This window comes from Streptomyces sp. S186 (genome assembly GCF_051603415.1).
GTDB lineage: Bacteria > Actinomycetota > Actinomycetes > Streptomycetales > Streptomycetaceae > Streptomyces.
The window spans coordinates 226042-341384 of the sequence record NZ_CP193932.1 but is presented as its reverse complement, the minus strand read 5'-3'; the positions used below and the strand labels follow the sequence as shown (position 1 = coordinate 341384).

93 protein-coding genes, 1 pseudogene and 1 riboswitch (2 of these 95 only partly in view) are annotated in these 115343 nt (G+C 70.7%); of the genes and pseudogenes, 42 read left to right on the top strand and 52 right to left on the bottom strand.

Going from position 1 to position 115343, the window contains the following annotated elements; translation table 11 throughout:
- Both ACRAS8_RS01475 and ACRAS8_RS01470 read right to left on the bottom strand, forming a co-directional pair.
- Nucleotides 1-340: the 5' end (the start) of a haloacid dehalogenase-like hydrolase gene (locus ACRAS8_RS01475; RefSeq protein ID WP_438483901.1), read on the bottom strand. Its footprint begins 788 nt before the window's first position; only the first 340 of its 1128 coding nucleotides appear in the window; it begins with the start codon at nucleotides 338-340; its stop codon lies beyond the left edge, outside the window.
- Nucleotides 341-594: 254 nt separating this feature from the next.
- Nucleotides 595-1239, bottom strand: a complete 645-nt coding sequence (locus ACRAS8_RS01470) for a LysE family translocator (protein WP_438483900.1) — start codon at nucleotides 1237-1239, stop codon at nucleotides 595-597.
- A gap of 494 nt (nucleotides 1240-1733) precedes the next feature.
- Here ACRAS8_RS01470 and ACRAS8_RS01465 point away from each other — a divergent pair, with 494 nt between their 5' ends.
- Both ACRAS8_RS01465 and ACRAS8_RS01460 read left to right on the top strand, forming a co-directional pair.
- Nucleotides 1734-2939, top strand: coding sequence for a hypothetical protein (locus ACRAS8_RS01465; RefSeq protein WP_438483899.1), 1206 nt, complete (start codon nucleotides 1734-1736; stop codon nucleotides 2937-2939).
- 22 nt (nucleotides 2940-2961) lie between these two features.
- A complete protein-coding gene (locus ACRAS8_RS01460; protein ID WP_438490310.1) occupies nucleotides 2962-3414 on the top strand; it encodes a GNAT family N-acetyltransferase in 453 nt (150 codons plus the stop codon).
- Nucleotides 3415-3432: 18 nt separating this feature from the next.
- Here ACRAS8_RS01460 and ACRAS8_RS01455 read toward each other — a convergent pair whose 3' ends face one another.
- The gene (locus ACRAS8_RS01455) at nucleotides 3433-4461 is read right to left on the bottom strand and encodes a hypothetical protein (protein WP_438483898.1); all 1029 of its coding nucleotides are present in this window, start codon (nucleotides 4459-4461) and stop codon (nucleotides 3433-3435) included.
- 199 nt (nucleotides 4462-4660) lie between these two features.
- Entirely contained in the window at nucleotides 4661-4981 is a 321-nt protein-coding gene (locus ACRAS8_RS01450) for a putative quinol monooxygenase (protein ID WP_438483897.1), read from the bottom strand.
- 121 nt (nucleotides 4982-5102) lie between these two features.
- Here ACRAS8_RS01450 and ACRAS8_RS01445 point away from each other — a divergent pair, with 121 nt between their 5' ends.
- Both ACRAS8_RS01445 and ACRAS8_RS01440 read left to right on the top strand, forming a co-directional pair.
- Nucleotides 5103-5435, top strand: a complete 333-nt coding sequence (locus tag ACRAS8_RS01445; RefSeq protein WP_438483896.1) for an ArsR/SmtB family transcription factor — start codon at nucleotides 5103-5105, stop codon at nucleotides 5433-5435.
- 199 nt (nucleotides 5436-5634) lie between these two features.
- Nucleotides 5635-6108 (top strand): carboxymuconolactone decarboxylase family protein, encoded by a 474-nt coding sequence (locus ACRAS8_RS01440; protein ID WP_438483895.1) that lies wholly within the window; start codon nucleotides 5635-5637, stop codon nucleotides 6106-6108.
- On the opposite strand, the gene ACRAS8_RS01435 is transcribed toward ACRAS8_RS01440, so the two are convergent.
- From ACRAS8_RS01435 to ACRAS8_RS01420, 4 genes are all read right to left on the bottom strand, one after another.
- Entirely contained in the window at nucleotides 6062-7531 is a 1470-nt protein-coding gene (locus tag ACRAS8_RS01435) for an MFS transporter (protein ID WP_438483894.1), read from the bottom strand. The two genes, ACRAS8_RS01440 and ACRAS8_RS01435, sit on opposite strands and share 47 nt — an antisense overlap.
- Nucleotides 7528-8250 carry a TetR/AcrR family transcriptional regulator gene (locus tag ACRAS8_RS01430; RefSeq protein ID WP_438483893.1) on the bottom strand — a complete coding sequence of 241 codons (723 nt, stop codon included), beginning with the start codon at nucleotides 8248-8250 and terminating at the stop codon, nucleotides 7528-7530. The genes ACRAS8_RS01435 and ACRAS8_RS01430 overlap by 4 nt, the downstream gene beginning before the upstream one ends.
- 83 nt (nucleotides 8251-8333) lie before the next feature.
- Nucleotides 8334-9422: an NAD-dependent epimerase/dehydratase family protein gene (locus ACRAS8_RS01425; RefSeq protein ID WP_438483892.1), complete on the bottom strand. Its 1089-nt coding sequence runs from the start codon at nucleotides 9420-9422 to the stop codon at nucleotides 8334-8336.
- 100 nt (nucleotides 9423-9522) lie between these two features.
- Nucleotides 9523-9849: a plasmid stabilization protein gene (locus tag ACRAS8_RS01420; RefSeq protein WP_438483891.1), complete on the bottom strand. Its 327-nt coding sequence runs from the start codon at nucleotides 9847-9849 to the stop codon at nucleotides 9523-9525.
- A gap of 265 nt (nucleotides 9850-10114) precedes the next feature.
- Here ACRAS8_RS01420 and ACRAS8_RS01415 point away from each other — a divergent pair, with 265 nt between their 5' ends.
- Nucleotides 10115-10450, top strand: a complete 336-nt coding sequence (locus ACRAS8_RS01415; protein WP_438490309.1) for a hypothetical protein — start codon at nucleotides 10115-10117, stop codon at nucleotides 10448-10450.
- Between the two features lie 41 nt (nucleotides 10451-10491).
- Here the strand turns inward: ACRAS8_RS01415 and ACRAS8_RS01410 are convergent, their stop codons facing one another.
- The 3 genes from ACRAS8_RS01410 to ACRAS8_RS01400 are packed head-to-tail and all read right to left on the bottom strand — an operon-like array spanning nucleotide 10492 to nucleotide 13325.
- A complete protein-coding gene (locus ACRAS8_RS01410) occupies nucleotides 10492-11493 on the bottom strand; it encodes an aldo/keto reductase (protein WP_438483890.1) in 1002 nt (333 codons plus the stop codon).
- Nucleotides 11490-12716 (bottom strand): MAB_1171c family putative transporter, encoded by a 1227-nt coding sequence (locus ACRAS8_RS01405; protein WP_438483889.1) that lies wholly within the window; start codon nucleotides 12714-12716, stop codon nucleotides 11490-11492. The genes ACRAS8_RS01410 and ACRAS8_RS01405 overlap by 4 nt, the downstream gene beginning before the upstream one ends.
- 42 nt (nucleotides 12717-12758) lie before the next feature.
- Nucleotides 12759-13325 (bottom strand): toxin, encoded by a 567-nt coding sequence (locus ACRAS8_RS01400; protein WP_438483888.1) that lies wholly within the window; start codon nucleotides 13323-13325, stop codon nucleotides 12759-12761.
- Nucleotides 13326-13662: 337 nt separating this feature from the next.
- Between ACRAS8_RS01400 and ACRAS8_RS01395 the strand changes: the two genes are divergently transcribed.
- Nucleotides 13663-14229, top strand: a complete 567-nt coding sequence (locus tag ACRAS8_RS01395) for a CHAP domain-containing protein (RefSeq protein WP_438483887.1) — start codon at nucleotides 13663-13665, stop codon at nucleotides 14227-14229.
- A 92-nt stretch (nucleotides 14230-14321) separates the two neighbouring features.
- Here ACRAS8_RS01395 and ACRAS8_RS01390 read toward each other — a convergent pair whose 3' ends face one another.
- Nucleotides 14322-14927 (bottom strand): hypothetical protein, encoded by a 606-nt coding sequence (locus tag ACRAS8_RS01390; protein WP_438483886.1) that lies wholly within the window; start codon nucleotides 14925-14927, stop codon nucleotides 14322-14324.
- A gap of 252 nt (nucleotides 14928-15179) precedes the next feature.
- Between ACRAS8_RS01390 and ACRAS8_RS01385 the strand changes: the two genes are divergently transcribed.
- The gene (locus tag ACRAS8_RS01385; RefSeq protein WP_438483885.1) at nucleotides 15180-16637 is read left to right on the top strand and encodes a hypothetical protein; all 1458 of its coding nucleotides are present in this window, start codon (nucleotides 15180-15182) and stop codon (nucleotides 16635-16637) included.
- A 31-nt stretch (nucleotides 16638-16668) separates the two neighbouring features.
- On the opposite strand, the gene ACRAS8_RS01380 is transcribed toward ACRAS8_RS01385, so the two are convergent.
- The gene (locus ACRAS8_RS01380) at nucleotides 16669-17079 is read right to left on the bottom strand and encodes a Fur family transcriptional regulator (protein ID WP_438483884.1); all 411 of its coding nucleotides are present in this window, start codon (nucleotides 17077-17079) and stop codon (nucleotides 16669-16671) included.
- A 409-nt stretch (nucleotides 17080-17488) separates the two neighbouring features.
- On the opposite strand from ACRAS8_RS01380, the gene katG reads away from it, so the two are divergent.
- The gene (katG, locus tag ACRAS8_RS01375; RefSeq protein ID WP_438483883.1) at nucleotides 17489-19708 is read left to right on the top strand and encodes a catalase/peroxidase HPI; all 2220 of its coding nucleotides are present in this window, start codon (nucleotides 17489-17491) and stop codon (nucleotides 19706-19708) included.
- A gap of 86 nt (nucleotides 19709-19794) precedes the next feature.
- On the opposite strand, the gene ACRAS8_RS01370 is transcribed toward katG, so the two are convergent.
- The 3 genes from ACRAS8_RS01370 to ACRAS8_RS01360 form a co-directional block, all read right to left on the bottom strand.
- Nucleotides 19795-20661 (bottom strand): AraC family transcriptional regulator, encoded by an 867-nt coding sequence (locus tag ACRAS8_RS01370; protein WP_438483882.1) that lies wholly within the window; start codon nucleotides 20659-20661, stop codon nucleotides 19795-19797.
- A 303-nt stretch (nucleotides 20662-20964) separates the two neighbouring features.
- A complete protein-coding gene (locus ACRAS8_RS01365) occupies nucleotides 20965-22410 on the bottom strand; it encodes a glycosyltransferase family 39 protein (protein WP_438483881.1) in 1446 nt (481 codons plus the stop codon).
- A 234-nt stretch (nucleotides 22411-22644) separates the two neighbouring features.
- Nucleotides 22645-23058: a VOC family protein gene (locus ACRAS8_RS01360; RefSeq protein ID WP_438483880.1), complete on the bottom strand. Its 414-nt coding sequence runs from the start codon at nucleotides 23056-23058 to the stop codon at nucleotides 22645-22647.
- 146 nt (nucleotides 23059-23204) lie between these two features.
- Here ACRAS8_RS01360 and ACRAS8_RS01355 point away from each other — a divergent pair, with 146 nt between their 5' ends.
- Nucleotides 23205-23825: an RDD family protein gene (locus ACRAS8_RS01355; protein ID WP_438483879.1), complete on the top strand. Its 621-nt coding sequence runs from the start codon at nucleotides 23205-23207 to the stop codon at nucleotides 23823-23825.
- A gap of 97 nt (nucleotides 23826-23922) precedes the next feature.
- Here the strand turns inward: ACRAS8_RS01355 and ACRAS8_RS01350 are convergent, their stop codons facing one another.
- Entirely contained in the window at nucleotides 23923-24699 is a 777-nt protein-coding gene (locus ACRAS8_RS01350) for a class I SAM-dependent methyltransferase (RefSeq protein ID WP_438483878.1), read from the bottom strand.
- A 475-nt stretch (nucleotides 24700-25174) separates the two neighbouring features.
- Here ACRAS8_RS01350 and ACRAS8_RS01345 point away from each other — a divergent pair, with 475 nt between their 5' ends.
- From ACRAS8_RS01345 to ACRAS8_RS01330, 4 genes are all read left to right on the top strand, one after another.
- The gene (locus tag ACRAS8_RS01345) at nucleotides 25175-29434 is read left to right on the top strand and encodes a molybdopterin-dependent oxidoreductase (protein ID WP_438483877.1); all 4260 of its coding nucleotides are present in this window, start codon (nucleotides 25175-25177) and stop codon (nucleotides 29432-29434) included.
- A gap of 409 nt (nucleotides 29435-29843) precedes the next feature.
- The gene (locus tag ACRAS8_RS01340) at nucleotides 29844-31262 is read left to right on the top strand and encodes a family 2B encapsulin nanocompartment shell protein (protein ID WP_438483876.1); all 1419 of its coding nucleotides are present in this window, start codon (nucleotides 29844-29846) and stop codon (nucleotides 31260-31262) included.
- Between the two features lie 30 nt (nucleotides 31263-31292).
- Nucleotides 31293-32495 (top strand): family 2 encapsulin nanocompartment cargo protein terpene cyclase, encoded by a 1203-nt coding sequence (locus tag ACRAS8_RS01335; protein ID WP_438483875.1) that lies wholly within the window; start codon nucleotides 31293-31295, stop codon nucleotides 32493-32495.
- Between the two features lie 101 nt (nucleotides 32496-32596).
- Nucleotides 32597-33460, top strand: coding sequence for a geranyl diphosphate 2-C-methyltransferase (locus ACRAS8_RS01330; RefSeq protein WP_438483874.1), 864 nt, complete (start codon nucleotides 32597-32599; stop codon nucleotides 33458-33460).
- 80 nt (nucleotides 33461-33540) lie between these two features.
- On the opposite strand, the gene ACRAS8_RS01325 is transcribed toward ACRAS8_RS01330, so the two are convergent.
- The 4 genes and pseudogenes from ACRAS8_RS01325 to ACRAS8_RS01310 all read right to left on the bottom strand — a co-directional run.
- Nucleotides 33541-34794, bottom strand: a complete 1254-nt coding sequence (locus tag ACRAS8_RS01325) for an RNA polymerase sigma factor (protein WP_438483873.1) — start codon at nucleotides 34792-34794, stop codon at nucleotides 33541-33543.
- Nucleotides 34795-35009: 215 nt separating this feature from the next.
- Nucleotides 35010-35378: a YciI family protein gene (locus ACRAS8_RS01320; protein WP_438483872.1), complete on the bottom strand. Its 369-nt coding sequence runs from the start codon at nucleotides 35376-35378 to the stop codon at nucleotides 35010-35012.
- A gap of 214 nt (nucleotides 35379-35592) precedes the next feature.
- On the bottom strand, nucleotides 35593-36153 hold the full coding sequence (locus tag ACRAS8_RS01315; RefSeq protein ID WP_438483871.1) for an LppU/SCO3897 family protein: 561 nt from the start codon (nucleotides 36151-36153) through the stop codon (nucleotides 35593-35595).
- 391 nt (nucleotides 36154-36544) lie between these two features.
- Nucleotides 36545-36679: pseudogene (locus tag ACRAS8_RS01310) on the bottom strand (dihydrofolate reductase family protein); the annotation flags it as partial.
- A gap of 440 nt (nucleotides 36680-37119) precedes the next feature.
- Between ACRAS8_RS01310 and ACRAS8_RS01305 the strand changes: the two are divergent.
- From ACRAS8_RS01305 to ACRAS8_RS01290, 4 genes are all read left to right on the top strand, one after another.
- Nucleotides 37120-38016 (top strand): alpha/beta fold hydrolase, encoded by an 897-nt coding sequence (locus tag ACRAS8_RS01305; protein WP_438490308.1) that lies wholly within the window; start codon nucleotides 37120-37122, stop codon nucleotides 38014-38016.
- Nucleotides 38017-38347: 331 nt separating this feature from the next.
- Complete coding sequence (locus ACRAS8_RS01300) at nucleotides 38348-38767, top strand: TOBE domain-containing protein (protein WP_438483870.1); 420 nt, start codon at nucleotides 38348-38350, stop codon at nucleotides 38765-38767.
- A 197-nt stretch (nucleotides 38768-38964) separates the two neighbouring features.
- On the top strand, nucleotides 38965-39801 hold the full coding sequence (locus ACRAS8_RS01295; protein ID WP_438483869.1) for a M55 family metallopeptidase: 837 nt from the start codon (nucleotides 38965-38967) through the stop codon (nucleotides 39799-39801).
- Between the two features lie 156 nt (nucleotides 39802-39957).
- Nucleotides 39958-40653 (top strand): HdeD family acid-resistance protein, encoded by a 696-nt coding sequence (locus tag ACRAS8_RS01290; protein WP_438483868.1) that lies wholly within the window; start codon nucleotides 39958-39960, stop codon nucleotides 40651-40653.
- An 83-nt stretch (nucleotides 40654-40736) separates the two neighbouring features.
- Here the strand turns inward: ACRAS8_RS01290 and ACRAS8_RS01285 are convergent, their stop codons facing one another.
- Nucleotides 40737-41492, bottom strand: a complete 756-nt coding sequence (locus tag ACRAS8_RS01285) for an alpha/beta fold hydrolase (protein ID WP_438483867.1) — start codon at nucleotides 41490-41492, stop codon at nucleotides 40737-40739.
- A gap of 1017 nt (nucleotides 41493-42509) precedes the next feature.
- Between ACRAS8_RS01285 and ACRAS8_RS01280 the strand changes: the two genes are divergently transcribed.
- On the top strand, nucleotides 42510-43442 hold the full coding sequence (locus tag ACRAS8_RS01280; RefSeq protein ID WP_438483866.1) for a C1 family peptidase: 933 nt from the start codon (nucleotides 42510-42512) through the stop codon (nucleotides 43440-43442).
- Nucleotides 43443-43586: 144 nt separating this feature from the next.
- Here the strand turns inward: ACRAS8_RS01280 and ACRAS8_RS01275 are convergent, their stop codons facing one another.
- From ACRAS8_RS01275 to ACRAS8_RS01260, 4 genes are all read right to left on the bottom strand, one after another.
- Nucleotides 43587-45992, bottom strand: coding sequence for a caspase, EACC1-associated type (locus ACRAS8_RS01275; protein WP_438483865.1), 2406 nt, complete (start codon nucleotides 45990-45992; stop codon nucleotides 43587-43589).
- Nucleotides 45992-46351 (bottom strand): effector-associated constant component EACC1, encoded by a 360-nt coding sequence (locus tag ACRAS8_RS01270; protein WP_438483864.1) that lies wholly within the window; start codon nucleotides 46349-46351, stop codon nucleotides 45992-45994. Before ACRAS8_RS01270 ends, ACRAS8_RS01275 begins: the two co-directional genes overlap by 1 nt.
- Nucleotides 46352-46462: 111 nt before the next feature.
- On the bottom strand, nucleotides 46463-47023 hold the full coding sequence (locus ACRAS8_RS01265) for a DinB family protein (RefSeq protein ID WP_438483863.1): 561 nt from the start codon (nucleotides 47021-47023) through the stop codon (nucleotides 46463-46465).
- Nucleotides 47024-47152: 129 nt separating this feature from the next.
- Entirely contained in the window at nucleotides 47153-47890 is a 738-nt protein-coding gene (locus tag ACRAS8_RS01260) for a (2Fe-2S)-binding protein (protein ID WP_438483862.1), read from the bottom strand.
- Between the two features lie 283 nt (nucleotides 47891-48173).
- On the opposite strand from ACRAS8_RS01260, the gene ACRAS8_RS01255 reads away from it, so the two are divergent.
- Genes ACRAS8_RS01255 through ACRAS8_RS01235 form a run of 5 tightly spaced genes read left to right on the top strand, consistent with a single transcriptional unit; the run spans nucleotide 48174 to nucleotide 57385 of the window.
- Nucleotides 48174-51737 carry a type I polyketide synthase gene (locus ACRAS8_RS01255; protein WP_438483861.1) on the top strand — a complete coding sequence of 1188 codons (3564 nt, stop codon included), beginning with the start codon at nucleotides 48174-48176 and terminating at the stop codon, nucleotides 51735-51737.
- A complete protein-coding gene (locus ACRAS8_RS01250) occupies nucleotides 51665-53560 on the top strand; it encodes a type I polyketide synthase (RefSeq protein WP_438483860.1) in 1896 nt (631 codons plus the stop codon). The genes ACRAS8_RS01255 and ACRAS8_RS01250 overlap by 73 nt, the downstream gene beginning before the upstream one ends.
- 18 nt (nucleotides 53561-53578) lie before the next feature.
- On the top strand, nucleotides 53579-55498 hold the full coding sequence (locus ACRAS8_RS01245; protein ID WP_438483859.1) for a beta-ketoacyl synthase N-terminal-like domain-containing protein: 1920 nt from the start codon (nucleotides 53579-53581) through the stop codon (nucleotides 55496-55498).
- Nucleotides 55492-56253 (top strand): glucose 1-dehydrogenase, encoded by a 762-nt coding sequence (locus ACRAS8_RS01240; RefSeq protein WP_438483858.1) that lies wholly within the window; start codon nucleotides 55492-55494, stop codon nucleotides 56251-56253. The genes ACRAS8_RS01245 and ACRAS8_RS01240 overlap by 7 nt, the downstream gene beginning before the upstream one ends.
- 43 nt (nucleotides 56254-56296) lie before the next feature.
- Entirely contained in the window at nucleotides 56297-57385 is a 1089-nt protein-coding gene (locus ACRAS8_RS01235; RefSeq protein ID WP_438483857.1) for an LLM class flavin-dependent oxidoreductase, read from the top strand.
- Here the strand turns inward: ACRAS8_RS01235 and ACRAS8_RS01230 are convergent.
- The 17 genes from ACRAS8_RS01230 to ACRAS8_RS01150 all read right to left on the bottom strand — a co-directional run bounded on the left by ACRAS8_RS01230 (nucleotide 57382) and on the right by ACRAS8_RS01150 (nucleotide 80549).
- On the bottom strand, nucleotides 57382-58824 hold the full coding sequence (locus ACRAS8_RS01230; protein WP_438483856.1) for an ATP-binding protein: 1443 nt from the start codon (nucleotides 58822-58824) through the stop codon (nucleotides 57382-57384). The genes ACRAS8_RS01235 and ACRAS8_RS01230 overlap by 4 nt on opposite strands.
- Nucleotides 58821-59543 (bottom strand): response regulator transcription factor, encoded by a 723-nt coding sequence (locus ACRAS8_RS01225; RefSeq protein ID WP_438483855.1) that lies wholly within the window; start codon nucleotides 59541-59543, stop codon nucleotides 58821-58823. Before ACRAS8_RS01225 ends, ACRAS8_RS01230 begins: the two co-directional genes overlap by 4 nt.
- A 10-nt stretch (nucleotides 59544-59553) precedes the next feature.
- Nucleotides 59554-60855, bottom strand: a complete 1302-nt coding sequence (locus ACRAS8_RS01220) for an MFS transporter (RefSeq protein ID WP_438483854.1) — start codon at nucleotides 60853-60855, stop codon at nucleotides 59554-59556.
- Nucleotides 60836-62131: a type III PLP-dependent enzyme gene (locus tag ACRAS8_RS01215; protein WP_438483853.1), complete on the bottom strand. Its 1296-nt coding sequence runs from the start codon at nucleotides 62129-62131 to the stop codon at nucleotides 60836-60838. Before ACRAS8_RS01215 ends, ACRAS8_RS01220 begins: the two co-directional genes overlap by 20 nt.
- Nucleotides 62128-63825, bottom strand: coding sequence for an IucA/IucC family protein (locus ACRAS8_RS01210; protein WP_438483852.1), 1698 nt, complete (start codon nucleotides 63823-63825; stop codon nucleotides 62128-62130). The genes ACRAS8_RS01215 and ACRAS8_RS01210 overlap by 4 nt, the downstream gene beginning before the upstream one ends.
- Nucleotides 63822-65486: an IucA/IucC family protein gene (locus tag ACRAS8_RS01205; protein ID WP_438483851.1), complete on the bottom strand. Its 1665-nt coding sequence runs from the start codon at nucleotides 65484-65486 to the stop codon at nucleotides 63822-63824. The genes ACRAS8_RS01210 and ACRAS8_RS01205 overlap by 4 nt, the downstream gene beginning before the upstream one ends.
- A gap of 214 nt (nucleotides 65487-65700) precedes the next feature.
- Nucleotides 65701-66327 (bottom strand): DJ-1/PfpI family protein, encoded by a 627-nt coding sequence (locus ACRAS8_RS01200; RefSeq protein WP_438483850.1) that lies wholly within the window; start codon nucleotides 66325-66327, stop codon nucleotides 65701-65703.
- Nucleotides 66324-67301: a GlxA family transcriptional regulator gene (locus ACRAS8_RS01195; RefSeq protein ID WP_438483849.1), complete on the bottom strand. Its 978-nt coding sequence runs from the start codon at nucleotides 67299-67301 to the stop codon at nucleotides 66324-66326. Before ACRAS8_RS01195 ends, ACRAS8_RS01200 begins: the two co-directional genes overlap by 4 nt.
- A gap of 32 nt (nucleotides 67302-67333) precedes the next feature.
- Nucleotides 67334-67735 (bottom strand): glyoxalase, encoded by a 402-nt coding sequence (locus tag ACRAS8_RS01190; protein ID WP_438483848.1) that lies wholly within the window; start codon nucleotides 67733-67735, stop codon nucleotides 67334-67336.
- 78 nt (nucleotides 67736-67813) lie between these two features.
- A complete protein-coding gene (locus ACRAS8_RS01185) occupies nucleotides 67814-69490 on the bottom strand; it encodes an NRAMP family divalent metal transporter (protein WP_438483847.1) in 1677 nt (558 codons plus the stop codon).
- Between the two features lie 317 nt (nucleotides 69491-69807).
- A riboswitch (M-box (ykoK) riboswitch) is annotated at nucleotides 69808-69980 on the bottom strand.
- 106 nt (nucleotides 69981-70086) lie between these two features.
- Entirely contained in the window at nucleotides 70087-72000 is a 1914-nt protein-coding gene (locus ACRAS8_RS01180; protein ID WP_438483846.1) for an ArnT family glycosyltransferase, read from the bottom strand.
- 50 nt (nucleotides 72001-72050) lie between these two features.
- Nucleotides 72051-73091, bottom strand: a complete 1041-nt coding sequence (locus ACRAS8_RS01175; protein ID WP_438483845.1) for an NlpC/P60 family protein — start codon at nucleotides 73089-73091, stop codon at nucleotides 72051-72053.
- Between the two features lie 49 nt (nucleotides 73092-73140).
- Entirely contained in the window at nucleotides 73141-73623 is a 483-nt protein-coding gene (locus ACRAS8_RS01170; protein WP_438483844.1) for a poly-gamma-glutamate biosynthesis protein PgsC/CapC, read from the bottom strand.
- A complete protein-coding gene (gene pgsB / locus ACRAS8_RS01165) occupies nucleotides 73620-74957 on the bottom strand; it encodes a poly-gamma-glutamate synthase PgsB (protein WP_438483843.1) in 1338 nt (445 codons plus the stop codon). Before pgsB ends, ACRAS8_RS01170 begins: the two co-directional genes overlap by 4 nt.
- Nucleotide 74958: 1 nt before the next feature.
- Nucleotides 74959-77289: a HAMP domain-containing protein gene (locus tag ACRAS8_RS01160; RefSeq protein ID WP_438483842.1), complete on the bottom strand. Its 2331-nt coding sequence runs from the start codon at nucleotides 77287-77289 to the stop codon at nucleotides 74959-74961.
- 145 nt (nucleotides 77290-77434) lie between these two features.
- A complete protein-coding gene (locus ACRAS8_RS01155; protein WP_438483841.1) occupies nucleotides 77435-78664 on the bottom strand; it encodes an alpha/beta hydrolase family protein in 1230 nt (409 codons plus the stop codon).
- Between the two features lie 625 nt (nucleotides 78665-79289).
- Nucleotides 79290-80549, bottom strand: a complete 1260-nt coding sequence (locus ACRAS8_RS01150; RefSeq protein WP_438483840.1) for a L,D-transpeptidase — start codon at nucleotides 80547-80549, stop codon at nucleotides 79290-79292.
- Nucleotides 80550-80716: 167 nt separating this feature from the next.
- Between ACRAS8_RS01150 and ACRAS8_RS01145 the strand changes: the two genes are divergently transcribed.
- Nucleotides 80717-81481 (top strand): class I SAM-dependent methyltransferase, encoded by a 765-nt coding sequence (locus tag ACRAS8_RS01145; protein WP_438483839.1) that lies wholly within the window; start codon nucleotides 80717-80719, stop codon nucleotides 81479-81481.
- Nucleotides 81482-81514: 33 nt separating this feature from the next.
- On the opposite strand, the gene ACRAS8_RS01140 is transcribed toward ACRAS8_RS01145, so the two are convergent.
- On the bottom strand, nucleotides 81515-82477 hold the full coding sequence (locus ACRAS8_RS01140) for a helix-turn-helix transcriptional regulator (protein WP_438483838.1): 963 nt from the start codon (nucleotides 82475-82477) through the stop codon (nucleotides 81515-81517).
- 94 nt (nucleotides 82478-82571) lie between these two features.
- Between ACRAS8_RS01140 and ACRAS8_RS01135 the strand changes: the two genes are divergently transcribed.
- From ACRAS8_RS01135 to ACRAS8_RS01120, 4 genes are all read left to right on the top strand, one after another.
- Nucleotides 82572-83291, top strand: a complete 720-nt coding sequence (locus ACRAS8_RS01135) for an NADPH-dependent F420 reductase (RefSeq protein ID WP_438483837.1) — start codon at nucleotides 82572-82574, stop codon at nucleotides 83289-83291.
- Between the two features lie 111 nt (nucleotides 83292-83402).
- Nucleotides 83403-83798 (top strand): VOC family protein, encoded by a 396-nt coding sequence (locus ACRAS8_RS01130; RefSeq protein WP_438483836.1) that lies wholly within the window; start codon nucleotides 83403-83405, stop codon nucleotides 83796-83798.
- Nucleotides 83799-83818: 20 nt separating this feature from the next.
- A complete protein-coding gene (locus ACRAS8_RS01125) occupies nucleotides 83819-85048 on the top strand; it encodes a winged helix DNA-binding domain-containing protein (protein ID WP_438483835.1) in 1230 nt (409 codons plus the stop codon).
- Between the two features lie 384 nt (nucleotides 85049-85432).
- The gene (locus ACRAS8_RS01120) at nucleotides 85433-85972 is read left to right on the top strand and encodes a hypothetical protein (protein ID WP_438483834.1); all 540 of its coding nucleotides are present in this window, start codon (nucleotides 85433-85435) and stop codon (nucleotides 85970-85972) included.
- A gap of 115 nt (nucleotides 85973-86087) precedes the next feature.
- Here the strand turns inward: ACRAS8_RS01120 and ACRAS8_RS01115 are convergent, their stop codons facing one another.
- Entirely contained in the window at nucleotides 86088-86282 is a 195-nt protein-coding gene (locus ACRAS8_RS01115; RefSeq protein ID WP_438483833.1) for a hypothetical protein, read from the bottom strand.
- A gap of 737 nt (nucleotides 86283-87019) precedes the next feature.
- Here ACRAS8_RS01115 and ACRAS8_RS01110 point away from each other — a divergent pair.
- The 8 genes from ACRAS8_RS01110 (at nucleotide 87020) to ACRAS8_RS01075 (ending at nucleotide 102543) form a co-directional block, all read left to right on the top strand.
- Nucleotides 87020-90229, top strand: a complete 3210-nt coding sequence (locus tag ACRAS8_RS01110) for an amino acid adenylation domain-containing protein (protein WP_438483832.1) — start codon at nucleotides 87020-87022, stop codon at nucleotides 90227-90229.
- Between the two features lie 9 nt (nucleotides 90230-90238).
- Nucleotides 90239-97588 (top strand): amino acid adenylation domain-containing protein, encoded by a 7350-nt coding sequence (locus tag ACRAS8_RS01105; protein WP_438483831.1) that lies wholly within the window; start codon nucleotides 90239-90241, stop codon nucleotides 97586-97588.
- A gap of 1 nt (nucleotide 97589) precedes the next feature.
- Nucleotides 97590-98783, top strand: a complete 1194-nt coding sequence (locus tag ACRAS8_RS01100) for a hypothetical protein (protein ID WP_438483830.1) — start codon at nucleotides 97590-97592, stop codon at nucleotides 98781-98783.
- A 17-nt stretch (nucleotides 98784-98800) separates the two neighbouring features.
- Nucleotides 98801-99139, top strand: coding sequence for a nuclear transport factor 2 family protein (locus ACRAS8_RS01095; protein ID WP_438483829.1), 339 nt, complete (start codon nucleotides 98801-98803; stop codon nucleotides 99137-99139).
- Between the two features lie 211 nt (nucleotides 99140-99350).
- Nucleotides 99351-100106: an HAD family hydrolase gene (locus ACRAS8_RS01090; RefSeq protein WP_438483828.1), complete on the top strand. Its 756-nt coding sequence runs from the start codon at nucleotides 99351-99353 to the stop codon at nucleotides 100104-100106.
- Nucleotides 100100-100972: an SDR family NAD(P)-dependent oxidoreductase gene (locus ACRAS8_RS01085; RefSeq protein ID WP_438483827.1), complete on the top strand. Its 873-nt coding sequence runs from the start codon at nucleotides 100100-100102 to the stop codon at nucleotides 100970-100972. The genes ACRAS8_RS01090 and ACRAS8_RS01085 overlap by 7 nt, the downstream gene beginning before the upstream one ends.
- A gap of 4 nt (nucleotides 100973-100976) precedes the next feature.
- Nucleotides 100977-101648, top strand: coding sequence for an acetoacetate decarboxylase family protein (locus ACRAS8_RS01080; RefSeq protein WP_438483826.1), 672 nt, complete (start codon nucleotides 100977-100979; stop codon nucleotides 101646-101648).
- Between the two features lies 1 nt (nucleotide 101649).
- On the top strand, nucleotides 101650-102543 hold the full coding sequence (locus ACRAS8_RS01075) for an SAM-dependent methyltransferase (protein ID WP_438483825.1): 894 nt from the start codon (nucleotides 101650-101652) through the stop codon (nucleotides 102541-102543).
- Between the two features lie 9 nt (nucleotides 102544-102552).
- On the opposite strand, the gene ACRAS8_RS01070 is transcribed toward ACRAS8_RS01075, so the two are convergent.
- Nucleotides 102553-103314, bottom strand: a complete 762-nt coding sequence (locus tag ACRAS8_RS01070) for a class I SAM-dependent methyltransferase (protein ID WP_438483824.1) — start codon at nucleotides 103312-103314, stop codon at nucleotides 102553-102555.
- Between the two features lie 389 nt (nucleotides 103315-103703).
- Between ACRAS8_RS01070 and ACRAS8_RS01065 the strand changes: the two genes are divergently transcribed.
- Both ACRAS8_RS01065 and ACRAS8_RS01060 read left to right on the top strand, forming a co-directional pair.
- Nucleotides 103704-104423, top strand: coding sequence for a hypothetical protein (locus tag ACRAS8_RS01065; RefSeq protein WP_438483823.1), 720 nt, complete (start codon nucleotides 103704-103706; stop codon nucleotides 104421-104423).
- Nucleotides 104424-104425: 2 nt separating this feature from the next.
- Nucleotides 104426-105724: an ATP-binding protein gene (locus tag ACRAS8_RS01060; RefSeq protein WP_438490307.1), complete on the top strand. Its 1299-nt coding sequence runs from the start codon at nucleotides 104426-104428 to the stop codon at nucleotides 105722-105724.
- Between the two features lie 128 nt (nucleotides 105725-105852).
- Here ACRAS8_RS01060 and ACRAS8_RS01055 read toward each other — a convergent pair whose 3' ends face one another.
- Nucleotides 105853-106260 (bottom strand): hypothetical protein, encoded by a 408-nt coding sequence (locus ACRAS8_RS01055; protein WP_438483822.1) that lies wholly within the window; start codon nucleotides 106258-106260, stop codon nucleotides 105853-105855.
- A gap of 257 nt (nucleotides 106261-106517) precedes the next feature.
- Between ACRAS8_RS01055 and ACRAS8_RS01050 the strand changes: the two genes are divergently transcribed.
- Complete coding sequence (locus ACRAS8_RS01050; RefSeq protein ID WP_438483821.1) at nucleotides 106518-107258, top strand: AAA family ATPase; 741 nt, start codon at nucleotides 106518-106520, stop codon at nucleotides 107256-107258.
- A gap of 34 nt (nucleotides 107259-107292) precedes the next feature.
- Here the strand turns inward: ACRAS8_RS01050 and ACRAS8_RS01045 are convergent, their stop codons facing one another.
- From ACRAS8_RS01045 to abc-f, 3 genes are all read right to left on the bottom strand, one after another.
- Complete coding sequence (locus ACRAS8_RS01045) at nucleotides 107293-108591, bottom strand: erythromycin esterase family protein (RefSeq protein ID WP_438483820.1); 1299 nt, start codon at nucleotides 108589-108591, stop codon at nucleotides 107293-107295.
- Nucleotides 108592-108647: 56 nt separating this feature from the next.
- On the bottom strand, nucleotides 108648-109262 hold the full coding sequence (locus ACRAS8_RS01040; RefSeq protein WP_438490306.1) for a CatB-related O-acetyltransferase: 615 nt from the start codon (nucleotides 109260-109262) through the stop codon (nucleotides 108648-108650).
- Between the two features lie 115 nt (nucleotides 109263-109377).
- A complete protein-coding gene (gene abc-f, locus ACRAS8_RS01035) occupies nucleotides 109378-111000 on the bottom strand; it encodes a ribosomal protection-like ABC-F family protein (RefSeq protein WP_438483819.1) in 1623 nt (540 codons plus the stop codon).
- A 156-nt stretch (nucleotides 111001-111156) separates the two neighbouring features.
- Between abc-f and ACRAS8_RS01030 the strand changes: the two genes are divergently transcribed.
- Complete coding sequence (locus tag ACRAS8_RS01030; protein ID WP_438483818.1) at nucleotides 111157-111852, top strand: TetR/AcrR family transcriptional regulator C-terminal ligand-binding domain-containing protein; 696 nt, start codon at nucleotides 111157-111159, stop codon at nucleotides 111850-111852.
- A 119-nt stretch (nucleotides 111853-111971) separates the two neighbouring features.
- Nucleotides 111972-112409, top strand: coding sequence for an archease (locus ACRAS8_RS01025; protein ID WP_438483817.1), 438 nt, complete (start codon nucleotides 111972-111974; stop codon nucleotides 112407-112409).
- A gap of 7 nt (nucleotides 112410-112416) precedes the next feature.
- Here ACRAS8_RS01025 and ACRAS8_RS01020 read toward each other — a convergent pair whose 3' ends face one another.
- On the bottom strand, nucleotides 112417-113841 hold the full coding sequence (locus ACRAS8_RS01020; RefSeq protein WP_438483816.1) for an RtcB family protein: 1425 nt from the start codon (nucleotides 113839-113841) through the stop codon (nucleotides 112417-112419).
- A gap of 90 nt (nucleotides 113842-113931) precedes the next feature.
- Nucleotides 113932-114759: a polyphosphate kinase 2 gene (gene ppk2, locus ACRAS8_RS01015; RefSeq protein ID WP_438483815.1), complete on the bottom strand. Its 828-nt coding sequence runs from the start codon at nucleotides 114757-114759 to the stop codon at nucleotides 113932-113934.
- A 222-nt stretch (nucleotides 114760-114981) separates the two neighbouring features.
- Here ppk2 and ACRAS8_RS01010 point away from each other — a divergent pair, with 222 nt between their 5' ends.
- A protein-coding gene (locus ACRAS8_RS01010; protein WP_438483814.1) for a CBS domain-containing protein crosses the window boundary here: on the top strand, nucleotides 114982-115343 show its 5' portion. Its footprint extends 337 nt past the window's final position; only the first 362 of its 699 coding nucleotides appear in the window; it begins with the start codon at nucleotides 114982-114984; its stop codon lies off the right edge, out of view.

The following is a 115343-nucleotide window of genomic DNA, read 5'->3' as shown; positions in this document are numbered from 1 at the left end:
GGATGACCTTCAGGGACGGGTCCATGGTCTTGCGGGTCAGGACGCCCTTCTGCTCCAGGAAGGGGAGCAGGGCCTCCTCCAAGTCATTGCGGTACGTGGTGTTGTCCGCGTCGAAGACCGCGTACGCGCCCTTTTGGCCGTGGTCCGTGATGACCTTGCCGAGCTTCTCGGCCACGGGCGCGGGCCAGTGCTTCAGCTCCACGGACGCGACCCGCGACGACGACCCGGCGGCTGCGGCCTCGCTGCCGCCCGGCCACAGGGCACTGCCCGCGAAGACCGCGGCGGCCAGCGCCCCCACGGTGCCGAAGATCGCAAGCTTGCCTTTTGCTCGTACTGCCATGCTGTCCGTTCCCTTGAGAGCTGCGTGCCGCCCCGTCCGGAGCAGCGGGCAATGGTATGAGGCCGGACGCGAGTTGCCCATGATCAATTTCACCGTTAACGGGACGTGTGGATTCGGTGAACAGGGGTATCCGTAATCGGCGTCCGGGGTGGCGGTGGCGTGGTGGTTGGCGGGCGTCCGTTTTGCTGCGCGCACAAGGGCACCGCAGGGCCGGTCTCGTCCTCGGCCTCGTCGAGGCCCTACTCGTAGAGGTCCTAGTCGGCGCGGCCCGTAGCCGCCACCGTCACGCCGAGCCCGATCATGGCCAGGCCGCCCGCCCCGCCGACCTTCGACAGCCGGCGGTCCGAGCGGGCGAACCAGGAACGGGCCGCCGAGGCGCCCAGGCCCCACAGGGTGTCCGTGATCAGACCGATGGCCACCGGGATGAGCCCCAACTCCATCATCTGGAGGGGCACTTGGCCGGCCGAGTGATTCACGAACTGGGGAAGCACCGCCGCGAAGAAGACGATGCCCTTCGGGTTGGTGGCACCCACGAAAGCACCGTCCAGGATCGTGCGCAGATCGCCGCGCCGCTCACCCGCCGGCGCGTCCATGTCCGCCGCGCGCATCTCCTTGCGGTGCCGGAACGCCTGCACGCCCAGGTAGACCAGATACGCCGCGCCGGCCAGTTTCACGCCCGTGAACACCGCCGCCGAGGTCTCCACCAGCGCGCCGAGGCCCCATGCCACGGCGAGCACCAGGACGTAGGAGCCGAGCAGGTTGCCGAGGACCGTCGCCAGCGCCGTGCGCCGGCCGTGCGCCAGGGCTCTGCCGACCACGAACAGCACGCTCGGCCCCGGAATCACGATCACCAGCAGCGACATCGCCGCGAATGCCAGCAGGCTCTCTGTGGACACCATGTCCGCCTCACCCCTTGATGTCTGCCGTGATATCTGCCGTTGAGTGCGCATCCAAACAGACGGCGAGCCGCTCGCGCCAGGCAGCCGTTAGTGAGGCGTTACCGACACGGTAGCGATCTCCCGCAGAGTCGTAGGCGTCCAAGGGCGTTGATCGAGGGCCGCCGGGGCCTTCATGGTCTTGCCGCCCATCGGCACGGGGAGCGAGCGCGGTATGCGGAAGTCGGAGAGTGACGGTTGCGCAGGGATGGTTGCGGACGCGACACAGGGCTTAGCGCGTAGGCCGTAGCCATTTCGGTACGTCATTCCGGTACGCCGCAGTCGGGCAGGGGTTTGCCAGACAGATCGGGCAAGGGTTGCCGGACAGATCCGTGCCGCTGTGACGAGGGCGGGCTCAGTCTCTCGGCGTCAGCGCATCAGCTTCCCCGCCTCTTGGGCGTCCCCTTCCCGGGCCGTCCCCACCCACCAGAACTTCGATCGAATGCTTGGGAACCGCTATGCGTGAAATCAGTCGCCGAGGCGTATTCGGACTCGGGATAGGAGCAGCGGCCGCGCTCTCCGTGGCCGGCTGCTCGCCCTCCGGGAAGTCGACGACCTCCGACAAGGTCTCAGCCACGTCGGGAGCGAAGACGCCCGGCAAGCCGATCGGCGACGGCTCGACCGCGTTCACCGGCAGGCAGCCCAACCAGCCGCCCACGCCGCAGAAGCTGGAACCGGGCCAGAAGCCGCCGCAGTTCGTCGTCTTCTCCTGGGACGGGGCGGGCGAGGTGGGCAACGGCCTCTTCCCACGGTTCCGCAAGCTCGCCAAGGATCACAACGCCTCGATGACGTTCTTCCTCTCCGGGCTGTATCTGCTGCCCGAGGAGAAGAAGCGCATGTACCGCCCGCCGAACAACCGGGTCGGTGCCTCCGACATCCCCTACCTCTCCGACGACCACATCAGGGCAACGCTGAAGAACGTGCGCGCGGCGTGGCTGGAGGGCCACGAGATAGGCACCCACTTCAACGGCCACTTCTGCGGCGAGGGCCGAGGCTCGGTGAAGCACTGGACCCCCGCCCAGTGGCAGTCCGAGATAGACCAGGCCATGTCCTTCGTCACCAACTGGCGTACCAACACCGGCTTCACCGACCTCGACCCGCTGCCCTTCGACTACCACAAGGAACTCGTCGGCGGCCGCACCCCCTGCCTGCTCGGCCAGGACAACCTGCTGCCCACCGCCCGCAAGCTGGGCTGGCGCTACGACGCCAGTTCACCGGGCGGCCGCCAGGTCTGGCCCACCAAGAAGCAGGGCCTGTGGGACTTCCCGCTCCAGGGGATACCGTTCCCCGGCCACTCCTTCCCGGTCCTTTCGATGGACTACAACATCCTGGCCAACCAGTCCAAGAACTCCACCAAGGCCCCACCGGCCAACTACCCGCGCTGGCGCAAGCAGGCCACGGAAGCCTACATAGCCGGCTTCCAGCGAGCCTACGAAACCAACCGGGCACCGTTCTTCATCGGCAACCACTTCGAGCAGTGGAACGGCGGCATCTACATGGACGCCGTCGAGGAGGCCCTCAAACACATCGCCGACGACAAGCGCAAGGACGTCCGGCTGGTCTCGTTCCGCCAGCTCTGCGACTGGCTCGACGCCCAGGACCCGCAGGTCCTCGCCGACCTGCGTCGACTCGACGTGGGCCAGCGCTTCACCGGACGCGGCTGAGGCCGTCGGGAGCGTCCTCGGCCTGGGCCCGACGGACGCCCCCGGGGCATTCGGTTCCACTCTGGAGCGGGAGCAGGCGTTCACGGAGGAGGCGTGGCGCGAGCGCCTCACCCGACGTAACCAGTTCGTCGCGGAGGGCGGTGACACCGCCTGCGGACTGATCGGCATCCTTCCGGATGCTCCAGGCATCGCCCAGCTCGTGTCGATGTGGGTGCACCCTGCCGCACGCGGGCGCGGAGTCGCCGACCTGTTGGTGCGGGCGGCGTTGCGGTGGGCACAGGACCACGGCTTTTCGCAGGTGGAGCTGTGGGTGACGGAGGGAAACGCGCACGCGGAGCGGCTCTATGCCCGCCATGGTTTCCAGCAGAACGGTCGGGTGCAGCCCGTACGGGAAGGGGAGCCGGAGTTGGAGTTCGGCATGGTCCGCTCCGGTCCGGCCGCTCCTCCCTCCATCTCTCCGACTCCCCGTGCGTGATCGAGGCGTTCGCCGGCGCTACCTGGTGCGAATCTTGAACGGCAAGGTCTGGTAGGAGAACGACGTGTCGCCGGTGCCTACCGAGACACCCGCATCAACATCGGCCACGGGAGCGTCTCCCGTGACGGCCAGTCGCATCCGGTAGACAGCGGTGGCGCCGGGCGCCAGCGGCGTCTTGGCGGTCGGGATCAGCTTGGCGCCCATCCCCGGGTCGCAGCCGCCGGGCACCAACGAGACGCGCTGCCACCCGTGGCCGGGCACATACTGCTGCAGCACCAGATCCTTGGGCGCCACGGCACGGCTGCCGCTCTGCCCGTAGGCGAAGTAGGCAGCGTTGAGCGCCGGGTAGGCCCGCTTGGTGGTGTTCTTGACCGTGAGCGCGAACTCCTTCGCCGCACCGCCACGCACCAGGCCGGCGTCGCGCGGCCAGCCCGTGACCGTGGTGGCGGGGCGGTCGACGACGGCGTTACGCGTCGGTGCGCGGTAGGTGTGACCGTGCCCGTCGTCCACCGAAGCGGTCACGGCCAGGCGGCCGGGACGGTCGAGGGCCTGGACCCGGAGGGCGATCGTGGCGGGGTGGCCGGAGCTCGCCGCGACGGAGAGGGGGAAGGAGAACCTCCCCTTGTCCGGTCGATCACCGCCGACCGGTTGGACGTTCAGATCGACCCAGCGGTGGCTCTTCTCGTCATAGCGCTGAACCATGAGGGAAGCGGCGATAAAGCCCTGCGTGGTGACGTCCAGGCGGACGGTGCCCTTGGAGACCGGGGTCCGCACGGTGACGTTCGAAGACGACCAGAGGCCGACCGGTGCCTCCGACGCGAGGCTGTAGGAAAGCTTCTGCGCCACCTTTCCGGTCACGCCATTGCCGGTGACGCCGGCTGTGGCGGGATTGCTCATCCCTGTGCTGCCTGTCATGCCTGTGGTGCCCGCCACGCCTGTGCTGCCTGTCATGCCTGGGGCGCCGCAGTTTGCTGCGAGCTGCGCCCCCGCAGCCGCCGCTGCGGGGAGCGCCTGCCCAGGAGCCGCCGCCCCGATCACCAGGGCCATTCCGGCGACCATGGCGGCCGCGGTGCCGGTGGCCGTCTTCCATGCTCCCGCTGGCCGTTGCGCCATAGGTGTCATTTTGCCCCCACTTCGCATCAGAACTTCGCATCAGACGCACCGGTGTGCGCCTCTACGAGAGTGGAGTCGACTCTGCGGTACAGGGTTCCCGCAAGCTCCTGAAATGGCGCATTTTGATGGGAAGTTACTCGTGCGGGTGCGGGGCGTACGGACTGTGCATCGTGAGATAGCGGATCTCCAGGTCGCGCTCCAGGTAGTCCATGCGCCGCTCCCAGAAGTCCTGGAGGTGGGGGAGGGTCAGGTGGGCGTTGAGGTCCGCCTCGCTTCGCCATGCCTCGTAGAAGACGAACACGCCCGGCTCGTTCCGGTCCTCGTGGAAGTGGTACTCCAGGCAGCCGGGCTCTTGTCGTGTCGGCTCGACGAACGAGAGCAGGAGCCGGCGCAGTTCCTCAGTCCGCTCGGGCTTGGGGCGGGCTATGCCGACGAGAGTGAAGGGTTGAGTCACGGGGGTCTCCAAGGGAAGGGAATAGGTACGATTTATTTCGTACCTTGGGGACGTTAACGGCTGGCAAGGTACGATGCAAGCCGTACCTGAGTAAGTCATATCTGAACTGGAGGTGAACGTGATGCCCGACGAGGAGGGGCACCCCGAGTTGGCGGAGATGGAACTCGGCAAGGTCCTGTCGGCGCTGGCCGATCCCCTGCGGCGCCGCGTCGTGAGGGAACTGGCGGCCGGGCCCGACGGCGCGGCGCGCACCTGCAGTTCCTTCGCGCTGCCGGTGAGCAAGGCGACGGTCACCCATCACTTCCGCACGTTGCGCGAGGCAGGGCTGATCCGCCAGGTCGATCGGGGCAACAGCCGTATGGCGACGCTCCGTCGAGCCGATGTCGAGCAGCGGTTCCCGGGTCTGCTGGCACTCCTCGTGGCCGAGGACGTCGCCGCCCGCGACGCGACTTGAGGGCGGGGCCGGGCGCCCCGGAAACGGCAAGCGAGAACGGCGAGCGGGAACGGAAGGCGGCATGGTCGTCGGCGCCGCCGATCCCACCGGGGCGTCGGGGCTTTACCGGAGACGCAGGTCACATTCGCACGTGTCACAGGGGGCAGGGGCTGCTTCGTCCAAGGGGGTGTAGCCACTGACAACGACGGAGGAGTGCACGATGGAAGCTCGTCTGAACCCCATGGCCGGCCCGGTTGCCGCGAAGGCCATGAAGCACATCATCGCCGCGCACAAGGCGCTCGCCGAGTCGACGGTACCGGCCGCCACGCGTGAGCTGATGATGCTCCGCGCCAGTCAGATCAACGGTTGTGCCGGTTGCATCGACATGCACACCAAGGAGGCCGCCGCGGCCGGGGAGACCGCGGTGCGGCTCAACCTGGTGGTGGCCTGGCGCGAGGCCACCGTCTTCACCGACGCCGAGCGCGCCGCGTTGGAGCTGACGGAGCAGGGCACCCGGATCGCGGACGCGGCCGGCGGCGTCCCGGATGAGGTGTGGGCGAACGCCGCCAAGCACTACGACGAGGACCAGCTCGCCGACTTGGTGGTGCAAATCGCCCTCATCAACGCCTTCAACCGTGGAAACGTCATCACTCAGCAGCCGGCCGGCAACTACCAGGTGGGTCAGATCCACTGACGGACGGCCCGTCGGCCGACATCCGCCGGCCGACGGGCTCTGTGCTCGCGCGCCGGGGCAGCAGGGAGGCCGGTAGAAGGCCGAGCGCCGCGCACCCGGCCAGCATCAGCAGGGCCAGGCCCATCGCCGGGGCGAATGCCGTGGCCGTGGTGGCGGGGGAGTCGTGGGTGGACGGTCCGGTCACGCTGGCGGCCAGGGCGATGCCCAGCGTCGGGCCGATGTTCATGGCGGTCTGTTTGAGCCCGCCCACGACCCCGGCGTATCCGGGTGGCGCGTCACCGACGACGGTCCCGGTCGCGGTGACCATCACGGTGGCGAACCCCGCGCCCATCACGGCGAACGTCAGCCCCATCGCCGTCCACGTACTGGTCGGACCGAGCCGGGACAGTCCCGCGATGCCGAGGGCGAGCAGGGCGGTGCCCACGGTCGCGGTGCTGCGCGGATCGAACCGGCGCAGTGCGCGGCCGGCGGCGGGCGCGCCGAGGACCATCAGCGCGGTCAGCGGAAGGACGCGCAGACCGCTGGCGAGCGGATCCAGACGCCGTACGTCCTGGAGATAGAACGTGGCCGTGAACAGTGCGCCGAACAGACCGGCAGAGCTGGCCAGCAGGATCGCCATGGATGCGGTGACGGGGACGGACCGCGCCACGGCAGGTGGCACGACCGGGTACGCGATCCGGCGTTCGTGCCGGACCAGGACGACGGCGAGGCCCACGACGGCGACGAGCCCGAGCAGGGTCGGCGCGGCGGTCCATCCGTGCGCCGGCACCCCGGCCAAGGTGTGGACCAGCACCACGAGCGTGGTGGTGAGGAGGGCGGTGCCGGTGAGGTCGAGCCGCTGTGAACGGGCGGGGGAAGGCGGTGTCGGCGCTCGTACGATCAGGGTGAGCGCCGCGATCAGAAGCGCGAGCGGGACGTTGAGCCAGAACACGGCGCGCCAGCCCAGATGCGCGACCAGGATGCCCCCGAGGAGCGGACCGGCTCCCGCGGCCACCGCGATCGCGCTGGTGCGGATGGCGACCGGCGTACCGAGTCGGTCCGCCGGCCAGGTCAGCCGCAACAACGCGAGGGTCGCCGGTTGGAGCAGTGCGCCGAACACGCCCTGTGCGGCGCGCAGTCCGACCACCCAGCCGATCGACGGCGCGAGCCCGATACCGGCCGAGGCGGCTCCGAAGCCGACCGCGCCGGCACACAGCAGCCGTCCGTGTCCGTACCGGTCGCCGAGCCGTCCGGCGATGACGAGGAGCGAGGCCACCGCGAGCAGATAACCGGTGCTGGTCCACTGGACCTGCGCCACGCTCGCGCCGAGATCGCGCTGCAGACCGGGTTGCGCCACCAGCAGCACCGTGCCGTCCAGCGCGACGAGCATCGCACCGGCCACGCTGACCAGGAGCGCGACCTGCCGCCGCGGGGACGCCGTCATGTGCGCACCGGGCCGAGGTGGGTGTCCAGCACCGCCGCCACAAGCTGATCGAGCTGCTCGCGTCGGCCGAACTGATCGGGTTGGCCGAGTTGGTCGCGTCGGCCGAGCTGGTCGTTTTGCTGCGGTGCATCGCCAGTCAGTTGGGCGCCTCCCAGAGCGAGTTGGAGACTGCCCCATGCCCACAGTTGGGCCATGCCGTGCAGGTTCGACCACAGAACGGCGGCCGTGACGGAGGCGGCGCGTGGGGCCAACTCTCCTGTTCCGTCGGCCTGTTGTGCGGTGTGCTGCTCCGCCCGGCATCGGGCGACCAGGGTCACGATGCGGTCGAACAGCGGCAGCGTCGACTCGCGCAGCCTCGGCTGGTCCGAGGTGCGCTGCTGCTCGCTGTCGAGCAGGTCGTGACGGAACATCAGCTCGAACATGCCCCGGCGCTCCAGCGCGTACCCGACGTACACCCGCGCAACGGCCTGCAACTGGGCCCGCGGTGTGGTCGCGTCGGCGATGGCGGCCGCGAACCGTTCCCCGAGGTCCGCGAAACCGCGGCGGGCGATCGCGGAGAGCAGGGCGTGGTGCGTGGGGAAGTACCGGCGTGGTGCGCCGTGCGAGACCCCGGCCCGGCGGGCGATCTCGCGCAGCCCCAACGCCGCGGAGCCTTCGGTCAGTACGAGGTCCACCCCGACGTCGATCAACCGCTCCCGGAGGGAGCTCTCAGCATGCATAGACACTGTCTACCAGGTTGGGTAGACAGTGTCTACTAAGTCCGGAGCCTCGGTCTCCGGGATCGGGCACGGTGCTGGTCAGGTCAGGGGCGTTGTCCCACCCCGGTGGCCAGTTCGCGGAGCCGGCCGCCGGGCAGCCGCGCCGCCAAGGGGGCGGTATCCATGCCCGCCATGTCCCTGAGCCCGTGCAGGAACTCGTCGAGGGCCTCGATGGCGCTGTAGCGCGGTGCCCACTCCAGTTCCCCGCGAGCGCGCGCGGTGTCCAGCAGTGGCAGACGCAGCACCGCGTCGAACAACTCGGGTGAGGCCGGCGTGAGGTGCAGCCGCCAGGCCGCCGCCACCGCGTCGCGCACGGGCCGCTGGGGCAGCCGTACGGCGCGGGCGGCCAGCAGGTCGGCGAGCCGGGGGCCGTCGACGACCGGGTCGGCGGCCAGGTTGAAGGCGCCCCGTACGTCGCGGACCACCGCACGCCGGTAGGCATCGGCCGCGTCGTCCGTGTGCAGAGCCTGGAATCGCAGGTCAGGGAGGTCGGGGACGACCGGTATCAAGGACGGCCGGACCAGCCGCTGCGGCACCAGAGGGCCCGCGAAGAGCCGGCGCTGTTCGGAGGCCGCCTCCCGCTTGAAGAGGAAGCCGGGGCGCATGCGGACCACCCGGACATCGGGGTGGCGTTCCTCGAAGGTGTCCAGGACGCGCTCCAGATATGCCTTCTCCCGGCAGTAGGCCGCCTCCGGCCAGCCGTGGGTGGGCCAGGACTCGTCGACATAGCGGTCCTTCGGCCCGGGACTGTAGGCGCCCACCGAGGAGGCATGGATCAGGACGGGCACACCGCTGCGCGCCACCGCGTCGAAGACCCGCAGGCTGCCCAGCACATTGGTCTCCCATGTGGTGGCCGGGTCGTGGGTGGGCTGGAAGAGCCAGGCCAGGTGGATCACCGCGTCCGCGCCCCGGAAGTGGGACGCCAGATCGTCCTGTGGATCTGCCATGTCCACACAGGCCCAGGCGGCCTTGGCGATGGACAGATGACAGGGCCGGCGGGCCAGGCCGAGGGTGGAACCCACCGCCCGTTCCTGGCCGAGGACCCGCATCACGCTCGTGCCGACGTTGCCGGTCGCTCCCACGACAACCACGTGGAGTCCTGGGCCGTGACCGTCCGTACGGTTGCTCTGCATGGGTCTCCCTCCGCGAGGGCGCCACCCGCCCCGGGCCGCTGCCCGCGCACCGGGCGGCTCCGGCCCTCCGTCGTCGTACTCCTCGGCCGGACCGTCCGGTTCAGCGGCCGACGGCCCTGCGCAGCTGCTCCTTGTTCATGTTCGAGCGGCCTTCGACGTTCTTCTTCCTGGCTTCCTCGTACAGCTGGTCCTTGGTCGGGCCCTGAGCCCCGCGGTGGCTGCGCTCGCCGCCCCGCTGTGAGGCGGACTTGGGGTCCTGGGTGGAGACCCTGCTGGACGACCTGGACTCCCCGGACCGGGCCCGTTCCTTGTTCACGGTCCGCGCGGCGATCTCCTTCGCACGCTTCTCCGAGGCACCGCGCTCCTTGGCGCTCTCCTTGATGTGCTCGTACTGCCGCTCACGCTTCTTGCTCGAACCCGCAGGCATGTTCTGATCCCACTCCTCGATCACGTTGTCCGTGCGCGCCGGCGGTGGACGGCCCGGCGGGCCGCCCCACCACACCGCACACTTCCAGTCCACCTCTCTTGGGCGCCTGGCGCGACACAGCGCGCTGGGTGGGCGGCCTGAGGTGGGCACCGGGAGGTCGGCAAGCCCGGCGCCCGCGAATATCGCGTTGTGGGCCCCGGGCCGTGGCCATAGGGTCACCGCTATGTCTGTGCGTCTCCGTATGCGTCAAGCCCTGCCGGACGCGATGCGCGCCCGTGACAAGACCGCGGTGAGCGCGCTGCGCGCCACGCTCGCCGCGCTGGACAACGCGGAGGCGGTGCCCGTGGACGAAGCCGAGCCGCGTGCCGCGGCCCTGGAGCACTCGCCGGTCGGCGCCGGCGCCACCGAAGCGGCCCGGCGCGAGTTGAGCGAGCACCGGGTGGTGGACGTCGTACGTGCCGAAGCCGCCGAACGTCTGGAAGCCGCAGCACAGTTGACGGCGCCCGCGCACGCCGACCGAGCCGCCCGCCTCCGCGCCGAGGCCGCCGTGCTGCTCGCCTTCGTCGACGGACCCGGCCTCGACGGCCCGGGCGTCGCTTAGGGCCTGTCCGATGGGTCAGGGTCGGGATCGCGGCGCCGCGCTCAGTGGCCCAGTCGTTCCAAGGCCGCTTCGGGGTAGCGTTCGCCGGCCACGGCCTCCTCGGGCACTGTCCGGCGCAGCAGATCACGGTCGGCGTCGGACAGGGCCACCGTCACCGCGGTGACGTTCTCCTGCAGATAGCGCCGGCGCTTGGTGCCCGGGATGGGCACGATGTCCTCGCCCTGGGCGAGCAGCCAGGCAAGCGCTGCCTGGGCGGGCGTGCAGCCGATGCGCTCGGCGACGTCCCGGACCGCCTGGACGAGTGCCAGGTTGCGCTGGATGTTCTCGTCGGCGAAGCGGGGCCAGCGCCGGCGGTTGTCGTCCGCGGCGAGTTCGCTGCGGGAGGAGAGGGCGCCGGTGAGCATGCCGCGCCCGAGCGGGGAGTAGGCCACGACGGCGATGCCCAACTCCCGGCAGGTGGCAAGTAGTTCGCCCTCCACCACGTTGCGGGTGAAGAGGGAGTACTCCACCTGGACCGCGCTGACCGGATGGACCGCATGGGCCTTGCGCAGCGTCGCGGGGCTGACCTCGCTCAGTCCGATGTGCCGCACCAGTCCGGCCTCCACCAGCTCGGCCATGGCACCGACCGTCTCCTCGATGGGAGTGGCGGGATTGCGGCGGTGGGCGTAGTAGAGGTCGATGTGCTCGACGCCCAGGCGGCGCAGCGAGGCCCGACAGGCGAGGGGAACGTACTCGGCGGAGGTGTCGACGTCGCCGACCCGGCCCGTGGCGGCGTCGTGGCGGAGCCCGAACTTGGTCGCCACCACCATCCGGTCGCGCTCCCGGGCGTGTCTGTGCAGCCAGCGTCCGACCAACTCCTCGTTGCTGCCCTGGCCGTAGGCGTCGGCGGTGTCCAGGAGGGTGACGCCCAGGTCGAGTGCCTGGTCCAGGGTGCGCTGGGACTCCTCCTCGTCCGGCACCCCGTAGGCGATCGACATTCCCATGCAGCCCAGGCCGATCGCGGACACCTCGGGGCCGTCGCTGCCCAGCTTGCGGTACTTCATCGAACCTTCCTCTCCCTGCACCGGTCGGTGGACCGGACGGTGGCGTAGGCGCGGGCGATGGCCAGCAGCCGTCTGACTTCTTCGGTGTAGTCGCCGCCCTTGGCGCCTTCCGCGCCGACCGCCACGGAGGAACGGGCCGGCGGGCGGTTGTCGTGCTTGGCGCGCAGCGCCGACGCCAGCGTGGTGGCCTGCACCGTGGCGTGCAGCCGGTCGCCCGACAGCCCCGCCGCCTCGGCCGACTGCCGGGCGTCGGCGGCCGCGCCCGGCGCCACGTACGGACGGAGCGTGAGCAGACCGTCCTGGATCTCGATGACCATGCGGTAGAGGCGATAGCTGATGTCACCGGGCAGGAAGCGGGCGAGGCGGCCGGCGTGTTGCGGATTGAGCGCGATGTCCGGCACCGCCGCGTACAGCGCCGCCCACAGGGGATGCAGCCGCTGATAGGTGACGAAGTTGCGGGCCAGCCGGCGCCACTCGGCGATCCGCGGCCCCCAGGAAGGCATGGTGAGCCCCGCCACCAGGAAGAAGATGCCGGTCCCGTTGGCCACCGGCGTCAGCAGTTCCCAGTCCAGCGGGTCCAGTCCGCACTGCACCGCGATCAGTGAGACCAGCCGGTTCAGGCAGTACACCAGGCACGCACTGGCTCCGATCGCCGTGCTGTACAGGCCCCTTCGCAACCACTGCCGGCCGGCCACCCGTCCGTAGCGGCGGCACAGCCGGATGATCTCGATCATCCCGGCGCCGAACGCGCTGACGTAGAGCAGCAGATAGGCGGCGACCAACGGCCGGTGCACGTTCTGCAGCAGATAGTGGGCGCTGCGCCGCTGATCTCCGCTGCCTGCCGCCGCCCACATGGTGACCATGGCGACCGCGCACAGGGCCGCGATGAGCAGCCGGACCAGGGCGCGCCGCCGGGCGGCCTCGGGCGGGTACACCCAGAAGACGATCGCCGTCAGAAAGGCGGCACTGGAGGCGACGCCGCCGAAGAGATGGATGCCCAGCGCCCCGAGATCGGCCACCCCCGCGTACGCGTCCACGGTCTGCGAGACGGAGGGCGTGGAGAGCGTGAACGAGATCCCCTTGCAGAAGAACGCAATGAGCAGCGCGAGCAGAGCCGGATCGCGCCGGTGATGGCGCAGGTCGAGCAGCTTGTAGAGCAGCGCGAGGACGCAGAGGACGGCACACGCGGGGAAGACGGCGGCCTTCACCGCCATCGCGTTCATGAGTCCCCCTGCCGTCCCGTGGCCGGGCATCGTGCGAAACCGCTACTGGGCATGGGGCCCCGCGCCCGGATTGAGCGAGCTCTCGATGCGCCCGACCGTTTCGGCGTCGGCGGACGGCACGCTCCACACCGACTCCACGGCGGGGCGGGTGACGCGTTCCAGGATGAGGGAGGCGACGATCTCCGCCTCCTGCTCCTCCGCGGTGGAGTAGCTGGTGCGCCCCAGCATCTCCCGCACCCGCTCCGGGTCCAGATCCGGCATCAGGTCGCGCACCGTCGCCGCGTCGAACCCCGCGGAGTCGCGGTGCCGGCACAGCATGTGCGCGAGCTCATGGGCGATGATGTGGTCCTGGTGCAGACGGCTGGTGTCCGCCTCGACCACGATGACGTCGAAGGCGTCCGTCGCCAGCCACATACCGCAGGGAGCCTCCGCCCCCAGGGGCAGCGGTACGAGCTGGATCGGCCGCCCCCGGTCGGCGCTGAGCCGCTCCATCACCGTGGCGATACTGCATCCGTCGGAAAGGTCCAGGCGCGCCAGTACCGCCGCAGAAGCCCGGCGCAGCTGTTTGAGTTGCTTCTTGCGGGGCTGTTCGTGACCCCTGGAGGACAAGGCCGCCACTCCTGTGCCTACTCCTTCCTCTCCACTGGTCGCTTCGTCTCGCCCGACGAGGACTCGTCCGGAGGAGCCATGGCGTGCCGTACGGACACGCGAACACAGTAGCCCCTCCGCCGAGATGAGGCGCATTTTCCGGGCTGCGAGGCGATCGCGCCACGCCGGTGAAGTAGGGCAAACGGAAAGGCGGTTGGCCCGAAATCGCCGCACGGGCCGGGGCGGACGCTGTTTCACGACGATTCCATCGGCGCTTTCTAGCGTCGCGTTCAGCGTGTTCGCGGTGCGCGAGTACGGAGCCGAGCACGCCGGATTCAGCCGAACCGAGAGGAGAGTCATGACACTCCGGAAGACGCGTCACACCGCCGTCAGGAGCATGCTGGCCGCAGCCGTGGTGGTGCCGTCGCTGATGCTGGCCGCGAGCCCGGCGTCGGCCGCGCCCGAGGACATCGTCGGGGTGGCGAACGCCAATCTCGACCATCACGCCTGTGACACCAACAGCGCGGGCCAGCAGGGCTACAACTCCAGTTGCACGGGCGCCGGCGGTTCACCGGAAAACTGGTGCGCGGACTTCGCGTCCTGGGTCTGGGCGCAGGCGGGCTACAACGTCAACGGCCTGTCGCCGGCGGCCGGCAGCTTCGCGGAGTACGGCGCGGGGCTGCATCCGGATCCGCACGTCGGTGACGCGGTCGTCTTCAACTACAGGGGCAACGGGAGCGCCGATCATGTCGCCATCGTCACGGCGGTCAACGGCGACGGCACCATCGAGAGCATAGGCGGCAACGAGGTCACCGAAGACGCCGCGACCTCCACCGTCCACCACGACGGCCCCTACAGCGGCGCGGTGGGCGACAGCTCGTACTGGAACATGTCGATCAGCGGCTACGTCTCTCCGGCCAACTAGCCCCGATCGTCCGTGCGGCGGGTGCCGAGAACCGGCCCGTCGGCCCGCCGGCCCGAAGACTGGATGGCCGGCGGGCCGGCGGGCCGGTGGCGTCACGCTCCGGGGATCTCGGCGCGGAACTTCTTCGTCAGATCGGTGCCGCGGATCACCCCGCCCTTGTGGTACTTCAGCCCCCAGGCATCGATCACCGAGCCGTCGGCGAACATGCAGGCGGAGATCGCCTTGGACGGATCGGTCTCGTTCCTGGGGCCCCAACCGCCGCCGTCGGTGGGCTTGTTGCCGAACATGGCGGTGCCGTTGATGCCCTGGCAGTAGGCGATGGACGGGTTGCCGGGGCTGCTCGGGCCGTCGGGCTTGCGGACGTAGGCGAGCGCGGCCAGGGTCGGCTTGTCCGCGGCCAGGGTGTCCGCGGCGATCATGATCCGGCTTCCGTCGGCGGCGGTGAACAGGCACATCTCGCGCTCGCCGCCCAGTGGCGTGATCTTGTTGCCGGTGCCGGTGTAGTAAGGGACGCGGGTCTCCGCCTTGCCGCCCTGCTGCGCGCACCAGGCCGCGTCCGCGGACGGGGAGTGCCGTACGGGAGCGGCGGCGGCCGGGTCGCGGGGCGCCGGGCCGGTGGCGTTGGCCGTGTTGGCCGCCACGGCCGTGCCGGAGACCAGGGCGAGAACGGACACGGCAAGGGCATGGGAGCGCTTCACGCTTCCTCCTCAAGGACGGTCGGTGGGGACGACGTCGCCGGCCGGGCGCGGTGTGCAGGCCCATCCTCGGTAACCCCGCGCCGCATGGTCAACGCACACCCCCGGCCTGCCGGCGGCCCCGCCGACATTGACGCGTTCCCGCGGCCGCACCCCGGTCGACATGCCCCGACCGGCGATCGGATCCGGCCAGTAACGCCGCTGTAACGCCGTTGTCTGCCGCCGCGGTTCGGAGGTGATGAGAGTGTCCCGCTCATGAACCCTCCACTGCTGCGCGTTCGCCTGCTCGGCGGCTTCCGGCTGGTACGCGAGGACGGAGCGCCGCCGGTGGAGCGCTGGTCCCGGCCCGGCGCCCGGACCCTGGTCAAGTTGCTGGCCCTCGCCCCCGACCATGCGCTGTACCGCGAGCAGATCATGGCCGTGTGCTGGCCGCACGCCGAACTCCGCGCCGCGCTGGGCAGCCTGCGGGTGGCGCTGCACACCGCCCGGCACGCGCTGGAGCCGGAGCTGCCGCCGCGCGGCGCCTCCGGATATCTGACCGGCGACGGCGACCTGCTGCGGCTCGCACCGGACACGGTACGCGTGGACATCGACGAAGCCGAGGCCCTCGCCCGGCGGGCCCTGAGCGGCGGCGCCCGCCGCGAACTGGCCCGCGCCCTGGAGGCGTTGACCCCCGAGCTGCTGCCCGAGGACCGCCATGCGCCCTGGGCCGAACCGGCCCGCGCACGGCTGGCTCGCCGACGGGCCGAGCTGCGACGCGCACTGGCCGCATCCCGGCGCCCGCACGGCAGCGGCGCGGTACGGGCCGAGGCGGACGCGGCGCGGGTCCGGCTGGACTGGGCACTGCACCTGGACCGCGCGGGACGCTACGGGGAAGCCCTCACCGTGGTCCGCGAAGCCCTCCACACCTACCAACGTCAAGGGCTGCGCGACGCCGGTACGCTGGCCGCCGCCCGGCTGGCCGAGGTGCTCGGCCGCGGCCGCGGCGCCGACGAGGCGCTGGCGGTCCTGGCCGTCCATCCGCCCGGCCCCGACACCCCCGACGACATCCGGGCCGCCCACCACATGGCGCGTTCGGCGGTCCTGTCCTACCGCGGCCGGTACGCGGAGGGCCTGGCGGCGGCCCGGGCGGCGGAGCGCTGCGCGGGGGCTGCCCAAGGGGCGGACCACCCGGTGCTGCTGGCCCGTTCACTGGCTCAGCAGACGGTCTGCCTGGGCCTGTCCGGTCTCGCCGACGAGGCGGCAGTACCCGCCGAATCGGCGCTGGCCCCGGCCGAGGAGTCCGGTGACCGGGCGCTGCTGGCCACCGTGCTCTCCGTCCTGCGGGAGACCGAGCGCCGCGCGGGGCGGCACGGGGAGGCGCTGGCATACGGGCGGCGCGCGCTGGCGCTGGCCGAACAGGCCGGCCGCCCCACGGCCACCGCCTTCGAGCGCGCCAACCTGGCGGAACTGCATCTGCTGCGCGGCGAACGGGTCGACGCGCAGCGGCTGGCGCTGGCCTCGGTAGAACTGGCCGAGCCGTTCGGCGGCACGGCGCTGGCCTTCGCCCTGACCGCGCTGGCACGCGTACGCGGCGGTTCGGCGCCCAGGGAGGCCCGGCGGCTGCTGGAGCGGGCCGGGCGCTGCGCGCAGGACGGCGGGCACCGGCAGGCCATCGACGAGGTGCGGTCGGCCTGGGCCGAGGTGGTGGAGGCGCGCCACGCGCCGCGATGAGACGTGCCGGCCGTCCGCCGCGCCGACGCCCTCAGCGGCAGTCGGGACACACGCCCCAGTACGTCATCTCGACGGCGGAGAGGGTGAAGCCGAACCGCTCGGACGCGGGCAGCTCGGCCAGCGGGTCGCCGCCGGGGTGGACGTCGCGAATGGCGCCGCAGTGCGAGCACACCAGGTGGTGGTGGGGCCGGTGGGCATTGGGGTCGTAGCGCTTGGCACGGCCGTCGGTGGTCACCTCGACCACTTCTCCGAGCGCGACGAGCTCCCCGAGGGTGTTGTAGACCGTCGCGCGGGAGATCTCCGGCAGCCGGGCCGTGGCGCGCGCCAGCACCTCGTCCGCGGTGAGGTGGACATGCTCGCCGTCGAGAACCTCGGCGACGACGCGGCGCTGGGCGGTCATCCGCCAGCCACGTCCGCGAAGCCGTTCCAGCAGGTCACTCATGGTCACCAGCCTAACCGTGCGTCGTCCGGCGAATGAATTCCGTACGGATCTGGTCGCCTTATTGACTTGGATCTAGTCCATCGTAGGATCGGTTCTGGCGATAGCCAAGGGACGAGACAATCGCAGGGACAGCACGTGATGGTTCACGAGACGGGTCCGCTCACCCTCGAAGCCCGCCGCTCCGGTCGCGGACAGCCGCAGCGGCGCGCAGACGGGCGCCGGCGTCCTGCGGCGCGCCGCCCGTACGCTCCGCACCGGCGCCCAAGCCGTGATCGACTGGGTGTCGAGGCGATCGCCCCCGGGGCACGCACCGACCGTCTCTCCCCGCACCTCCCGTACGGCCCGCGCCCGACTGCTCCACCGCCGCGACCGCTGAGCACCGTGATCAGCCCCATCCGGAGGAATTCCCATGTCTGAGTCCGAGATCCATGACGCAAAGACCGTAGAGGCGACGGACGCCGCAGGTGGCTGCCCGGTCGCTCACGGGCGTGCCGCGCACCCCACCCAGGGCGGCGGAAACCGGCAGTGGTGGCCGGAGCGGCTCAACCTCAAGATCCTCGCCAAGAACCCCGCCGTGGCGAACCCCCTCGGCGAGGACTTCGACTACGCCGCGGCGTTCCGGAGCCTGGACCTCGCGGCCGTGAAGCGGGACATCGCCGAGACGCTGACCACCTCGCAGGACTGGTGGCCCGCCGACTTCGGCACCTACGGCCCGCTCATGATCCGCATGGCCTGGCACAGCGCCGGCACGTACCGCATCAGCGACGGCCGCGGTGGCGCCGGCTCCGGTCAGCAGCGCTTCGCACCCCTCAACAGCTGGCCGGACAACGCCAGCCTCGACAAGGCCCGCCGTCTGCTGTGGCCGGTCAAGAAGAAGTACGGCAAGAGCATCTCCTGGGCCGACCTGCTGATCCTCACCGGCAACGTCGCCCTGGAGACGATGGGCTTCGAGACCTTCGGCTTCGGCGGCGGCCGCGAGGACGCCTGGGAGGCGGAGGAGGACGTCTACTGGGGCCCCGAGACCGAGTGGCTCGGCGACGCCCGCTACACCGGCGACCGCGAGCTGGAGAACCCGCTCGGCGCGGTCCAGATGGGCCTCATCTACGTCAACCCCGAGGGCCCCAACGGCAACCCCGACCCGCTGGCCGCGGCCCGCGACATCCGGGAGACGTTCCGCCGGATGGCGATGAACGACGAGGAGACCGTCGCCCTGATCGCCGGCGGCCACACCTTCGGCAAGACCCACGGCGCCGGCCCGGCGGACAACGTCGGCCCGGACCCCGAGGCCGCCCCGATGGAGCAGATGGGCCTCGGCTGGAAGAGCACCTTCGGCACCGGCGCCGGCCCGCACGCGATCACCAGCGGCCTGGAGGTCACCTGGACCAGTACGCCCACCCAGTGGAGCAACGGCTACTTCAAGAACCTCTTCGAGTACGACTACGAGCTCACCAAGAGCCCGGCCGGCGCCCACCAGTGGGTGGCCAAGGACGCCCCGGAGATCGTCCCGGACGCGCACGACCCGTCGAAGAAGCACCGCCCGACGATGCTCACCACCGACCTCTCGCTGCGCTTCGACCCGATCTACGAGCCGATCTCGCGGCGCTTCTACGAGCACCCCGAGGAGCTCGCGGACGCCTTCGCCCGCGCCTGGTACAAGCTGACGCACCGTGACATGGGCCCGGTCGCCCGCTACCTCGGCCCGGAGGTCCCCTCCGAGGTGCTGCTGTGGCAGGACCCGCTGCCGGCCCGCGAGGGCGAGCTGATCGACGCCGCCGACATCGCCGCCCTCAAGGAGCAGGTCCTCGGCTCCGGCCTCACGGTCTCCCAGCTGGTCTCGACCGCCTGGGCCTCGGCCTCCTCCTTCCGCGGCAGCGACAAGCGCGGCGGTGCCAACGGCGCCCGCATCCGCCTGGAGCCGCAGCGCAACTGGGAGGTCAACAACCCCGACGAGCTGGCGCAGGTGCTGCGCACCCTCGAAGGCATCCAGCAGTCCTTCAACGCCGCGGGCGGCAAGCAGGTCTCGCTGGCCGACCTGATCGTGCTCGCCGGCGGCGCGGCCGTCGAGAAGGCGGCCAAGGACGGCGGCTTCGCCATCGAGGTGCCGTTCACGCCGGGCCGCGTGGACGCCACGCAGGACCAGACGGACGTCGAGTCGTTCGACGCCCTGGAGCCGGCCGCCGACGGCTTCCGCAACTACGTCGGCAAGGGCAACCGCCTGCCGGCCGAGTACCTGCTGCTCGACAAGGCGAACCTGCTGACGCTGAGCGCCCCCGAGATGACCGTCCTCGTCGGCGGACTGCGCGTCCTGGGTGCCAACCACGGCCAGTCCAAGCACGGCGTCCTCACCGACCGGCCGGGCACGCTGACCAACGACTTCTTCGTCAACCTGCTCGACATGGGCACGACGTGGAAGTCCACCTCCTCGGCGCAGGACGAGTTCGAGGGCCGCGACGCCGGCGGCACGGTCAAGTGGACCGGCACCCGTGCGGACCTGGTCTTCGGCTCCAACTCCGAGCTGCGGGCGGTCGCCGAGGTCTACGCGAGCGACGACGCGAAGGAGAAGTTCGTGACCGACTTCGTCGCGGCGTGGAACAAGGTGATGAACCTCGACCGGTTCGACGTCGTCTGATCGCCATCCGCGCCCACCGCGGCTGAGGCCCCGCAGATCGTCGACGATCTGCGGGGCCTGCCCGCGGGCCACCGGCCGAAGCCCGCTCAGGCGATGGTTCCTTCCACCGGAATCCACAGCGCGGCGTCCGCCTGCGTCCGGTCGTCCGACAGGCTCACCCGCAGGATCTCGGGCCCCGGCCGGCTCCGGTACGGGTTCGAGGGGAACCACTGCGTGAACACGTCCCGCCACAGGCACTGGAGCGCCTGCGGGAACGGCCCGGAGCTCTCGAAGACGGCCCACGCCCCGGCCGGGACGGCCAGGACGTCCATGTCCTCGGGTGCCTCGGCACGCGTCACCACGCCGTGGTAGTAGTCGAGTTCGGTCCCCTCCGCCCGGCTCGGATCGAGCTGGTCGCTCACCCCCACGATCCCCGCCGGCTCCTGGTCGGACAGCGCCGTGATACGCCCCAGCGTCTCGGGGCCGATCCCCCGGATGAAGTCGGCGATGGCCGGGTTGACCCCCTCATGGACGAGCGGGACACGGGCCTTCCTGCCGACGACACGGAACGCGTCCTTGTCCACGATCCGGTATCGCATACTGCTGCTCCCTTCGACGACGAGGCGGAAGGACATCCGGGGCTGCGCGTGCAGAGCCGCGCCGGTCCGCCGGGCCTCGCCCGGGCCCACACCGTGGACCGCCCGGAACGCACGGGCAAAGGCTTCTCCCGAGCTGTAGCCGTAGCGCATGGCGACATCCAGCAACGTCCGCCGGCCGGCGAGCACTTCGGCACCCGCCACGGTCAGGCGTCTGCGGCGGATGTACTCCGACAGCGGGATGCCTGCCAGCGCGGAGAACAGCCGACGGAAGTGGTACTCCGACGTGACGGCGATGCGCGCGAGATCGGCCACGTCGATCGGCTGATCGAGATGCGCCTCGATGTGGTCCATGGCCTGGTTCAGCCGCTCCAGCATCCCGGTTTCCTTCCCTTTCGCTCACTCACGTTAGGAGGGCACCACCTTGCCGGACCCGACATCCCGTGCCCGATGCGGTCGGGTCCGACACCGCAGCCCGTCCGACACCGCAGCCATGGATGTGTCGTGGATCGCGGACCGGTCACCGCTGGCGGCCGTCATGATCGCGCCGGGTTCCTGCCGACGCCGGATCACCGCGATCCACAACGTGGCCAACCCCGACAAACTCCAGGCCGCGACGCCGACGGCACCGCCTACGACGTCGGGACGCGGTAACCGACCTCACCCTCACGCGGTCGTCTGCTACGAGTGCCTGGGCGGGGGTGGTTGGCGTCGTTCGTAGACGCTTATTCGGCGGCCCCGCTGGACGCTGTCCGAGCGGCGGACGAAGTACGCGTCCAGGACGCGTTGCTTGGCGCGGTCGCGCACGGTCCCGGTGCGCCGGGACCCCGGGTCCGTGACGAGCACGATGCGCCGGGCGGCGAGCATCGCCCGCTCTATGTCGCGCGGTCCGGCCTCTATACCCTTCAACGTGCCCGACTCCACCGCGCCCCGGGCCAGGGCCAGGTCCCGCAGGCCGGCGAACTGACGGGGTGAGACGAGGGCGGTGTCACGGCGGGCGGCGGGTATGTAGACGACGCCGTCGGCGGCCTTGCGGACGCGGTCGACCGTGGCTGCCGCGGTCAGGACGTCGTCGACGCGGCTCTCCACCGTCCGCAGGCGCAGCTCTATCGGCAGCAGCGCCAGGAGGGCCAGTGCCACGGCGGCGGGGAGCAGCACGCGTACGCGGGCTTTGAGACGCGTGGTGAGGGCGACCAGGAGGACGCCGATGAGGAGGGCGAGCCCTACGTAGGCGAACAGTACGTAGCGGGTGAGGTAGAGCGGCTTGACGACGGAGATCAACGCCAGGGACACCTGGGGTACAGCGCAGAGCGGGAGCGCGACGGCTGCGAGGTTGAAGCGGGGGAGTGCGGCCTGCTCGCGGGGGGTGTCCGTCCGGCGGGCGTGCGGGAGACGTGTGCAGAGGGCCGCGACCGCGACGGTGAGCAGCACACCGAGCACGGTCGACCAGCCGAGGGGTCTGATCCAGGAGACCAGGGATGCCTGGCCGCGGCTGGTCAGGATGACCGGCAGGGTGCCGACGACGGCTCCGCAGGCGGCCAGTCCCCAACCGGCGCACCGCGCGCGGCCCGGGCGCACCCAGGCCACCGTGACGCCGTGGGCGACCAGGGCAAACAGCGAGAACCAGTTGAGCCAGGCGGCGAGCATCACCGCTCCCGCGTAACAGACCCAACGCCACCACCTGCCCGGCTTGCGCAGAGCCTCGATGAGAAGCCAGGTCGCAAGGACCACGAAGGCGAGGACGAGGGCGTAGGAGCGCCCTTCTTGGGCGTGTTCCTGGACGGCCGGGACGATCGCCAGGGCCAGTCCGGCCGCGATCCCGACCGCGCGGCCGGCGAGCCGGGCGCCCACGAGTGCCGTCAGCCCGCATGCGGTGGCCGTGGCGAGCACGGAAGGTAGCCGCAGGGTGAGCAGACTGTCGCCGAAGAGGGCGAACGCCACGTGCATCACCGCGTAGTACAGGCCGTGGACGACATCGGCCTGGCCAACCATGTGCCATATCTCGGCCGGCGAACGGTGTGACGCCTGCCAGGTCGCCGCCTCGTCCCGCCACATGCTGTGCTCGCGGGTGAGGCCCCACAGCCCCAGGGAGAGTGCGAGGAGGGCCGGCCAGACGAAGATGGACATGCGGCCGTGTCGCACTGTTCTCTCCCCCACAATCACAACGGTGTCAGGCGCCGCCTTTCGCACGAACAGGCGCCCCGCAACGGCGGACGGGGCACTGCCGCTGCCGCCGTCGCATTCCCCCGCCGCCAGTCACCACAGCCGGTCACCGCAGTCAAGTGGGGCAGCCGGCGGGCAGACGAAAGCGATACCTTAACAAATCGGGCAGGCGGGTGGATATGCGCGAGAGCCTTCTGCTCACCCGTCGTAGGACTGGAGCTCGATCAGGATGCCTTCCGGGTCCCGCAGGTGGGCGGTGCGCAGGCTCGGTCCCCACTCCGGGCGGTCCGTGGCGGGGGTGACCGGTACCCCGCCGTGGGCCAGGCAGAACTCCCACGCCGCATCGACGTCGGGCACCCGCGAGACCAGCATCACGCCGTCCTGGGCCGGCCCGGCGGAAGGCGGCAGCTCCGAGGTGCCGACCACGCCGGCCATCGCGGCGCGGTCGAACAGCACCAGGACGCCCTGCTCGGCGAGGTCCCAGTTGGCGTAGGGGCCGGACTCGTCGCCCTTGACGCGCACCGCGCCCAGTAGCTCGGGGAGCACCGCGTCGTAGAAGCGGAAGCATTCCGCGAAGCGGGTGACCAACAGGCGGGGGTAGAGGGCATCCATCTCGGCCTCCAGGCTGAACGAGGGGCAATCGCCCGTGAGTTGGGGTCAACCTACAACGTTTGCCCCCGGACCCGCCGACGGCTACGCGGCCGGTTCGCGGACCGCGAGTTGTCGCGGTGTCGGGACATCGGCTTGGATCATCTTTCGTGAGTAACTTCCAGCCGCCACCACCTCCCCACCACCCGGGCCCCGGCTTCGGTCCCGCACAACCGCATTACGGGCAGCCGCAGGGCGTCACACCTCAGCCCTATCCGCCGCAGTACGCAGTGCCGTCCTACGGGCCGCCGCAGCCGCAGATGGGCAGGCCGCAGGGTCCGCCCCCGCAGGCGCTCGCGGCCCCCGGCATGCGCCTGCTCGCCCGCTTCATCGACTCCCTGATCACCGGCGTGCTGATCGCGGGTGCCTGGGTGCCGGCGAACATCTGGATGTACAGCACTTTCAAGCCCGGAGACAGCCGCGGGGTGCCGGTGGTGCTCGGCCTCTTCGCCTGGACGCTGCTCGTCGGCCTCTTCTTCGAACCGCTGACGACGGCGATGGGCGGCACCGTCGGCAAAGCCATCTGCGGCCTGCGCGTCGTCCACATCGAAACCGGCAACAAGCTCGGCTTCGGTCATGCCCTGGGACGCTGGCTGGCCTATCTGGGCATCGGCATGGTGCCGGTCCTGGGCCTCATCAACGTACTGTCCTGCATCTGGAACGAGCCGTTCCGGCAGTGCATGCACGACCGGGCCGCCAATACCGCGGTCATCAAACGTCGTTGGCGGTAGCACACGACGCGTCAGTGCATGCCGCCGACGTCCCGGCGGGCACTTCCTGGGCCGACGTACCCGCCCCCATCAGGGTCGCTGCTCATGGCATCGCCGCTCACGGCATCGCTCGGACGATGACCAGCGACCCGTCGTACGTCGGCTGACGGCGCAGCCCGCCGAACTCCTCGTCCCAGGCACCGGAGTCCAGATCGCGGCGCAGACCGGTGTCGAAGTGTTCGCGGACCCGGTCGTCGACGAAGCTCCAGGCCGAACACGCCTGGCGGGCCGCCGGGTCGAGCAGCATCTCGGGGCGGCCGTAGTACGCCTCGTTGAAGCCGTCCGTGCAGTCCAGGGGGATGGGGACGGACCGGACCGTGGTGGTGCCGCCGAGGGCGCCGGCCAGGGTGTCGATGGCCGGGTAGCGGCCGGCCTCGGTGTCGAGGACCTCGGGGGCGTAGCGGTACAGCCAGAAGTCCCGTACCAGGGCGGGGTCGCAGGTGAGGAGGAGGACCGGCCCGCGGGTCACCCGCCGCATCTCGCGCAGTCCGGCCGCGACATCGGACCACTGGTGCACGCTGAACAGCGTCATCGCACCGTCGAACTCCCCGTCGGCGAAGGGCAGATCCTCGGCGACGGCGTCGATCGCCGGGGCGAGCCGCGCCGGCCGCTGGGCACGCATCGACTCCGAGGGCTCGACCGCGGTCACCTCCCGGGCGGCGGTCTCGTACGAACCGGCGCCGGCACCGACGTTGAGGACCGTCCGGCACTCGCCCAGGGTTTCCGCGATGAACTGGGCGATCCGCGGGTCCGGTCGGCGGAAGGAGGAGTATCCGGAGCCGATCGCGCCGTAGTCGACGTCGCCGGCGCTGCCGTCCTGGGAGCGTGTGGTCATCGAGCCTCGCCTCGCCTCGTGAGCAGGATCAGGGAACGAGAGCCGGTGTGCTCTCGTGCGCCGGCCGGTGCGCGATCCCATCCTGCATCTGCGGCCGGGAATCAACAATGATCTGCCAATTGCTTGGCAAATCAGCCAAATTGCTTCGTAGGTGGGCGTTGGATATTGGAGGTAGTGACAGCCAGGAGCGTATCTTCTGGTGTCTGTGGTGCCGGTGTAGGCGTACGTGTACGTGTAGGCGTCGGGGCCGGCTAGGCAAGAGCCGGGGAGGGGAGACCTCGTGACGCGGGCGGCCGCGCCGGCCCAGGCACCTCACACGGCACTCCGGTGACCTGTGCGCGAGGCGTAACCCCAGGCGCGCCCGGCGCGTGACGGGCCGGAAATTCGTGCCTCCTACGGTGTTGGCCGTGGGCCGCCCACCAGGGTGGGACGGCCCCGGCCCGGACAGGCACACGCACCGTGGGATGGGGATTCGGTGGCATCTGGCTCGTCGGACGGCGGCACCGTCCGCACCGTCTGCTCGTACTGCGGCGTCGGCTGCGGAATCGTGCTGGAGGTGGCGCGCGACCCGGCCGACGGCCGTCGCCGGGTGGTGAAGGCGTCCGGCGACCAGGCACACCCCACCAACCGCGGCCGCCTGTGCACCAAGGGCGCGACCAGTGCGGACATGATGGCCGCGCCGGGACGGTTGGAAACGGCACTGGTACGGCCCGAGCGCGGCGCCCAGCCGGTCGGGACGGCGGTGGACGAAGCCATCGCGTCGGTTGCCGGGCGACTGCGGACGATCCTGGACGAACACGGGCCGGACGCGCTGGCCTTCTACGTCTCCGGGCAGATGTCGCTGGAGGCGCAGTACCTGGCGAACAAGTTGGCCAAGGGCTTTGTGCGCACCCACCGCATCGAGTCGAACTCGCGGCTGTGCATGGCCTCCGCCGGGTCCGGTTACAAGCTGTCGCTCGGCGCGGACGGCCCGCCCGGCTCCTACCAGGATCTCGATCGCGCCGATGTCTTCCTCGTCATCGGCGCCAACATGGCCGACTGCCACCCGATCCTCTTCCTGCGCATGATGGACCGGGTCAAGGCCGGCGCCAAACTGATCGTCGTCGATCCGCGCCGCACCGCCACCGCCGAACGGGCCGACCTCTTCCTGCAGATCAGGCCGGGCACCGACCTCGCCCTGCTGAACGGGCTGTTGCATCTGCTCGTCGCCGACGGCCACACCGACGAGGAGTTCATCGCCGAGTTCACCGAGGGCTGGGAGGAGATGCCCGACTTCCTCGCGGACTACCCGCCCGAGCGGGTCGCGGAGCTCACCGGCCTGGCCGAGGACGACATCCGGCAGGCCGCGCGGTGGATCGGTACGGCCGGTGAGTGGACGAGCTGCTGGACCATGGGCCTGAACCAGTCCACTCACGGCACCTGGAACACCAACGCCCTGATCAACCTGCACCTGGCCACCGGCGCCATCTGCCGCCCGGGGTCCGGACCGTTCTCGCTGACCGGCCAGCCCAACGCCATGGGCGGCCGCGAGATGGGCTACATGGGCCCCGGCCTGCCCGGACAGCGTTCGGTGCTGGACGACGCCGATCGCGCCTTCGTCGAGGACCTGTGGCAGATCCCCGCGGGCTCCCTGCCGACCGGGACCGGGCGCGGCACCATCGAGATGTTCGAGCAGTTGGCCGCCGGAGACATCAAGGCGTGCTGGATCATCTGCACCAACCCGGTCGCCTCGGTCGCCAACCGCAGGACCGTCATCGCCGGTCTGGAAGCCGCCGAACTCGTCGTCACCCAGGACGTCTTCGCCGAGACCGAGACCAACGCCTACGCCGATGTCGTCCTGCCCGCGACGCTGTGGGCGGAGTCCGACGGCGTGATGGTCAACTCCGAGCGGAACCTCACCCTGGTGCAAGGGGCCGCCGACCCGCCCGGACAGGCACTGCCCGACTGGCAGCTGATCGCCCGGGTGGCCTGCGCGATGGGCTTCGCCGACGCCTTCACCTACACCTCCGCCGAGGAGGTGTTCGAGGAACTCAAACAGGCATGGAACCCCCGGACCGGCTGGGACCTGCGGGGCGTGACCTACGAGCGGCTGCGCACCACACCGGTGCAGTGGCCGGCCCCGGCCGCCGACGGCCCGGACCGCAACCCGATCCGCTACCGCAACGACGGCGTCAGCCAGACCCTGCGGGAACGCGAGGACGGCACCCGCCCCCGCCTGGCCTTCCCGACCGGCAGCGGACGCGCCCGCTTCTTCGCCCGTCCGCACCTGCCACCGGCCGAACTCCCCGACGACGACTACCCGTTCGTCCTGAACACCGGCCGCCTCCAGCACCAGTGGCACACGATGACCAAGACCGGCAAGGTCGCCAAACTCGCGAAACTCAACCCCGGCCCGTTCCTGGAGATCCATCCCGAGGATGCCGGCGCCATGGGAATCGTGGCGGGCGATCACGTCGAGGTCGCCTCCCGCCGCGGCCGGGCCGTGCTCCCCGCCACCGTCACCGACCGAGTCCGGCCGGGCACCTGCTTCGCGCCCTTCCACTGGAACGACCTGTTCGGCGAGTACCTCAGCGTCAACGCCGTCACCCACGACGCAGTCGACCCGACCTCCTTCCAACCCGAGTTCAAGTTCTGCGCCGTCGCCCTCGCCAAGACCTCCGCTCCCGTCCCCGCGGCCCGCCCCGGCGGCCGGCCCGAGTCCGCCCCGGCGACCGCCGCGCACCAGGAACCGCCCATGGACCCCGCCCCCGACCCGGCCGCCGCACCCACCTCCCCGGACGCCGCCGTGCCCGCGCTCGCCACGCTGTTCGGCCTCACCGACCTCACCCCCGTACCCCTGGCCGAGCCGGAACGCCGCTACCTCGCCGGCTATCTCTCCGGCCTCGCCGTGGCCCCGCACGACGGGCGCATCCCCACACTGCCGCCCGACGCGCCCTTCGCCCCGGACTCCGCACTGTGGGTCGACGGCGTCCTCGCCGGCATGTTCTCCCGCACCGCCGCACCCACCACACCGGCACCCGAGCCCGCCCGGACCGCCACCGGGACCACCGGCACGGACACACCCTCCCGTCGCCTGGTCGTCCTGTGGGCCTCGCAGACCGGCAACGCCGAGGAGTTCGCGGCCACCGTCGCCGCCCGGCTCGCCGAGACCGGCCGCGACCCCGAACTGCTGCCCATGGCCGCCCTCGCGCCGGCCCGGCTCGCCCCGGGCACCGATCTGCTGATCGTCACCAGCACCTTCGGCGACGGTGACGCGCCCGACAACGGCGCCGACTTCTGGCAGGCCCTCGCCGCCCCGGACTCCGGGCCGCTGGAGGACATCCGCTACGCGGTACTGGCGTTCGGCGACTCCTCCTACGACGACTTCTGCGGCCACGGCCGCCGCCTCGACGAACGGCTCCACGCGCTCGGAGCCACCCGGCTCCTCGCCCGCACCGACTGCGAGCCCGACTACGAGGAGGCCGCCGCACAGTGGCTCGGCCAGGTGTCCACCGCCCTGGCCACCCCCGACGGCCAGCCCCCCGCGGCCGCGCGCACGGCCGAGGCGCCCACCGCCCAAGGCGCCTCCTCCCAGTCACCCACCCCCTCCCAGTCGCCCACTCTCACCCCGACCCGCCACACCAAGGCGGCACCCTTCGCCACCCTCCTCGTCGGCAACCGGCTGCTGAGCCTGCCCGGCTCCCAGAAGGAGGTACGGCAGTTCGCCTTCGACACCCGCGACGGCGAACTCGCCTACGACGCCGGCGACGCCCTCGGCGTATGGCCGGTCAACGGCGCCGGTCTCGTCACCGAATGGCTGGCCCTCACCGGACTGGATCCCGACGAGCCCGTCGCACTCGGCGACGGCGCACGTCTGCCCTTCGAAGAAGCACTGCGCACCCGCCTGGACATCACCCGCCTCACCACCGACCTGCTCACCTTCGTGGCGGACCGCACCGGCAGCCAGAACCTGAAGCGACTGCTGCGTCCCGACAACAAGGACACGCTGGCGCAGTGGAGTTGGGGCCGCCAGGCAGCCGACGTCCTCGCCGAGTTCCCGGTCCGCGCGTCCGCCGCGGAGTGGACTGCCGTACTCAAACGCCTCCAGCCCCGGCTGTACTCCATCTCCTCCAGCCCGCTCGCCCATCCCGGCGAGGTCCGCCTCACCGTCTCCGTCGTCCGCTACACCAACGACCTCGGCCGCGACCGCAAAGGCACCTGTTCGACCTATCTCGCCGACTGTGCCAACGACGGACCGGTACAGGTCTTCGTGCAGCGCTCACCGCACTTCCGCCCGCCCGCCGACCCCACCACCCCCATGATCATGGTCGGTCCCGGAACCGGCGTGGCGCCCTTCATCGGCTTCCTCGAAGACCGCCGGGCCCGCGGCCACACCGGTCCCAACTGGCTCTTCTTCGGCGAACAGCGCCGGGCCACCGACTTCTACTACCGCGACGAACTGGCGGGATACCAGGCATCCGGCCACCTCGACCGCCTGGACCTGGCTTTCTCGCGCGACCAGCGCAACAAGGTCTATGTCCAGGACCGGATGCGCGAGAACGGTGCCCGCGTGTGGCGGTGGCTCCAGGAAGGCGCCCACTTCTATGTCTGCGGCGACGCCGGCCGCATGGCCAAGGACGTCGACCAGGCACTCAAGGACATCGCCGCCACGCACGGCGGCCTGGACACCGACGAGGCCACCGCCTGCGTCCGACGCCTGACTGCCGACAAGCGCTATGTCCGCGACGTCTACTGACAGTCATGCGGGGGCGGGAAGAGCGGAAGGCGGCGGAGCGGGAGGGGCGGGGACAGACTGGAGCTGGGAGCTTGAACGTGCATTATCGGCCACCTCGCCGGCAGCGCCCGTGGCTCCCTGTGTGCTCGACTGTCGCGCGTAGCGGAGTGCTTAAAATGCGGTTTAACATGACATAACGGACTGCCTGTGCTGCCTGGGTCCTCGTTCTGCGCCGACTTCAACGGACTCCCGTCCGCCAGGCACCTGGCGCAAAGTGATCGCTGGCTTGTCGGTCGTTTCGACCAACATCGCTACCCGCTGGTTCACTTGGGTTCACTTACGCAACATACGTAACAGGAGCCTCTCGTCACCCACCCGGGCGCTTCCGAGGGCTCCTTCTTGATGCATGGGCCCCCACGGAAGGACCAGGATGTCGACCGCAGCGTACCGGCAGCAGCCCGAGGAGCCGACCGGCCGGGCACAGCTCAGCCTCGGGATCGCCGCTGCGCGGAACCTGGCGACCACCACCAAGACCGCCCCGCAGATGCAGGGCACCAGCTCGCGGTGGCTGCTGCGCACCCTGCCCTGGGTGGAGGTGAAGGGCGGCACGTACCGGGTCAACCGGCGCCTGGTGTACGAGGTCGGCGACGGCCGGGTCACCTTCGTCCAGGAAGGGAGTACGGTCCGGGTCGTCCCGGCCGAGCTCGGCGAACTGCCACTGCTGCGCGGGTTCGAGGACGAGCAGGCGCTGCGGTCGCTCGCCGACCGGTGCCGTCAGCAGCAGTACGGGCCCGGCCAGCTGATCGCCGAACGCGGCGAGGCCGTCGACCACGTCTATCTGATCGTGCGCGGCAAGGTCGAGAAGGTCGGCCCCGGCCGGTACAGCGAGGAGACCCGTCGGGGTGTGCTGTCCGACGGCGGGTTCTTCGGCGGGCAGGCGGTGGCCGAGGAGCCGGGGGAGTGGGACTTCACCGCGCGTGCGCTGACGGCCTGCACGGTGCTGGCCCTGCCCCGGGCCGCGTACGAGGAAGTGGCCGACCGCAACGCCGGGTTGCGGGCGCACGTCCGGCGGCGCCAGGCGGAGCAGGCACGGCCGCAGAACAAGAAGGGCGAGGCCGAGATCGCCCTCGCCTCCGGCCACACCGGTGAGCCGGTGATCCCGGGCACCTTCGTCGACTACGAACTGGAGCCCCGCGAGTACGAGTTGAGCGTGGCCCAGACTGTCCTGCGGGTGCACACCCGGGTTGCCGACCTCTACAACGAACCGATGGACCAGGTCGAGCAGCAGCTGCGGCTGACCATCGAGGCCCTGCGCGAACGCCAGGAGTCCGAGCTGGTCAACAACCCGGAGTTCGGGCTGCTGCACAACGCCGACTACAGCCAGCGCATCTCCACCCACTCCGGCCCGCCCACGCCGGACGACATGGACGAGCTGCTGAGCATGCGGCGCGGGACCAAGGCGTTCTTCGCGCACCCGCGTGCCATCGCCGCCTTCGGCCGCGAATGCAACAAGCGGGGCCTGTCCTTCGACAGCGCCGAGGTGGCCGGACACCCGGTGCCCGCCTGGCGGGGTGTGCCGATCCTGCCCTGCGGCAAGATCCCGGTCTCGGAGGAGGGCACGTCCGCCATCCTCGCGATGCGCCTGGGCGAGGACGACGAAGGGGTGGTCGGCCTGCGCCAGACAGGCATCCCCGACGAGTACGAGCCGGGCCTCAACGTACGGTTCATGGGCATCAACGACCAGGCCCTGATCTCCTACCTGGTCAGCACCTACTACTCGGCGGCCGTTCTCGTGCCCGACGCGCTGGGCGTCCTGGAGAACGTCGAGGTCTTCCACACCCCGTCCTGACGTCGACGGCGCGAACGGAGAGAAGAACCGGTGTCACAGCTGTCCCGGATGGCCGCGCCCAGGGCCCACCACCATGTGGCGCGCCTCGCCGCCACACTCCTCACCCACGGCCGGGGAATCCGCCCTCCCGCGCCGCAGGCCCTGCCGGGCACCACGCTCCGGCAGGCGCGCACCGCCGTGCCCACCGGGCCGACGGGGCTCGGCACCTCCGCCGCCCGTGTCGCGGCCCGGAAACCGGCCGACGGCACTTCCGACCCGACGGGCAGGCCCGGCAGCGGAGTTCCCGAGCTGTACTGCCCGCCCGCGGTCCGGGACGACCAGGCACTCGGCCAGGAGGTCAACGACCGACTGGTGGACTGGGCGGAGCGGGTCGGTCTCTACGCCGGACGCCTCGCACGCGTGCGGGCGGCCGATTTCGGGCGCCTGATGATGCTGGCTCACCCCGACAGCGACGACCCGGACCGGCTGCTGGCCGCGGCCAAGTGTGCACTGGCCGAGTGGGCCACGGACGACTACTACTGCGACGACGAGACCATGGGATCGCGAACCGAACTCCTCGGCTCGCACCTCGGTCTCGCCTATGCGGCCCTCGATCCCGCCCACCTCCCGGCCGGACACGCACCCGCATGGGAACAGGACATGGCCGGCGACCCCGTGCGGGTCGCGCTGCGCGCGGGGCTGCGGGACCTGGCCGGCTACGCGGATCCCTCCCAGATGGCCCGACTCCGCCACGAGGTCGCCGTCCTCTTCGTGGGCTACGGACAGGAGGGCTCCTGGCGCTCCTGCGGCCATATGCCCACCGTCCGCGAGTACTTGGCGCACCGTCAGGCCAACAGCTTCCTGCCCTGCATCGCCCTCGTCGACGTGGTCAGCGGCAACCCGCTGGCTGCCGTCGAGTACTCCGCGCCGCGGGTCCGTCGCGCCGTGACCATGGCCGCCACGGCCAGCACCCTCGTCAACGACCTGTACTCGATGACCAAGGAACACCATTCCACGGGCGTGGAGTTCAACCTGCCCACCGTGATCGCCGCGGAGGAGGGGTGTACGCCGCACGAGGCGGTGGCACGCAGCGTGGAGATCCACGACGAGCTGGTGCGCACCTTCGAGACGGAGGCCGCGGCCCTCGCCGTCACCGGCTCGCCGCAGCTGCGCCACTTCCTCGCGGGTGTCTGGGCCTGGCTCGGCGGCAACCGCGAATGGCACAGCGGCAGCCTCCGCTACAACGAAGCCTGAGCCCAGCATTCCCTCTTTCTCACCGCCACCACGCGGTCTCCCTCTTCCCTCCCCCTTTCTTCCCTCTCTCCCTCCGCATGCACTCAAGGAGCAGCACCCGCATGACCACCACCCCCCTTTCCCCCGCGCCGCCGGTACTGCGCACCGCCTACCAGAAGTCCGTCGCGGAGTACTGGAACAACGAGAAGGACCCGGTCAACCTGAGCCTGGGCGATGTCGACGGCCTGTACCACCACCACTACGGGCTCGGCGACTACGACCCCTCGGTCCTGGAAGGACCCGAGGAGACCCGCGACGCCCGCATCATCGAGGAGCTGCACCGACTGGAATCGGCACAGGCCGACACCCTCCTCGACCACCTCGGCCTCATCGCGCCCGAGCACCGCCTCCTCGACGCCGGATGCGGCCGCGGCGGCAGCAGCATCATGGCCAACGCGCGCTTCGGCTGCCAGGTCGACGGGGTGTCCATCTCCCAGGCACAGGTCGACTTCGCCAACGGCCAGGCACGCAAGCGCGGGGTGGACGACAAGGTGCGCTACCACTTCCGCAACATGCTGGACACCGGCTTCCCGAGCGGAGCCTTCCAGGGCATCTGGAACAACGAGTCCACCATGTACGTCGACCTGTTCGCGCTCTTCGCCGAGCACGCGCGCCAACTGGCCTTCGGCGGCCGCTATGTCGTCATCACGGGTTGCTACAACGACGTGACCGGCGGCCGCTCCAAGGCGGTCAGCCGGATCGACGAGCACTACACCTGCAACATCCACCCCCGCAGCGCCTACTTCAAGGCGCTTGCCGCCAACGGCCTGGTACCCATGAACGTCGTCGACCTCACCGCGGCCACCATTCCCTACTGGGAGCTGCGCGCCCAGTCCTCCCTCGCCACCGGCGTCGAGGACCCCTTCCTGACCGCATACCGCGAGGGCAGCTTCCACTACCTCCTCATCGCCGCCGACCGCGTCTGACCGACCCTCCGGGGCCGACCGCGTCAGCGGGGGGCCAGAGCGCGGAACTTTTTCCCCGAAGGGCGGTGCGACTGCGCGGATCAGCCGGCGGTGTCGCTCAGGCGGTTCGCCCGGGACTCCAGGAACCGCCGCTCGGGGAGACTGGCGGTACGGCGCGCCGCCTCCCGGTAGCTCTCGCGGGCCGCATCGCGATCACCGGCCATCTCCAGCAGATGGCCGCGCACGGCGTGCAGCCGGTGGTGCTCGGCCACCCGGTCGTCCTCCTCCAGCGGCCGCAGCAGTTCCAGGCCCGCCCGCGGGCCGCGCGCCATGGCCGCGGACACGGCGTGGTTGAGCGTCACCATCGGATTGGGCGAAACCTGCTCCAGGAGGCGGTAGAGGATCACGATCTGCAGCCAGTCGGTCTCGTCGGCGCTGCCCGCCTCGGCGTGCAGCGCGGCGATGGCGGCCTGCAACTGATACGGGCCCATCGGCTCGCGGGCCAGCGCCTCGGCGGTCAGCTCGATGCCCTCCTTCAGGGCTACCCCGTCCCAGTGGGTGCGGTCCTGTTCGGCGAGCGGGATGAGGTTGCCGTCGTCGTCGGTCCGCGCGGGGCGCCGGGCATCGGTCAGCAGCATCAGCGCGAGCAGGCCCGTCACCTCCGGGGTCTCGGGCAGCGCACGGTGCAGTGCGCGCGTCAGCCGGATCGCCTCGCGGGTCAGCTCGACCTGGTGCAGATCGGCGCCGGACGTGCTGGTGTAACCCTCGTTGAAGATCAGGTAGAGCACGTGCAGGACGACGGCGAGCCGCTCCCGGCGGTCCTCGGGCGGCGGCAGCTCGAACGTCGCGCCGGCCGTCCGGATGCGTTGCTTGGCGCGGCTGATGCGCTGCGCCATCGTCGCCTCGGGCACCAGAAAGGCCCGCGCGATCTGACTTGTCGTCAGGCCGCCGCAGGCCCGCAGGGTCAGCGCCAGCTGGGACGAGGGGGAGATGCTGGGATGGCAGCACAGGAAGAGCAGGATGAGCGAGTCGTCCTGGTCGGAGGCGTGGAGGTCGGCGGGGCCGGACTCCGCCGGCTCGTCGGCGCGGACCATGGTCGCGACCGTGGCCTCCCTGCGCCGCCGGGCAATGTCGCTGCGGGCCCGGTCGGCGAGCCGGCGGTAGGCGACCGTCGTCAGCCAGCCCAGCGGATTGTCCGGGACGCCGTCCGTGCGCCACTGCACGATCGCGTCGAGCAACGCGTCCTGGGCGGCGTCCTCACATGTCTCGAACCGGCCGTGGCGGCGTACCAGGGTGTCCACCACCTGGGGTACGAGGTCTCGCAGCAGCGCCCCGACGTCGCTGTCGCGGTTCACCGGGCTCCCCGGCGACGCCCCGGGAACGCGGGGCCGATACCCGCTGCGGCAGCCATACGGACTCCAACCATCCCCGAAGATGCGGCTCGCGGTGCTGCCGGGCGCCCCGATAGCACACGGCGACACCGTATCGCAGGCCACCGCAAGCCACCTCCAAGCGGCCGAACGCCCGAGGGGGAGCGGGGCCCGGGGGCGCAGGGCCCCCGGGCAGGGAGTCACGCCGAAGCGTCGTCGCTGAAGACGATCGGCCGGACCTCGATTCCCAGGCCCTCCACCGTGGCGTCCGGGATCATCGCGGCGAGCTCGTGGGCACGGTCACGGTCCTTGACCTCGACGACGTAGAAACCGCCGACGAACTCCTTGAACTCGGCGTACGGCCCGTCCGTCACCGCCGGCACCCCGCCGCGCACGCGCACCACGGAGCTCTGGTCGGGGCCGGCCAGCGCCAGAGTGCTGACGAACTCGCCGGTCTCCTTGATCTTGTTCATGAACTCGCCATGGCCCTGGAAGACGGCGTTCCGCTCCTCCTCCGACAGCGCGTCCATGACCTCGGCGTTCGGGTACATCATGATCAGGTACTTCATGGTGCTGCTCCTTACGACGTGAGGCGTCCAGTGCGCCTCCTCACCCCCTTCGTCGGTGCCGATGCGCCGTTCTCGACATCGGCGCCGAAGATTCTTTTTCGCCACGGCGGCGCGGATGTCCGAGCACGGCCGGCCGGATCCACTCCCGCCGGCCGGCTCGCCCGGGCCCGGAGCGGGCCCCAGGCGCATGATGCTGCGCTCCGGCGCTATCTGGTCAGGGCCGTCCGGTCGGAGTCACATTCCCTGACGTGCCGCTACGCGGGGCGAGACACAGGAGGTAGGTGTGCGTGATCCGGTGGTGGTGGACGGTGGTGTAGTACTGGCCGTGGTACCGGAAGGTGGCGCCAGGGACGTCCTGGCAACTGCGGGTGCCGATCAGGCCGTCGTACTCGTACCGCTTCGCCACGGTGTAGTTCGCCTTGGCGTCGGAGCACGTGACCTTTTCGACCTTGCTGCCGGGGGCGGTGCTAGCGGCGTGCACACAGTCTCCGACCTTGGCGTGGCGCGGGCTGGTGTCGGAGCCGCCCAGGAAGAAGAACTTCACCACCAGCCCGACGACGAGGGCCAGGCATACCGCGACGACGGCCCACCCGACGCAGCCGAAGTTCCAGCGACTCCTGGCCGGCGCCGGCGCGGGGGCCGGAGGCACGGGCTGTGGTGGGTAGGGCTGCTGAGGCTGCTGTCCGTAGGGCGGATACTGGCCGTATTGGGGCGGCTGTTGGGGTGGGAAGCCGTACGGCTGCTGACCGGGCGAACCAGGCGGCGGTGTGGTCATGAGAGTCCCCCGAAGGCTTGACGTGGATCTGACATGCGCTCGGCAGCCTAACGGGAGCACCGCAGGCCGAGGCGCACGGGGGCCACGCCACCCACCGGCGCCCTGGCCTGGCTGGAGTGCCGCCTGGAAGCGTTCACGACGACGGGGACCCCGGCACACCACCGGGCCGCGGCCACCGCTCACCGCGGCCGCGGCCCGGCTCCAACCTCGCCGACCACGTGCGGCGTCCGCCCCGCGGAACCCGCGGGCCGGCCGCTGCGCACCTGACCCCATGCGCGATGCGGGCGACAAGGCCGGTATGACGTCACCCGTCCCTCGCGGCATGCGCCCCGCGCGGGTGACCGTATGTGGATGCTCAACGCCTCCAGAACAGCAGGTGCGTGCCCCCGCCGGCAGTGGCGCCCGCCCAGGAGAAGAGCGGAGCGGGGTCCGCGTACCCGAAGGACCGCCCTGGGCACTGCCCCTCACCGGCACCGAACCCGTCCCGGGACACGTTGAAGCACTGCACCCGCAACAGCTCTGACATGCGTCCTCCATCTGGCGCCACACCGAACCCAGCGCCGGGAAGCCGGCAACGAACGAAGACAAGGCGCTTACGGTGCTCGTGCGTTGAGCAACGAGCCGCGCCCCGGCCGGGGAACTCCGCCGGACGGATGATCCGGGCGCGCCACCCCGGGCCGTAGGTGTACCCCAGCGCGACGATCCGCTTCGCCCCCTCCTCGAAGTACCCCGAATTCCGGAACTGCCCTGCCTGGGAAGTCAATCGGCCTCGGCAGTGATCCGTGATTCGTGGGCTGATAGGCTCCCAGGCATGTTCGGTATGTTCGTTCCTCTTCGGACCGCGTAAGACGTCCGCCGCCGCAGTCGCTCAGCGACCGCCGCCGACCGAGGAACCCGCAGAAGACCGCTGCATCTCACGGCACTTGCATGCCCCGCGGGTGTGCACCGGACATGGGACTGACCCGTATGACCCCTCTCTCCACCAACTCTCCCCGTCCGCGCCGGGCCCGCGAGGCGAATGCGACGTTCGTGCTCGTGCACGGCGTGTGCACCAGTTCGCTGATGTGGGCCCCGCTCCAGCGCGAACTGGCGCTGCTCGGTCACCGCAGCTTCGCCGTCGACCTCCCGGGGCACGGCTTCGACGCGCAGTACCCGGCCGCCTATCAGGCGCCGCAGGACCTGGACGCGTGGGCTGCCGAGCCGTCGAAACTGGCCGGGGTCACCCTGCAGGACAACGTCGACATGGTCGTCGATGTCGTCCGGCGGATGGCCGGGCACGGGCCGGTGGTACTGGTGGGCGCCAGCCTCGGCGGAACCACCATCACCGGCGTCGGCAACACCATCCCGGACCTGGTGAGCCGCCTCGTCTACATCTCCGGCTGGTCGTGCGTACAGCGCGCCAACCCCATCGAGTACATGCAGGAGCCCGAGTTCGGCGACAACCTGCTCGCACCGCTGGCCGCGCTGAACGTCGGCGACCCCGCCGAACTCGGCGTCGGCCGGGCCAACTACCGCACCGCCGACCCGGTCATGCTGGCCGCGCTCAAGGCGTCGATGATGGCGGACGGCACCGATGAACAGTTCCGGGCCTTCCTCAACATCCTTCAACCGGACGAGTCCCTGGCAGTGATGATGTCCGACGCGCGTGGCCACGCGGACACCTGGGGCACCATCGCCCGCACCTACATCCGTCTCACCGACGACCGGTCGCTTCCCGTGGCCATGCAGGACCGCCTGATCGCCGAAGCCGATGCCCTGACGCCGGACAACCCGTACGACGTGCACACACTGGCCACCAGTCACGTCGGCTTTCTGCTCAAGTCGGCGGAGGTGGCCGGGATCCTCGATCAACTGGCCGTCTGACCGTCTGGCCGTCTGACCCCGAAGGCGGGAACGAACAAACCATCGTTCAGCGAGCTCGCTCTCCTTTTGTCTCCCGTCGGGATTCCGAGTCGGTTGGCGAATTCCGTACCCGGCACGGATTCGGTACCGCAGTTGCCGCCAGGAAAAGGCCATCAGGGTCTCGTTTGCAGGGAGCCGATGGCCTGGGCATATGTGCCAGGTGGCTCCGCGTATTCGGTTGGCGCATGTGACACGATCACGATGGCTGGGTTTTCCACCCGATACTGTCGGTCGCGATGCCGGTCACACAGTGCCCGCCATTCCGATTCCGGATTTGTGAGGGGTTCAAGCTATGGGTATGTCCATTCGTAACCAGATTCCCGGTACCGTCACCGCTGTCACCATCGGTGAGGCCATGGCTTCCGTGAAGGTGCGCCTGGCCGGCGGTCAGGACATCACCGCCGCGATCACCGCCGATGCCGTCAAGGACCTGGGCCTGGCCGAGGGCTCCGCCGTCAGAGCCCTGGTGAAGTCCACCGAGGTCGCCCTCGCAACCGCCCCGGTCGAAGGCGTCTCCATCCGCAACCAGATCCCCGGCACCGTCGCCGACGTCACGACCGGCGGAGCCATGGGTTCGGTGAAGGTCACCGTCGAGGGCGGCGAACTGACCGCCGCCATCACCAAGGACGCCGTCGAGGCTCTCGGCCTGGCCTCCGGGACCTCCGTCGTCGCGCTGATCAAGTCGACCGAGGTCTCCCTCGCCGCCGCCTGACCAAACCCATGCGGGTGCGTGCATATGCGCCTGCGTATGCACAGGCGCGGCCTTCGACGCGAAAGGCAGTCCGCGTAAGCCATCTCCATCCGCGTAAGCCATCTCCACGGTGCACAGGGCGCACAACGGGGTAGGTCGGGACGACAGGACCGCACATCACCCCAATCCACCACACCCCAACCCACCCCACCGCACACGTGGAGCTGCTTGTGAGGATCTTTGTGTCGTCCGACATGGAAGGCACCGCAGGCGTCGTCGACTGGACGCAGTGCCGGCCGCCGGAGCCCGAATACGCCCACTACCGGGGCCTGTTGCAGGAGGAGGTCAACGCCGCCATCGAGGGGGCCATGGCCGGCGGCGCGACCGGATTCCTGGTCAACGACTCGCACGGGAAGATGGCGAACCTGCGCCCCGACGCCCTGGCCGGCCGGGCGCGTTACCTCTCCGGCCGGCACAAGCCCCTATACATGATGCAGGGCCTGGACTCCTCGTTCGACGGCGTTTTCTTCGTCTCGTACCACGGCTCGATGGCGGCCGGGCCGGCTGCTCTCTCGCACACCTACAACCCACTGGCGATCAGCGAGGTGCTGCTCAACGGCGTCACCGCGGGGGAGAGCGGCATCAACGCACTGGTGGCGCTGGGGCACGGCGTACCCGTGGTGCTGATCACCGGGGACGATACGACGGCCGCCGAGATCGAGCCGTTCTGCCCGGGCATCCACAGCGCCGTGGTCAAGTCGTCGGTGTCCCGGTTCGCCGCCGACAGCCTGCACCCCACCGAGGCCCGCGCACTGATACGCCAGGCCGCCTACGAAGCGGTACGCGCCCTGCCTCAGGCCACCCCGCCGAGCATCGCGCTGCCGGCCACGCTCACCGTACGTTTCCGCAACCCCGACCTGGCGGAGATGGCCACCTGGATCAACGGCATCGAACGTGCCGACGCCGTCACCGTTCGCCTGACCGACGAGGACCCGATCCGCCTCTACCGCAGGTTCGTCACCGCCGTCCTGCTCACGCGGGGCATCGGAGAGTGACCATACGGTGCAGGTGAACGGGCTGGGTCGGGAAGGGGTGCACAGCCGCCGCCTCTCCCCGAGCGCGACGGGGCCGAACGAGTGACGATGGAGACGATGGAACGGAATCGGAATGCCCTGATCTGACCAAGCTGGGCTCTGAGCGAGGGAGGCAGCATGACATTCCCCTCCGATCCCGCGGGCGGCGGCCCGCCACGTGAGCCGCGGCCGGAGGCGACGACCTCACCGGCCGACGAAGCCCTGGGCGCCATGGCGAACCTCGGCTGGCAAGCCCTGATCACCATCGGCCTGGCATCGATCGCGTTGGGCGTGGTCGTTCTGTCCTGGCCGGGCGAGACACTGCGCGTCGTCGGAGTGGTCTTCGGCATCTACCTGCTGGTCAGCGGTGTCTTCCAACTCGCCGCGGCCTTCGGCGCGCACGTCCCCGGGCATCTGCGGGCGCTGCACTTCATCACGGGCGCGGTCAGTGTGCTGCTCGGGCTCATCTGCTTCCGGGGCATCCTGCAGTCGATCTTCCTGCTCGCCCTCTGGATCGGCTTCGGCTGGCTGCTGCGCGGCATCATGATGACGGCGGCGGCCGGGTCCGCACCCGCCATGCCCGCACGCGGGTGGCAGATGTTCCTGGGAATCCTCACCCTCCTCGCGGGCATCGTGCTGGTGGTATCGCCGTTCTCCTCGATCGCCGTGCTCACCTTGGTGGCCGGAATCATGGCCATCGTCCTGGGTGCGGTCGAGGTGTTCCACGCCATCCGGCTACGCGTCGAAGCCGGGCGCCTCACACCCGGAACCGCCGGCAAGCACCGCAAATCCCTGCGGTCCCTGTTCCATCCGCACCCGCACCCGCAGCACTGACCCCACTGACCCCCACACTTGCCCCCAGCGCCGGCCCCGCAGCAGTGAACACCTGCTGCGGGGCCGGCTGCGCGTCAGCAGCGTCAGCTACGGAGGAAGCTCTCCAGGGCGGTGGCGAAGGCCACCGGGACTTCGTACATCGGGTAGTGGCCGGAGTTGGCGAGGATCTCCAGTTCAGCCTGCGGATAGTGGGTGAGCCAGGTGCTACGCATCGCCTCGGGCGTCAGAGCAAGGTCGTGCTCACCGACGAAGACCTTCACGGGGTGGGGGCTGTCGGCCACTTTGGCGGCGAAGTCCTGGGTGGTCCACTCGGTCAGATAGGCGGCGAAGGCTTCCGGCCGGGAGACGGCGACCGAGCGGGACGTCATCGCATCCAGCCACCGGTCGCATGCCCGATGGCCGGTGACCAGGTCGAGAATGGCCCGCCGATTGGCCGGGTTCTGTGCCGCGCCGTGAAACAGCTCGTAGGCGTCGCCCTCAAGTGCGTAGGCGCTGGCGGGGACCGGCGCGACTCCCACCAGCTTGCGCACCCGCTGCGGTGACTGGGCCAGTACGCGCTGCGCCGCCTTGCCGCCCATGGAGTGCCCGACCACGGAGAATGTGTCCCAGCCCAGTTGGTCGGCCAAGGCATGTGCGTCCGAGGCGATCTCGGCAAGCGTGAACTCGCCGGCCACGTCCTGCCGGTCGCCGTAGCCGCGGTAGTCGAGAAAGGCGTAGCCGAATTCCTCCGGATCCAGGTGGTCGAGGAACTGCCCCCAGGCCGCACTGGTGCCGAACCAGTCATGCAGGACCAGGACCTTGTGCGCGCCGTTTCCCATGATGCGGTGACTGATCGTCATGCCGAGAGCTCCCATCGCGTGGAGTGACGGCCGATATTTTCCCCGCCGACGCAGCCCTACTCCGCATTCCCTCGGATGCCGACCATCAGCCTCGCGACTTGGCATGTGCATGATTGCTCGCGGTGTGACGAGGGTTCACGGTGCGGGCTTTGGCGGCGAGTTCAATGATCGGCGTCCGGCGAGTTCCATGTCGGTGTCCATCGTGTGCCCACCCAAGCCCATGAGAGAGGAAAGAGAAGGAAAAGGAAGGAGGCGTGGTCGGTGGTGGGTGCATCGTCCGCCGGGGCGGTTCCGCCGGTCGACCTCGTCCCTCCCGACGGTTGCGTCCACCCCGTCCGAGCGTCGCTCGTCAACCGCATCTCCCCTGGCCACGCAAGCGAACCCGCGGCTGGTGTCACCCCACAGGCACCACCAACACCACCGGCAGGCAAGAGTGGATATCCCTCTCGCACTGCCACACATCAACATGCTTGAGATCTTTGGGTATTCGCGTCACACATGCCTCAACTGGCCGCCGTACAAGGGCTTTCGGCGAGATTGACGCGCGGTGCCGGAGCCGCATAACTTCCCACCCCAAGTCGGCCCGCCGAACAGAAGTTCCACCGGAACGCACCGATGGAACCTCCGGCATCGGCGGTCCGGCGCTGCAGGCTCCTTACCCCCCACCCGCGGGAGCCGCCCGGGCACACCACGGCCATTTCCTGACGGCCGATGCGCACAGGCTGCTTCCCTATGCAAGGAGACTCCGTTGCGGACCTCGTCTGAATCCCGAACGCGCCGCGCCAGAGCACGCGCCGCCCGCAACTCACGTGCCTTTCAGGGGCGTTGAGACCCCTGCTTGTCGCAGCTCGGCAGGTATCACCTGGTCAGGTCCAGCGCGGGCCCGCCAGTCCGCATCACCGGACGCCAGGCACGCTCACCCCGTCGCTCGTCCAAGCTCCGCCGGCCGGCCCCGGTCGGCGGCCGTGACCCGCATCGGGTCAACAGAACCATCGTCCCCCTGAGGAGACCCCCCACATGAACCCCTCGCACAAGAAGACGACGAACAAGAGAGCGCGCGCCGTCATCGCCGTGGCCGTCGGCGGCGCCCTCGTCGCCGTGTCCGGCAGCATTGCCCTGGCCTCGGGCGCGCCCGCCACCCACACCCCCACCACCACTGCACACCAGCACTACGCACTCGGCGCCAAGTTGCCGTCCGGCGGCAAGGTGAGCACGTTCGCCACGCACGCCTCACTCGCCTCCCGCCTCGCGGCCCTCTCTCCGCACAAGGACGGCGCGCCCAACAACGTGCCGGACAGCGTGGACCTGAGCAAGTACGCGATCGACCCGGGCAACCAGGGGCACGTCGGCTCCTGCGTGTCCTGGGCCATCGACTACTCCGGCTACAGCATCCAGGAGAAGCAACAGGGCATCACCACCGGCCCGCAGGCGCCCATGTACACCTACGCCCAGATAGCCAAGGGCAACGACCAGGGCAGCACCCCGGACGCGACGTTCAGCATCGCGGAGTCGCAGGGCGTCGACTCGAAGGCGGACTACAGCCAGGGCGACTTCGACTTCACCACTCAGCCGACCGACGCCGAGCGGCAGAACGCCGCGCACTGGAAGCTGTCGGGCCACACCCAACTGCACACCGGCAACCAGATCCAGGCCGACGTGAAGCAGGCCCTCGCCGACGGCGAGCCGGTCGCCATCTCGCTCCCGGTCCACCAGAGCTTCCAGGACATCAACCAGCAGCAGGCGGCGGACTACTCCTATCAACCCGGCGGCGCCGAGGACCCGGTGCTCGGCGGCCACGAGATCACCATCGTCGGCTACAACAACCAGGGCGTCCGCGTCGAGAACTCCTGGGGCGGCAACTGGGGCGACGGCGGCTACATCAACCTGTCCTGGGACTTCCTGGCCAGCCAGGTCGAGGAGGCCAACGCCATCGGCAAACTCGTCCAGTAGCGCCGGCTGGACCCGCGGTGGTGTGGTGCCCGCGGGCCACACCCCGTTCCTCCTCACCATGCCGTAGAACATCCCCCAACCCCTGATCGACAGTGGGTGGCACGGCAAGGCCCGCACGGAGACGCCGTGCGGGCCTGTGAGGCGTTACGGGGAGGGGGGTACGGGGCACTCCTGGGCGGGCGGGTGGCCCAGGGGCCAGGCCAGGGAGACGAAGACGTCGGATTCCTTGTGCGGGTCGAGGCCGACGAGGGCGACGGCCTTGTCGTACGGGTTCCCGTATCGGTCCAGGCAGAGCCAGCCGCCGGCGCCCTGGAACTTGTGCACACCGTGAAACCGGTGGAGCCATCCCGACACGTCCTGCTGAGCAGGCGGCTGCTCCGGGTTCTCGGGCGTGGTCGCCGCGCGGATGGCGGTGATGGCCGTCAGCGCCGAGTCGTACGCGGCGATGGTCGAGCCGTCGATCGCGACGGAGCTGTGGGCCGCGGGCATGCGAGCGGCGAGAGCCTTCAGTTCCGCCATGGCCGATCGGGACCCGTCGAACTCGGAGGAACCGTCCTTCTGCCACATGTCGGGATGGCCGACGGTTGCATACCGCACCGTGATCCCGCCGCCGAGTGCCCGCCAGTCGAATCCCTTGTCGGTGAGGGCGGCTGCGGCGTCGGAGCCGGTGGCGACGGTGAACTTCCGGTCGAGGCAGCTGCGTCTGGCGACTGCGCGAAGGAACTGCCGTAGCTGGGGCTCCCGTCCGGCGAAGTAGATCACCTTGGTCGGTGAGCTGCAGAGGGAAGCGGCCATGCCCCTCCAGTAGGAGCCGGACGCACTCGTGGTGTTGCTGCTGCCCGTCGTCCTGGAGTCGAACTGCTCGGGCGCTCGCGAGCCGCCTGCGGTGAGCCTCTCGAACGCCGCTTTGAGAGCCTTGACGTAGACATCGTCGTAGCGGGTGTCCTCAACGACCAGCGCCTCGTCCGGCCGGATCCCGCGGTAGAGGGTACCGAGCGACACGGCCTGTTCGGTGATGGTGGGGGAGACCCTCACCAGGCCCGGGTACGCGTCCGGACGCTGTGGGGCGTTGACGATGTCGTCGGCATCGGACTGGGTGACCACCGGGACCTGATGCCGCATCAAGTATGCGATGGCGTCAGCGGTGTTGTGCGTACGCGCACTGAAGCCGATCACGGCGCGCAGCGCATGGTGAGCGTCGTCGGCCATCGCTCGGAGCTGCTCGGCGACGGATGCGCCCTGCGCCCCGTCGCCGCCGGAGTTCGCCAGTACGAGGCGGATCTTGGGGGCAGGCCCCTTGATCTCGATGTGGTTGGCCTTGTACTGCGCCAGCTGGGCTCCCTGTAGTTCGTGCAGGAGCCTTGTGCGGGGGGCGCCGCTGGATGAGGCCGACGAGGCCGCCAACGCTGACGACGTCATGGCGTCCATCACGGCGATGGTGACCGACGGACCATCCGCGATACGGTCGATACGGTCGTTCTCCTGCCTGATGCGCAGGGTGATATCCGCAAGGTCAGGGGCGAACGACACGCTGCCGTCGCTGACTCCGATGCACTCGCCTCCGCGCGACTCCATTCCGTTGCCACAGGCAGTGGCGGGGGACCTCACAAGCCAGCACAGGCCCAGCGCGCCCGCGACGGCGGCCAGCGCGGTCCCGCCGGCGACCAGCCGGTTGATCCGCCGGACAACCCGCTGGGTCCGTATCCACGCGTCGACGCGTTGGCCGCGGTCGGGGGGACCGGCATTCGACAGCACGAGCCGTGACGCCGGCTCGTCCTGGCCGTCATGTTCTCCAGTCCGCTCTCCGGAATGCCTGGCCTGGCGGTTGCGTGCCAGGGCGATGGCATGGCCGCCGTTGCGGCTCCGTTGTTGCGGGACCGGGCGCCCCTTCGCCGTGAGTTCACGATGTATGTGGGAGTAGAGCGCGTGCATGTCCAGGGGGTCGGGGGCGTGGGGAACGCCATCGGCGATGACCCTGAGCAACTCGCCGGTGAACGCGGTGAATTCCTCCCCCTCCGGAGCGAGCGCCAGCTTGGTCTCGGCGGCGGCCGTCATGACGTACGTTCCCTCGACCACGCTCTGGTCGGCCATGGCGACCGGAGCGCTCATGTAGCCCTGGAGCGCGCGCCCGCTGTAGCAGCAGTCCAGGATCACCACTCGACTGCGCGCCGTGCATTCGTGCACCAGCTCATGACGCAGCCAGTCGTAGGCCACCGCGTCGTAGAGACGCCCGGAATGTGAGTGGGGCAGCGCCAGGTAGAGGTCTGCTTGGACAGACAACAGTCCGTGGCCCGCGAAGTAGACCAACACGGCGTCCTCGGCCTCGGCCGCTGCCCTGTGGAGGGCGTCGAGCACCGCACCAGGGGACTCGGGATTGGTCAGGACGACGCAGTTGTCCGGGTGGAGCCCCCACGAATCGGGGCCGGTGAGCAGCTTCGCGAGCTCGCGGATGTTGTTGGCCACGGCCGGCAGGTCGTGGAGGCCCTCGTCCTCGTACGCATCCACTCCGATGAGCACGGCGCGGGATGCCGAGGGGGCGGGTAGACCCATTACGCGCTGCCTGCGGGATCGTCAGTACTCAGCTCTCGCACGATGCGGCGCACCGTCTCCTCGGAGCCGTCGCGCACCGTGATCGACACACCGTTGACCGTGAGGGTGATCGCCGGGGCCGTGGGGCGCGCCGCTCGCCACGCGGCGTAGGAGAGTGCCAGGTTCAGTGCGGAGAAGCCCTGCCCGAGGACCATGTTGACGACGTCCAACGCCCCCATCGTGCCGGGAGATTGCTGGGCGGCTTCCAGACTCAGATCCGCGTGGTTGCGGACGTCCGGGTCCTGCCGCAGCCACCCGTACAGGTCACGGAGGGCAACTCCGCCGTCGTCGTCCGCCGCGGTGCTGATTCGGATCGCCATAGCTCCCCGTTCCGTTCCTCTTCCAGAGCCCAACTCTATGAGAACGCCAATAATAGAGACGGGAGTTGGGGGACGGGGCCGGTTGTGGGACAGGAGGAGATCCCGTCCTCGTTACTGACCCACCCTTCCGTCGATGCACTCGCGCAACAGGTCGGCGTGCCCGCAGTGCCGGGCGTACTCGTCGACCCTGTGCACCAACAGTTCCCGAACCGCGATCCCGTCCATCCCCACGCGCTCGCCCAGGTCCGGATGCCCGGCCAGTGCGGCGTCGGTCGCGGCCTGTTCGCGCTCCAGATCGCGGAACGCCGCCTCGACCACGGCCGGCTCGGCAACCGCTCCGTCGAAGTCCGAGTCCCTCTCGCCGTACAGCTTCGGCAGTGGGTCGCCGTCGCTGATCCAGTTGCGCCAGTTCCGTTCCACCTCGGCGAGGTGCCGAACCAGACCGAGCAGCGACATCGTCGACGGGGGAACCGACCGACGTGCCAGTTGCTCGGCATCCAGGCCCTCGCACTTCATCCGCAGGGTCAGGCGGTAGTCCCTCAGGAGGTCCTGCACCGTCGCCAGCTCGCCGTCCGGACTGGGCCCGTCGTTGTTGCGGGGGTCGTCGTCCGGATCGACCCACATGTCGGGGTAGACAGTTGCCGTGGTCCATCGCGCGGGGTGTTCACTCATGCGTGGCATGCTGGTGTGCGACGGCCCAAGTCCGCTACCGGATTTCCACGCTTCCGCATCGGGAGCAGCTGACCGATCGCTGTGCCCCGGCGGCCTGGGGCGGTGTCCCGTGGGTTCCCGTTCCGGCCGCTACCGCCCGGCCTGCCGAAGCACGCAGTCTCCGCACAGTCCTCCGCCAGGAACGCGGTAGTACAGGCAGCAACTGCGCCGGGAAAACTGCGGAGCGGCAGGATCAAGCGTGCCCGAGTCGTGCAGAAGCGGGTCGTCGAGCATGGATGCGGTCAGTGTCGCGGCGCGTTCCGCTGCCTCCCTGCGGCCTGTCCTGCGGCACCAACCATCCAGCACACGAAGGGCGCCGACCAGCGCCGAGGCCGCGTTGCCCCAGAGCAGCCGGGGCGAGATCGGGCACACGGTGCTGATGGCCCGTTGTAGCGGCACCAGATGCCCCTGCAGAACCGCTGCCTGCAGTCGGCTCGTCACGTCCTCCTCGGAGGTTGCCGGCGGTGCGGACGAGGTGGGGAGCCAGAGTTCGTCCGGTACGCTCCGGGCCGGATGCCACCACAGAGTGTCGCTGCCGAGATCGGGGACGCGTCCCGCCAGCACCGCCGGTGCGAGGGCGATCGACCACAGGCGTCCGGCGAGTCCCTGGTGAACGAGGGACGCGGCGACCCGCCGTTCTGCTGTACCGAGCCGCGTGGCCACCACCTCCACCCGCTTGTGCAACGCCAGTGGGGAGTCCTGTCGGTACAGCTCAGGCAGGGGGAGAAAGCCCTGTTCCCGTGGTGCTCCGGCGTTGGTCCGTACGGAGAAGAACGGCCCCACGGCGGCGGTGCGGCAGAGGGTTTCCGCCATCGATTCCGGTGGCAACGGTCCTCCTCGGTTCGGGTTGGGGGGCTGGGCCGGACCCGGTAGCTGCTTCCTGAGCCAGCTCGCGGTGCTCGATCCTATCGGGCCAGCTGTGCGCCCCCGTCATGCTGCAATGCGCCGTGTAATACCAGTATTTGCTCTGGTGCGGAGAAGCGATAGCGAATTCCGTGGCTTGGGGTGGGTACCGGTGGCTGAGGGACTACCGGCGTAAGGGCTGGAGCTTGGGACCTGGAAGCGTAGGCGTAGGGCGGGTATCACACAGGAACGTAGGAAAGGGGTCCCCGTGGGAAGAGATTCGGTTGTCGGGTGCGAGCCGGTCGCCATCGTGGGTATGGCCTGCCGGTTCCCCGGTGGCGCGAGCTCACCCGAGGCGTTTTGGACAATTCTCGAAGAAGGCCGGGATGTGCTCTCGCCCTTTCCGTCGGACAGGGGCTGGGAACGTGGTCTCCATGACCCTGATCCGGAGGCATCCGGCAAGGTCTCGCTTCCCCGGAGCGGATTCCTGCACGATGCGGCCGAATTCGATGCCGAGTTCTTCGGATTGTCCCCGCGCGAAGCCTCGGCAACGGACCCGCAGCAACGACTGTGGCTGGAGATCTGCTGGGAGGCTCTGGAACATGCCCGGCTGGATCCGCACTCTCTGCGCGGCAGCCGAACCGGCGTCTTCGCGGGATTGACGAATACGGATTACGGCATGCGGTGGATGACCGGGGGCCGCGGGCTGGAGGAGTATCAGGGGCATCTGCTGGTCGGCAGTACCAACGCGGTCGCCTCGGGCCGGGTGTCGTACCTGCTCGACCTGGCGGGCCCCGCACTGACCGTGGACACGGCCTGCTCGTCGTCCCTGGTGACCGTGCATCTGGCCTGTCAGTCGCTGCGGCGCCAGGAGTGCACCCTGGCGCTCGCGGGCGGCGTCACTTTGCAAGCCACGCCCGGAGTCCTGCAGGATTTCAGCCGTCAACGGGGATTCTCCGCCGACGGCCGGGTGAAGTCCTTCGCGGCGTCCGCCGACGGTACGGCCTTCGGCGAGGGGGCCGGCGTGCTGCTCCTGGAACGATTACCGGACGCCCGGCGCAACGGGCACCGCGTCCTGGCGGTGATACGGGGCACCGCCGTCAACCAGGACGGTGCCAGTGCCCAGTTGACCGCCCCCAGCGGGTCGGCCCAGGCAAGCGTGATCCGCAGTGCTCTGGCGGACGCGGCAGTGGCACCGACCGACATCGACGCGCTGGAGGGGCACGGCACAGCCACCCTGCTGGGGGACCAGCACGAGCTGCAGGCGGTGTTGGACACCTACGGACAGCGACGCAGGCCGGAACGGCCTCTGTGGTTGGGGTCGGTGAAATCCAACATCAGTCACACGATGTCAGCTGCCGGTGCCGCCGGGATCATCAAGATGGTCCTGGCGCTCCAACACGGGCTGCTGCCACGCACTCTGCATGTGGATGCGCCCACCCCACGTGTGGACTGGGGCCCGGGCACCGTCCGGCTCCTGACCGAGCCGCGGGAATGGCCCCGCCGCCCTGACCGGCCGCGCCGCTGCGCCGTGTCGGGCTTCGGGATCAGCGGCACCAACGCCCATGTCGTCCTTGAAGAGGCGCGACCACCTGAGCTTCCGTCCACCACAGACGCCCCCACCACACAGCTGCCTCTCATCCCCTGGGCCGTCTCCGCGAAGTCCCGTACGGCGCTGCGAGCCCAGGCACGTGCCCTGGCGGCACATGCCGAAGCCCATCCTGAGCTGAGCGCTCTCGACCTCGCGTATGCGCTGGTCACGACGCGCAGTCACTTCAGCCATCGCGCGCTGTTCCTGGCCCGTGAGCGCGACGAACTCATCGGCGCAGCCCGCGCTCTCGCCGAGGACCGCCCCACGCCCGACACCTTCTCCGCCGTCCCCTCGCTTCCTTCCAGCGGACCGGTGATGATCTTCCCGGGGCAGGGCGCGCAGTGGCCGGGCATGGCGGCGGAGCTGTTGGACACGTGCGTCCCGTTCGCCGAGCACATGGAGCGTTGTGCCGAGGCGCTCGCTCCGTTCGCGGACTTCTCCCTGATCGATGTGGTGCGCGAGCGGCCGGGGACGCCTCCGGTCGACCGGATCGACGTGCTGAGCCACACCATGTTCGCCGTACTGACCTCACTGGCCGAGCTGTGGCGCCACTACGGGGTTGAGCCGGCGGCCGTGGTGGGGCATTCGCAAGGGGAAATAGCGGCCGCGTATATCGCGGGGGTGCTCTCCTTGGAGGATGCCGCCAGGGTCGTGGGGATCCGCGGTGACGCGCTGTCAAGGCTCGCCGGTGCCGGCGGCATGCTGGCGACAGCACTGCCGTTACCGGCGCTGCGACCGCGGATCGAGAGCGCGCGGGGCCGCCTGTCGCTGTGCGCGGTCAACAGCCCGCACAGCACGGTGGTGTGCGGGAGCGACGACGCTCTGGACGCACTGGAACGGGAGTTGACCGCCGCCGGCGTGCGAACCCGCCGCCTGGATACGGATGTCGCCGTGCACTCGGCCCAGGTGGAGCAGATCCGGGACGAGATACTCAACGGCCTGGCGGGCCTCACACCCCGCTCCGCGCGGATTCCGCTGTACTCCACGGTGACCGGGGGACGGGTGGACGGCTCGGAGATGAGTGCCGGATTCTGGTACCGCAACACCAGGGAGCCCGTCTCCTTCGAAGCCGCCACCCGGACCCTGCTGAGCGACGGATTCCGGCACTTCATCCAGTGCAGCGCCCATCCGGTACTCACCGCCGCGCTTGAGGAGATCGCCGAGGACCAGAACACCGAGATCCTGGCGCACGGCACATTGCGGCGCGGCCACGGTGACCGGGCACAGATGCTGCGGGCGATCGGCGAAGCACATGTCTGCGGGGCCGAGGTGGACTGGACTTCCGTGTTCACCGGTACCCGGGCCCAGGCAGTGGATCTCCCCACCTATCCGTTCCAGCGCCGGCGCTACTGGTTGCCGCTGCCCGATCTCGGTCCGCGGACGACCTCCCACTCCGCGGATCACCCGCTTCTGGACACGGCCGTGGAGAACGCGGAGACGGGCCAGACACTGTTCTCCGGTGTGATCTCGCGGGATGCGCCTGGCTGGCTCGCCGACCATGTGCTCATGGGAAGCACGGTGGTCCCCAGCACCGCACTGGTGGAGATGGCCCTGCACGCGGGGACTGCCTGCGGCTTCCCCACTCTGGACGAGTTGACGGTGCAGACCCCGCTGGTGCTTCCCGAGCAGGGAGCGGTACAGCTCCAGATCGCGGTGGCGCCGCCGGAGGAGGGCCGCTGCCGTATCAGTGTCTTCGCGCGTGAGGACCAGGGCATACCGGCCGCGGGTGGCCCTCGGGCTGCCTGGACCTGCCATGCCGAGGGACGGGTGTCGGCGCGGGACGTGGTGGCGGACGCCGGCCCCGAAGCGTGGCCGCCACCCGGAGCACACGCCGTAGACATCAGCGCGCTGTATGAACGCCTCCGTGCCCGGGGCTACGACTACGGGCCGGCCTTCCAGGGAGTGCGACGGGTCTGGAGCGACGGCGACGTGCTGTATGCCGAAGTGGTCGCAGCGCGGGAGGCGGGGAGCGACTGCGATCGGTACGGGGTGCATCCGGCACTTTTCGACGCAGCCCTGCAGACCCTGACCGCCGCTCACCTGTCCGGGACTCCCGAGGGCGCGTCGGCACCCCTGGTGCCCTTCGCCTGGAGCGGGGTCTCGCTGCGTCAACGGGGCGCGACCGCGTTGCGCGTCGTGATCGCCCCGCGCCCGAGGACCGCGGCAGGATGCGGCTCGCCGTCTTCGACCAGGCAGGTCGGGCCGTGCTCCAGGTGGACACTCTCGTGGGCCGCGCCGTGACAGGCGACCAACTGGCGCTCGCCACCGGACGATGGCGCGAAGACCTGTACCGCTTGTCGTGGTCGGAGGCCCGTCCCGCCGCCGACAGTCCCGCACCGGCCCCGGTGGCGGTCGTGGGGGACGGTGGGGAGTGGCTGTGGGCCGCCGGCGCGGATACCGCTGTCCACCCGGACTGGACGGCCCTGCGTGCGGCGGTCAAAGCAGGCGATGTCCTGCCTGAGACGGTGTGCTTCACCGTCCGCGGCGAAGACGTCCGGGGAGAAGACGTCCGCGACGAAGGCGTCCGCGGTGAACACGTCCGTGCCGCAACGCATCGCGCTCTGTACAGCGTTCAGGATTGGCTGGATGACGAACAGTTCCGGTCCTCCCGCCTGGTGCTGGTGACACGGGGGGCCGTGGCCCTGGCCGCCGGCCAGGATGCGCCCGACCTCGCGGGTGCGGCCTGTGCGGGACTGATCCGGGCAGCGGAGTCCGAACACCCCGGACGGTTCGCGGTGATCGACGTCGACGGTGACGCCACCCCTGCCGCCTTCGAGCGCGCCCTGTCCCTACGGGAGCCAACGGCAGCGGTGCGAGGGAGCCGGGTCTTCGTCCCCCGGCTCTCCCCAGCACATGTGCCCACCGCCCGCACGGAGCCACCGCTCGACCCTGAGGGCACCGTACTGATCACGGGGGGAACCGGTGCCCTGGGCGGCCTGCTCGCCCACCACCTGGTCACCCGGCATGGCGCCCGCCACCTCCTGCTGCTCAGCCGACGCGGCGCACAAGCCCCCGGCGCCGCCGAACTGGCCGGCCGCCTGTGCGCAGCAGGAGCGCAGGTGAGCATCGTCGCGGCCGACGCCGGCGAACGACGAGCGTTGGAACAGGTGCTGGCGGACATCCCTGCCGCGCACCCGCTCACCGCTGTGGTCCATGCGGCAGGAATCACCGATGACGGCGTGGTGAGTGCCATGACGGTGGAGAGGATGGACACGGTTCTGCGGCCCAAGGCGGACGCGGCCGTCCTCCTCCACGAACTCACCGAGCACCTCGACTTGTCGATGTTCGTACTGTTCTCGTCGGCAAGTGGGTTGCTGGGCAACGCCGGACAGGCCAACTACGCGGCGGCCAACGCCTTCCTGGACGCGCTGGCCTGTCATCGGGCCAGCCGGGGCCTTCCCGCGACAGCACTCGCCTGGGGCCTGTGGGAACCCCAGCACGGCATGGGCGCGAAGCTGAGCGAGGTGAACCGGGCTCGCCTGGCACACCTCGGGATGACCGCACTGCCGGGCCTCGACGGACTGGCCCTCTTCGATGCCGCCGTGGCCCTGGGAGAGCCCCTGCTCATCCCCATGCGTCTGGACGAACAGCGGCTGGACGAACAGCGGTTGGCGACCGGTGAAACGGCACTGGACAGCTCTTCCCAGCAGGACTCGCAGACGGCCGACATCATGTGCGCCCTCCGCGGCCTGCCCCCGAGCGAGCAGGAGGCCGCCGTGCTGGCCTTCGTCCGCGAGCATGCGGCAGCGGTGCTGGCGCACTCCCGGCCCGCGAGCCTTGACGTCGACGCCCCCTTCAACTCGCTGGGCTTCGACTCCCTGATTGCGATTCAGTTCCGCAACCGGATCAACAAGTCCAGCGGCCTGGAGCTGCCCGCCACGCTGGTCTTCGAGTACCCGGACATCCGCGCGGTCGCCCACTTGATCAGCCAGAAGCTCACCGGCCCGTCCCAACCGGCCGACGCGGGTCAGGCCACCCCGCGGAGCGAAGTGGAGACCATCCAAGCCATGAGCGCGGACGAACTCATCCGCCTGGCGCTGCCCGACACCCCGTCCCCGTCCTGAGCACGATCGGAGAAGCCTGTGTCCACCGTTGCGTCGGAGCGGCTCGTGGAAGCGCTACGGGCGGCTCTCACCGAGAACCAACGCCTCAAGGAACAGGCCGCCCGGTTCTCCCCCCACCAGGACCCCATCGCCATCGTGGGGATGGGCTGCCGGTTCCCCGGAAACGTCAACTCCCCGGAAGACATGTGGGACTTCGTCTCGGCCGGCAGGGACGCCGCAGGCCCCCTGCCGCGCGGACGACACTGGGAGACCTGGCGCCCGGACCCCACTGGCCCGGCCGATCCACTGCGGGTCGAGGCCGGATGTTTCCTCGATGACGCGGCCGACTTCGACGCGCCGTTCTTCGGTATGACGGCGACGGAAGCCCTCGTCACCGATCCCCAGCAGCGCCTTCTGCTGGAGGTGGCATGGCAGGCCCTGGAGCATGCCCGGCTTGATCCGGCAGGTCTCCGGGGCACCCCTACGGGCGTCTACTTCGGCGCCATGTACCACGACTACCTCACTCTCCTGATGTCCCTGCCCAACCGGGAGAAGGAAGCAGGGGAGTACCTCTTCGCGGGAAATCTGGGCAGCGTCCTCGCCGGCCGCGTCGCCTACGCACTGGGCCTGGAAGGGCCGGGCATCACCGTGGACACCGCATGTTCCTCCTCGCTGGTAGCCCTCCATCTGGCCTGCCAGGCACTGCGGGACGGGGAGTGCACCCTGGCATTGGCCGGTGGCACCACGGTCATGGCGACGCCGATGCTGTTCAGTTCCCTCGGACATATCACCGGTCTTGCCCGGGACGGTCGCAGCAAGTCCTTCGCCGCCGGGGCCGACGGCGTGGCCTTCGGCGAGGGCGCCGGCGTGTTGGTGCTGGAACGGCTGGCGGACGCACACCGTCATGGGCACCGCGTACTGGCTGTGGTCCGGGGCTCGGCCGTCAGTCAGGAAGGCCCCCGTAACGCCATGGTCGTCCCCGGCGAAGAAGCGTGTCGCAGACTCATCCGTCAGGCGCTCTCCCGAGCGGACCTCGGGCCCGCCGACATCGACGCCGTGGAAGGACACGGCAGCGGAACCCCGGTGGTCGATTCCCTGGAGGTCAAGGCACTCCTGGACACCTACGGGCAGTACCACACGTCGGAGCACCCACTGTGGCTCGGGTCGGTGAAGTCCAACCTGGGCCATGCGCAAGCCGCCGGCGGCGCCGGCGGGATCATCAAAATGGTCATGGCTCTGCACCATGGCATTCTTCCGCCCACCCTCCACGCCGACGAACCCACGCCCCACGTCGACTGGAGCACAGGCACCGTCCGGCTGCTGACCGAGCCGCGTGACTGGCCCCACCGACCGGACCGGCCACGCCGCTGCGCCGTGACAGGCATCGGCATCGGGGGTACCAACGCCCACGTCATCCTCGAAGAAGCGCCACCGGCACCGGAACACGCGGCAACCCCCACCACACAACTGCCCCTCATACCCTGGGTCATCACCGCCAGAACCCCCGGCGCCCTGCCCGCACAGGCCCGCAGCCTCGCCGCACACGCCGAACGCCACCGCCACCTCAGCGCCCTGGACATCGCCTACTCCCTCGCCACCACCCGCAGTCAATTCCCCTACCGCGCCCTCCTGCTGGCCCCCGATCGAGACGAACTCCTCGACGCCACCCGCGCCCTCGCCGACAACACTCCGCACACGCACCCCGGCGTCATGATCTTCCCGGGTGACGCGCAACCCTCTTCTCGGTTCCTTTCCCCACTGGTGGGATCCGCGCTGGCAGAGCTGTGCCGTTCCTTCGCCGAGGGGGCTCAGGTGGACTGGAAAACCGTCTTCGAGGGAACCGGCGCTCGTGCGGTGGACCTGCCCACGTATGCCTTTCAGCGACAGCCCTACTGGCCGCCTTCCCGAGCCCCACATCCCTCGTACGACGAAGCGAAGGGGGCGGACGAGGCATGCTGACGCTGCAGGGGAAAGTCGCACTCATCACCGGAGCCGCACGCGGACAGGGCGAGGCAGCGGCCAGGCTCTTCGTTCGCCTGGGCGGCCACGTGGTCCTCGGGGACGTGCTGGACAAGGAAGGGCAGGAAGTCGCCGCTGCGTTGGGAAACGGCGCGCGCTATGTGCATCTGGACGTCACCCGGGAATCCGACTGGCAGCGTGCCCTGGCCGTGGCCACCCATGAGTTCGGACGGGTGGACGCCCTGGTGAACAATGCGGGGATCTTTCACATGAGGTCTCTGGAGAACGAATCCCTGGAGTCCTTCGAACGGGTGCTGCAGACCAACCTGCTCGGTGCCTTCCTGGGAATCCAGACCGTGCTCCCGGCGATGCGTTCCGCACGCCAGGGGGCCATCGTCAATGTCTCCTCGGCCGCCGGACTGATGGGCATTGCCTACAGCGGCGCCTACTCGGCGTCCAAATGGGCGCTCCGAGGTCTGACGAAGGTGGCCGCCCTGGAACTGGGCGAATACGGAATCCGCGTCAACAGCGTTCATCCCGGGATCATCGACACGCCCATGGTCAAGGGCATCGCCCCTCCTGCCGGCCCCGGAAACCATCCCGGCGTCCCGCTGCGCCGCGTCGGGCAGGCCCACGAAGTCGCCGCGCTCGTGGCTTTCCTGGTCTCCGACGCCGCCTCCTATATCAACGGCGCCGAGATCAGTACGGACGGCGGATTCACCGCCGGCCCCACACCGCCGTCCCTCGACACCTGATTTTTCCGGACTCGGGCTCTGTACCGAGGGAAACGGAGGAGCCATGCACGTCGGATACCACCTGGGGTGGCAGAACTGGCGACAGAACCTCAGCGACGAAGGGATGTACCGCGCGGAGCTGAAACTCCTCGACCAGGTCGAGGACCAGGGATTTGATTCGATCTGGTCGGTGGAGCATCACTTCGACGACTTCGCGATGTGTCCGGACGCGATGCAGGTGCTGTCGTATCTGGCCGCCCGCACCAGCACCGTTGCCCTGGGCACGGGGGCGGTGATTCTGCCGTGGAACGACCCGCTGCGCGTGGTGGAGAAGCTGATCATGCTGGATCACCTCAGTGGGGGCAGGCTGCTGGTCGGACTCGGCCGCGGGCTGGCGAAGCGGGAGTTCGACGGATTCCGGGTGGACATGAAGGAGGCCCGGGAACGGTTCGACGAGGCGGCGCGCATGGTGCTGCGCGGGCTGGAGAGCGGAGTCGTGGACAACGACGGCCCGTATTACCCCCAGCCCCGGGTCGAGGTCCGGCCGCGGCCCACCAGGTCGTTCGCCGACCGGCTCTTCTGCGTGGCGATGTCGCCGGACTCTCAGCTCATCGCCGCCGAACTCGGGGCGACGATGATGACTTTCGTCCAGTACCCCGCCGAAGTACACGCCGCGGCGATCGCCCGGTATCGCGCCCTTTTCGTCGAGTGGCACGGTCGCCCTCCCGGACCGGCCGTACTGACCGACTTCACCTACTGCCACGCCGACCCGGCCGTGGCCGAACGACGTGCCCGAGAAGCGATCGGCAACTACTTCGTATCCGTGGTCCAGCATTACGACTTCGCCGGTGAGCACTTCGCCGGGACGAAGGGCTACACGGACTACGCGGCAGGCGCCGCGGCGATCCGCGCGGCCGGAATGGAGAACGCCGCCCGCACCTTTGTGGACGCGCAGATCTGGGGCACGCCTGACCAGATCATCGAGAAATACCGGAGGCGACTTGAGGTGATGGGACCGGTGCAGGCAAATGTCGTGTTCTCCCATGGCGGCCTCGGCTACGACGAGATCGAAGCCAGCCAGCGGCTCTTCGCGGCCGAAGTACTCCCGCAACTCAAAGAACTCACCGCCCCGCTGCCCTCGGACACGCCCTAGATGAGTGAGCCGGCGCCGGCTCGCCCGGCTCGGTTGCCGGGCGATGGTGCGGCTGGGCGCAGGTGGAGCACCGCGTCCAGCCCGCCGGCGGGGTGCGGGTGGAGTTCGAGGGAGCCGCCGCCGGCCTGGGCGAGTTGGCGGGCGATGGTCAGGCCGAGTCCGGTGCCGCCGGGGGAGGCGTTGGGCGCGCGCCAGAAGCGGTCGAAGGCGCGCTCGCGTTCGGTGGCGGTCATGCCGGGGCCCTGGTCGATGACGTGGAGGTGCACGGGTGGGGCGGTCCGGTGGTGCGGGGTGGGGACCGGGGCGCGGTGGAGGGTGACGGTGCTTCCGGGCGGTGTGGCGCGCAGCGCGTTGGCCAGAAGGTTGTCGAGGATCTGTTCCAGGGCTCCGGGGATGGCCTGGACGTGGCCGGTGGGTGCGCCGGTGAGGCGGAGGGTGACGTCCTGGTCGGTGGCGAAGGCCGACCACGTCTCGACCCGGTCGTGCACCACGGCGTCGGCGTCCACGGGGGTGGGGGCGGTGTGGTCTTCCTCCAGGCGGGCCAGGGCGAGCAGCCCGTGGACCATGCGCACGAGACGGTCGGTTTCGGCGATGGCCTGGTCGAGGTGGTGGCGTGCCTCGGCGTTGATGTCGGGTTCGAGGTTCTCCAGGCGGAGGCGGAGCGCGGTCAGAGGGGTCTTGAGCTGGTGGGAGGCGTCGGCGGCGAACCGGTGCTGGGCGCGGAGGAGGTGCTGCAGGCGGGTCGCGGTGCGGTTGAAGGTGGCGGCGAGGCGGCGGAGTTCACGCGGCCCGACGTCGACCGCGGGCGGCTCGGTCAGGGTGCCGGCGGCGAGCTGGGCGGTGGCGCGTTCGAGCTTGCGTACCGGCCGGGTGGTCCAGCGGGCGAGGGTGAGCCCTATCGCGGTCATGGCGGCGAGGACGGCGAGCCCGGCGCCGGCCAGCAGGGCCCAGGCGGTGTGGATGCGTGCCGTGGTGTCGCGGGTGGGGGCGGTGATCCGGACGGCGCCGCGGACGGTGGGTCCGGAGGCGGCCGGCACCGTGACGTAGCGGGCCTCGCCGCCGGAGAGAGGGTCGCGGGTGATGCCACTGGTGCGCTGGTTGTGCAGTGCGGCGATGATGTCCGGTGCCCTGGCCAGGTTCCGTGCCGGTGGGGGTGGGACCGTCGGGGCGGTGGTGAGAACGGTTCCGTGCCGGTCGACGACGACGGCCTGGGTGTCGTGGCGTCGGATGGAGCCGTTCAGCAGGTGGGGCAGCGCCCGGGTGTCGGCGTTCTCGATGTCCTCCTCGGCGAGTTCGGCCAGGACCACGGCATCGCGTTCGAGGGTGGTGGTGAGCGCAGAGGTCCGGCTGCGGGCGTAGAGGATCCCGAAGGGGATCTCCAGGGTGAGCAGGACGAGCACGGTGAGGGTGAGGTAGCTGAGCAGGACGCGGTGGATCACCGGTGGCCCTCGCCGCCGTCGGCGGGGGCGGTCAGCCGGAAGCCGACTCCTCGGACGGTCTCGATCCAGGCGGGGTTGCCGAGTTTGCGGCGCAGGGCGGCGATGTGGACGTCGAGTGTCTTGGTCGGGCCGAAGTAGTTGGGGTCCCAGACGGTGTCGAGAATGTGCTGGCGCGAGTAGACGGCGCCGGGATCCTCGCAGAGGAGGGAGAGGAGGCCGAACTCCTTGGGGGCGAGCGCGATGTGCTCGCCCGCGACGTGGACTTTCCTGGTCCGTCGGTCGATGACGAGGTCGCCGACGCGCTGCGGCGTGCCGTGGGCGGGCCGCATCCCGTCACCGGCGGCCGGGTCGTGGGTCATCGGGTCGGTGAGGTGGGCGCGGCGGGTGACGGCGCGCATGCGGGCGATGAGCTCCCTGATCCCGAAGGGCTTGGAGAGGTAGTCGTCGGCGCCCAGTTCGAGGCCGACGACGCGGTCGGTCTCGTCACCCCGCGCGGTGATCATGATGATCGGCACGCGGGAGCGGCTGCGCAGCGTACGGCAGACGTCGATGCCGTCCATGTCGGGCAGCCCGAGGTCGAGCAGGACCATGTCGGGCACCGGAGCGGCGAGGGCGGCCGCCCCGGTGCCGACCCGGTCGATCGCGAAGCCGTAGCGGCCCAGCCCCTCGGCCAGGGGTTCGGCGATGGCGTTGTCGTCCTCGATGAGCAGCACCCGCATGGCCGCAGGGTCACACATCCCGGAGCCCGTCGGCGGTTGGACCACGGGAGGCTTCCCCTTTCGGGTGAGCGGCGGCCGGGCGGGCCGCGGCCACCGCCCCGGCGGCCAGCAGGCCGGCCGCCCCGCCGAGGACGAGCCCGTACCGGGCGCCGAAGGTCTGGGCGATCCAGCCGATCAGGGGGGCGCCGAGGGGGGTGCCCCCGAGGAGGACGAGGAAGTAGACGGACAGCACGCGGCCGCGCATCTCCGGATCGGTGGTGAGCTGGACGAGCGTGTTCGCCGTGGTGGTCACCAGGACGGCGGCGGCTCCGGTCGGCACCAGCAGCACGGCACAGGCGACGGGAGTGGGCATGACGCCGGTCGCGGCTTCGAGCAGACCGAACGCCGCGGCCCACCCCACGAGCAGCCGCAGCGAGGGCGGCCGGCTGCGGCCCGCGGCCCGCAGCGCTCCGAGCAGACTGCCCGCGGCATAGGCGGCGGACAGTGCGCCGAACGCCGCCGCACCGGTGTGGAATGCGGTGGCGGCCATGAGGGAGATCGTCACCTGGAAGTTCAGGCAGAACGTACCGATGACGGCGGTCAGGGCGAGCGTGCGGCGCAGTGGGGGAGTGGCGCGGATGTGCCGCAGGGCGTCGGTCAGCCGCACGTCGTTCGCCGCCCGGCGGTGCGCGGGGACGAGGCCGTGCGGGCGGATGGTGCCCAGCCCGGCGAGGACCGCCGCGTACGAGACGGCGTTCAGCAGGAAGACCCAGCCGCTGCCGAGGGCGGCGATGGTCACCCCGGCGGCGGCCGGTCCGAGGAAGCGGGCGGCGTTGAACTGTGCCGCGTTCACGCTGACCGCGCTGGGCAGGCGTGCGCGGCCGACCAGTTCGCCGAGGAAGGCGTTTCGGGCCGGCCCGTCCAGCGCGGTGACCGCCCCAAGGGCCGTGGCCAGGGCGTAGACGTGCCAGACACGCACCGTGCCGCCGAGCGTCAGCGTTCCCAGGAGCAGGGCCTGACCGGCCATGAGGCTCTGGGTGAGGAGCAACAGGGTGCGTTTGGGGTACCGGTCGGCGATGACGCCGCCCCACAGGCCGAACAGGCTCTGGGGGAGGAACTGAAGTGCGGTCACGATGCCGACGGCGGTGCCGCTGTGCCCGGTGAGCTGGAGGACCAGCCAGTCCTGCGCGGCCCGCTGCATCCACGTTCCGGTGTTGGACACCAACTGCCCGAGCAGATAGCGGCGGAAGGCGGGGACGCGGAGGGCATGGGGCGCGGCCGGCCCGGGCGGTGGGGTCTCCGCTTCCGTGACGTCAGCCGCGGCGCCGGGCAACGCGGCCTCCCCTGGACGGCTGGGCGTGCACGGCGGGCGGGGGCGCCCCGACGCCCGGGCGAGCGGAATCCGCGTTCCCGGGATCCGGGGACGCGGAATCCGGGAACGCGGTGTCCAGGTAGTGGAATCCGGGTGCCGGGTGCATCAGGAAGTCGTGGTGGGAGATGTTCCACGCGTAGGCCCCGGCCATCGCGAACGCCACGCGGTCGCCCGCCCGCAGCCGCCCGACGGGTACGCGTCGGGCCAGGACGTCCTTGGGGGTGCACAACTGCCCGGCCAGCGTCACCGGTTCGCCGGCGACGGCCGGCCGCGCCCACGGCCAGGGCCAGTCGTCACGGGCCACGACCTCGAACGGCTGGTTGTGGCCCTTGGCGGCCGGAGTGCGCAGATGATGGGTGCCCCCGGCCAGCACGGCGAACGCCTCGCCCTGACTGTGCTTGACGTCCAGGACCCGGGTCACGTACCAGCCGCAGTACGCGCTCACCGACCGGCCCGGTTCGATGCGCACCGTCAGCCCGGGGTGGTCGTCCAGGATGCGGCGCAGGCCACGGCCGAAGCCGTGCCAGTCGAAGCGGCGCCCCGGGTCGGCGTAGTCGACGCTCATTCCGCCGCCGATGTTGACCTCCCGCAGCCGGATGTCCCGGGACCGGGCCCACTCCACGGCCCAGGCGATGACCTGCCCGGCGACCCGCAGCTGTGCGCCGGCATCCAGGCCGGAGGCCAGGTGGGCGTGCACGCCCCGCAGCCGGATGCCGGGGTGGGCGGCCAGGATCCGCAGACAGGCATCCAGGCGGGTGGGATCGATGCCGAAGGGACTGGGCCGTCCTCCCATCGCCAGTGACACCTCGCCCAGGCCGACGGGCAGATTGACCCGCAGGAGCACCTCTACGGGGCGGGACGCGGCGTGCTCGCCGAGCATCCGCAGTTCGTGCTCGCTCTCGACGTGCAGTCGCTCCACCCCGAGGTCCAGGGCCTGGGCGAGTTCGGGCGCCGACTTTCCCGGTCCGCCGAAGGCGAGGCGCGCCCGGGGCAACTCCTCCCGGGTGTACCGGAGTTCGCCACCGGAGGCGACCTCGAAGCCGTCGACGACGTCCCGCAGTACCCGCAGCAGCCGGGGATCCGGGTTCGCCTTGGCCGCGTAGAACACGTCCACCCGTTCGGGCAGCGCTTCCCGGATGGCGCGGACATGTCGGCGCAGTTCGCCCAAGTCGTAGACGTACGCGGGGAGTTCGTCGTCCGTCAGGCGCCGCAGATGGTCTTCCAGGTGTGGCTTCACGGGGTTACCTGCCGGGGGAAGTCGTCGGACAGCGGACTGGGCAGCGGCACGTAGGTGGCGTGCCGGTCGGCCTGGCGGGCCCAGCGCAGCAGGAGGTTGGCCTTGGCGGGCAGCGGCACGCCGGACAGCAGCGCCCGCAGCCTGGGCGGGTTGCCCGCGTCGGCCGCGTAGGCCGCGATGTGGTCGTGGACCAGCCCCCACAGGGACGCCTCCAGCGCGGGCGCGGTGTCGGCCAGTGCGCTGACCATTTCCGCGACATGGTTGACCAGCAGGCAGTAGGCGACCCGGTCCCAGCCGCGGGCTGCGCTGTAGGTGAGCGGTCCGCTCGTCTCCTCGTCCAGCGCGGCCAGCGTCCGGTGGTGGCGTTCGGGGACGAGCTTGGTGCCCTCCAGGTCGCGGAAGAGGACGTGTGCGGGCATGCCGTCCGCGCGCACGCCGACGACCACGTTCTGCAGATGCGGCTCCAGGACCACGCCGTGCTCGAAGTACGCGGCCAGGACCGGCGGCAGCAGCAGTCCGAGATAGGCGTCCCACCAGGCCAGCGGGTCGGAGCCGCGGCGGGCCAGGAGCCGGGAGACGTGTGCCGGACTGTTGGGATACTCGTCGGCGACGGCGGCGGCCAGCAGGGGGGTGACGGCGGGCGGCAGATGCCGGCCGAAGCCCTCGCGCACGATGACCCCGAAACCCTCGTGCAGGTCGCGGCTGCCGTCGAGGTCGAGACTGCGGTAGCCCGGCTCGCCCAGCATGCCGCACCCCGGATACCGCGCGCGCAGCGCCGCGAACACCGGCTGGACGACGCCGTGCAGGACGACGGCACCGGCCAGCTCGTAGGCGGAGTTCTTCCGTACGCAGTTGGTCAGCCGCACATTCAGGCTGAACTTCAGGAACACGTCGGCGGCCGGCTCGTACACGGTGCGCACCGATGCCGTGGGTGCCACCGGGGGACCGCAGCTGCCCAGATCGTGCACGTCGCCGCGGGCGAGCGCCGCACGCAGGCCACGGTGTCCGGACAGCATCCGGTACTGCCACGGGTGGACGGGCAGGACGAGGTGGCCCGGCCGGCCCGGCCCCAGGGTGTCCAGGGCGCCGGAGTCGCCTTCCGCACACAGCAGTTCGGGCGGTACGGCGAGATAGCGCAGCGCGAACCGGCTGCCGGTCTCCGGCCCGTACTCCAGCCACTCCCGCGGGTCTCCGCTACGGGACTTGGGGGTGGGGTGGAAGCGGTGCCCGTAGACGAGGGACTGCTCGGAGGCGAGATAGGCGTCGGGCGGGGGCCGGTGCGCGCGCCGGGCCTGGAGCACGGTGCCGACGGTGGCACGGCTGGCGGCGACCTGGGCGGTGAACTCCTCGTTGTCCGCGCCGGTGCGCAGGGTGAGTTCCGCGCGGATCAGTTCCGCGAGTGCGGCCGAGCCGAGCGGGGACCAGGCGGCGCCCTCGCGGCGCTCGGGCGGCCCGCTGAAGCGGTGGGCGCCGATCAGCGACAGACGACGCAGCGCCACCCGCAGCAGCACCCCGCGGCGCGGCAGACGCACCAGCAGGTGTCCGTCGGCGACGGTGACCTGGCGTTCGGGTCCGGAGACCTCACGCACCAGGCAGTTGAGCAGGGTGTGCGCGGTCACCACGTCCGCCGTGGTGCCGTCGGCGTCGGTGGCGGTGGTGCCGGGGGCCGGCGGGCCGAGCGTCGGAGAGGTCATCGCCGGACCTCCCGCCGGGTGCTGCCGCGGTGGGCGGCCACCGGGTTGGGCACCGCCACCCACTGGGCCTTGCCGGGGACGTCGGCCAGCCGCATCGCGGTGCCGGCCTTCAACGGCCAGGCGGCGGCGAAGAACGCCTCCTCGTCACCGTCCTCGGCCCGCAGCGCGGCGAAAACCCTCCGGGCGACGCCGGCGACCACGGCCCACAGGTCGTCGGGCTCGGCTCCACGCGCCCGGGAAAGCACCGCCACCAGCTCGCCGAACACACCGCTCAGCAGCGCGCCGAACAGCTTGGCCCGCAGGGCGAAAGGGTCCTCCCCGGCGCGGCTCCCGGCCAGCCGCGACAGTTCGAAGCCGCAGGCGGCCAGGCGCCGTCCGCTCACCCGCACGCCGTCCAGATCCCGGTACAGCACGCGTACCGGGCGGCCCCGCCGCAGCACCACCAGCGTGTTCTGCCCGTGCGCCTCCAGCGCGACCCCCATGGACAGCAGCGTCAGAACGGGTGGCAGCACCAGCTCCGCGAACTCCCCGAGCCAGTCCACCGCGTCACCGCTGATCAGGGCGGCCTCGGTGGCGTAGACGGCGGTCAGGGGTGCGGCGATCTCGTCCGGGCCCGTGTACCGGTCGGCCGACTCCCGCACCATCGAGGCCAGCGACGGGCACGGCTGTCCGTCCACGCGCACGGCGCCGCCGCCCAGCTCCCGCAGCACGCTCAGCCGGTCGGCGTGGCCGGACTTCTCGACGACCGCCGCCACCAGGTCGGACAGCACAGGACCGTCGGCGACCTCCGCCGGGGCGATGGTCCGTCGGTAGTTCGTCACCTGCACGTCCAGCGATGTCTTGACGTGGCAGCCGGGCAGGGCGTCCAGCGGGGCGAGGGTCCGCAGGGACATCAGCGGACGCGCCGTGACCGACCTCCCGGACGGCGACAGGCCCGCGCACCGCGGGAGGACGTGGTCGCGCTGCCAGGGATGCAGCGGCATCAGCACCGTGTCACCGTCGCGCAGCTCCGCCGGCCAGGTGCCGGCCTGCTGCCACCGGCGGGCGGGCACGGCCAGCAAGGGCACGTCGATCACGGGCCGGTGCTCGGGTGCGTAGGCCAGTACCTCGGCCACCGACAGGCCGGTACGGGTTCGGCAGCACGGGTGCTGGGGGTGGCCGTCGACCACGGCCTGTTCGGCGTCCACACTGTCGCGCACCACAGGCCGGCGGGCCCCGGCGGCGGCCCGGGCCAGGGCCAGGTTGGCCACGCTGTTGGCCAACTCGGCACTCAGCGTGCGGGCCGCCGGCGTGCGCAGGCCCAGCGCGGCCAGGAGCCGCACCGGGTCCGACACCGGTCCCGCGGGTGTTTCCACGGCGAAGCCGGGCTCCGTCCGGGCGAACCGCTCGGCGACGGCCGCATCGCCCGACAGCCGCCCGCCGCCTACCAGGAAGACGGTCAGATCGCCACCGTCGCGGCGCCGGCCGGTGATCCCCGGCAGCGGCTCCCGGGCGAACGCCCCCCACAGGCGCCCCAGCACCGTGGCCCGCGCCCCGGGCAGGGAACGTAAGAAGGGCCCCGCCAACTCGGGCCGTGCTGCGCGTACTTGATCGGCCGCCGCGCGGAGCGCATCGTCGTGCTCCATGGACGGGGACGGGCGGAGGTCTTCGAGATCTCGCATCAGGTGTCCCTTCGAGCCGGGTGACCTCGGGCAGGAGTCATCGGCGCGAAGAGCCGCTGCGAACTCCCTCGGCCTCGGCTCCGCACGCCGTGACAACGCTACGCAGCGGCAGGTGAACACTCCGCCAGCAAAGGGAGAGGGGACGGACAGCACCAAGCCAAGAAACCGAAGCCCGTCCGCAGGCGCCGGGACCGGGGCCATGGCCGTCCTGCGGTCAGCAGCGGACCGGCGGCTCGTCGGCGAGGTAGGGCGGGGCGGGTTCGTACTGGAGGTAACGGCGCACCGCGCGGGCGTGGTCGCGGCCGTGCAGTTGGCCGATCAGCCACAGGGCCATGTCGATGCCGGCGGAGACGCCCTGGCTGGTGACCAGTCGGCCGTCGACCACATAGCGTGCGTCGCGGACGACGGTGATGTCCTCGCGTGCCTGGAGGGTGTCTTCGAAGGCATGGTGGGTGGCCACGCGGCGGCCGCGGGCCGGGCCGGCCTCGTGCAGCAGCAGGGCGCCGGTGCACACGCTGGTGGTCCAGGCTGCCTGGGCGGAGGTCTTGCCGATCCACTCGATGAGTGCGGGGTTGGACACCTGGGTCCGGGTGCCGTTCCCGCCGGGCACGAGCAGCACGTCGAGCGGCGGGTGGTCGTCGAAGGTGTGGTCGGGCAGTACCCGCATGCCCTTGTTGCAGCGGACGGGGCCCGGCCGTTCGGCGATCAGTACGGCGGTGTCCTGCCGCTCGGTGGCGTCCCGCTGCTCGCGGATCATGGCGGAGGAGGTGAACACCTCCCAGGGCCCGACGAAGTCCAGTTCCTCGGCTGCCTCGAACAACAGCAGTCCATAGGTCGTCATGCCAACTCTTTCAGGTTCATGGATCGGAAACGGTCCCGGTACTCGGACGGTGCCACGCCGACGTGCCGGTGGAAGGAGCGGCGCAGCGTCTCCGCGGTACCGAAGCCGCAGTGGTGGGCGATGGTCTCGACGGGGTCGTCGCCTTCGACGAGGGCCCGTCGTGCCGCCTCGACGCGCACCCGCTCGACGTAGGCCGCCGGAGGTGTGCCGAGTTCGGCGGTGAACCGGCGCTGGAGGTGACGGGTGCTCAGGCCCGCGTGGGTGGCCAGGTCGGATATGCCGTGCCGGGCCCGGGGGTCGGCGTGGATCGCCGAGACCGCGGCCCGGATCGGGTCGGTGGACGGCTGGCGCGACCACAGCGGCACACTGAACTGCGACTGGTTGCCCGGCCGACGCAGGAAGAGCACCAACTCCTGAGCGACGGCACGGGCGATGTCCTGGCCGAGGTCTTCCTCCACCAGGGCGAGCGCGAGGTCCATGCCGGCGGTCACCCCGGCCGAGGTCCACACCCGCCCGTCCCTGATGAAGATCGGGTCGCAGTCCACCCGCAGTTCAGGATGCTGCCCGGCCAGCTGCCCGGCGCGGGACCAATGGGTGGTGACCCGGCGGCCGTCGGCGAGCCCGGCGGCCGCCAGCAGGAACACTCCGCTGCACACGGAGGTGACGCGGCGGGCGGACTTCCCGGCCGCGGCGATCCACCCGGTCAGCGCGCCGTCCTGTGCGGCGTGGTCGACGCCGTCGCCGCCCACCACCACCAGGGTGTCGATGCCGTCCGGTCCCAGGTCGGCCACACCGTGTCCGGCGTGTACGGACAGGCCGCTGGACGCCGGGACCGGTCCGGCGGTGGGCGCCAGGACCCGGCAGTCGTATCCTCCCGCGGGCTTTCCCGCGTGCTGGAACACCTCCTGTGGGCCGACCAGATCCAGGGCCTGGAAGCCGTCGAAGACCACGAAGACAATGCGGCGTTGTTGCACGTCTTCAGCCTGCTGGCTCCCGCCTGATGGCGTCAACGACAGGCATCCCACGATTCGCGCCATCGCCCGAGGGGCTCCAGGAACTCCAGGCGGTTGCCGACCGGGTCGGTGGTGAGGAAGCGGCGGTGGCCGCGCACGCTGACGTGCCACACGACCGGTGCGCCGTGTGCCTCCAGGCGGGCGGCGAGCGCGTCGAGACCGGTGACCCTTATCGCGGGGTGGGCCTTGCGGGGCGGGCGGTAGCCGTCCTCGATCCCGATGTGGATCTCCAGTCGTCCGCCGTCCGCCGCGGCGAACCAGCAGCCGCCCCGCCGGGCGACGCCTGGCGGCCTGGGGATTTCCGTCATCTGCAGCGTGGTGAGGTAGAAGCGGCGCAGCACGTCCTCGGAACCGGCCGGGGCGGCGAGCTGGACGTGGGCGAGTGCGGTGAGCATGACGAACGGGCCTCCGTTCGGTGAGCGGGGTCCGGGGGCGCAGTCAACGGCCCCCGGACCGCGGGGTGTTGGGCTTCCTCAGCCCCCGAAGGCGACCTGAGCGATCTTGATGACGACGAGGACCATCGCGACGAGGAGATAGGTGCGCAGCGCGCCCATGCCGAGCTTGCGCGCGGTGGACATGGTCGGCCTGGTCAGGGTGGCGAGCGGGGGCATCCGCCAGGTGCCCCGGCCGGTGCGGTCGATCGGGTCTTCCTTGGTGCCGGTGCGGCGGCGGGTGAAGGCGTACCCGGCGGCCAGCACCCCGACGATGCCGCAGGCGGCCATGATGTCCAGGATCGCGCCCGCGGAGATGTCCGGGAAGAGGACCGAGGCGGTCAGGACGATAGACAGGGCGACCAGGACACCCACCACGGCCGAGGTGAACGCGTTGGTCTTCGGGCCGTTGACCCAGGGGCCGAGGACGGCCTTGTCGTTGCAGAGGAGGAGCAGGAAGACCGACGCGGAGGGCAGCAGCACCCCGGCCAGGGTCTGGACTCCTTCGGTGAGCAGGCCCAGTGGCGAGCCGGGGATCAGCACGATCGTCGCGGCGGCCGCGACCAGGCCGGCGTAGACGGCGTAGAAGCCCTTGGCGCCCTTGACGCCGCGGTGCAGGGAGTGCCGGATGCCGAAGACGTCGCCGATGGCGTAGGCGGTGGACAGGGAGACGGCGAAGGCGCCGATGATCGAGGCGTCCAGCAGGGCGATGGCGAACAGGACTCCGGCGAGCTTGCCGGCGTGCGCGGCCAGGCCGTGGGCGATGCCCGCGGTGTCGGTGAAGTTCCCGGCCTGGTGCGTCCCGGCGAAGGCGGCGGCGGTGAAGCCCATCATGGCCGCGGCACCGATGACCACCACCGCGATGCCGATGACCAGGTCCGCCTTCTCGTACTTCATGAAACGCGGGGTGATCCGCTTGTCGATCACGTAGGACTGCTGGAAGAACAGCTGCCAGGGGGCGACCGTGGTGCCGACGATGCCGATGATCAGCAGCATGACGGTCGACAACTCGCCCGTCCCGCCGGGCATGTTCGGGATGACGAAGTCCCGGGCCATCTGCGACGCGGCGGGGTGGATCATGAAGTAGATCGGCACCAGCAGCAGCGAGGCGGCGCACAGCGCGATGGCGATCCGCTCGAAGCGGCGGAAGGAACCGGTGAACGCGGAGGCCACGATGATCGCGGCGGCCAGCACCACCGACGCTTCCTTCGGCAGGCCCAGGTAGCCGGTGGCCAGGGTGATGCCGATGAACTCGGTCACCAGCGTCAGCGCGTTGAGCAGGAACAGGTCGATGACCGAGAACGCGCCCCAGAACTTCCCGAACCGCTCCAGGATGAGCCGGGCGTGCCCGACGCCGGTGACGGCGCCCAGGCGCAGCACCATCTCCTGGTTGACGTACAGGACCGGTATGAGCAGGAGCAGGGTCCACAGCAGGTGCGTGCCGTAGTTCTGGCCGGCCTGACCGTAGGTCGCGAACGCACCGGCGTCGTTGTCGCCGACCATCACGATCAGGCCGGGGCCGACGATGGCCAGCAGCGTCTTGAGCCTGGCCGACAGGCCGGTACGGGGTGCGGTGTCGTCGAGCCGGATGGTGCCCAGGGCGCCCTGGATGTCGCCGACGTGGGCGTCGTCCAGGACCGCCGCGCGGGGCGTGCGGACAGCGGTGCCGTCGAGGGCGGTGTTGCCGACGGCAGTGGTGTCGATGGTCGTTTTCGTCATGCTGACGTACCTCCCAAATCCCCCCAGCCGGGGAGGTGTTGGGGGCATGCGGCGGCCATCCCCTCTGCGCGGGCGCGCAGGACGGCGGCCCGTCACGGCGGATGGCCGTACGGGGCGCAGGGTGCGAAGGTGAATCCGCGCAGGGGAGGTGGTTACCGCGTGCCGGAAGAGTGCGAGGACAGGCGGGGCAGGGGCCGACTATGGCCCGGACTACTGCAACTGCAATCCATGTCACTCGCCTCCTTCCGGTCGGGACGCGTCGCGTGCGCGTCGTCGTCGACTCGGCAAGGAGCGGACCGGCCCGCACGACTGCGGCCGGTTCACCCCAACTCGTCAGAGCTTTGGCACTGCACGGCGTAATCCACTGTGGGGGAAGCCACTTGGGGTCACCCCTTAGGCCGGGGAGACCTGTCCTGACCCTGGGCGTCTCTCGACGTCGTGGGGTCAGTGGCCTGTGTCCGTGCAGACGCCTCACCGAACGAGGTGCCTCTTCTTCAAACCTCTCCGAGTGTAGACCAATACTTGCGCAGGTGTGCAATCGTTTGGCGCACTCTTGACCGTCTGCCGAGCCGCTGGGGGCGCTGGGGCGCTGGGGGTCAGCCGCCTCGTCGAACGCAGTCGTAGAGGGTGAAGCTGCCGTCCGAGGCGCGGCCGTAGGCGGTCGGCGGGACGCGGGTGCAGTTGCTCTTCACCCAGGTCGTGGCCGGTGTGGACGGGCGGCGCGTGGTCAGCAGGGCGTAGCGCAGCCGGTGGGTGGAGACCAGGTCACGGAGCTGGCGTGGGGCCGGGTACGGGGTCAGGCCGGTGAAGCCGCCCATGACCAGCATGGGCTGCGAGGCCGCGCGCAGCAGGGGCTCGGCACCGTAGGCCGCCTGGGTGGCGAGCAGGTACTTCTCGCCGGAGCGGTGCCCGGAGAGGTAGCGCAGGAGCGCGGCGTCCCGGGCGGAGGGGGCGTCCAGGGGGTTGCGCGGGATCTTGGCCCGGCGGTGGAGCGCATCGTGGTAGCCGGGGCCGACCGGGCCGGCCAGCGGCTCGACCGGCGAGCCGGGGTACCGCGGATTCAGGCAGGAGGCGGCCCAGACGGCCGGGGCGAGCAGCGCCGATGCCAGGCAGGCCGCGAGGGCGCCGTGGACCGCCCGTCGCGCGGTCTGCGGACCGCTGGTCCACAGGCCGACGGCCCCGCACAGGCCGAGCATCAGGACCACCGGCAGCAGCCAGGGCGCGAAGTGACTGTGCGGGCCGTCGATCACCGCGGCCCACAACGCCGTGACGCCGACGGCGATGGGCAGCGCCGCCCGGCGTCGCCCGCCGGCGCGGTACTCGGCCCAGAAGACGGCGGTCCCGGCACCGGACAGCGCGGCGAGGGCCGGCGCCAGTACGGCAGTGTAGTAGCCGTGATTGCCGTTGGAGTTGCTGAAGACCACGATGTGCGTCAGCAGCCATCCGCCCCAGAGCAGAAAGCCCGCCCGTGACCCGTCGGTGCGTGGGTGACCGGCGCGCCACCACACGCCCAGAGCCAACGCCAGTGCGGCCGGCGGCAGGAGCCAGGCGATCTGCGGGCCCACGCTCTGGTTGACCAGCATGGTCCAACCGGTGTTGCCGGTGGTGCGGCTGGCGGCGGTGCCGGCGACGGCGCCCAGCGCGTGCGGGTCGTGGCCGAAGCGGCTCAGCCCGTTGTAGCCGAAGACCAGGGTGAAGGGGTTGTTGTTGGTGGTGCCGTCGAGGTACGGACGGTCCGTGGCGGGGGTCGCCCAGACCAGCAGGAGCCAGGAGCAGGAGACGACGAGGGCGGTGGTGCCGGCGAGCAGCAGCCGCCGGGCACGGTCCAGCCGGGAGCCCGGAGCGGCCAGTTGGTAGACGGCGGCGAAGACCGGCAGGACGAGCCATGCCTGGACCATCTTTGCCTGGAAGGCCAGTCCCACCCATGTCCCGCACAGGAGCAGCGGCCCCAACCTCCCGGTGGTGACGGACTTTTGCAGCGCCCCCGCCGCGAGGACCAGCAGCAGGACGAGGAGGGTGTCGGGGATGGTGTGCCGGTTGAGGGCGACGGTGATCGGGGTGAGGGCGAGGGCCAGCGCGGCGAGCAGCCCTGCCGTGGGGCCGGCCCAGGCACGGACGATCCGGTGCAGTGCCAGGACGGCGAGCACGCCCTCCAGGACCTGCGGCAGGACCGCCGCCCAGTTGTGCGGCCCGAGAAGCCGGACGGACAGGGCCTGCGGCCAGAGCGCACCGGGGATCTTGTCCACGGTGATCGAGCCGCTCGGGTCCAGCCCGCCGAAGACGAAGGCATGCCAGTCCGCGGCCATCGACCGCACGGCCGCGCTGTAGTACGGGTGCACCCCGGCACGGTCGATGCCCCAGGCGTAGAGCACCGCTGCGGTTGCCAGGATCAGCAGCAGCGCCGACGACTCCCGGCTGAGGACGGCCCGCCGGCAGCGCCTGGCGTGGACGGCCCGCGGGAGGCGGTGGCGGCGGTCGGTGGGGTCGTGAGCGGGGGAGGTGGTGGCCACGGTGGGGTCTCTCCGGGGGCGGGCTGGGGTGCGGGAGGAGTACGTCGGCTTCACAGGCGGCGGGCCATGCGCAGCCCCCGGGCGTAGAAGCCGTGGCCGTCGAGCGTCGCCCGGCCTGCCAGGTCGCCCATGGTGGGGCCGTTCGCCTGCGAGCGGCTGGAGTAGAAGCGCGGATGCCCGTCGTCGTCCGGCCCCAGGTACAGGCCGCAGTGGTCGATGGCGTGCGGTCGTCCGATGTCGATGGAGAAGAAGACCAGGTCGCCGGGGAGCAGGGGACCGAGGTCGGCGGGTGGCCGGCCGGTGTCCGGGATCAGCAGTACGCCGGGTGCCCGGGCGGCGATGGCGTAGGCCCGGCGGGGCAGGCCGGCCCCCGCGCCGTTGCTGGCGTGCAGGGGGTAGCCCATGCGGTAGCCCCAGACCAGGCGCATGAAGCCGGAGCAGTCCACATCCCCGTAGCGCTCCCGCTCCGGGTACCTGCGGGTGCCGTCCGGGAAGGTCCAGGGAACGCCGAGGTAGTCGTAGAAGTCGGACTTCTCGTCGCGTTGATGGAACGACCCCGGCGGCCGCCCGGGAACGTCCGGCCCGAAGTGGGCCCGGCCGGCGTAGCGCAGGCCCGACGCGGTATGCCGGTCGGGCGCCCCGTCGCCGTACTGGAAGGCCACGGCGAGGACGTCCGGACTGCGGTCGGCGAGGACCTTGGGAAACCACTCCCGGAACCAGCGGGTCTCTTCCCTGCCCTGGCGCCAGGCGCCGGGCATCAGCCGTACCCAGGCATCGCCGCGCACCACGGCGCCGGTGGTGCGCGGCTCGCTCCAGGTGCGGGCCGGGCCGGCCAGCACGGCGGTGCGGGCGCCGTCGGTGAAGGTGGCCAGCACCCGGCCGTCGGCGGCGCGCGCCACCGTGCGGGCGGGCGCGGTGCGCCGCTCGAAGCGGTAGCCGCCGGTCGGTACCTCGAAGTCGTCGTCCGGAGCGCCGCCGTGGGAACGGTGCCAGGCATATCCGCCGATCGCTCCCGCGGCGGCCAGGCCGACGGCGGAGCCGAGGATCTGACGGCGACTGGGCCTGCGGGGCGGAGTGGGCACGGTGCCCATGGTGACCTCCTCGACGTGCGGACGGGTGGGGTGGGCGCGGGCGGCCGGGTCAGCCGACGGGCAGCGCCCCCAGCAGCAACCCGGCCACCAGCACCACATACGTGCCCAGGGTGACCGCGGTGGTGGAGATCACGGTGGCCGCCAGCGGTTGCCGCACCAGCTGATAGGCGATCAGACCGGGCACGATGAAACCCAGGGTCTGCGCGGTGTAGAGCAGCGGGAACTCGTGCTGCAGCGCGAGCGCCACCGTGGTCTGCAACAGCACGGCGGCGAGCACCACGGCGGCGAACAGCCGCTTCCCGTAAAGGATCACATGACGCTGAAGGACCTTGGTCGCGAGAAGGGTGAGCGCGGTGACGCCGATCACCATCGCGGCCCGGGCCACATCGGTGACGAGGGTCAGCGCCAGCCAGCCGGGGGTGATCATGCCGCCCGGAGAGAGGTTGGTGGTCAGGTAGCAGATCAGGGAGAAGACCAGCCCGAGGGCGATTCCCAGTGCGGCGGTCTGCGGAGTGACGTCGACGGGGATCACGGCAGTTTCCTTGCGGGCTCGTACCGGCCTTCGGCAGGGGCGGAGGAGGTGAGGGGGACAGGCAGGCCGGGTGCCGGGGCGTTCAGCGACGCCACCCAGCTGTACGGCTCCGGCTCGGGCGCATGCGCCACCGGCAGCGGCTCGTCGGCGTCGTCCGGAGGCAGCTCGGCCAGGCGCTCCAGGAACAGTTCTCCCTGGCCGTGGATGTTGCCGATGGCCACCAGTGAGGAATCCGGGGCCACTTCGGCGAGGATCGCGCGGGTCAGCTCCGCCGCGTCGCGCCGCTCGCCACCCAGGTCCACCACCCGGCCCGACGACCAGTCCGGCGGGATGCCGTCGCGGGCGCTCTTGGTCGGATGCCCGATGAGGAAGACCGTCTCCGGGGCCAGGTCGGGCACGATCGCGCCCATCTGCCCGTTGCGTTCCACCCGGTCCGGACGGCAGTTGATCACCACGTTCAGCGGACGGCGGATCGCGTCGAGCTGCTCCAGCTGTCGGACGTTCATCAGCGTCGACTCGGGGTCGTTGGCGGCGAAGACATTGGCGAAACGTAGCCGCCGCCCGTCGGGGGTGCGGTAGCGCTCGACGGAGAGCACGCCCGGGTCCGGCGGCGCGTCCCACATACCGCGCAGTGCGGTGGCCCGGTCCACACCGAGCAACTCGGCCACCGCCAGCGCGATGGCGACGTTCTCCTTGAAGGTGAACCAGCTGAACCCGCGCAGTTCCTCGTCGGTGACCGACTCCGGATCGACCGTGATCAGCCGGCACCTCCGTTTGTCCGCCTCCTCCTTGAGGATCGGCAGCCGTTCCCGCTCCGCGGTGACACAGATCCCACCGACCGGCATCGAACGGGACAACGAGCGGGCCACATCGTCCAACGTCGGTCCCATCTCGTCGAGATGATCCTCGCGCACATTGCACAGCACGCCGATGGTGGAGCGGATCAGCTTCTCCTGGTTGATCTCCTGCAGTGCCGGCATCACCGCCATGCACTCGATCACCAGCGCGTCCGGCCGGTACGCCGCCGCGCGCCGCACGATGCCGATCTGCTCGACGACGTTGGCGATGCCCAACTTCCGGTACACGGGCTCCTCGGTGGCATCCGGGTGGATGAACCGGGCGGCGGTGCCGGTGGTCTTGGCCACGGTGACCAGACCGCCGCCGCGCAGCGCCCCCGCACACAGCCGGGTGATCGAGCTCTTGCCGCGGATGCCGTTGACCAGCACCCGCGCGGGGATCTGCGCCAGCGCGGCGTAGTGGCGCCGCTGTTCCAGCACGCCGGCGACCACCAGCGCGGCACAGGTCAGCAGCAGCACAACGTAGAGGAAGAGCACGTCAGTTGGTCCTTTGCTGCCATGGCGCGCGACCGCGCTGGGACGAGGGGGCACAGGCGGGCGCCACGTCGGATCCGGCGCCCCGGTCCCGTTCCACCAGCGCCTGCCGGAGCAGTTCCAGGTTGCGGGTGACCGAGCCGCACTCGTCGTGGTGGACCGGGTACAGCACCGTGCGACGGTCACCGCCGGCCAGCCGCTCCGCGCACCTGGTGAGGGCGCGCAGCGGCCTGGCCACGACGATGTGCAGCCAGATCAGACAGGCGACGCCCAGGGACAGGGCGAGCAGTCCGGCCAGCATGGTGCGTGCCTGGAGCTGATAGCCCGTCAGCTGAAGGTCGGCGGCGGCCTCGGCGGAGACCACCCGCCAGCCGAGCGCGGCCACCGGCCCGGTCCGCGCCAGTGGCGCGGCGGCCGCGACCGAAGGACCCCCGCCCGGCGCGGTCGCCGCGTCCAGGACGGCCGATGCCGGTCCGCCCGCGCTGCCGGGTGCCGCCTCGGTCCTGGCCACGAGACGGGTGAGGCCCCGGGTGGGAAGCGGCTGGAAGCCCCGGAAGTCGATATTCGCCGTGAGCACCCGGTGGCGCTCGTCGGTCAGCCACACCCTGCCCAGCCCCGGCCGTGCGACCACGTCGTTCAACGCGCTGACGGCGATCTCGGCGACCACCACGGCCGGCGCGGTGCCCACCTCGGCGTCCTTGGCCGCCGGAATCCGGGCGTAGGCGGCGATCGCGGGGTTCCTGCCGGACGTGGTGACCTGGGTGAGACCGTCGCCGGCCGGCACATGACCGAGGGCGCGCAGCGGCCGCCTGCCCGTCCGCAGCACGATCGCGCCGGCGCGGTTCAGCACGTACAGCGACCGGTACGTGGGATGGTCGGCGCGCTCCCGCCGCAGAATCTCCTCCGCTCTTTCCGGTGGCGCGCCGGCGAGGGCCGGTGCCACCGCCGCGAGGTCGGTACGGCTCCGGTCGAGGGACTGCCGGACCAGGTCGGCGGCGGCCTCGGTACGTGCCTGCTGGTCGGCGACGGCAGTCACCGGCACGGCCTGGTCGGCCGGTACCCGGTTGAACAGGAACAGCAGGGGCATCCCCCAAGCGGCGACCACCAGTGCGCAGACAAGGAGAACGGACCGAACCCCGAGGCGATAGCGCACCGCCCGCACGGGCTCCGGCCCTTCCTGGCCAAGGAGTTGACGACGTATCGACTCCAGCGCCAGACCGACCCTGCCGGGCTCACCGAACGCCGCGACCGGCACCGGCCGCGCCAGCTCGCCCCGTGCCGCGGATCTCTCGCCCCGTGCCGCGGACATGTCGCAGACACCCCCGGCCAGCCGGGCAGCGGACAGATGCAGCCGCAGCAGCGGACGCTGCACGGTGCCCCACAGCACCAGGGTGACCAGCACGGCGATCACCACCAACACACCCGCGGCAGCGAGGGCGAACGACATATGGCCGGCTCCGCCCTTCGCCGACGCCACCTCCCTGAACGTGACCACCGTCAGGCCCAGCCGGGAACTGTCGTCCTCGCCGCTGTCCTTGCCGCCGTCGTTCCTGTTGTCCTTGCCGTTCACCGCCGCGACCGAGGCCCACCCCGCGACCCGGCGCAACCCGTCGTGCTCGTCACCGAGCACACTGCCGGAGGTGTCGCCGGCGGATCGTCCGGCGTTGGCTGCCTCCACCACGGCAGCGGGCCGGGTGCCGTCCTCGGCGTCGGGCGTCGGTGCCGGGGCAGTGCCGGCGGCACCGGCGGTGGCGAGCACCTTTCCGTCCCCGTCCAGCAACTGACCGGTGCGCCCGCCTCCGTACACCACAGGCGCAGCGAGCTTCTCCGCTACGACCAGCAGGAGTTCACGCCCCGCAGGGGGGACGCTCACCCGGGCGAAGAGCAACAGCCGCGGTCCGGTACTTCCTGACGCGATCAGCCGGGGCGCGGGGTTCGCGGTGCCCGGCCGCAGCAGAGCCGCTGCATCCACACCGGACAGCGGCACCGCCGCACCGCTGGTCGCGAGGGGCCGGCCCGTGTGCGGGTCGAGCAGCACGCTGCCCAGCACCGCGGGGCCGGCAGGGGTGAGGGACCTCAGTACCGCCGCCGGAGCACTGCCGTCGGCCGGCCTGGCGGACGCCGCGGCACGGCGCACCGCCGTGGCTCCGGCGTCGATGGCGGCTCGGACCGAGGCCGCCGCGTCCTCGGCGATGCGTCGTTCCGCAACACGTACCGCCTGCGGGACTTCCTGGTCGTGGACGGTGCCGAGCGCGAGTGTGGGGAACGCGGCAACCGCCAGAAGTGCGCAGAGCAGAGCGGCGATCGGTGGGCGGACACCTCCGAGCAGAGGCATGTCGGCACGGCGTCGCGCACGGTGGGGACGGGGCGCGTGGGCTACCGGGGGCAGGGCAGAGTCCTCTCGGCACGTGGGGGATGCGGGGATAGGGCCGTGACATGCCGTCGCGCTGTGCGGTCGTCGGGGGCGGCGTTCGGCTGGTTCAGCGCACGAAGGCGACCTCTGGGTAGCGGTGCGAGGGGCCGTCGAGCAGGTGACTGTGCCGGTGCCGCAGGTGCTTGTCGAAGAAGGCCGCGAGATAGGTGCGTTGGATCTCGATGGCGCGGTTGGGGTCGATCGTGCCGAGGATCGGCACCAGTTGAGGCGGGGTCAACCCGTAGGCGCCCGGTGCCTGGGGGAAGAGGGCCTCGGCGTCGGTGAAGGAGTTGTGCTCGGCGCCGAGCAGCCTCAGGTCGAGCCGCTCGCCGTGCAGGTGTTTCCAGAACCGCGCCCAGCTCCCGTCGGTGTTGCGGTTGTGGTGTTGGGAACTGAACAGCAGGAAGGGGCGGTTGAGTGACTGGTGGACCTCCGGGCCGAAGAGCTGCCCGTCCAGGTCGGCGCCGGCGCGGATCCTGGAGTCCGCGTGCATGGCGGCCGGCACGGCTCCTCCGCCGAGGGAGGCGCCGAACATCCCGATACGGTGCGTGTCCACGGCGTGGGTCAGGCCGTGCGGGAGGGGGGCGTGCTCCACGTCCGGGTTGTGGCCGTGGGCGAGCGCGGTCAGCTGGTCGATGACGAAGCGGGTGTCCGCCGCCCGGACGGCGATCGTCCGGGACGCGTGCGTTCCCGGCGGCATGGTGTTCACCTCACGCCGCCCGCCCGGGAACAGCACCTCGGAGGCGTCGTGGGTGTGGTCGAGGGTGACGACCAGATACCCGCGGCTGGCCAGGTCCTGGACCAGCGCGGTCCCCGATGCCCGACTGCCGTGCAGCCCGGGCGAGTAGAGCACCACCGGCAGTTTGCCGGCCCGGCGGTCAACCGGGGCGCCGGTATGGCCGGCCGTGGTGGGCAGGGTCACCCCACCCGGCAGCACCTGCTGACTGCTCGGGAGACGCGCGGCGGGGTAGCGACCGGTGTGCGCGGCCGGATACCACAGCGAGACCATCAGCTCACGCGGCTGGTTGCCGGGCACCCACGGATCCGTGCGGGTCGAGTCGCGCAGGTGAAGGTCGACCGTGCCGACGCGATAGCGCCCGGTCGGGGCGGGGAGGGTCAGCTGGCCCGGGGCCGGCGGCGGTTCGATGGCCGCAGCCGTGGCCATGGGCGCACCGGCGGCCTTCCCCGCAGCGGTGGCAGGGCCGATGCCGGCTCCCAGGACGACGGCCAATGTCCCGGTGGTGCCGACGACCCGGGCGCGAAAACGCCTCTCGCGCCGTCGTGCGTGTTTCCCCATGGGCAGCTCTTCTCCCAGTCTTCTCCCGGACGACGAACGCCACCTGGCCGGCGATCGGTTGGCGCTCATCGTAATAGGTAATTCGCCGTGGTCAGCCCAAGGGCCTTTCCAATACGGAGAGTTCTCATTACTGCACAGTTGGTCCGGCTGGACTCCGATTGCCGCGTCACGTCCATGCGCGTGATTGCGCAGGAGAAGAAAAACCGGGAATTTTACTGTCGGTGCCGGGCCGCTCCACCCAGTGCGACGTAACGAATTGCGCAAACATGCCCAGGGTTAGGCAATCTGATGGTGCATCGAGGCAGCTGGGCGGGGCATATGTCCCTGTGCATTTCGCTGAACTCGCCAGTAGCCATGGCCGAGTTGGCGACCGGGTGTTTGAACAACCGGTGAAGATGCGGTACTAATTCCCTGCGGATCGCGGGCGGGAAACCCGACCAGGTGCCGGCGCTATTCGCCGTCGTGCGCCCTGTGCGCGGGGGGCGAGTGCGACCGGTGAGCATGCTCAGCGAAATTATCCGGTAACGCGGCGCACACGCCGGAGTCGCTCTATGCACGTTCAACCATTTCGAAACTCCGGGACGTCGAAACCCCGGGGACGCCGAAGCTCCGGGGACGGCACGGGTCACAATGCGCTGCCCGCCTGCCAGTCGGACCAGGAGAGGTTCCATCCGTTGAGACCGTTGTCCGGTTTCACGGTCTGCTCGGGCGAGTTCTTGACGATCACGACGTCGCCGGCGAGAGACTGCTCGAAGAACCACTTGGCCGGGGTGTCGCCCCCGCCGCCCTTGTGGTCCTGCAGGCCGATGCAGCCGTGGCTGGTGCCGGAGCGGCCGAAGACCGAAGGGCTGCTCCAGTAGTTGCCGTGGAGGAAGGTGCCGGTGGCCGACAGCCGCATCGCGTGCGGCACGTCCGGAATGTCGTAGGTGTTCCCGGGGTCGTTGAAGCCGACGGTCGAGCCGTTCATCCGGGTCTGGACGAGCTTCTCCGAGATCACCATCTGACCGTTGTAGGTCGGGTGCTTCGGGCTGCCGCCGGAGACCGGCAGGGACTTGACGGGTTTGCCGTCCCGGACCACCGTCATGGTCTGGGTGTTCAGGTCGACGGTGGAGACCTGGGACCGGCCGACGGTGAAGGTCACCGCCTTGGACTGCACGCCGGTGAGGCCCTCGCCGCCCTTCACACCGTCCAGGTCGATCTTCATCGTGACCGTGGAGCCGGCCTTCCAGTACTCCTGGGGACGGAAGTCCAGGCGCTTCGCACCGAACCAGTGCCCGACGACCTTCTGGCCGCTGCCGGCGGACACCGTGATGTGCGATTCGACATCCTTCCTGTTGCTGATCGGCTTGTCGAAGGTGAAGGACACCGGCATGCCGACGCCGACGGTCGTGCCGCCGTCGGGGGTGTAGGAGGCGGTGAAGCTGTTCTTCGCGGAGACCGTGGTGAAGGTGGACTTCTCGGCGGCCGAATGCCCCTTGCCGTCCTTGGCGTTGGCGACCAGCTGGTACCTGGTTCCGCGCTCCAACGGGACGGCGGGCTTCCAGGAGGTGCCGTCGCCGGCTATCGAGCCCTTGACCGTGACGCCGCTGTCCACCCGGACCAGCCGCACCTCGGTCAGTCTGCCGCCACTGACGCTGACACCGGTGTTGAGGCCGGCATCGGTGGCGCCGTCCCGCGCCGAGACCTTGATCTCGATACCCGACTTACCCGACGTGCCCGACGTGTTCTTGTCGGCCACCTCGTCGCCGCCCGACGCACCGCTCCCGTCACACGCGGACAGGACCAAGGCACCCACCGCGAGGAGAGCCGAGGCGGCGAGGACACCATGCCTGTGCCGGGGTCGCCGTGGCACAGGCACAGACACAGGGTGTTCCGACGCTGTCATGAGGAGCTCCGCAGGAGAGAGGGCCAGGACTGGGGATGTCGCCGGCCGACCGTACGGGCAACCCTTAAATGCGCCTCTTAGATCTCCAGACCGATCACGAGCGGCCGTGGGCTGTGGTCTCAATTGCGCCCTACTGCAGGGCGGTTGGGGTGGCTACGGTGCGGCGGGTGGCCAACTCATATACCGCGCTCTCGCAGTACTACGACCTCATCGTGGCCTCGGGCTACTACGACTACGGCGCCTACGACGCCTATGCGCGCACCCTGCTGGCACAGCTCGGTGACCACAGAGACGTCCTGGAGGTCGGCGTGGGAAGCGGGCTGGTCTGCGAACGTCTGCTGGAGCTGAGCGGGGCCCGTCTGCGGATCACCGGGATCGACGACACCGCCAGCATGATCGCCCAGGCGCGGGCCAGGCTCGGGCACCGCGTAGAGCTGATCCGGCACGACATCGCGGAGCTGACCGCGCTGCCGGCCTTCGACGCCGCCTACTCCGTCGCCCGTGTCTGGTACGAGGTAGAGGACGCGGCGGACACCGCGCTCTGCAGCCACCTCCCGGAGGAGAGCGACGACGTCCGGGCGCTGAAGAACCTCGCCGCCGCGGTCCGGCCGGGCGGTTCGCTGCTGCTCGCCGTCCAGCAGGGCCACCGGACCTTCCAACGGCCGCTGCCCGGAGGGCTGGTGTACACGCAGGAGATCCGCATGGCGGGCAGTACGGAGGGCGGTATGGAAGGTGGCACGGAGGGCGGTACCGAGGGCGATCGGTATGTGAAGGACTGCTTCGTCCGGCGGGCGGGCGAGGTGCTGGCGCACCAACGCCGCCGCTTCCGCGTCTACCCGCAGGACCGGGCCGACCAGCTGCTGGCGGAGTGCGGATTCCACTTCGAGGCGGGCACCGGTGACGGGCTGCTGCGACAGTACCTGCGTACGTAGCCGGCCGGTTGGCTGTGCCGGTGGTTGGCGGGGTCAGGCGCTGAGGGCGTGCAGGGTGCGGTGGGCGGTGGTGCGGAGGTGGGCGAGGACGTCGGGGTCGGCGTCGAGAGTGAAGTCGGCGTCCAGGCCGGCGAGGGTCTGGGCGATCCGGGGCAGGTGGTCGTCGGAGGCGTCCAGGCGGCAGGTGTGGTCGTCGAGCGGCCGCAGGCGGGTGCCGAGGCCGGGGGTACGGGCGCGTATCCGCTCTGCGGATGCCTGGACGGTGGCGATGGCGCGATAGCGGGTGGGGGCGGTGGAGAGCCGGGCGGCGACGAAGGCGGCGGGGTCGTCGCCCGGGACCGGGCGGGGCGGGACGCGTCGGCCGGTGGGCAGGGCGCCGGTGATGCGGTCGAGGCGGAAGAGGCGCCAGTCGTCCTTGTCGGTGTCGTGGGCGAGGAGGTACCACAGGTCGCCCGAGGCGACGAGGTGGCAGGGTTCGGCCCGGCGGCCCGTGGTGGTGCCGTGCCGGGTGGTGTAGTCGAAGGTGACGATCTCGTGATCGCGGCAGGCGACCGCGAGGGTGGCCATCAGCGCGGGATCGGCTCGCGGACCGCGGGTCACCCAGGCGATGCCGGTGGCGGCGCTCTGGAGGGCGGTGACCTGGCCGCGCAGGCGACGCGGGAGGACCTGTTCGAGCTTGGCCAGGGCGCGCAGGGCGGTTTCCTCGATGCCGGTCAGGCCGCCGGCGGCGGTGCGCAGGGCGATGGTGATGGCGACGGCCTCGTCATCGTCGAGGAGCAGCGGCGGCAGGTCGGTGCCGGCGGCGAGGCGGTAGCCGCCGGCGTGGCCGCGGGCGCTGTCGACGGGGTAACCGAGCTCGCGCAGGCGGTCGATGTCACGGCGGACCGTGCGCACGGTCACGGAGAGTCGCTCGGCGAGGTCGGCTCCGGACCATTCCCGCCGGGTCTGCAGCAGGGACAGCAACCGCAGCATGCGGGCGGTCATGTCGCTCGTCATGAATTCCATGATGCCTGCGTCAAAGGACACAGGCTGTCCTGAATGGCTTCTACCGTGGGTCACGTCCGCACGGAGCAAAACGGGAGGTTTCCCCATGAAGATCGCTGTTCTCGGTACCGGTGGCGGTGCCCGCTGCCACATCGCCAAGCTGCTGGAGCTCGGCCACGAGGTGGTGGTCGGCACCCGCGACGTGCAGGCCACGCTGGCCCGCACCGAGCCCGACATGATGGGCAACCCGCCCTTCAAGCAGTTTCTCGCCGATCACCCGGGCCTCACGCTGCTGTCCTTCGGCGAGGCCGCGGCCGCCGCCGACGAGCTGGTCATCAACGGCATCGACGGCCACAACGCGGTCGCGGCCCTGTCCGCCATCGACGACGCACTGGCGGGCAAGACGTTGATCGACTACGCCGTCCCGTTCGTCTACCAGCACCAGCCGGAGCACCCCTGGCCCACGCCGTGGGGCATCATGCCGAAGCTGGAGCCGGTGGACACCGACAGCCTCGGCGAGCAGATCCAGCGCGCCCTGCCCCGGACCAAGGTCGTGAAGTCCTTCGTCACCCAGGAGCAGAGCACCGTCGTCGACCCGGCCAGTGTCGGCGGCGGGGAACACACCATGTTCGTCGCCGGCGACCATGCCGACGCCAAGCGGCAGGCCACCGACCTGCTCAAGGAGTACGGCTGGACCGACATCCTCGACCTCGGCGCGCTGGTCTGCGCCCGCGGCATGGAGATGTACGCGCATATGCACTCCGCCATCGGCTTCGGCCTGGGCCAGCACTTCGGCGGCCACTTCGGCATCAAGGTCGTCCGCTGACCTGACCCCGGCGGCAGCCGGTCCGAACTGATGCCGGGGAAGCTGCTTCCGCGGCTTCCCCACCCCATCCACCCCATTCCACTCCCACCCCCACCCCACGGGAGCCTTCTCATGCCCAACCAGACCCCCGCCCCCCTGTCCGGAAAGATCCTCTGCCAGGCCATGTGGGCCCGCGACGGCCGTCAGCTGGCCGACTTCTACGCCGCCGCCCTGGGTACCGAAGTCCGCCAGACCTTCCCGGACGAGCACGGCAACGAGGCCGCCTGTGCCTTCTACGCCGGCGCGACGATGTACCTCTTCTACACCTCCGGCTCGTTCACCGCCCCCAACTGGCCCGAGGAAGACCTGCCCTTCCACATGGACCTCGCCTTCGACGACGTCGCGGCGGCGGAACACCGGCTGCTGGAAATGGGAGCCTTCAAGCCCGGCCACCAGCCTGGCGGAGACCACTGGACCGTCCTGCTCGACCCCTCCGGCCAGCCCTTCTGCATCCACGCGACCCACTGACCCGCGCTGCATCCACGCCCATGACTGCCCTGCCCCGCATCACTCCCGCCCAGCGCCGCTCCCGGCTCGTCCGCCGTCACCTCCTGGCACCCTCCCTCCGTAAGGAGAAGGCCGAGGCCGTCGCCGAGGCGCTGATCGGCCTGCACGCCACCGACCCCGCCACCGTCTATCTCACCGCCGCGGCCCGCATGCACACACCGACCGCGGCCGCCATCGACCACTCCCTCTACCACGCTCCCAACGGGACGCCGGGACTGGAACGCATCCGTTGCATGCGCCGCACCATGTTCGTCGTCCCCGCCCACCTGGCCCCGGCCGTCCAGTCCGCCACCGTCCGCGACGTGCATCGTCAACGTGCCAGCACCACCGCCCAGTTGGGCGAGTCCCTCGGCTGGGACGAGCGTCGCTGCGCCGCGGTGGAAGCGGCTGTCCTGGCGGCGCTCACCACACACGGTGCGGCCACCGCCGTCCAACTCGCCGCCGAAATACCCGACCTGCGCGAGCAGATCGTCACCTTCCCAGGCAAGCCGTACGAGTCGCGGCAGCGCGCCGGCTCACCCATCCTGGGCCTGCTGGCCGCCGAGGGACGCATCCGCCGGACCCGGCCGGCCGGGTCGTGGACCTCCGCACAGTTCCGTTGGGCGCCGGCTCGCCCGCTGCGGGCCATACCTCCCGCCGAGGCGAAGACCCAACTGGCCCGTCACTACCTCACCGCGTTCGGCCCGGTCACCGTGGACGACCTGAAATGGTGGACAGGCTGGAGCCTCACCGACACCCGCAGAGCCCTCGCCGCCACCGGCGCCCAGGCCGTCGAACTCGACGAGGGTACCGGCTACCTCCTGCCCGAAGCCCTCGAAGATCACCAAGAACTCCAAGACCTCGAAGGCCGCGGGGGCCGAGGCGATTTCCAAGGCATTGAGGGTGCTGTGCCCGCGGTGGCCCTGCTGCCCGGTCTCGACCCCACCCCCATGGGTTGGCGCCATCGTGACTGGTACCTCGACCCCGACCACACCAAGGCCCTCTTCGACCGCAACGGCAACATCGGCCCGACCATCTGGTGGAACGGCCGCATCATCGGCAGCTGGGCCCAACACCCCGACGGCCACCTCAACCACCATCTCCTGACCGACCCCGGCAGCGAGGCCCGCACCGCCATCAAATCCGAGATCGACCGCACCCACGCCTTCCTCGCAGGCACCCGCGTCACCCCCTGCTACCGCACCCCCCTCGAACGCACCCTCACCACCTGACGCCACACCTCATGCTGCTTCGGGCCGGAATGTGTGGCGTGGAGGATGCTCATGCCCGCAACAGACTTCTCCGGCGGAACTGTTCCGGCGCAGCCTGCGATTGCTGTTGGCCAAGGACATTCAGGGCCTTCGATGCCCACTGCGACTACTGGAACCCGCTCGTCGTCCATGGGCCGGGTGCCGGCCTCGTTGTGCCTGTGTCTGTCGAGGTGATTGAGGCCCTGACCTGCTTCGAGGTGCGGGGTGGTGCCGGGGTGGGCATTCGTTTGGGACTGGGGTGGTCCGGCGCGTCACTGAATGCCAGTGACTTATCTCGTATTAGCCTCTTCCTACTGAACGGAGTCCCTATATCACGGATGCAGCTGCTCGACAACCGGAGATGAAATGCGCAAGCTTCAAAAGGCCGCCGTCGTGGCCGTCGTCCTCGGAGGTTTCGGCTTCCTCGGCGCCAGCACCGCCTCTGCCGATGGCGGGCAGCAGGGCGGGAGGGGCGGCACTGGGTTCGAGATCAGGCAGGGCAGCTCGTGCCGGTCGCACGACACGAACGTCGACGTCCTCGGCGAAGTCGGGATCCTCAACGGCCTGCTGGGCAACGCGCTCGGCGGTGAGGGCTCCCCGGGTGCACAGAGCACCACGATGGGTTCGTCCATGGGCTGCAACAACTACTTCGACGGCATGGCAGCCATGGGAGGTACGGGAGGCGGCGGCGCAAGGGGCGGAGGCTCGGAGGGTCGAGAAGGCCACGGCGGGGGTGGGACCAGCGGCGGGGGCGAAGACAAGGCCGGCAGCTCGGACGGCGGGGAGGGCCACGAGGGCAAGTCGGGCAACGCGGGTAAGGAAAGCGGGGACGAACGGATGGGCGGGGAAGGCCCGGTACACGCGATCAGCGGGCAAGGCGGGGAAGGTGGGGAAGGCGGGGAATGACACAAGGGTGGTAGGGAAAGGTCGCTGGCCGGGCTTCTATGGGGGAGCCCGGCCAGCGGGCTGGCGGGCCGGCGTTCGGGCCCGGTCCGGCAGGTCCGCCTGAAGGCATCGACGATCATGTGAAGGGTGGCAGGTCCTGGGGGTCGTTGCGGTAGAGGTAGTCGACGTTGATGTAGACGTTTCTGCGGCCCTGGTTGTTGGTGGTGGCGACCCAGAGATCGCTGGTATGGCCGAGCGCGTTGAGAACGGTCGCGGCTGCCCGATGGCCGGGCTGATCGTGGCGGTGACCCGATGCCAGGTGGCCAACCATGGTTGTTCTTCATCGTTGTTGGCACGGCGTCGTCAGTCATTTTGGTGCGTCGCGGCCCGCGACCGATGGCTCGACAACTGGATTGGTGTGGCGGCGATGTGATGTTCGATCAGTTGGCTAGTGCCCGGCGCACTCGCCTTTCAGGCTTCCGTTTCTTGTTTGTGTTTTTCTGGTTTCCGGGACATGGCGGGATATGGACGCTGAGGCAACGGGGGGCGTGTCCCGGGAACGGGATTCCTGGGAGTGCCTGGGGTGTCACCGTCACCCCCGCTCCGACTAATTCCCCTGCGCTGTAAGGGGTATGGGCGACCCCGCTGCTTGGGGATGGGGCGTGGGCGAGCGGGGCGCCGGAGATGGCGGAGAGTCCCAGGTCAAGGAGTCGTCAAAATCTGCGGTGTGCAATTTATGTGAAGAGGGTCACGTTGCGTCAGGCTGTGTGGCTGCTGCTACGTTGAGGAGCGTTGCAGGGCGACTGAGGGGGCGCACGACCATTTGCCACGTCATTATGTTGCGGAGTCAGATCCCTGTTTGTGTGGTGAATCCGCTATAGGGGGAGACCGGAAAACCGGACGGTGAGTCGGCCCCATCGCCTCAACCCTCACCACCCCAACCTTCACCACCCCAACCCCACCACTTCATTACCGTTCCACCGCGACGGTGCACTCGGGCGACCCCCGGATGCCCGTCGGTTCGTATGCGTGCCCAACCGGCGCGTGACGGGAAAGGTCCATCCGTTGATGAACACGGCGCCTGTGCCAGGCACCAGTCAGCATCCGTTACTCGAAGAGCTCTTCCGGGAGCAGGTCGCCCGCCGCCCCGACGCGCCTGCCGTGGTCGACGGCGAGACCACGTTGTCGTACCGCGAACTCCACGACCGCGCGGGCCGGGTGGCGGCCGGGCTGATCGCGTTGGGTGTGCGCCGGGAGACGCCGGTGGCCATGGCCTTCCCGCGTTCGGCCGACGCGATCGTGTGCACGTTGGCCATCGTGCTGGCCGGCGGCGCCTATCTGCCGGTCAACCCCGACTTCCCCGGTGAGCGCCTGGCGCACATGCTGGGCGACAGCGGCGCCGAACTGCTGGTCTGTGCGCCCGGACTGGCGGGAGCGCTGGGCTCCGCGGCACCGCGGGCGACCCGGGTCATGACGCTCGGGGCGCTGATCGCCGAAGGGGAGCGGGCCGGGATCTCCCCGCCGGCCGATGCCGTGCCCTGCGTGGGGGAGCGGTCCCCGCTGGCCTACGTGATGTTCACCTCCGGGTCCACCGGTCGTCCCAAGGGTGTGTTGGTGGAGCAGGCCGGCATCGTCCGGCTGGTCAGGGACAACGGCTTCTTCCGCTTCTCCGCGGACGAGCGGCTGCTGTTGACCGGCGCCCTGGAGTTCGACGCGGCGACCTTCGAGATCTGGGGGTGTCTGCTCAACGGCGCGACGCTGTATGTGACCGGCAAGGAAACGTTGCTGGTCCCGTCCGCCCTGAAGACCTTTCTGCATCACCACGCCATCACCGTGATGTGGATGACCGCTCCGCTGTTCAGCCAGACCGTGGACGCCGACCCCGCGGTCTTCGCCCGGTTGGGTGCGGTGGTGGTGGGTGGCGATGTGCTCCCCGCCCGCCAGGCACGCGCGTTGCGGACCGCGTACCCGGGGTTGCGGATCATCAACGGCTACGGCCCGACGGAGAACACCACCTTCACCACCACCCACGAGGTGCGTGACGAGGAGCCGGGCGCGGTGCCCATCGGGCGCCCGCTGAACGGCACGACCGTGCGGGTGCTGGACGAGGAACGACGGCCGGTGCCCGCCGGCACGCCCGGTGAGCTGTACACCGGCGGGAGTGGACTGGCGCGTGGCTATCTGGGCCGGCCGGACCTGACCGCGGAGCGCTTCGTCACGATCGACGGCGAGCGCTGCTACCGCACCGGCGACCGCGTGACCATGGACGCGGACGGCCTGCTGCACTTCCACGGCAGGGTGGACGACCAGGTCAAGATCCGCGGGCATCGGGTGGAGATCAAGGAGGTCGAGGCGGCTCTGCTGGGCTGCCCCGGTGTCCTGGACGGATGCGTGATCGTCGCAGCGGACAGGGCGGATGAGGCAGGTAAGACGGACGAGTCGGACGAGACGCGGAAGCGCCTCGTCGGCTACGTCGTCCTCGGTGAAGGCGCGGATGCCGAACGGGTCCGGGCGGCACTGGCCGGGCGGCTGCCCGACTACCTGCGGCCGGACCGCCTGGTGGTGCTGGACCGGCTCCCGCTGAACGCCAATGGCAAGGTCGACAAGGCCGCACTTCCCGTCGCAGAGACGGAAAGTGACGTGACGTCAGTTAGTGACGACGCGTACGCCGGGTTGTCTGCGGAGCAGCGGCGGCTGGCCGAGGTGTGGGACGTGGTGCTGCGGCTGAAGGGCCGCGCCGTACGGCCGGACGACGACTTCTTCGCGTTGGGCGGCAACTCGCTGGCCGCCGGGGCGCTCATCGGACGACTGGCCGTGCGGGACGGGGTGGCCCTGTCGTACCGGGAGGTGTTCGAAAGCCGGACCCTGGCGCGGATGGCGGATGCCGTACGACGGGCCGGGCAGGCATCGTCGTCGGCGGCCGGTCTGCCGCCGGTCACGCCGGCTCCGGCGGGTGTCCCCACCGCGCTCCACCCGCAGCAGTACGGACTGCACACCCATGCCCAGGTGGCCCCGGCGTCGTTGGCCTACCACGTTCCGCTCCGTATCGACCTCGACGGGCGGGTGACCGCGTCGGCGGTCAGGGACGCGCTGAACGAACTGGTGCGTCGGCACGATGCGTTGCGTATGCGGCTTGTCGTCACCGGGGAAGGGGTGCGGCAAGTGACGGATCCGCATGCCGCGGTGGAGATGGTGGCGCCGCCCGACTCCGACGCGTTCGCCGGTGAGGACGACCGGTCGCTGCTCGCGTCCTTCGTCCGGCCGTTCGACCTGGAGGGCGGGCCGCTGTTCCGGGCGCTGCTGGTCCGCCTGGACGACAGGTGCCATCGGCTCTATCTCGACGTTCACCATGCGGTGTTCGACGGGGTGTCGTTGCGGATCGTCGCGGAGGAGCTGACGGAGCTGCTGTCCGGCGGGGTGCTGCCGGAGCCCAAGTGGGGCTATGCCGATGCCGCGCAGTGGTACGCCGATCGGCTCGCCGAGGGGGCGTTCGCCGCGGACGAGCGGTACTGGACGGAGGTCCTGGCCGATCCGCCGCGGCTGGAGCTGCCCACGGACCACCCCCGCCCGCCGGTGCGCGCGGAAAGTGGAGCGGTGGTACGGCTGGCCCTGACGTCCGAGCGTGACGCGGCGGTCGCGCGCGTCGCCGAACGGACCGGCAGTACGCCGTTCGCCGTGCTGCTCAGCGCCTACACCGCGGCGCTGATGCAGCTGTCGGGGCAGCGGGACGTGGTGGTCGGCAGCCCGATGAGCGGGCGGATCCACCCCGACTTCGAGTCCGTGGTGGGGATGTTCGTCAACACCGCCCCGCTGCGCCTCACCGTCGGCGAACCCGCCACGCTCGCCGACCTGTTGGACTCCGCCCACCAGCGGCACCAGGAAGCCCTGGAACACCAGGCATATCCCTTCGACCGGATCGTCGGGCAGCTGGGGCTGCCCCGGGACACCGCCCGGCTTCCCCTGCTCGACGCCTTCTTCGCCTGGCAGAACATCGACTTCCACACCTTCACCCGCGACGGGCTGCGGATGGACGTCATCCTGCTGCATCCGGACTCCTGCCGCTTCGACCTGAACCTCCAGGCGTACCAGCGGCCCGACGGCACGGTGCTCGAACTGGAATACAGCACCGCGCTGTTCACCGCGTCCTCCGCGGAATACCTGCTCCACCGCGTGGCCGAGCTGATCGACGACCTCGACGCCGCCCCGCACACCCCCCTGTTCGACTCCTCGGCGTCCACGAGCGCGGTCACCCCCGCCTACGCCGATTTCTCTTTCTAGAAGGACCCCATGACCAGCGCACTTCAGGTCCAGCAGGCCCTCCGCAACCACCCCCGCCAGCAGGAGTTCTGGGAGACCCGCAGCCAGGGCTGGACCGAACCGGTCCAGGTCATCCGCGACCACCTGCGCCCCGGCGCCGGCGAACACCGCACCACCGGCGCCCCGCTGGACCCGGCCACCTCGGCCGCCCTGACCCGGATCACCTCGGGCGACGCGGTGCTGCTGCGCACCGTCGCCGCCACCGTGCTGGCACTGCTCGCCGCGCGGACCACCGACCGCGACGACGTCGTCGTCCAACTGCCGGTGCCGCCACAGCACTTCGACGCCCCCAACCGCGCCATCCCGCTCGATGTGCGCATACCGGCGCAAACCGCGGCCAAGCAGCTCCTCGGGGCCGTCCGCGCCGGATACCTCGACGCGGCGGCCCATCTCGACGTGCCCGTACGGCATCTGCTGGAGCGCGCCGGCAGCCGCCCGACCGACTTCATGATCGCGGTCGACGGCGACCTCGGCCCGGAGGATGCCGACCAGGCCGGTGCGCCCCTGCTGTTCACCCTGACCACCGGGGCCGACCCGCGCCTGGCCCTGCGGTACGACCCGACGCTGTTCACCGAGGCCACCGCGGAGCGCCTCCTGGACGTCTACCGCACGCTGCTCGACACCGTCACCGCCGCGCCGGACACCACCACCGACGCCCTGCGTGCCCCGTCGGACGCCGAACTCGCCCTGCTGGAAGGCGAGTTCAACGACACGGACACGGAGTTTCCTGGTGGACGGCTGCTGCACGGTTTCCTGGAGGAGCGGGCCCGCGAGCACGGTGACCGGATCGCCGTCGCCGACGGCAGCGGGACCACGTACGCCCAGCTCAACGCGGACGCCAACCGCCTGGCCCGCACCCTGCGCGCCCGCGGCGTGACCGCCGGCAGCATCGTCGGCGTCTGCATCCCCCGGTCCGCCGCGATGCTGACCGCCATCTACGCCGTGCTCAAGGCAGGCGGCGCCTACCTGCCGATCGACCCCACCCTGCCCGGCAACCGCATCGCCTACCTGCTGGAGCACAGCCGCACGGAACTGGTGCTCACCACCGGCGACACCGCCGATGTGGTCGGTGCGCACCCCACCCTCGACGTCGACGACCCGGCGAACAGGTCGGCCGACGACGGTGACCTCGACCCCGTCACCGGGCCCGACGACGCCTGCTACGTCATCTACACCTCAGGCTCCACCGGCCGTCCCAAGGGCGTCGTCGTCGAGCACCGCGCCATCGTCAACCGACTGTGGTGGATGCAGCGTCAGTACCCGCTGGGCGCCGACGACGTCATCCTGCACAAGACGCCGTTCACCTTCGATGTGTCGGTGTGGGAGATCTTCTGGTGGTCGCTGGCCGGTGCCTCGGTCGCCACCCTGCCCAACGGCGCGGAGAAGGACCCCGAGCGGATCGCCGAGCGGGTCGCCGAGAGCGGCGCGACCACCCTGCACTTCGTGCCCAGCATGCTGCACGCCTTCCTCACCTTCACCCGGGCCGCCGGCACCACCTCCGAACTCCGCACGCTCCGCCAGGTCTTCGCCAGTGGTGAGGCGCTCGCCGCGGCCCATGTCGAGCTGTTCCGCGAGGCGCTGCCGCAGGCCCGGCTGAGCAACCTCTACGGCCCGACCGAGGCCGCCGTGGACGTCAGTTACTTCGACTGCGACACCGTCGACACCACCCGCTCGGTGCCCATCGGCCGGCCCATCGACAACATCAGGCTGCTGGTGCGCACCCGCGGCGGCGCACCCGCCCCGATCGGGGTGCCCGGCGAACTGTGCATCGCCGGCGTCGGCCTGGCCCGCGGCTATCTGCACGCACCGGAGCTGACCGCGGAACGCTTCGTGACCGGGCCTGAGGGCTTCGGCCGCCTCTACCGCACCGGCGACCTGGCCCGGTGGCTGCCCGGCGGGATCCTGGAGTACCTCGGCCGGCTCGACACTCAGGTGAAGATCCGCGGCTACCGCATCGAACTGGGCGAGATCGAGCACCTCGCCGGCGGCGTGGCCGGCGTCGTGGAGTGCGCGGTCGCGGCCGTCGAGGGCGACCGTGGCGAGAAGGCGCTGTGCGCCTACGTCGTGGCCGGGGCAGGCTTCGAGGAGACGGCGCTGCGCACCGCGCTCGCCGCCGAGCTGCCGTCCTACATGGTCCCGCAGTTCGTCGTCACCGTCCCCGCCATCCCCACCAACCACAACGGCAAACGCGACCTGGCCGCCCTGCCGCGCCCGGCCCAGCAGCCCGCCGAAGAACAGCACGTCGAGCCGGCCACCGACATCGAGCGGCTGATCGCCGCGGTGTGGTCGGACGTCCTGGGCACCGCCCGCATCGGCGCGCAGGACAGCTTCTTCGCGCTGGGCGGCGACTCCATCCTCGGCATCCGCGTGGTGGCCGCGCTGCGACAGGCCGGCTACGAGGTCACCGTCGGCGAGGTCTTCGCCCACCAGCGACTGGCCGACCTCGCTGCCGTGGTGCGCCCGGCCCGGCAGACGGCCCGGCCCGAGCCCACGATCGGAGACACCGGCTCCTGGCCGGCCACCGCGCTCCAGCAGGGCATGATCTACCACAGCAGCGTGGACACCGAAGTGCCCGTCTACCACGACATCTTCCGCTACCACGTGGACGTCCCCCGCGTCGACGACGACGCCCTGGTGACCGCCTGGCGCCGACTGACGGAGCGTCACCCCGTGCTGCGGGCCCGCTTCGACCTGGAGACCTTCGACCGGCCCCACATGGTCGTCGAGGACGCCCCGGCGCTGCCGGTGGAGCTCACCGACCTGCGCACCGCCGCGGACCCGGCCGCCGCCGTCACCGCCTGGGCCGAACAGGAGAAGCGCACCCCCGTCGACCCGGGCACCGCCCCCGTCTACCGCGTCCGGATCTTCGTCACCGCCCCCGACCGCGTCGTCCTCGGCCTCAGCTTCCACCACGCCCTCCTGGACGGCTGGAGCGTCGCCTCCCTGGTGGAGGAGTGGGTCCGCGGCTACGGCGACCTGCTCCAGGGCCGGGACGAGACCCCCGCCCCCGCGGTGACCCTCCAGTCCCAGTACGCCGCCCTGGAGCGCCTCGCCGAGGAGGACCCCGCCCAGCGGGACTTCTGGGCGGCCGAGCTCGACGGCGCCGAGCTGACCGAGGTGCCGCGGCTGGGCACCGACCGCGGCCACGGGGTCACCTCCGAGGTCGTCGTCGCCGCCCGCGCCCTGGACCCGGAACTGCTGGCGACGCTGCGCCGCCGCGCCCAGGAATGGTCCGTCCCGCTCAAGAGCGTCTTCCTCGCCGCCCACCTGCGGGTCCAGGCGTTCGTCGCCAACCGGCGCCAGGTGACCACCGGTCTGGTCGCCAACGGCCGGCCGGAGGTCGACGGCGCCGAGACCGCGCTGGGCATGTTCCTCAACACCCTGCCGTTCCGGCTCGACCTCGACACCGAACAGAGCTGGCGCGAACTCGCAGAACACTGCTTCGCTTTGGAACAGCGGCTGCAGCCCCACCGCTGGTACCCGCTGCCGGCCATCCAGAAGCTGCACGGCGGCCCGGTCTTCGACGTGCTGTTCAACTTCACCAATTTCCACGTCCACCAGCAGGACGCCCCGGCCGACGGGCCCGCCGTCCGCGCCGTCGACTACTTCGAGCAGACCAACGCGCCGCTCGTCGTCTACGTCGGCGCCAACGCCTATGAGGGCGGCTGGGAGTACCGCATCGGTTACGACCCCGGGCAGTTCACCGCCGAGCAGATCGACCGCTACCTCGGCTACTACCGCAGCTGCTTCCAGGCACTGGCCGACGCCGGCGAACGGCCCTGGGCCGACACCGTCCCGCTCACCGCCGACGAACGCGCCGTGCTGCTGCCCGCCGTCACCCGGCCCACCGTCCCCGAACTGGACGGCAGCGCCACCCTCGTCGACCGCTTCACGGCCATGGCCGGCAAGCACGGCGACGCCACCGCCGTCTCCTGCGACGGCCGGCGGCTGACCTACCGCGAACTGGACCGCCGCGCCAACGCGTTGGCGCACCACCTGGCCTCCCGCGGCGTCCGCCCCGGCGACCTCGTCGCCCTGGCGCTGGAGCGCGACGTCGAGATGGTCGTGAGCATCCTGGCCACCCTCAAGGCCGGCGCGGTGTACGTGCCGATCGACCCCGGCTACCCCGAGGACCGCATCCGCACCACCGTCGAGGACGCCGGCGTCCGCCTGGTCCTGGCCACCGCCGAGGTCTGCGCGCTCTTCCCGGACCGCGCCACCCTCACCGGCACCGCGGACGCCCTGGACGCCCTCATCGGCGAGGGCGCCGACCACGGCCCGGAGCACGGCCTGACCGCCGACTCCCCGGCCTACGTCATCTACACCTCCGGCTCCACCGGCCGCCCCAAGGGTGTCCTGGTGACCCACGGCAACGTCCTGCGCCTGTTCTCCCGGACCGAGCACTGGTACGGCTTCTCCGAGGCCGACACCTGGGCCCTGTTCCACTCCTTCGCCTTCGACTTCTCCGTCTGGGAGCTGTGGGGCGCCCTGCTGTACGGCGGCCACCTCGTGGTCGTCCCCTACTGGGTCAGCCGGTCCGTTACGGACTTCGCCGACCTCGTCGTCGCCGAGGGCGTCACCGTCCTCAACCAGACCCCGTCCGCCTTCGGGCAGGTCAAGCAGGCCCTGATGGACCGCATCGGCCCCGACGACGTCCGCCTGCGGTACGTCGTCTTCGGCGGCGAGGCGCTGGACTTCGCGAGCCTGGCCGACTGGTTCGAGCACTTCGGCGACGCCCGCCCCGAGCTGGTCAACATGTACGGCATCACCGAGACGACCGTGCACGTCACCTACCGGCCGGTGCGCACCGCCGACACCCGCGCCCCCGGCAGCATGATCGGCGAACCCATCCCCGACCTCGGCCTCTACCTCGTCGACGACCTGGGCCGGCCGGTGCCCCTGGGCACCCCCGGCGAGATCGCGGTCACCGGCGGCGGCGTCGCCCTGGGCTACCTCAACCGGCCCGAGGAGAACGCCAAGCGGTTCGTCGAACTCGACCTCGGCCACGGCCCGGCCCGCGCCTACCGCTCCGGCGACCTGGCCCGCCGGCTGCCCGGCGGCGACGTCGAGTACCTCGGCCGCGGCGACGCCCAGGTCAAGATCCAGGGCTACCGCATCGAGACCGGCGACATCGAGTCCGCGCTGGTCGCCCACCCGCGGATCGACTCGGCCCTGGTCGTCGCCTTCACCCGCCGCACCGGCGGCAAGGCCCTGGCCGGCTACTACGTCCCGCTGCCCGGCGAGACCCTCGACCGGCAGGAACTGCGCGCCCACCTCGCCGACCGGCTGCCGGGCTACATGGTGCCCAGCTTCCTGGTGGAGGTCGAGCGCTGGCCCCTGACCATCAACGGCAAGACCGACCGCCGGGCGCTGCCCCACCCCGAGGACCACTCCGGCGGCACCGACCGTGCCCACACCGCGCCGCGCAACGCCACCGAGGCCCGCCTGACCGCCGTCTGGCAGGACGTCCTCGGCCTGGAGCGGGTCGGCATCGACGACGCCTACTACGACCTGGGCGGTGACTCCCTCCAGGGCATCCGGCTCGTCGGCGCCCTCCGGCGCGCCGGCTACGAGGTGCCGCTGCACGAGCTGTTCCGCCTGCAGACCATCCGCGCCCTGACCGACCAGGGCATGATCACCGCCGCCGGCGACCCGTCGGCCCAGGCACCCGAGAGCCGGCCCTTCGACCTGCTCGACGCCGCGGACCGCGAGCGCCTCCCGGCGGACGTCGTCGACGCCTACCCCGCCACCCAGCTCCAGCTCGGCATGATCTTCCACACCGACCTGGAGCCGGCCCAGGCGGTCTTCCACGACCTGATCCGCTACCGCGTCGACCTCCCCTTCGACCAGGAAGCCCTGACCGGGCTGCTGACCGCCATGGTCGACGCCGACGGCCACGAGATCCTCCGCACCTCCTTCGCGCTGGACGGCTACCGCCGCCCGCTGCAACTGGTGCACCCCCGGGGCCGGGTCCAGCTCACCGTCCACGACCTCACCCACCTCGACCAGGCACAGCGCGCCACACACGTCGACGCCTGGTTCGAGGACGAGAAGAGCACCGGTTTCGACTGGCAACTGCCGACCCAGATGCGGTTCTTCGTGCACCGCGCGACCGACGACTCCTTCTACCTCTCGGTCAGCTTCCACCACGCGATCATCGACGGCTGGAGCTTCTCCGGTCTGATGGCCCGGCTGCTGGGCGACTACCGCAACGCCCTGGCCGGCCGCGCCCCGGCCCCGCACCGGCCGGCACCGCTGGCCTACCGCGACTACGTCGCCCTGGACCTGGCCGCCCAGCAGGACACCGCGGCCCGGGACTACTGGACCGGCCTGCTGGCCGACGCCCCCGACACCACGCTGCCCCGGCTGCCCGAGGCCGGACGCCGCTGGGCGGAGGCCGAACTCCTGCTGGACGAGGGGCAGTACGACCGACTGACCGCGCTCGCCGCCCGCCACGGCGTCTCCGTCAAGCACCTGTGCCTGGCCGCGCACTTCCGCGCCCTGTCACTGATCACCCGCACCACCGACGTGACCACCGGCGTCTTCGGCCACGGCCGCCCCGAACACCTCGAAGCCGACCGCATGGTGGGCCTCTTCCTCAACATCGTGCCGCTGCGCACGGCCACCGACGGCTCATGGGACGAACTGATCGCCGCGGTCAACCGCGTCGGCCACGAACACCTCCCGCACCGCCGCTACGCCTACGCCGGCATCCAGCAGGCCCTGGGCGGGCGCCGCCTGGTCGAGACCGCGTTCAACTTCGTCAACTTCACCGCGTACGCCGACCAGTTGGGGGCGGACGGCGGGCAGGTCATCGGCGACCTGAAGTGGTTCGAGCACGCCGACTTCGCCCTGCTGGTGACCTTCAACGCCGACCTGTTCACCCGCCGCATGCGGATCAACCTCAACGCCGCGGCACACGTCCTCGGCAGCGACGCGGTCCGCACCGTCGCCGGCGTCTACCGCGCAGTCCTCGCCGACCTGCTGCACGAGCCGGGGGAGGGGCCGGAGCCGGGCGAGGGTCCGGACCTCACCGCCCTCCTCGCCCAGCTCCCGGCGCCCGCCGACGGCGACCTCGAACCCTACGACCGCCCGGCACCGACCGCGTACCCCGCCGGCCTCGACACCGTCGACCCGGCGGCCCTCCGCGAGCTGTTGACCGAACTCCTCGGCGACACCCCCGCCGACGGCACCGTGCCCACCCTGGACTCCCTGACCACCCTCCGCCTCACCCACGCCCTCCACCACCGCTTCGGCATCGACGTCCCGCTACCGGCACTGCTCGACGGCAGCGCCCTGACCGGCACCCTGGGGCGGTGACATGAAGGCGACGTTCTCCACCATCCTCCTCAGCTCACTGGGATCGACGGTCCTGTGGCTGCTGCTGGTGCCGAACTTCCAGGCACAGACCCACTCCGACGGACTGGTCGGCCTGCTGGGCATGGAGCGGCAGGTGCTCGGGGTGGTCGGCGCGCTCCTGGTCGGCGTCTGGGCCGACCGGGGCCGCATCGGCCGGAAGTTCGCCCTGCTCCAGGCCCTGCAACTGGCCCTGGCGGCGGTCTTCCTCCTGCTGACCTGGCTCGGCACCGCAGGACCGGACTTCGTCCTGGTCTGGACCGCGCTGCGGTTCACGCTGGTGGGCGCGAGCTCCGTCCTCGCCTACCGCCTGCTCGCCGACGCCTCCGGCTCCAGCGCCCAGGGCGCGGTGCTCCAGATGGTGACCTCCCCGCAGGGCGCCATGGTCTTCGCCGCCGTCATCTGCGCGGCGGTACCCGCCTGGACCGCGCACACCCTGGTCACCGCGCTCGTCTTCGACATCGTCTCCTCGCTCCTGGTGATCTGGCTGCTGCTGGCCCGACCGGAGCCCGGCGAGGGCGAGTTCGGCTTCGAGTGGCGCCACGTCCTGCGCCGCGGCGCCGCCGCCGTGCGCAGCTACTGGCTGCCCCAACTATGGCCGTGGAACCTCCTCCAACTGGCCTTCCTGGTCAGCCTCTCCGGCATGATGGTCTACGCCAGCGTGATCGCCGAGGCCCAGACACTGGTGCCGACCAGCATCGCCTTCTCCGGTGGCTGGTTCTTCTACGGACTGGCGTTCTGGCTGACCGCCCCCCTGCTGCGGAACCCCGAACGGGCCCGCCGCTGGGCACTGGCCTTCGCCGGCGTCCTGATCGCCTGTGGTGTGATCGGCGCCCTGGCCGGCCGCTCCGCCTTCCCCGTCCACATGGCTCTCTACGTGGTGCTGACCTTCGTAAACGCCTACTGGATCCACTTCACCAACGCCCGCATCCTCGAACCGGCTCCCGCCGCGCACCTCGGCCAGATCCGTGCCAGCATGATCTTCTACCTCGGCCTGGTCTTCGGCATCGGCGAACAACTCGTCGGCCTGCTGCTGGAGTTGAAAACTGGACTGCTGCTGCTCGGCCTGGCCCACGTGGTGGGCGGCATCGCCCTGGCCGGCGCGCTGCTGACCATCCGCACCCGCACCCGCCGCCGCGCCCTCGTGCCGGTCGCCTAACTACCTACGGAGTTCCCATGACCCCCGAAGAGATCGTCGACGGCCAGCTCGCCGCCTACAACGCCCGCGACCTCGACGCCTTCCTCAGCTACTACGTCGAGGACGTCCCGGTCCACGCCTTCCCCTCCGGCGAGGTGCTCGCCGACCGCTCGGGCCCGGCCTTCCGCGAGCGCTACCGCGCCCTCTTCGACGCCAGCCCCGACCTGCACGCCGAACTCGTCTCCCGGGTGACCCACGGCCGCATCGTCATCGACCAGGAGCGGGTCTCCGGCTTCCAGGGCGACGAGGTCCGCGCCGCCGTCGCCCTCTACGAGGTCGGCGAGAACCACATCGAACGCGTCTGGTTCGCCGTCTGATCACGCCCCCACCGGCCGGCTGAACCGCCGCCGAACCCGCGAAGTCCCCAGGTCACCTGGGGACTTCGCGGCTTCTCCACACTCCTCGGGTGCCTGGACAGGCACCCGACCCCCCAACCGACGGCATTGTGCAAGTACGCCGATCAAGCCCCGATCACCACTGTCCGAAGACCTACTGGTCCGTACCCCACGTGGATCAGAGCCTGTACGTATGGCCTCGGGATCACGTGCGATCGCCGTGCTGGACGTCGACGGCACCCTCACACCATCGATGCTGGGCATCGAACTCCTCCGGACCCTGAACCAGGACGGCGCGTGCCAGGCAACCGACGTGAGCGCGCTGAACGCGCTCGTGGACCGGAGCCGGACGGAACGGGGCACCTCTTCCGCGCGCACGATCGCCGCGGCCAACGACGGCTTCGCCGCCGTGCTCGCCGGGCTGCCCGCGACGCACGTCGCCGACGCCGCCCGTCGTACCTGGCGCAGGGTGGAAGGAGACCTGTTCCCCTTCGTCCCCGGCCTCCTGGCGACACTGCGGGCACACGGGCTGCACATCGTGCTGCTCTCCGGCAGCCCGCACGAGGTGATCCAGGCGATGGCCGACCGCCTGGGCGTGCGCACCTGCCAGGGCGCCGTCATGGCGGCACCCGGCGGTGTGTACGACGGCCGGGTCCAACTCCCCACCGGAGTTCCCGGCGTCAAGCGACGCACGCTCCGCACCCTGTTGCGCGGCCACCGCGTCGACGCCGCCCGTTCCTACGCCCTCGGCAACTCGGCCGCCGACGCACAGGTTCTGCACCTGGTCGGAATTCCCATGGCCTTCGAACCCGACCAGAGGCTGAGAGCACGGGCCGAACGCGCGGCGTGGCCCATCACCAACCGCCATTCCGTCGTGGCCTGCACACAGGCGGCTCTCCGGCGAGCCGGGCCCGCCCATGACACGAAAGGAAAGGTGAACGAGTGCTGAGCGGACGCGCACCGGACCGAGACTTTCTGACCGGGGCGACCTGCCTGGTCGTAGGAGGTGCACAGGGCATCGGCTGGGCCGTCGCGGTGGCCATGGCCGACCACGGGGCGACCGTACATGTCTGTGACGTCTCCGAAGACAGCCTCGCCCGCGCCACCGAGGAGACCGCCCGCCTTCCCTGGCCCGAGCGGCTCGTACTGGCCGAGTGCGACGCCACCGACCGCGGCGCACTCGAACGCTGGATCACCGCGGGACACCAGAGCGCCGGCCGCGTCGACGTCCTCGTCAACAACGCCGCCTTCGTGCGATGGGAACCTCTGGAGATCATGTCCGTCGAGGACGCCGAGCGGACGATGGCCACCGCCTACGGGGCAACCCTCTACGCCACCAAGGCCGTTCTGCCCCTGATGCGCGCGGCGGGACGGGGGCACATCGTCACCGTGGGCTCGTCGGTGGGACGCGTCCATGTGAAGGGACCCTCCGCCGCCTACGCCGCCGCCAAGGCAGCACTGGAGGCGTTCACCGCGATCCTCCAGATCGAGCTGCGCGGCTCGCCCCTGCACGCCACACTCGTCCGGCCGGGAGCGGTCGCGGGAACCGGCTTCTTCCAACACCACGTACCGTCCGCACGCATGCCGCGACTGGCCGACTTCCTGCCCTACTCCGTACCGCCGGACATCGCACGCGGCGTCATCCGCGCACTGCGCAGCCCCCGCGACACCCTCGACGTACCCGGCTACCTGCCGGCGCTCTACCTCCTGCACGACCTCTTCCCCACCGGTCTGCGAAGGCTCATGGAACTCGGCGGACCGGGGCGACGGGACTACGCACACCGCAGCTGGCACCACCACATCACAGGGAGTTGAGCCCATGCGGGAAGCATCCGCACCCACACCGCCGGACCAGGCGTACCCGGACGCACCATGGATCCTGGGCGGGCGCATCGTACTGGGACAGGTGACGGCCCGGCACCCGCTCACCCCGATGAGCGGCGTGCGCCACCTCCTCGACCGCCGCATGCTGCTGTTCCTCGGCCGCTACCGGCAGGGCACACTGGACTACAGCGAACTGGTGCTGGCCGCCTACGCACACCGGGGCCTCCGCCCGGGCCTGGAAATCCGCCACATCTGGGTCGACAACGAACCAGCGCTCCTCGGCGGCGTCCACCTCTGGGGCCTGCCGAAGAAACTCGCCACCTTCGACTGGGGCCACCACCACGTCCGCGTCAGCGACGACAACGGCCCCCTCACCACCCTCACCTGGTCACCGGGCAAAACCGGCCTGGGGCGACTGCCGGTGCCGCTCTGGTTCTTCGGCACCCGCGACGGCGCGCTGCTGCACACCACGGCCAAGGCCCGCTGCCGCCTCACTTCGGCCCGGTTGACGGTGGACGAGTGGACCGACCGGCTCCCCGCCCTCACCAGCCCCCGAGCCCGGCTCGGCGCGATCTGCGACCCCAGCCGCGCGATCGTCCCGCCCGCCCGCGTCCTGGCCCACCTTCCCGTCCCCTCGGCCGGCACCCACCACAGGCAAGGAGTCTGACGTGCACGTCACCGAACTCGACCCGGAACTCGACCCCGCGGTGCTGAGCGGCTACTACGACGGCATGACGGCCAAGCTCAAGCACAAGTACGGGCCCGGCCCGCGTGTCCACTACCACCTGGGCTACTACGCCGACCGCACGGCGCCCACCCACGCCGCCGGGACCCCGCCCGAGACGGTCCGCCACAGCATCTGGCACCACCAGGAGCTCCACCTGCGGCACGCGGCGGAACTCTGGGACGCGCCCAGGCGCTTCACCGGCACCGTGCTCGACGTCGGCTGTGGCCTCGGCGGCGGCTCCCTCTTCTGGGCCCAGGAGTACGGCGCGCAGGTCACCGCCGTCACCATCGCCCCCGAACATCCGCCGATCCTGCACGACTTCGCCAGACAGGCCGGCGTGGACGCCCGCATCCGCACTCTCGTGTGCGATGCCACCGACGTACCGGTGGACCGGCAGTACGACACCGCGGTGGCCATCGAGAGCAGCTGCCAGATCGCCCGCGGCCCCTGGTTCCAACGCCTGGCCCGGCTCATCCGCCCCGGCGGCAGCGTCTGCATCGAGGACATCTTCCCCCTGCGCCCACGAGGAGCGGTTGTCTGGGCCGACTACTTCCACGCCCGCCCAGGCACCGTGGACGAGTATGCGGCGGCCGCGGCCGCAGCGGGCTTCACCCTGGTCGACGACGTCGACATCACCGCCGAGACCACCCCCTTCTGGCGGGAGAGCATCGACTGGACCCGGGCCACACTGGACAACCACGGCAGCGAGAAGATCGACAGCGAGGAGCGCCGACGCCTGCGCATCTCGCTCGCCATGCAGCACGAACTGGAAGCCGAATGGAAGTCCGGCAGCATGCGCCAGGCATTCCTCCGCTTCGAAAAGCGCCGAGCGTAGGCCCCCGGCTCACGGCCGACCGGCCACCAGCAGATCGACGACATAGGTCTCCTCCACCGCCTCCGCGGGGAAAACCTCGCGCAGCCGCCGGCGCTCCTCGTCGAAGAAGGCTCGGTTCGCGGCCTGGTCGAGGACGAGGAACGCCGAGCGGCTGCCGATGTTGGCGAGGTGCGTCTCGAGGGAGACCGTGCGCTGCCAGCGGATCTGCCGACGCACGACCCGCAGGCCGGTCAGGCCGGCGAGCCGGATGGCTTCGCGATCGTCGGGACGGACCGAGGGACGCGGGGGCACTGCGCAATGCCGCGCGATGCGCTCGTGCTGGGCACCCAGCCACGGCACGTCGAAGGCCGTGGTGTTCCACCAGATCGCCAGCGCACCGCCGGGCCGCAGCACACGCAGCGCCTCCGGGACCGAACGACCGGTATCGGTCCACTGCCACGACTGCGCATACGTGACCAGGTCATGAGACGCATCGGCGAGCGGAAGGGCATTGCCGTCACCCCGGACGACCGGCACCTCCGGCAGCACCCGATGAAACTCGACGGCCATCGCCTCCCCCGGCTCCACGGCGATCACGTCAGCGCCCCGCTCACGCAGGAGCGCAGTCGCGATCCCCGTGCCCGCCCCCACGTCCGCGACCCGGACACCCGTCAGAGCACGCCCCAGGAACTCCTCGACCACGTCGAAGAGCGCGGCCGGATACGAAGGGCGGCTCGCCTCGTACTGGGCGGCCACCGAATTGAACGAATGAGCACGCGACTTGGCAACCATCCGCTCATCTTCCCTCGCGGACCGCGCCACCTGTGGGCGGAAACCAGAGATCCGGGCGCCGCCCGGTGAGCCGGGCCGGCCCTGGCCGGTTTAGCGGTGCGTTAGTGCCGCGTTAGCCGACCGGTAGTGTCTGGGGCCAAGCTGGACGAGGTAGCCGGTGAGCGGGGCGCCCCAGTCGTCGCAATGTGTCACGCGGCGAGCACAGAGAGATGGGGCAGTCCGCTTCCCGCCCCAGTGGATACCGTCCTGTGACCTGGCCCACGACCTGGAGCGCGACCGATGGGTTACCGTTTCCGGACTTGTCGGATCGTCGCGGAGCCATGCGGAGAGAACGTTTGCCTTCTCACGTCTCAGCCCCTGCGCCTTCCGGGCCTTCTGGGAGTAGCGCAATGCCCCACGACCCCGGCAGGCGCTCGCCTCGGGCCGCCGTACGGGCGGTGGCGCTGGCGGCTGTGGCGGCGGGCACCGCGGCGCTGCTCGGCGGGTGTACGGAGGCCGGTGCGCCCAAGAGCGCGGGGCCTGCCGACCCCGTCACCGGCCCGGTGGCGCTGTGGCCCGGCAGCAAGCCCGCGCCGGCGATGCCGCCGCAGACGGGCGGGGAGGAGAAGCCGCAGCCGCTGACCGCGCTGCCGAAGGTGCCGTCCGGCGACATCCGGAAGGTCTCCGCGGGCTCCGTCCTCCTGGCGCAGATCGACCTGGACAAGCGTCACGATCAGGCGGTCTTCGACAAGGACGAGGAGCGCAAGATCCGCTCCTGTGCCGACAAGCCGGGCTCGGCATCCTGCCCGATACGAGCCCCCGAGTACCACGACCTGACCGGCGACGGCAAGGACGAGCTGATCATCGGCGTCCGGAGCGGAAGCAACCTCCTGATCATGTACGCCTACACGCTCAAGAACGGGGTGGTGACCTCGATCCTGGATTCCACCAGTTCGCCGCAGCTGGTGGAGGTCGCCGACCACAAGCTGGTCATCCACGAACCAGGCGACGCGCCCGGCTACGAGAGCCGCACGGTCTATGTCTGGGATCCGCGGCACCAGGTCATGACCATCCAGGACGTGGGCTACGGCCGACGGGCCCCGTCCTCCGCGATCCCGTCGGGCAGGTGAGCATGCGCACTCCCCGCCCCCGTCCGCCGAGGTGGCTGCATGCCTGGACGGCGACGCTCTACTGGAAGGCCGCCGTCTTCATCACCGTGATGTGCTGCCTGCTCGCCGCGGTGCTCGGCATCCTGGTGCATGTCCTGGTCGACCGGCAGACCCAGGACCGTGCCCGCCACACGGCGCTGGCGGAACTGGACCGCAACAAGTCCGCGTACGTCGCCGGCACCCCCCTCGACCGCAACATCTCGGTCAATCCGCCGGACCTCCCCGTTCCGCTCCGCGAGATGACCGTGCGGCGGCACGAGCGCGGGACCCAGCTCGGCACCCACCAGGGCCGCCCCGTGATGTGGGCCGCCACCCCCACGACCGGCGGAAAGGTGCTCGCGCTGCGGCTGGACTACAGCGAACAGGCGGCCTCCCTCCGCGGCCTGGACGCGGCCATCACCGGTTCCGCCGCCGCCGCGATCGCCCTCACCCTGGGGGCCGGACTGATCTCCGTCTCCCGCATCACCCGCAGACTGCACCACACCGCCCGCGTCGCCCGGCGCATCAGCACCGGCGATCTCGACGCCCGCGTCAACGACCCCCGCTCCCGCTGCCCCGACCGGGCTCAGGACGAGGCCGCCGCCGTGGCGACCGCGCTCGACGCGATGGCCGCCAGTCTCCAGACCCGACTGCACAGCGAACAGCGATTCACCGCCGACGTCTCCCACGAGCTGCGCACCCCGCTCGCCGGTCTCCACTCGGCGGCCGAGCTGCTGCCGCCCGGCCGTCCGACGGAAATGGTGCGCGACCGCGTCCAGGCACTGCGCGGGCTGACCGAGGACCTGTTGGAGATCTCCCGGCTCGACGCCCAGGTCGAGAGCGCGGACATCGACGTCCACCAATTGGGCCCGCTGGCCGAGCGCGCGGTACGGGCCACCGGCACCACCACCGAGGTCCGTGTCGTGGGGGACGACCAGGTCGAGACCGATCGGCGCAGGCTCGAACGCGTCCTGGGAAACCTCGTCGCCAACGCCCACAAGCACGGCCGCGCGCCCGTCGTGGTCACCGTCGACGCCCCGGTTATCACCGTGCGCGATCACGGCGACGGCTACCCCGCCTATCTTCTCGACCAGGGGCCGCAGCGTTTCCGGAGCCAGTCGGGCGGGTCCGACGCGGGCAAGCGGACCGGCCACGGCCTGGGCCTGACCATCGCCACGGGCCAGGCACATGTCCTCGGTGCCACCCTCCGTTTCTCCAACGCCCCCGACGGCGGAGCGGTCGCCGAACTCCACCTCCCGCCTCTCCCCGAGCGGCCCCAATAACCGACCTGTCCGGGCCGCCGCGGCGCGAGACCACAGACCACGGACCACAGACCACGGACGACAGACCACACGCCGGCGGCCCCCGGCTCGAGGAATCGAGCCGGGGGCCGCCGTTACGTCGGAGAGGGTCAGCCGAGGTCTGCCGGGGCCTTGGGGAAGGTGAAGGTCTTCACCGTTTTGCCGTCGTGCTTGTAGACGACCTTGGGTGTGGCATCGGCCTGCGCCGCAGGCTTCGGGAAGACCAGCGTGTACGTCCCGTTCGGGTCCATCCGGCTCTGTATCGGACCGGTCTTGTTCACGTTCAACGTGCCCGTGACGCCGTGCTCGGGATCCTTGACGGTGACGGTGTCGGTGTTGCCGTCCAGTGTGAGGGTGTCGCCGCTGTCGACCTTGACCTGCTTGACGTAGTCCGTCGGCATGGCGGATGCCGCCCCGACCGGCAGGGCGACGGCCGCGCCGGTGACCGCGACAGCAAGGGTGGTGCGGAGCGCGGTGCGCTTCCCACGTCGGGCGGAAGGCTTGGCCTGCGTACGCATGATTGCTCCTTTACGGATGCGTGTGGTCTGGCGTCCGGGACTGCCCGGACCTTGCCGGGCGTTGGGGAACGCCCATGACCAGCAAGCTAGGTTGCCCTCGTATCGGCCGTCCCAAGGTTGTGTATCAGGCCGTGCTCGGTCGTCGATCGAGATCATTGCATGGTTGTCCGGCGTCGGGCGGTGGGGGAGCGGCACCCAGGAGGGTGCGGTGCGGTGTGCGGGGCCGCGTTGTCAGTGGGCTGTGAGAGCTTGGGGACATGCTGATCGAGCGGGCTTATGTGGATCTTCCGGAAGGGGCGGGGGCAGCCGAGGAGGGCTGGCCCTGGACGGTGCCGTGCGTGCGCCAGTTGGTGGCGGAGGGGCTGGCGTTCCGGGCGCCGGTGACGTTTCTGGTGGGTGAGAACGGCTCGGGGAAGTCGACGCTGGCCGAGGCGCTGGCGGAGGGGTTCGGACTGGATTCGTACGGTGGGTCGGCGGGCTACAAGTACGCCAGTTCGCGGGAGGTGTCCCCGTTGGGTGGCCGGATGCGGTTCGATCCGACGCGGGAGGGGCGGGCGATGGTGCGGGCGCCGCGGGTCCGCCGGCGGGGATTCTTCCTGCGGGCGGAGACGGCGCTGGAGGCACTGAGCGGCGAGCGGGCCACGCAGCGGATCTCCCGGCATCCGGACGAGATGAGCCATGGGGAGGGTTTTCTGCTGGCCTTCCGGGAGCGGTTCGCCCAGCGGGGCCTGTATGTGCTGGACGAGCCGGAGGCGGCGCTGTCGTTCTCCTCGTGCCTTGAACTGGTCGCGCTGATGGACGACTTGGGAAGGTCCGGCGCGCAGGTTGTCTGTGCCACGCACTCTCCGCTGCTGACCGCGTTGCCCGGTGCGGAGATCGTGGAGGTGGGTGAGCACGGGATGCGGTCGGTGGAGTGGGCGGAGCTGGGGCTGGTGGACCACTGGCGTCGGTATCTCAGCGACCCGCGGGCGTATCTGCGGCACGTGCTGGCGCCGTGAGTTCACATGCCTGTGAGCTCATGCGTCTTCGGTCTCACAGGTCTTCGAGGTTGTCGGCCACGGTGGAGGTCGGGGTGTGGAGGATGGCGTCGAACGCCTCCAGGACGGGGCTGTTCATATAGGCGCTCTGGATGCGGATGCGGTCGGGGACCGGCGCGAGGCCGGCGTTGTCATGGGCCTCCGTGCGTGCCTGGTGGAAGTCGGCAATGCTGAGGCCGAGTTCGGCATCGGCGAAGGCGGCCTCGATGCTGCCCGGCTCGGGCGGCTCCAGGGCGGTGGCGTGGACGGTGAAGCCGAAGCGTGCGTTCTCGTCGCGGGGCATGTCCGCGGTGTGTCCGGTGGTGCTCGTCAGGCCGAGCGCGAAGTAGTCGTCGCCGAGCGCGCGGTGCAGGTGTTGTCCCATCGGGAGACCGGTGAGGTGGCCGTCGAAGGAGATCGGTGACTTCTGGATGTGGGCGTTGTGGGCGGCCAGCACGACGCGGGTTCCGGGTTCGAGGTGGGCCAGGTGCCACAGGACCGACCCGGCCATGTAGACGTCCCGGGCCGAGGTGTCGGCGGCCAGTCCCTTCCCGGCGAAGAGGTCGGCCATCGCACGGAAGGTGTAGTCGGCGTGGCAGGCGCCTTCGAGGCGTTGCAGGGCGATGTCGTAGCTGTGTTGGTCGCTGCGGGAGACGTACAGCGGCTCGACGGAGCGGAAGCGGATGAGCAGGCGCATCAGGGTCGCGCTGAGGGTGTCCTGTTCGGCGCTGGTCAGACGTGCCCAGGCGGGCGCGGCGACGGCTCCGGAGCCACCGGCGAACGATTCGGCGATGCGCATGGCGGTTCGGACCGTCGGCAGCATTGCGGGGTCGGTCCGGCGCAGGTAGTCGGCGACCGGGGTCAGGGCGGGCAGCAGGGATCCGCCGGCAGCGGGGATGTCGACGCCGGCGAAGCGGACGGGTTGTGCGGCTGTGCGGTTGTGCTTGCGTATCCAGCGCAGCGGTTCGTCCAGTCCCACGGGGATCGCCGCGGCGAGGTGATCCGACAAACCGTCGTCGGTTCCCTCGCCCTGGGCCCACGCGTCAAGGGGGAAGCCCTCGCTGAAGCCGTACTCGAAGGCCAGGACGGTGAAGCCGCACCGTTCGACCAGGAACCGCAGGATGCGCTCGCGCATGACGGCGAACTCGTTGATGAAGTGGGAACTTTCGCCGATCGCGACGACGCGGGCATCGCCGACGAGGGAGCGCAGTGGCTCCAGGTCGTCGAGCGGCGCCTCCCGGTCGAGGTGGGTGAGGCGGACGGCGTGGGTACGAAGCCAGTCGGCGAACGGGTTGTGGTGGGAAGACGCAGGCATATGGATAACTCGATTCCCAAGCTCTGGAACCAACTCTGACGTGCTGGAACGCGGGATCACCCGTGCGCGGGCCTGGGCGCCGCCTGCTCCAGGTCGTCGATGCTGCCGGACATGATCGTGCGGAGGTGTTCGGTGAGGTGTTCCAGCGGCCAGTCCCACCAGGCAAGGGTGAGCAGGCGGTTGATGTCGGCGTCGCTGTAGCGGCGGCGGATGAGCCGGGCGGGGTTGCCGCCGACGATGCCGTAGGCCGGGACGTCGTCGACGACGACGGAGCCGGAGGCGATGACCGCTCCATGGCCGATGCGGACGCCGGGCATCACCATGGACCGGTATCCGAACCAGACGTCATGGCCCACCACGGTGTCACCCCGTCCGGCCAGGCCGGTGATGAGGTCGAAGTGCTCGGACCAGGCACCGCCCATGATGGGGAAAGGGAAGGTGGAGGGGCCGTCCATGCGGTGGTTGGCGCCGTTCATGATGAACCGTACGCCCTCGCCCAGCGCGCAGAACTTCCCGATGACCAGCCGTTCCGGCCCGTAGTGGTACAGCACGTTGCGGGTTTCGAAGGCGGTCGGATCGTCCGGGTCGTCGTAGTAGGAGAAGTCTCCGACCTCGATCAGCGGCGAGGTGATCAGCGGCTTCAGCAGCACCACCCGCGGCTGCCCGGGCATCGGATGCAGCACGGTCGGGTCGGCGGGAACAGGCGGTGTCACGGAGGGTTTCCTTCCTGGAGGCAGGAGAGGTGTCTGTGGGTGTGCGTGCGAGCGGGTGTGCCTGGGCCTGGCCTCAGACACTGGTGGCGGCGGGCGTCGGGGTCGCCTGCACGGGCAGGTGGGTGCCCCGCCAGCGCCGTCGCAGCCGGCGATCGTGGCTGACGATGACGAGGGTGCCGTCGTAGCCGGTCAGAGCGGTTTCCAACTCCTCGACGAGGCCGGGCGACAGATGGTTGGTCGGTTCGTCGAGCAACAGGATGTCCGACGGCTCGCTGAGCAGCCGAGCCAGGGCCAGGCGCTGCAACTGCCCGGTGGACAGCCGTCCGACCGGCAGCGCGAGCTGGTCGCGGTCGAACAGGCCCAGGGACAGCAGCCGTTCGGTGTGCCCGGCGGCTTCCCCTGCCCGTCCCCGGGCGAAGGCGGCCAGTACGGTCCGGTCCGGTTCCCCGGGTCGCGGTTCCTGGGGGAGGTAGCCGATCCTGCCGCGGCGGGTGACGCTCCCGCTGTCGGGCGCGACCTCCCCGGCCAGGACCCGGAGCAGGGTGCTCTTGCCCGCTCCGTTCGGCCCCGTGATCAGCAGGTGCTCGCCCGCCTTGACGGTGAGGCTCGTACCGTCGAGTCGGTCTCTGACGGCGATGCCGGCGGCGTCGAGCACGACACCTTGCAGCTGGCGGGCCCGCAGTACGGGGGTGAAGCGCAGCGGCTCGGGCGGCGGCGGGACGGGGTCGGCAAGGAGGCGGCGCAGCCGCTCCTCGGCGTTGCGCACCCGGCTGGCCAGTGACTGCTGCACCCGGCCGCCTGCCCGGTCGTAGGCCATCTTGTTGCCGTCCTTCATCGGACGGCCGGGGGCCACCTGGCGGGCGGTGGTCGCGGCGGTCTCGCGGAGCCGGTCGATGTCGGCCTGCCACTGGTCGTGTGCCTGGGCCCAGCGCTGCCGGGCGGCGGCCTTCTCGGTGAGGTAGCCGGTGTAGCCGTTGCCGTACCGGACGACGCGGCGCCGGTCGGCGTCCACCTCCAGCAGGGTGGTGGAAACCCGGTCCAGGAAGTCCCGGTCGTGGGAGACCGCGACCGTGGTGCCGCGACGGGAACGCAGGTGTTCCTCCAACCACCTCATGGCGGAGTCGTCGAGATGGTTGGTCGGCTCGTCCAGCAGCAGCACCTCGGGCGCGGCCGCGAGGACGGCCGCCAGCCGCAACCTGACGCGTTCGCCGCCGGAGAGGCTGCCCACGGTGCGGTTCCGGGCCACCAGTCCCAGGCCGAGACCGTGCAGCGCGCGTTCGACACGGGCGTCGGCGTCGTAGCCGCCGCGCAGCTCGAAGACCGTCAGCAGTTCGCCGTACTCGGCCATGACCGACTCGTCGCCGTCGGCCATCGTGGCTTCCAGGCGGCGCATGCGCTGTTCGACGGTGCGCAGGTCGCTCAGGGCCCGGTCGACGATCTGCTGGACCGTCGCCGCGGGCTCCAGCCGCTCGTCCTGGGCGAGATAGCCGACGCCACCGGTGGCCTGGACGACGACCTCGCCCTGATCGGGCCGTTCACGCCCGGCGAGCAGACGCAGCAGGGTGGACTTGCCGGAACCGTTCTCACCGATGATCCCGGTGCGTTCGCCCGCGGTGAGCGAGCAGGTCACCGAGTCAAGGACGAGCCTGCCGTTGAAGGACTTGCTGACGGCGAGTGCAGTGATCTGTGTGGGCATGCGAGGACTCCAAAGCATTCGAGAACGAGGCGGGCGTCAAGGACCGCGGGGCCGGGCGAATGCCTTGAAGGAACACCGATCACTCCACTAGTGCGACAACTGATGCTTTAAGATGTTGCCACAGCGAAGTCCCCGAGAGCAAACGGAATTTCAGCGATGACTCCGACGGACCCAGAAGCAGCCCCGGAACCAGACCCGGAACGAACCCCGGACGCAGCCCCCGAACCGGAAGGCGTCCGGCCCACGCCGCCCCGGCGCCGCCCCGGCGGCCGCACCGCGCGTATTCGCAGGCAGGTGCTCGACGCGGTCCTCGCGGAACTCGGCGAACACGGCTATGACGGGCTCTCCACGGACGGTGTCGCCGCCCGCGCCGGAGTGCACCGCACCACGGTGTACCGGCGTTGGGGAGACGTCGGCGGCCTGCTCGCCGACGTTCTCGACGCGGCGAGCGACGATGACTGGCAGCCACCGGACACCGGCTCCCTGGAAGGCGACCTGACAGGGCTGAACGAGGAGATCCAGACAGCCCTGACCGGGCAGCCACCGATCGTGACGGCCCTGATCGCCGCCTCGTTCCGCTCCGAGAAGGCCGCTCACGCCCAACGGCGGCTCTGGGAGGACCGGTACGCCCGCTGCGAGATCGTCGTCGACCGGGCCGTCCGGCGTGGCGAACTCCCCTCGCACACCGCCGCCCGGCCACTGCTCATCGCCGCCACCGCCCCGCTGTACCACCAACTACTGCTCCTCGGCACGCCCCCCGATCCGCGACTCCCCGGCAGCGCGGCCCGAACCGCGGCCCTGGCCGCGGCGGCCGGCGCCTTCGCCGAACCGGCAGCAGAGGGGGGCGCCTAGGCCGGGCAGCGGGCCCGGTTGCCGGCCGTGCGGCGGACAGCACCCTTGGAAGCGAGACCCTTGGATGCGAGGGGACGAGCTCGTTCCCCGGTGGGGACCGCCGCACGAGGGAGGCGCACATGGAGCGGCCGGAGGGCTCCCCGCTGCTCGGCGGGCACCGCAGCGTTCCGCACACCGCGGATCTGCGGGTCGAGGCGTGGGGGCCGACCCGCGAGGCGTGCCTGGCGCAGGCGGTGCGGGGGATGTGCGGATCCTTCCTGGACCTGGCCGGTGCGGTCGGCACGCGTCGGCGGGACGTCGTGCTGCGGGCGGACACGGACGAGGATCTGCTGGTGACCTTGTTGGAAGAGGTCGTCTACTGGCTCGACACCCATGACGAAGTCCCGGTCGACGTGCAGTTGACGGCCGTATCCGGCGGTCTGCGGGCCCGGCTGTGCATGGCGGACATCGGGGCGCTTCCGGTGCTGGGGGCCGCGCCGAAGGCGGTCACCTTGCACGGCCTGACGCTCGCTCGTGGGCAGGACGGCTGGCGGTGCTCGGTCACGCTCGATGTGTGACCGGGGCTCATCCCTTGACGACACCGAGCGGGACCAGCCGGGCGACCAACGTGGTCAGCCCCGCGCCCACGGTGGCGGTGGCGACCGCGTCGACGTCCTTGTAGGCGGCGGGCGCCTCCTCGGCGAGGCCGCGCCAGGAGGAGGGCCGGACGGCGATGCCGCGGGCGGCGAGGATGTCCCGTACCTGCTCACCGCGGACCTCGCGCAGCGCCCGGTGGCGGCTCCACACCCGTCCCGCGCCGTGGCAGGCCGACAGAAAAGCGTCGTTGCCGGGCGTACCGACCATGACGTACGAGGCGGTTCCCATCGTGCCGGGCACAAGGACGGGCTGGCCGGCCTCGGCGAGATCCTCCGGCAGATCGGGATGGCCGGGCGGCAGGGCACGGGTGGCGCCCTTGCGGTGGACGCACAGCGGACGCGGCACCCCGTCCACCTCGTGGGTCTCGATCTTGGCCATGTTGTGGGACACGTCGTACACCAGGTCCACATCCACACCGACGGTGCTCGCGAACGCACGGCGTGCCGCCTCGGTGAGCAGCTGCCTGTTGGCGCGGCCGTAGTTCGCGGCGGCGGCCATCGCCCCGAGGTAGTCGCGGCCGGGCGGGGAGACGACGGGCGCGCAGGCCAGCTGCCGGTCCGGGAGCTCGATGCCGTAGGCGCGCAGCGAGTGGTCCATGACCCGGACGTGATCGGTGCACACCTGGTGGCCGAGGCCACGGGAGCCGCAGTGGATCATCACGCAGACCTGTCCCTCCCGCAGACCGAACGCGGACGCCGTCCGCTCGTCGTACACCCGGTCCACCGCCTGCACCTCCAGGAAGTGGTTGCCCGAGCCGAGGCTGCCCACCTGCTGCAGCCCGCGTTCCACGGCACGTTGCCCGACCTGCTCCGGGTCGGCGCTGGTCAGAGCCCCGCAGTCCTCGCAGCGGCTCAGGTCCCGCGGGACGCCGTGGCCCCGTTCGACCGCGTACCGGGCGCCGCCGGTCAGCAGCTTCTCCATCTGTGCGCGTCCGGACAGCTTCCACAGTCCGCCACGGCCCGCGCCGCGCGGGGTGGTGTCCCCGAGGACGTCCATCAGGCTCCGCAGGCGCGGGGCCAGCTCCGTCCGCTGGATGCCGGCGGCCAGCAGCCGGACACCGCAGGAGATGTCGAAGCCGACGCCGCCCGGCGAGACGACTCCGCCGGCGTCGACCTCCGTGGCGGCCACCCCGCCGATGGGAAAACCGTAGCCCCAGTGCACGTCGGGCATGGCGAAGGAGGCACGGACGATGCCCGGCAGCGTCGCCACGTTCACCACCTGCTCCAGGGCCCGGTCACCGGTCGCCTGGGGCAGCAGCTCGCGGCTGGCGAAGACGACACCCGGCACCCGCATCTCGCCCTGCCGGTCGATGCGGAACCGGAACGCGCTCTCCTCTGTGGCAGTGACGTCCATGGCTGCGCCCACCGTCCCCACTGAGGGCTGTGCTTCCACTCTGACTCGGTTCGGCGCGCGCCGCACGGGCGGATTCCCGCCGAGCCGGCGTCACTTCTCCAGCCGGGCCGCGTGGTCGGGCACGTAGTGCTGCAGTGCGCGCGGTGGCCGCCGGTAACCGGTGCCCGGTGGACGGGGCGGCAGCTCCAGCACGGGCGGCGGGACATCGTGGTACGGCACGGTCGACAGCAGGTGGGCGATCATGTTGAGCCGCGCCCGGCGCTTGTCGTCGCTCTCGACGACGTACCACGGTGCTTCCGGGATGTCGGTGTGGACGAACATGTCGTCCTTGGCCCGGGAGTAGTCCTCCCAGCGGGTCAGCGATTCGAGGTCGACGGGGGAGAGCTTCCAGCGGCGGGTCGGGTCGTCCAGGCGCTGCCGGAAGCGCTGTTCCTGTACGTCGTCGCTGACCGAGAACCAGTATTTGCGGAGCAGGATGCCGTCCTCGATCAGCATGCGCTCGAAGACCGGGCACTGGTGGAGGAAGCGCCGGTATTCGGTGGGCGTGCAGAAGCCCATGACCCGCTCGACGCCGGCCCGGTTGTACCAGCTGCGGTCGAACAGGACGATCTCGCCGGCCGCGGGCAGGTGCTCCACATAGCGTTGGAAGTACCACTGGGTGCGTTCGCGTTCGGTCGGGCGGGGGAGTGCGACGATGCGGGCCACCCGCGGGTTGAGGTAGGCGCTGACGCGCTTGATGGTGCTGCCCTTGCCGGCCGCGTCCCGTCCTTCGAAGATCACGACGAGCCGGGCGTCCTCGGCGCGGACCCACTCCTGGAGCTTCACCAGCTCCGTCTGCAGACGGTACAGCTCGCGCTCGTACCGGGCCTTCGACAGCTTCCCCGGTCCGTGCCTGCGGCCTTCCTGGTCGTCCGCCATACATCGACGGTACGGAGCACGGGACCGGACACGGGCGAGCAGGGCGCCCGAACGGGGGACCGGCCCGCGCCGCGGTGCCACCGCGCCGCGGGGAATGGGCCGGACGGCCCTGTCCGGCCGGTGTGGCACGTCGCAGGCTGAGAGGAGAAGCGGGACAGGGCGCGCGCCGTACGACTCTTTGACGACCGTGCGGCGCGGAGCGGCTTCCGAGGAGGCGCCACCATGCCGAACACTCCGCGCCGGGTCGGCGACGTCATGACGCAGCCCGTGGCGGCCGTCGATCGTGCGGCCGGTTTCAAGACGATCGTCGAGACGATGCAGCGATGGCGGGTGAGCGCCCTGCCGGTGGTCTCGGCCGAGCGGCGGGTGGTCGGCGTGGTCTCCGAGGCCGACCTGCTGCCCAAGGAAGGGTTCCGGGAGGCGGACGTGGACCGGCTCGACCGTCTGCGGCTCTCCGATGACGTGCGCCGGGCGGAGGCCGTGACGGCAGGGGAGCTGATGACCAGTCCCGCGGTGACGGTGCACGGCGAGGCGACCCTGGCCCAGGCGGCGCGGACGATGGCCACGGCCTCGGTCAAACGTCT

Bases quoted from the DNA above. Each gene is read 5' to 3' on its own strand.
- ACRAS8_RS01470 (WP_438483900.1), bottom strand. From the start codon at position 1,239: ATGGTGTCCACAGAGAGCCTGCTGGCATTCGCGGCGATGTCGCTGCTG.
- ACRAS8_RS01465 (WP_438483899.1), top strand. From the start codon at position 1,734: ATGCGTGAAATCAGTCGCCGAGGCGTATTCGGACTCGGGATAGGAGCA.
- ACRAS8_RS01455 (WP_438483898.1), bottom strand. From the start codon at position 4,461: ATGGCCCTGGTGATCGGGGCGGCGGCTCCTGGGCAGGCGCTCCCCGCA.
- ACRAS8_RS01445 (WP_438483896.1), top strand. From the start codon at position 5,103: ATGCCCGACGAGGAGGGGCACCCCGAGTTGGCGGAGATGGAACTCGGC.
- ACRAS8_RS01440 (WP_438483895.1), top strand. From the start codon at position 5,635: ATGGAAGCTCGTCTGAACCCCATGGCCGGCCCGGTTGCCGCGAAGGCC.
- ACRAS8_RS01435 (WP_438483894.1), bottom strand. From the start codon at position 7,531: ATGACGGCGTCCCCGCGGCGGCAGGTCGCGCTCCTGGTCAGCGTGGCC.
- ACRAS8_RS01430 (WP_438483893.1), bottom strand. From the start codon at position 8,250: ATGCATGCTGAGAGCTCCCTCCGGGAGCGGTTGATCGACGTCGGGGTG.
- ACRAS8_RS01425 (WP_438483892.1), bottom strand. From the start codon at position 9,422: ATGCAGAGCAACCGTACGGACGGTCACGGCCCAGGACTCCACGTGGTT.
- ACRAS8_RS01420 (WP_438483891.1), bottom strand. From the start codon at position 9,849: ATGCCTGCGGGTTCGAGCAAGAAGCGTGAGCGGCAGTACGAGCACATC.
- ACRAS8_RS01415 (WP_438490309.1), top strand. From the start codon at position 10,115: ATGCGCGCCCGTGACAAGACCGCGGTGAGCGCGCTGCGCGCCACGCTC.
- ACRAS8_RS01410 (WP_438483890.1), bottom strand. From the start codon at position 11,493: ATGAAGTACCGCAAGCTGGGCAGCGACGGCCCCGAGGTGTCCGCGATC.
- ACRAS8_RS01405 (WP_438483889.1), bottom strand. From the start codon at position 12,716: ATGAACGCGATGGCGGTGAAGGCCGCCGTCTTCCCCGCGTGTGCCGTC.
- ACRAS8_RS01395 (WP_438483887.1), top strand. From the start codon at position 13,663: ATGACACTCCGGAAGACGCGTCACACCGCCGTCAGGAGCATGCTGGCC.
- ACRAS8_RS01385 (WP_438483885.1), top strand. From the start codon at position 15,180: ATGAACCCTCCACTGCTGCGCGTTCGCCTGCTCGGCGGCTTCCGGCTG.
- ACRAS8_RS01380 (WP_438483884.1), bottom strand. From the start codon at position 17,079: ATGAGTGACCTGCTGGAACGGCTTCGCGGACGTGGCTGGCGGATGACC.
- katG (WP_438483883.1), top strand. From the start codon at position 17,489: ATGTCTGAGTCCGAGATCCATGACGCAAAGACCGTAGAGGCGACGGAC.
- ACRAS8_RS01370 (WP_438483882.1), bottom strand. From the start codon at position 20,661: ATGCTGGAGCGGCTGAACCAGGCCATGGACCACATCGAGGCGCATCTC.
- ACRAS8_RS01365 (WP_438483881.1), bottom strand. From the start codon at position 22,410: ATGTCCATCTTCGTCTGGCCGGCCCTCCTCGCACTCTCCCTGGGGCTG.
- ACRAS8_RS01360 (WP_438483880.1), bottom strand. From the start codon at position 23,058: ATGGATGCCCTCTACCCCCGCCTGTTGGTCACCCGCTTCGCGGAATGC.
- ACRAS8_RS01350 (WP_438483878.1), bottom strand. From the start codon at position 24,699: ATGACCACACGCTCCCAGGACGGCAGCGCCGGCGACGTCGACTACGGC.
- ACRAS8_RS01340 (WP_438483876.1), top strand. From the start codon at position 29,844: ATGTCGACCGCAGCGTACCGGCAGCAGCCCGAGGAGCCGACCGGCCGG.
- ACRAS8_RS01330 (WP_438483874.1), top strand. From the start codon at position 32,597: ATGACCACCACCCCCCTTTCCCCCGCGCCGCCGGTACTGCGCACCGCC.
- ACRAS8_RS01320 (WP_438483872.1), bottom strand. From the start codon at position 35,378: ATGAAGTACCTGATCATGATGTACCCGAACGCCGAGGTCATGGACGCG.
- ACRAS8_RS01315 (WP_438483871.1), bottom strand. From the start codon at position 36,153: ATGACCACACCGCCGCCTGGTTCGCCCGGTCAGCAGCCGTACGGCTTC.
- ACRAS8_RS01305 (WP_438490308.1), top strand. From the start codon at position 37,120: ATGACCCCTCTCTCCACCAACTCTCCCCGTCCGCGCCGGGCCCGCGAG.
- ACRAS8_RS01300 (WP_438483870.1), top strand. From the start codon at position 38,348: ATGGGTATGTCCATTCGTAACCAGATTCCCGGTACCGTCACCGCTGTC.
- ACRAS8_RS01290 (WP_438483868.1), top strand. From the start codon at position 39,958: ATGACATTCCCCTCCGATCCCGCGGGCGGCGGCCCGCCACGTGAGCCG.
- ACRAS8_RS01285 (WP_438483867.1), bottom strand. From the start codon at position 41,492: ATGACGATCAGTCACCGCATCATGGGAAACGGCGCGCACAAGGTCCTG.
- ACRAS8_RS01280 (WP_438483866.1), top strand. From the start codon at position 42,510: ATGAACCCCTCGCACAAGAAGACGACGAACAAGAGAGCGCGCGCCGTC.
- ACRAS8_RS01275 (WP_438483865.1), bottom strand. From the start codon at position 45,992: ATGGGTCTACCCGCCCCCTCGGCATCCCGCGCCGTGCTCATCGGAGTG.
- ACRAS8_RS01270 (WP_438483864.1), bottom strand. From the start codon at position 46,351: ATGGCGATCCGAATCAGCACCGCGGCGGACGACGACGGCGGAGTTGCC.
- ACRAS8_RS01265 (WP_438483863.1), bottom strand. From the start codon at position 47,023: ATGAGTGAACACCCCGCGCGATGGACCACGGCAACTGTCTACCCCGAC.
- ACRAS8_RS01250 (WP_438483860.1), top strand. From the start codon at position 51,665: ATGCGGCTCGCCGTCTTCGACCAGGCAGGTCGGGCCGTGCTCCAGGTG.
- ACRAS8_RS01240 (WP_438483858.1), top strand. From the start codon at position 55,492: ATGCTGACGCTGCAGGGGAAAGTCGCACTCATCACCGGAGCCGCACGC.
- ACRAS8_RS01235 (WP_438483857.1), top strand. From the start codon at position 56,297: ATGCACGTCGGATACCACCTGGGGTGGCAGAACTGGCGACAGAACCTC.
- ACRAS8_RS01225 (WP_438483855.1), bottom strand. From the start codon at position 59,543: ATGCGGGTGCTGCTCATCGAGGACGACAACGCCATCGCCGAACCCCTG.
- ACRAS8_RS01210 (WP_438483852.1), bottom strand. From the start codon at position 63,825: ATGACCTCTCCGACGCTCGGCCCGCCGGCCCCCGGCACCACCGCCACC.
- ACRAS8_RS01205 (WP_438483851.1), bottom strand. From the start codon at position 65,486: ATGCGAGATCTCGAAGACCTCCGCCCGTCCCCGTCCATGGAGCACGAC.
- ACRAS8_RS01200 (WP_438483850.1), bottom strand. From the start codon at position 66,327: ATGACGACCTATGGACTGCTGTTGTTCGAGGCAGCCGAGGAACTGGAC.
- ACRAS8_RS01190 (WP_438483848.1), bottom strand. From the start codon at position 67,735: ATGCTCACCGCACTCGCCCACGTCCAGCTCGCCGCCCCGGCCGGTTCC.
- ACRAS8_RS01185 (WP_438483847.1), bottom strand. From the start codon at position 69,490: ATGACGAAAACGACCATCGACACCACTGCCGTCGGCAACACCGCCCTC.
- ACRAS8_RS01175 (WP_438483845.1), bottom strand. From the start codon at position 73,091: ATGGGCACCGTGCCCACTCCGCCCCGCAGGCCCAGTCGCCGTCAGATC.
- ACRAS8_RS01160 (WP_438483842.1), bottom strand. From the start codon at position 77,289: ATGCCTCTGCTCGGAGGTGTCCGCCCACCGATCGCCGCTCTGCTCTGC.
- ACRAS8_RS01155 (WP_438483841.1), bottom strand. From the start codon at position 78,664: ATGGGGAAACACGCACGACGGCGCGAGAGGCGTTTTCGCGCCCGGGTC.
- ACRAS8_RS01150 (WP_438483840.1), bottom strand. From the start codon at position 80,549: ATGACAGCGTCGGAACACCCTGTGTCTGTGCCTGTGCCACGGCGACCC.
- ACRAS8_RS01140 (WP_438483838.1), bottom strand. From the start codon at position 82,477: ATGACGAGCGACATGACCGCCCGCATGCTGCGGTTGCTGTCCCTGCTG.
- ACRAS8_RS01135 (WP_438483837.1), top strand. From the start codon at position 82,572: ATGAAGATCGCTGTTCTCGGTACCGGTGGCGGTGCCCGCTGCCACATC.
- ACRAS8_RS01130 (WP_438483836.1), top strand. From the start codon at position 83,403: ATGCCCAACCAGACCCCCGCCCCCCTGTCCGGAAAGATCCTCTGCCAG.
- ACRAS8_RS01125 (WP_438483835.1), top strand. From the start codon at position 83,819: ATGACTGCCCTGCCCCGCATCACTCCCGCCCAGCGCCGCTCCCGGCTC.
- ACRAS8_RS01120 (WP_438483834.1), top strand. From the start codon at position 85,433: ATGCGCAAGCTTCAAAAGGCCGCCGTCGTGGCCGTCGTCCTCGGAGGT.
- ACRAS8_RS01115 (WP_438483833.1), bottom strand. From the start codon at position 86,282: ATGGTTGGCCACCTGGCATCGGGTCACCGCCACGATCAGCCCGGCCAT.
- ACRAS8_RS01110 (WP_438483832.1), top strand. From the start codon at position 87,020: ATGAACACGGCGCCTGTGCCAGGCACCAGTCAGCATCCGTTACTCGAA.
- ACRAS8_RS01105 (WP_438483831.1), top strand. From the start codon at position 90,239: ATGACCAGCGCACTTCAGGTCCAGCAGGCCCTCCGCAACCACCCCCGC.
- ACRAS8_RS01100 (WP_438483830.1), top strand. From the start codon at position 97,590: ATGAAGGCGACGTTCTCCACCATCCTCCTCAGCTCACTGGGATCGACG.
- ACRAS8_RS01095 (WP_438483829.1), top strand. From the start codon at position 98,801: ATGACCCCCGAAGAGATCGTCGACGGCCAGCTCGCCGCCTACAACGCC.
- ACRAS8_RS01090 (WP_438483828.1), top strand. From the start codon at position 99,351: ATGGCCTCGGGATCACGTGCGATCGCCGTGCTGGACGTCGACGGCACC.
- ACRAS8_RS01080 (WP_438483826.1), top strand. From the start codon at position 100,977: ATGCGGGAAGCATCCGCACCCACACCGCCGGACCAGGCGTACCCGGAC.
- ACRAS8_RS01070 (WP_438483824.1), bottom strand. From the start codon at position 103,314: ATGGTTGCCAAGTCGCGTGCTCATTCGTTCAATTCGGTGGCCGCCCAG.
- ACRAS8_RS01065 (WP_438483823.1), top strand. From the start codon at position 103,704: ATGCCCCACGACCCCGGCAGGCGCTCGCCTCGGGCCGCCGTACGGGCG.
- ACRAS8_RS01060 (WP_438490307.1), top strand. From the start codon at position 104,426: ATGCGCACTCCCCGCCCCCGTCCGCCGAGGTGGCTGCATGCCTGGACG.
- ACRAS8_RS01055 (WP_438483822.1), bottom strand. From the start codon at position 106,260: ATGCGTACGCAGGCCAAGCCTTCCGCCCGACGTGGGAAGCGCACCGCG.
- ACRAS8_RS01050 (WP_438483821.1), top strand. From the start codon at position 106,518: ATGCTGATCGAGCGGGCTTATGTGGATCTTCCGGAAGGGGCGGGGGCA.
- ACRAS8_RS01045 (WP_438483820.1), bottom strand. From the start codon at position 108,591: ATGCCTGCGTCTTCCCACCACAACCCGTTCGCCGACTGGCTTCGTACC.
- ACRAS8_RS01040 (WP_438490306.1), bottom strand. From the start codon at position 109,262: ATGCCCGGGCAGCCGCGGGTGGTGCTGCTGAAGCCGCTGATCACCTCG.
- abc-f (WP_438483819.1), bottom strand. From the start codon at position 111,000: ATGCCCACACAGATCACTGCACTCGCCGTCAGCAAGTCCTTCAACGGC.
- ACRAS8_RS01030 (WP_438483818.1), top strand. From the start codon at position 111,157: ATGACTCCGACGGACCCAGAAGCAGCCCCGGAACCAGACCCGGAACGA.
- ACRAS8_RS01025 (WP_438483817.1), top strand. From the start codon at position 111,972: ATGGAGCGGCCGGAGGGCTCCCCGCTGCTCGGCGGGCACCGCAGCGTT.
- ACRAS8_RS01020 (WP_438483816.1), bottom strand. From the start codon at position 113,841: ATGGACGTCACTGCCACAGAGGAGAGCGCGTTCCGGTTCCGCATCGAC.
- ppk2 (WP_438483815.1), bottom strand. From the start codon at position 114,759: ATGGCGGACGACCAGGAAGGCCGCAGGCACGGACCGGGGAAGCTGTCG.